The 111420-nt window shown below is 65.0% G+C and carries 114 protein-coding genes, 3 tRNA genes and 1 other RNA gene (2 of these 118 running past the window's edge); 55 read left to right on the top strand and 63 right to left on the bottom strand.

Annotated features, from left to right (window positions below; translation table 11 throughout):
* Together rlmB and KUV82_RS06335 are read left to right on the top strand one after the other, a co-directional pair.
* Positions 1-514 carry the 3' portion of a 23S rRNA (guanosine(2251)-2'-O)-methyltransferase RlmB gene (rlmB, locus tag KUV82_RS06340; RefSeq protein WP_219956025.1) on the top strand. It extends 275 nt beyond the left edge of the window, so only the last 514 of its 789 coding nucleotides appear in the window; the start codon falls outside the window, past its left edge; its stop codon occupies positions 512-514.
* Positions 515-537: 23 nt separating this feature from the next.
* The gene (locus KUV82_RS06335) at positions 538-1395 is read left to right on the top strand and encodes a hypothetical protein (protein WP_219956024.1); all 858 of its coding nucleotides are present in this window, start codon (positions 538-540) and stop codon (positions 1393-1395) included.
* 107 nt (positions 1396-1502) lie between these two features.
* Here KUV82_RS06335 and KUV82_RS06330 read toward each other — a convergent pair whose 3' ends face one another.
* Both KUV82_RS06330 and lon read right to left on the bottom strand, forming a co-directional pair.
* Positions 1503-1775, bottom strand: coding sequence for an HU family DNA-binding protein (locus tag KUV82_RS06330; RefSeq protein ID WP_219956023.1), 273 nt, complete (start codon positions 1773-1775; stop codon positions 1503-1505).
* A gap of 256 nt (positions 1776-2031) precedes the next feature.
* The gene (gene lon, locus KUV82_RS06325; protein ID WP_219956022.1) at positions 2032-4419 is read right to left on the bottom strand and encodes an endopeptidase La; all 2388 of its coding nucleotides are present in this window, start codon (positions 4417-4419) and stop codon (positions 2032-2034) included.
* Positions 4420-4612: 193 nt separating this feature from the next.
* Here lon and KUV82_RS06320 point away from each other — a divergent pair, with 193 nt between their 5' ends.
* Positions 4613-4807, top strand: coding sequence for a hypothetical protein (locus tag KUV82_RS06320; protein ID WP_219956021.1), 195 nt, complete (start codon positions 4613-4615; stop codon positions 4805-4807).
* A gap of 6 nt (positions 4808-4813) precedes the next feature.
* Here KUV82_RS06320 and KUV82_RS06315 read toward each other — a convergent pair whose 3' ends face one another.
* From KUV82_RS06315 to KUV82_RS06280, 8 genes are all read right to left on the bottom strand, one after another.
* On the bottom strand, positions 4814-5266 hold the full coding sequence (locus KUV82_RS06315) for a Csu type fimbrial protein (RefSeq protein WP_219956020.1): 453 nt from the start codon (positions 5264-5266) through the stop codon (positions 4814-4816).
* Positions 5267-5391: 125 nt separating this feature from the next.
* Positions 5392-5895, bottom strand: coding sequence for a Csu type fimbrial protein (locus KUV82_RS06310; RefSeq protein WP_219956019.1), 504 nt, complete (start codon positions 5893-5895; stop codon positions 5392-5394).
* Between the two features lie 115 nt (positions 5896-6010).
* A complete protein-coding gene (locus tag KUV82_RS06305) occupies positions 6011-6340 on the bottom strand; it encodes a YbaB/EbfC family nucleoid-associated protein (protein WP_219956018.1) in 330 nt (109 codons plus the stop codon).
* Between the two features lie 2 nt (positions 6341-6342).
* The gene (locus KUV82_RS06300; RefSeq protein ID WP_219956017.1) at positions 6343-8172 is read right to left on the bottom strand and encodes a DNA polymerase III subunit gamma/tau; all 1830 of its coding nucleotides are present in this window, start codon (positions 8170-8172) and stop codon (positions 6343-6345) included.
* Between the two features lie 61 nt (positions 8173-8233).
* Positions 8234-8328, bottom strand: an RNA gene (gene ffs, locus KUV82_RS06295) — signal recognition particle sRNA small type.
* 34 nt (positions 8329-8362) lie between these two features.
* Complete coding sequence (locus tag KUV82_RS06290; protein WP_219956016.1) at positions 8363-8641, bottom strand: ETC complex I subunit; 279 nt, start codon at positions 8639-8641, stop codon at positions 8363-8365.
* Positions 8642-8658: 17 nt separating this feature from the next.
* Complete coding sequence (gene hrpB, locus KUV82_RS06285) at positions 8659-11085, bottom strand: ATP-dependent helicase HrpB (protein ID WP_219956015.1); 2427 nt, start codon at positions 11083-11085, stop codon at positions 8659-8661.
* 21 nt (positions 11086-11106) lie between these two features.
* Positions 11107-12123: a polyprenyl synthetase family protein gene (locus KUV82_RS06280; RefSeq protein WP_219956014.1), complete on the bottom strand. Its 1017-nt coding sequence runs from the start codon at positions 12121-12123 to the stop codon at positions 11107-11109.
* A gap of 66 nt (positions 12124-12189) precedes the next feature.
* On the opposite strand from KUV82_RS06280, the gene KUV82_RS06275 reads away from it, so the two are divergent.
* Positions 12190-12486, top strand: a complete 297-nt coding sequence (locus tag KUV82_RS06275) for a chorismate mutase (RefSeq protein WP_219956013.1) — start codon at positions 12190-12192, stop codon at positions 12484-12486.
* A gap of 3 nt (positions 12487-12489) precedes the next feature.
* Here the strand turns inward: KUV82_RS06275 and KUV82_RS06270 are convergent, their stop codons facing one another.
* The 5 genes from KUV82_RS06270 to KUV82_RS06250 all read right to left on the bottom strand — a co-directional run bounded on the left by KUV82_RS06270 (position 12490) and on the right by KUV82_RS06250 (position 16423).
* The gene (locus KUV82_RS06270; RefSeq protein WP_219956012.1) at positions 12490-13134 is read right to left on the bottom strand and encodes a hypothetical protein; all 645 of its coding nucleotides are present in this window, start codon (positions 13132-13134) and stop codon (positions 12490-12492) included.
* Positions 13131-14609, bottom strand: coding sequence for a sensor histidine kinase (locus tag KUV82_RS06265; protein ID WP_375541240.1), 1479 nt, complete (start codon positions 14607-14609; stop codon positions 13131-13133). The genes KUV82_RS06270 and KUV82_RS06265 overlap by 4 nt, the downstream gene beginning before the upstream one ends.
* Complete coding sequence (locus KUV82_RS06260) at positions 14560-15237, bottom strand: response regulator transcription factor (protein ID WP_115416396.1); 678 nt, start codon at positions 15235-15237, stop codon at positions 14560-14562. The genes KUV82_RS06265 and KUV82_RS06260 overlap by 50 nt, the downstream gene beginning before the upstream one ends.
* An 84-nt stretch (positions 15238-15321) precedes the next feature.
* Entirely contained in the window at positions 15322-15627 is a 306-nt protein-coding gene (locus KUV82_RS06255; protein WP_219956011.1) for a PepSY domain-containing protein, read from the bottom strand.
* A gap of 67 nt (positions 15628-15694) precedes the next feature.
* Positions 15695-16423 (bottom strand): SIMPL domain-containing protein, encoded by a 729-nt coding sequence (locus tag KUV82_RS06250; protein ID WP_219956010.1) that lies wholly within the window; start codon positions 16421-16423, stop codon positions 15695-15697.
* Between the two features lie 128 nt (positions 16424-16551).
* Between KUV82_RS06250 and KUV82_RS06245 the strand changes: the two genes are divergently transcribed.
* The 3 genes from KUV82_RS06245 to KUV82_RS06235 are packed head-to-tail and all read left to right on the top strand — an operon-like array spanning position 16552 to position 20537.
* Positions 16552-18111, top strand: a complete 1560-nt coding sequence (locus KUV82_RS06245) for an amidohydrolase family protein (RefSeq protein ID WP_219956009.1) — start codon at positions 16552-16554, stop codon at positions 18109-18111.
* 42 nt (positions 18112-18153) lie between these two features.
* Positions 18154-19959 carry an ABC-F family ATP-binding cassette domain-containing protein gene (locus tag KUV82_RS06240; protein WP_219956008.1) on the top strand — a complete coding sequence of 602 codons (1806 nt, stop codon included), beginning with the start codon at positions 18154-18156 and terminating at the stop codon, positions 19957-19959.
* Positions 19956-20537, top strand: coding sequence for a uracil-DNA glycosylase family protein (locus KUV82_RS06235; RefSeq protein WP_258319867.1), 582 nt, complete (start codon positions 19956-19958; stop codon positions 20535-20537). The genes KUV82_RS06240 and KUV82_RS06235 overlap by 4 nt, the downstream gene beginning before the upstream one ends.
* On the opposite strand, the gene KUV82_RS06230 is transcribed toward KUV82_RS06235, so the two are convergent.
* Positions 20522-20998 carry a DUF6456 domain-containing protein gene (locus KUV82_RS06230; RefSeq protein ID WP_219956007.1) on the bottom strand — a complete coding sequence of 159 codons (477 nt, stop codon included), beginning with the start codon at positions 20996-20998 and terminating at the stop codon, positions 20522-20524. The genes KUV82_RS06235 and KUV82_RS06230 overlap by 16 nt on opposite strands.
* 97 nt (positions 20999-21095) lie before the next feature.
* On the opposite strand from KUV82_RS06230, the gene KUV82_RS06225 reads away from it, so the two are divergent.
* Complete coding sequence (locus tag KUV82_RS06225) at positions 21096-21668, top strand: helix-turn-helix domain-containing protein (RefSeq protein ID WP_219956006.1); 573 nt, start codon at positions 21096-21098, stop codon at positions 21666-21668.
* Positions 21665-22855: a glycosyltransferase gene (locus KUV82_RS06220; RefSeq protein ID WP_219956005.1), complete on the top strand. Its 1191-nt coding sequence runs from the start codon at positions 21665-21667 to the stop codon at positions 22853-22855. The genes KUV82_RS06225 and KUV82_RS06220 overlap by 4 nt, the downstream gene beginning before the upstream one ends.
* A 50-nt stretch (positions 22856-22905) precedes the next feature.
* On the opposite strand, the gene secF is transcribed toward KUV82_RS06220, so the two are convergent.
* The 3 genes from secF to yajC are packed head-to-tail and all read right to left on the bottom strand — an operon-like array spanning position 22906 to position 25853.
* Positions 22906-23883: a protein translocase subunit SecF gene (secF, locus tag KUV82_RS06215; protein WP_219956004.1), complete on the bottom strand. Its 978-nt coding sequence runs from the start codon at positions 23881-23883 to the stop codon at positions 22906-22908.
* A 13-nt stretch (positions 23884-23896) separates the two neighbouring features.
* A complete protein-coding gene (secD, locus tag KUV82_RS06210) occupies positions 23897-25495 on the bottom strand; it encodes a protein translocase subunit SecD (protein WP_219956003.1) in 1599 nt (532 codons plus the stop codon).
* Between the two features lie 34 nt (positions 25496-25529).
* Positions 25530-25853 carry a preprotein translocase subunit YajC gene (gene yajC, locus KUV82_RS06205; RefSeq protein WP_219956002.1) on the bottom strand — a complete coding sequence of 108 codons (324 nt, stop codon included), beginning with the start codon at positions 25851-25853 and terminating at the stop codon, positions 25530-25532.
* 205 nt (positions 25854-26058) lie between these two features.
* On the opposite strand from yajC, the gene KUV82_RS06200 reads away from it, so the two are divergent.
* From KUV82_RS06200 to KUV82_RS06175, 6 genes are all read left to right on the top strand, one after another.
* Positions 26059-26135: transfer RNA gene (locus KUV82_RS06200), tRNA-Pro, on the top strand.
* Between the two features lie 364 nt (positions 26136-26499).
* Positions 26500-27483 carry a hypothetical protein gene (locus KUV82_RS06195; protein ID WP_219956001.1) on the top strand — a complete coding sequence of 328 codons (984 nt, stop codon included), beginning with the start codon at positions 26500-26502 and terminating at the stop codon, positions 27481-27483.
* A 31-nt stretch (positions 27484-27514) separates the two neighbouring features.
* The gene (locus KUV82_RS06190; protein ID WP_219956000.1) at positions 27515-27991 is read left to right on the top strand and encodes a hypothetical protein; all 477 of its coding nucleotides are present in this window, start codon (positions 27515-27517) and stop codon (positions 27989-27991) included.
* 71 nt (positions 27992-28062) lie between these two features.
* Complete coding sequence (locus KUV82_RS06185; protein ID WP_219955999.1) at positions 28063-29103, top strand: DUF11 domain-containing protein; 1041 nt, start codon at positions 28063-28065, stop codon at positions 29101-29103.
* A 91-nt stretch (positions 29104-29194) separates the two neighbouring features.
* Positions 29195-34240 carry a hypothetical protein gene (locus tag KUV82_RS06180; protein ID WP_258319866.1) on the top strand — a complete coding sequence of 1682 codons (5046 nt, stop codon included), beginning with the start codon at positions 29195-29197 and terminating at the stop codon, positions 34238-34240.
* A gap of 63 nt (positions 34241-34303) precedes the next feature.
* The gene (locus KUV82_RS06175; RefSeq protein WP_219955998.1) at positions 34304-36370 is read left to right on the top strand and encodes a proprotein convertase P-domain-containing protein; all 2067 of its coding nucleotides are present in this window, start codon (positions 34304-34306) and stop codon (positions 36368-36370) included.
* Positions 36371-36539: 169 nt separating this feature from the next.
* On the opposite strand, the gene KUV82_RS06170 is transcribed toward KUV82_RS06175, so the two are convergent.
* Positions 36540-37970 carry an amidohydrolase family protein gene (locus tag KUV82_RS06170; RefSeq protein WP_219955997.1) on the bottom strand — a complete coding sequence of 477 codons (1431 nt, stop codon included), beginning with the start codon at positions 37968-37970 and terminating at the stop codon, positions 36540-36542.
* Positions 37971-38105: 135 nt separating this feature from the next.
* Here KUV82_RS06170 and KUV82_RS06165 point away from each other — a divergent pair, with 135 nt between their 5' ends.
* From KUV82_RS06165 to accC, 5 genes are all read left to right on the top strand, one after another.
* Entirely contained in the window at positions 38106-38519 is a 414-nt protein-coding gene (locus KUV82_RS06165) for a holin family protein (RefSeq protein WP_219955996.1), read from the top strand.
* Positions 38520-38615: 96 nt separating this feature from the next.
* The gene (locus tag KUV82_RS06160; protein WP_219955995.1) at positions 38616-39200 is read left to right on the top strand and encodes a hypothetical protein; all 585 of its coding nucleotides are present in this window, start codon (positions 38616-38618) and stop codon (positions 39198-39200) included.
* Complete coding sequence (locus KUV82_RS06155) at positions 39197-39631, top strand: type II 3-dehydroquinate dehydratase (protein WP_219955994.1); 435 nt, start codon at positions 39197-39199, stop codon at positions 39629-39631. The genes KUV82_RS06160 and KUV82_RS06155 overlap by 4 nt, the downstream gene beginning before the upstream one ends.
* 72 nt (positions 39632-39703) lie before the next feature.
* The gene (gene accB, locus KUV82_RS06150; protein ID WP_219955993.1) at positions 39704-40195 is read left to right on the top strand and encodes an acetyl-CoA carboxylase biotin carboxyl carrier protein; all 492 of its coding nucleotides are present in this window, start codon (positions 39704-39706) and stop codon (positions 40193-40195) included.
* A 3-nt stretch (positions 40196-40198) separates the two neighbouring features.
* Positions 40199-41548 (top strand): acetyl-CoA carboxylase biotin carboxylase subunit, encoded by a 1350-nt coding sequence (accC, locus tag KUV82_RS06145; protein ID WP_219955992.1) that lies wholly within the window; start codon positions 40199-40201, stop codon positions 41546-41548.
* A gap of 3 nt (positions 41549-41551) precedes the next feature.
* Here the strand turns inward: accC and KUV82_RS06140 are convergent, their stop codons facing one another.
* Genes KUV82_RS06140 through KUV82_RS06130 form a run of 3 tightly spaced genes read right to left on the bottom strand, consistent with a single transcriptional unit; the run spans position 41552 to position 42805 of the window.
* The gene (locus tag KUV82_RS06140) at positions 41552-41920 is read right to left on the bottom strand and encodes a hypothetical protein (RefSeq protein WP_219955991.1); all 369 of its coding nucleotides are present in this window, start codon (positions 41918-41920) and stop codon (positions 41552-41554) included.
* Complete coding sequence (locus tag KUV82_RS06135; protein WP_219955990.1) at positions 41913-42347, bottom strand: GFA family protein; 435 nt, start codon at positions 42345-42347, stop codon at positions 41913-41915. The genes KUV82_RS06140 and KUV82_RS06135 overlap by 8 nt, the downstream gene beginning before the upstream one ends.
* Positions 42344-42805 carry an Lrp/AsnC family transcriptional regulator gene (locus tag KUV82_RS06130; protein WP_219955989.1) on the bottom strand — a complete coding sequence of 154 codons (462 nt, stop codon included), beginning with the start codon at positions 42803-42805 and terminating at the stop codon, positions 42344-42346. Before KUV82_RS06130 ends, KUV82_RS06135 begins: the two co-directional genes overlap by 4 nt.
* 245 nt (positions 42806-43050) lie before the next feature.
* On the opposite strand from KUV82_RS06130, the gene KUV82_RS06125 reads away from it, so the two are divergent.
* From KUV82_RS06125 to KUV82_RS06105, 5 genes are all read left to right on the top strand, one after another.
* Complete coding sequence (locus KUV82_RS06125) at positions 43051-44856, top strand: sensor histidine kinase (protein ID WP_219955988.1); 1806 nt, start codon at positions 43051-43053, stop codon at positions 44854-44856.
* A 210-nt stretch (positions 44857-45066) separates the two neighbouring features.
* Positions 45067-45870 (top strand): polysaccharide deacetylase family protein, encoded by an 804-nt coding sequence (locus KUV82_RS06120; protein WP_375541239.1) that lies wholly within the window; start codon positions 45067-45069, stop codon positions 45868-45870.
* Between the two features lie 54 nt (positions 45871-45924).
* Positions 45925-46001: transfer RNA gene (locus KUV82_RS06115), tRNA-Ile, on the top strand.
* Between the two features lie 27 nt (positions 46002-46028).
* Positions 46029-46105: transfer RNA gene (locus KUV82_RS06110), tRNA-Pro, on the top strand.
* Positions 46106-46154: 49 nt separating this feature from the next.
* Complete coding sequence (locus KUV82_RS06105; protein ID WP_219955987.1) at positions 46155-47489, top strand: MATE family efflux transporter; 1335 nt, start codon at positions 46155-46157, stop codon at positions 47487-47489.
* On the opposite strand, the gene KUV82_RS06100 is transcribed toward KUV82_RS06105, so the two are convergent.
* On the bottom strand, positions 47486-48697 hold the full coding sequence (locus KUV82_RS06100; protein WP_219955986.1) for a GGDEF domain-containing protein: 1212 nt from the start codon (positions 48695-48697) through the stop codon (positions 47486-47488). The two genes, KUV82_RS06105 and KUV82_RS06100, sit on opposite strands and share 4 nt — an antisense overlap.
* A 271-nt stretch (positions 48698-48968) precedes the next feature.
* On the opposite strand from KUV82_RS06100, the gene ettA reads away from it, so the two are divergent.
* Positions 48969-50642 (top strand): energy-dependent translational throttle protein EttA, encoded by a 1674-nt coding sequence (gene ettA / locus KUV82_RS06095; protein ID WP_219955985.1) that lies wholly within the window; start codon positions 48969-48971, stop codon positions 50640-50642.
* Between the two features lies 1 nt (position 50643).
* Positions 50644-51804 (top strand): serine hydrolase domain-containing protein, encoded by a 1161-nt coding sequence (locus tag KUV82_RS06090; RefSeq protein ID WP_219955984.1) that lies wholly within the window; start codon positions 50644-50646, stop codon positions 51802-51804.
* A 12-nt stretch (positions 51805-51816) separates the two neighbouring features.
* Here KUV82_RS06090 and KUV82_RS06085 read toward each other — a convergent pair whose 3' ends face one another.
* Positions 51817-52920: an endonuclease/exonuclease/phosphatase family protein gene (locus tag KUV82_RS06085; protein WP_219955983.1), complete on the bottom strand. Its 1104-nt coding sequence runs from the start codon at positions 52918-52920 to the stop codon at positions 51817-51819.
* Positions 52921-53078: 158 nt separating this feature from the next.
* On the opposite strand from KUV82_RS06085, the gene KUV82_RS06080 reads away from it, so the two are divergent.
* Positions 53079-53516: an FKBP-type peptidyl-prolyl cis-trans isomerase gene (locus KUV82_RS06080; protein WP_219955982.1), complete on the top strand. Its 438-nt coding sequence runs from the start codon at positions 53079-53081 to the stop codon at positions 53514-53516.
* A 3-nt stretch (positions 53517-53519) separates the two neighbouring features.
* On the opposite strand, the gene KUV82_RS06075 is transcribed toward KUV82_RS06080, so the two are convergent.
* Both KUV82_RS06075 and KUV82_RS06070 read right to left on the bottom strand, forming a co-directional pair.
* A complete protein-coding gene (locus KUV82_RS06075) occupies positions 53520-54359 on the bottom strand; it encodes a substrate-binding domain-containing protein (RefSeq protein ID WP_219955981.1) in 840 nt (279 codons plus the stop codon).
* A 91-nt stretch (positions 54360-54450) separates the two neighbouring features.
* Complete coding sequence (locus KUV82_RS06070; RefSeq protein ID WP_219955980.1) at positions 54451-55020, bottom strand: pyridoxamine 5'-phosphate oxidase family protein; 570 nt, start codon at positions 55018-55020, stop codon at positions 54451-54453.
* Between the two features lie 187 nt (positions 55021-55207).
* Between KUV82_RS06070 and KUV82_RS06065 the strand changes: the two genes are divergently transcribed.
* On the top strand, positions 55208-56314 hold the full coding sequence (locus KUV82_RS06065; RefSeq protein ID WP_258319865.1) for an RcnB family protein: 1107 nt from the start codon (positions 55208-55210) through the stop codon (positions 56312-56314).
* 107 nt (positions 56315-56421) lie between these two features.
* On the opposite strand, the gene KUV82_RS06060 is transcribed toward KUV82_RS06065, so the two are convergent.
* Positions 56422-56979 carry a cytochrome b gene (locus KUV82_RS06060; protein ID WP_219955979.1) on the bottom strand — a complete coding sequence of 186 codons (558 nt, stop codon included), beginning with the start codon at positions 56977-56979 and terminating at the stop codon, positions 56422-56424.
* 99 nt (positions 56980-57078) lie between these two features.
* On the opposite strand from KUV82_RS06060, the gene KUV82_RS06055 reads away from it, so the two are divergent.
* Entirely contained in the window at positions 57079-57747 is a 669-nt protein-coding gene (locus tag KUV82_RS06055) for a prolyl hydroxylase family protein (RefSeq protein ID WP_219955978.1), read from the top strand.
* A 94-nt stretch (positions 57748-57841) separates the two neighbouring features.
* Positions 57842-58546 carry a hypothetical protein gene (locus tag KUV82_RS06050; protein ID WP_219955977.1) on the top strand — a complete coding sequence of 235 codons (705 nt, stop codon included), beginning with the start codon at positions 57842-57844 and terminating at the stop codon, positions 58544-58546.
* A gap of 16 nt (positions 58547-58562) precedes the next feature.
* On the opposite strand, the gene KUV82_RS06045 is transcribed toward KUV82_RS06050, so the two are convergent.
* The 4 genes from KUV82_RS06045 to KUV82_RS06030 all read right to left on the bottom strand — a co-directional run bounded on the left by KUV82_RS06045 (position 58563) and on the right by KUV82_RS06030 (position 62357).
* The gene (locus KUV82_RS06045) at positions 58563-60191 is read right to left on the bottom strand and encodes a lysine--tRNA ligase (protein WP_219955976.1); all 1629 of its coding nucleotides are present in this window, start codon (positions 60189-60191) and stop codon (positions 58563-58565) included.
* A 58-nt stretch (positions 60192-60249) separates the two neighbouring features.
* Entirely contained in the window at positions 60250-60699 is a 450-nt protein-coding gene (locus KUV82_RS06040; RefSeq protein WP_219955975.1) for a MarR family winged helix-turn-helix transcriptional regulator, read from the bottom strand.
* Positions 60692-61837, bottom strand: a complete 1146-nt coding sequence (locus KUV82_RS06035; protein WP_219955974.1) for an Acg family FMN-binding oxidoreductase — start codon at positions 61835-61837, stop codon at positions 60692-60694. Before KUV82_RS06035 ends, KUV82_RS06040 begins: the two co-directional genes overlap by 8 nt.
* A gap of 70 nt (positions 61838-61907) precedes the next feature.
* A complete protein-coding gene (locus KUV82_RS06030; RefSeq protein WP_219955973.1) occupies positions 61908-62357 on the bottom strand; it encodes an Lrp/AsnC family transcriptional regulator in 450 nt (149 codons plus the stop codon).
* Between the two features lie 117 nt (positions 62358-62474).
* Here KUV82_RS06030 and KUV82_RS06025 point away from each other — a divergent pair, with 117 nt between their 5' ends.
* The 5 genes from KUV82_RS06025 to KUV82_RS06005 all read left to right on the top strand — a co-directional run bounded on the left by KUV82_RS06025 (position 62475) and on the right by KUV82_RS06005 (position 69162).
* Positions 62475-63683 (top strand): methionine gamma-lyase, encoded by a 1209-nt coding sequence (locus KUV82_RS06025; RefSeq protein ID WP_219955972.1) that lies wholly within the window; start codon positions 62475-62477, stop codon positions 63681-63683.
* A gap of 51 nt (positions 63684-63734) precedes the next feature.
* The gene (locus KUV82_RS06020) at positions 63735-66494 is read left to right on the top strand and encodes an ATP-dependent DNA helicase (protein ID WP_219955971.1); all 2760 of its coding nucleotides are present in this window, start codon (positions 63735-63737) and stop codon (positions 66492-66494) included.
* Positions 66491-67549 carry an AraC family transcriptional regulator gene (locus KUV82_RS06015; RefSeq protein WP_219955970.1) on the top strand — a complete coding sequence of 353 codons (1059 nt, stop codon included), beginning with the start codon at positions 66491-66493 and terminating at the stop codon, positions 67547-67549. The genes KUV82_RS06020 and KUV82_RS06015 overlap by 4 nt, the downstream gene beginning before the upstream one ends.
* Positions 67550-67653: 104 nt before the next feature.
* A complete protein-coding gene (locus KUV82_RS06010; protein ID WP_219955969.1) occupies positions 67654-68493 on the top strand; it encodes a sterol desaturase family protein in 840 nt (279 codons plus the stop codon).
* 141 nt (positions 68494-68634) lie between these two features.
* A complete protein-coding gene (locus tag KUV82_RS06005) occupies positions 68635-69162 on the top strand; it encodes a SixA phosphatase family protein (RefSeq protein ID WP_219955968.1) in 528 nt (175 codons plus the stop codon).
* Here KUV82_RS06005 and soxR read toward each other — a convergent pair.
* Positions 69159-69596, bottom strand: a complete 438-nt coding sequence (gene soxR / locus KUV82_RS06000; RefSeq protein WP_219955967.1) for a redox-sensitive transcriptional activator SoxR — start codon at positions 69594-69596, stop codon at positions 69159-69161. The two genes, KUV82_RS06005 and soxR, sit on opposite strands and share 4 nt — an antisense overlap.
* A gap of 116 nt (positions 69597-69712) precedes the next feature.
* On the opposite strand from soxR, the gene KUV82_RS05995 reads away from it, so the two are divergent.
* Positions 69713-70084, top strand: coding sequence for a VOC family protein (locus KUV82_RS05995; protein ID WP_219955966.1), 372 nt, complete (start codon positions 69713-69715; stop codon positions 70082-70084).
* Positions 70085-70246: 162 nt separating this feature from the next.
* The gene (locus KUV82_RS05990; protein WP_219955965.1) at positions 70247-71509 is read left to right on the top strand and encodes a Xaa-Pro dipeptidase; all 1263 of its coding nucleotides are present in this window, start codon (positions 70247-70249) and stop codon (positions 71507-71509) included.
* Here the strand turns inward: KUV82_RS05990 and KUV82_RS05985 are convergent.
* The 4 genes from KUV82_RS05985 to ubiA all read right to left on the bottom strand — a co-directional run bounded on the left by KUV82_RS05985 (position 71484) and on the right by ubiA (position 73880).
* Positions 71484-71738, bottom strand: a complete 255-nt coding sequence (locus KUV82_RS05985) for a helix-turn-helix domain-containing protein (RefSeq protein ID WP_258319884.1) — start codon at positions 71736-71738, stop codon at positions 71484-71486. The genes KUV82_RS05990 and KUV82_RS05985 overlap by 26 nt on opposite strands.
* Positions 71739-71881: 143 nt before the next feature.
* A complete protein-coding gene (locus KUV82_RS05980; protein WP_219955964.1) occupies positions 71882-72334 on the bottom strand; it encodes a tRNA (cytidine(34)-2'-O)-methyltransferase in 453 nt (150 codons plus the stop codon).
* A 5-nt stretch (positions 72335-72339) separates the two neighbouring features.
* A complete protein-coding gene (locus KUV82_RS05975) occupies positions 72340-72966 on the bottom strand; it encodes an SOS response-associated peptidase (RefSeq protein WP_219955963.1) in 627 nt (208 codons plus the stop codon).
* Positions 72966-73880 carry a 4-hydroxybenzoate octaprenyltransferase gene (ubiA, locus tag KUV82_RS05970; RefSeq protein ID WP_219955962.1) on the bottom strand — a complete coding sequence of 305 codons (915 nt, stop codon included), beginning with the start codon at positions 73878-73880 and terminating at the stop codon, positions 72966-72968. The genes KUV82_RS05975 and ubiA overlap by 1 nt, the downstream gene beginning before the upstream one ends.
* Positions 73881-73919: 39 nt before the next feature.
* Here ubiA and KUV82_RS05965 point away from each other — a divergent pair, with 39 nt between their 5' ends.
* From KUV82_RS05965 to KUV82_RS05950, 4 genes are all read left to right on the top strand, one after another.
* The gene (locus tag KUV82_RS05965; protein WP_219955961.1) at positions 73920-74675 is read left to right on the top strand and encodes a 16S rRNA (uracil(1498)-N(3))-methyltransferase; all 756 of its coding nucleotides are present in this window, start codon (positions 73920-73922) and stop codon (positions 74673-74675) included.
* 42 nt (positions 74676-74717) lie between these two features.
* Complete coding sequence (locus tag KUV82_RS05960; protein WP_219955960.1) at positions 74718-76088, top strand: glutamate--cysteine ligase; 1371 nt, start codon at positions 74718-74720, stop codon at positions 76086-76088.
* A gap of 168 nt (positions 76089-76256) precedes the next feature.
* Entirely contained in the window at positions 76257-77498 is a 1242-nt protein-coding gene (locus KUV82_RS05955; protein WP_219955959.1) for a cytochrome-c peroxidase, read from the top strand.
* A 42-nt stretch (positions 77499-77540) separates the two neighbouring features.
* Positions 77541-77843, top strand: a complete 303-nt coding sequence (locus KUV82_RS05950; protein ID WP_219955958.1) for a putative quinol monooxygenase — start codon at positions 77541-77543, stop codon at positions 77841-77843.
* On the opposite strand, the gene KUV82_RS05945 is transcribed toward KUV82_RS05950, so the two are convergent.
* The 5 genes from KUV82_RS05945 to KUV82_RS05925 all read right to left on the bottom strand — a co-directional run bounded on the left by KUV82_RS05945 (position 77844) and on the right by KUV82_RS05925 (position 83561).
* Complete coding sequence (locus tag KUV82_RS05945; RefSeq protein WP_219955957.1) at positions 77844-79199, bottom strand: methyltransferase family protein; 1356 nt, start codon at positions 79197-79199, stop codon at positions 77844-77846.
* A gap of 55 nt (positions 79200-79254) precedes the next feature.
* On the bottom strand, positions 79255-80595 hold the full coding sequence (locus KUV82_RS05940; protein WP_219955956.1) for an outer membrane protein assembly factor BamB family protein: 1341 nt from the start codon (positions 80593-80595) through the stop codon (positions 79255-79257).
* Positions 80596-80637: 42 nt separating this feature from the next.
* The gene (locus KUV82_RS05935) at positions 80638-81435 is read right to left on the bottom strand and encodes a tetratricopeptide repeat protein (protein WP_219955955.1); all 798 of its coding nucleotides are present in this window, start codon (positions 81433-81435) and stop codon (positions 80638-80640) included.
* 117 nt (positions 81436-81552) lie between these two features.
* A complete protein-coding gene (locus KUV82_RS05930) occupies positions 81553-82698 on the bottom strand; it encodes a glycosyltransferase family 4 protein (RefSeq protein WP_219955954.1) in 1146 nt (381 codons plus the stop codon).
* A complete protein-coding gene (locus KUV82_RS05925) occupies positions 82695-83561 on the bottom strand; it encodes an alpha/beta fold hydrolase (protein ID WP_219955953.1) in 867 nt (288 codons plus the stop codon). Before KUV82_RS05925 ends, KUV82_RS05930 begins: the two co-directional genes overlap by 4 nt.
* Positions 83562-83636: 75 nt before the next feature.
* Between KUV82_RS05925 and KUV82_RS05920 the strand changes: the two genes are divergently transcribed.
* Together KUV82_RS05920 and astD are read left to right on the top strand one after the other, a co-directional pair.
* Complete coding sequence (locus KUV82_RS05920; protein ID WP_219955952.1) at positions 83637-85037, top strand: protein adenylyltransferase SelO family protein; 1401 nt, start codon at positions 83637-83639, stop codon at positions 85035-85037.
* A gap of 84 nt (positions 85038-85121) precedes the next feature.
* A complete protein-coding gene (gene astD, locus KUV82_RS05915; protein WP_219955951.1) occupies positions 85122-86534 on the top strand; it encodes a succinylglutamate-semialdehyde dehydrogenase in 1413 nt (470 codons plus the stop codon).
* A 33-nt stretch (positions 86535-86567) separates the two neighbouring features.
* On the opposite strand, the gene KUV82_RS05910 is transcribed toward astD, so the two are convergent.
* Both KUV82_RS05910 and KUV82_RS05905 read right to left on the bottom strand, forming a co-directional pair.
* On the bottom strand, positions 86568-87278 hold the full coding sequence (locus KUV82_RS05910) for a hypothetical protein (RefSeq protein WP_219955950.1): 711 nt from the start codon (positions 87276-87278) through the stop codon (positions 86568-86570).
* Between the two features lie 220 nt (positions 87279-87498).
* On the bottom strand, positions 87499-88014 hold the full coding sequence (locus KUV82_RS05905) for a glycine zipper 2TM domain-containing protein (protein WP_219955949.1): 516 nt from the start codon (positions 88012-88014) through the stop codon (positions 87499-87501).
* A gap of 186 nt (positions 88015-88200) precedes the next feature.
* Here KUV82_RS05905 and rarD point away from each other — a divergent pair, with 186 nt between their 5' ends.
* Positions 88201-89103 (top strand): EamA family transporter RarD, encoded by a 903-nt coding sequence (gene rarD / locus KUV82_RS05900; protein ID WP_219955948.1) that lies wholly within the window; start codon positions 88201-88203, stop codon positions 89101-89103.
* On the opposite strand, the gene pyrC is transcribed toward rarD, so the two are convergent.
* The gene (pyrC, locus tag KUV82_RS05895) at positions 89081-90118 is read right to left on the bottom strand and encodes a dihydroorotase (protein ID WP_219955947.1); all 1038 of its coding nucleotides are present in this window, start codon (positions 90116-90118) and stop codon (positions 89081-89083) included. The genes rarD and pyrC overlap by 23 nt on opposite strands.
* Before the next feature lie 38 nt (positions 90119-90156).
* Here pyrC and ygfZ point away from each other — a divergent pair, with 38 nt between their 5' ends.
* Complete coding sequence (gene ygfZ / locus KUV82_RS05890; protein ID WP_219955946.1) at positions 90157-90900, top strand: CAF17-like 4Fe-4S cluster assembly/insertion protein YgfZ; 744 nt, start codon at positions 90157-90159, stop codon at positions 90898-90900.
* On the opposite strand, the gene KUV82_RS05885 is transcribed toward ygfZ, so the two are convergent.
* Entirely contained in the window at positions 90881-91480 is a 600-nt protein-coding gene (locus KUV82_RS05885) for a TetR/AcrR family transcriptional regulator (RefSeq protein WP_219955945.1), read from the bottom strand. The two genes, ygfZ and KUV82_RS05885, sit on opposite strands and share 20 nt — an antisense overlap.
* Before the next feature lie 118 nt (positions 91481-91598).
* On the opposite strand from KUV82_RS05885, the gene KUV82_RS05880 reads away from it, so the two are divergent.
* Complete coding sequence (locus tag KUV82_RS05880) at positions 91599-92477, top strand: metal-dependent hydrolase (protein WP_219955944.1); 879 nt, start codon at positions 91599-91601, stop codon at positions 92475-92477.
* Positions 92478-92543: 66 nt separating this feature from the next.
* Here the strand turns inward: KUV82_RS05880 and KUV82_RS05875 are convergent, their stop codons facing one another.
* From KUV82_RS05875 to rplU, 3 genes are all read right to left on the bottom strand, one after another.
* On the bottom strand, positions 92544-93086 hold the full coding sequence (locus KUV82_RS05875; protein ID WP_219955943.1) for a GNAT family N-acetyltransferase: 543 nt from the start codon (positions 93084-93086) through the stop codon (positions 92544-92546).
* 208 nt (positions 93087-93294) lie between these two features.
* A complete protein-coding gene (gene rpmA, locus KUV82_RS05870; protein ID WP_067694900.1) occupies positions 93295-93564 on the bottom strand; it encodes a 50S ribosomal protein L27 in 270 nt (89 codons plus the stop codon).
* A gap of 12 nt (positions 93565-93576) precedes the next feature.
* Positions 93577-94002, bottom strand: a complete 426-nt coding sequence (gene rplU, locus KUV82_RS05865; RefSeq protein WP_219955942.1) for a 50S ribosomal protein L21 — start codon at positions 94000-94002, stop codon at positions 93577-93579.
* Positions 94003-94190: 188 nt separating this feature from the next.
* On the opposite strand from rplU, the gene KUV82_RS05860 reads away from it, so the two are divergent.
* Complete coding sequence (locus KUV82_RS05860) at positions 94191-94709, top strand: hypothetical protein (protein WP_219955941.1); 519 nt, start codon at positions 94191-94193, stop codon at positions 94707-94709.
* Between the two features lie 70 nt (positions 94710-94779).
* On the opposite strand, the gene KUV82_RS05855 is transcribed toward KUV82_RS05860, so the two are convergent.
* The 14 genes from KUV82_RS05855 to coxB form a co-directional block, all read right to left on the bottom strand.
* Positions 94780-95202, bottom strand: coding sequence for a hypothetical protein (locus tag KUV82_RS05855; protein ID WP_219955940.1), 423 nt, complete (start codon positions 95200-95202; stop codon positions 94780-94782).
* 74 nt (positions 95203-95276) lie between these two features.
* Positions 95277-95744, bottom strand: a complete 468-nt coding sequence (locus tag KUV82_RS05850; protein ID WP_219955939.1) for a molybdenum cofactor biosynthesis protein MoaE — start codon at positions 95742-95744, stop codon at positions 95277-95279.
* Entirely contained in the window at positions 95737-95979 is a 243-nt protein-coding gene (locus KUV82_RS05845; protein ID WP_219955938.1) for a MoaD/ThiS family protein, read from the bottom strand. The genes KUV82_RS05850 and KUV82_RS05845 overlap by 8 nt, the downstream gene beginning before the upstream one ends.
* A 3-nt stretch (positions 95980-95982) precedes the next feature.
* Complete coding sequence (locus KUV82_RS05840; protein ID WP_219955937.1) at positions 95983-96282, bottom strand: Rossmann fold domain-containing protein; 300 nt, start codon at positions 96280-96282, stop codon at positions 95983-95985.
* Positions 96279-96653 carry a dihydroneopterin aldolase gene (locus tag KUV82_RS05835; protein WP_219955936.1) on the bottom strand — a complete coding sequence of 125 codons (375 nt, stop codon included), beginning with the start codon at positions 96651-96653 and terminating at the stop codon, positions 96279-96281. Before KUV82_RS05835 ends, KUV82_RS05840 begins: the two co-directional genes overlap by 4 nt.
* 11 nt (positions 96654-96664) lie before the next feature.
* On the bottom strand, positions 96665-97555 hold the full coding sequence (locus tag KUV82_RS05830; protein WP_219955935.1) for a class I SAM-dependent methyltransferase: 891 nt from the start codon (positions 97553-97555) through the stop codon (positions 96665-96667).
* Positions 97555-98946, bottom strand: coding sequence for a threonine synthase (thrC, locus tag KUV82_RS05825; protein WP_219955934.1), 1392 nt, complete (start codon positions 98944-98946; stop codon positions 97555-97557). The genes KUV82_RS05830 and thrC overlap by 1 nt, the downstream gene beginning before the upstream one ends.
* A 50-nt stretch (positions 98947-98996) precedes the next feature.
* Entirely contained in the window at positions 98997-99575 is a 579-nt protein-coding gene (locus KUV82_RS05820) for an SURF1 family cytochrome oxidase biogenesis protein (protein WP_219955933.1), read from the bottom strand.
* Between the two features lie 84 nt (positions 99576-99659).
* Positions 99660-100523, bottom strand: a complete 864-nt coding sequence (locus KUV82_RS05815; protein WP_219955932.1) for a cytochrome c oxidase subunit 3 — start codon at positions 100521-100523, stop codon at positions 99660-99662.
* 67 nt (positions 100524-100590) lie between these two features.
* Positions 100591-101163 carry a cytochrome c oxidase assembly protein gene (locus tag KUV82_RS05810; RefSeq protein ID WP_219955931.1) on the bottom strand — a complete coding sequence of 191 codons (573 nt, stop codon included), beginning with the start codon at positions 101161-101163 and terminating at the stop codon, positions 100591-100593.
* A 124-nt stretch (positions 101164-101287) separates the two neighbouring features.
* On the bottom strand, positions 101288-102205 hold the full coding sequence (locus KUV82_RS05805) for a heme o synthase (RefSeq protein WP_219955930.1): 918 nt from the start codon (positions 102203-102205) through the stop codon (positions 101288-101290).
* Between the two features lie 23 nt (positions 102206-102228).
* Positions 102229-103188, bottom strand: coding sequence for an alpha/beta fold hydrolase (locus KUV82_RS05800; protein WP_258319864.1), 960 nt, complete (start codon positions 103186-103188; stop codon positions 102229-102231).
* Positions 103189-103281: 93 nt separating this feature from the next.
* Positions 103282-104991, bottom strand: a complete 1710-nt coding sequence (gene ctaD / locus KUV82_RS05795; RefSeq protein WP_219955929.1) for a cytochrome c oxidase subunit I — start codon at positions 104989-104991, stop codon at positions 103282-103284.
* 38 nt (positions 104992-105029) lie between these two features.
* A complete protein-coding gene (gene coxB, locus KUV82_RS05790) occupies positions 105030-106061 on the bottom strand; it encodes a cytochrome c oxidase subunit II (protein WP_258319863.1) in 1032 nt (343 codons plus the stop codon).
* A gap of 213 nt (positions 106062-106274) precedes the next feature.
* Here coxB and pyrE point away from each other — a divergent pair, with 213 nt between their 5' ends.
* The 7 genes in view from pyrE to KUV82_RS05755 are tightly spaced (at most 27 nt apart) and all read left to right on the top strand, a layout consistent with a single transcriptional unit that may run on beyond the window.
* Entirely contained in the window at positions 106275-106856 is a 582-nt protein-coding gene (gene pyrE, locus KUV82_RS05785; RefSeq protein WP_219955928.1) for an orotate phosphoribosyltransferase, read from the top strand.
* On the top strand, positions 106853-108007 hold the full coding sequence (locus KUV82_RS05780) for a serine hydrolase domain-containing protein (RefSeq protein WP_219955927.1): 1155 nt from the start codon (positions 106853-106855) through the stop codon (positions 108005-108007). The genes pyrE and KUV82_RS05780 overlap by 4 nt, the downstream gene beginning before the upstream one ends.
* A complete protein-coding gene (locus KUV82_RS05775; protein WP_219955926.1) occupies positions 108004-108774 on the top strand; it encodes a pyridoxine 5'-phosphate synthase in 771 nt (256 codons plus the stop codon). Before KUV82_RS05780 ends, KUV82_RS05775 begins: the two co-directional genes overlap by 4 nt.
* Positions 108771-109172 (top strand): holo-ACP synthase, encoded by a 402-nt coding sequence (gene acpS / locus KUV82_RS05770; protein WP_219955925.1) that lies wholly within the window; start codon positions 108771-108773, stop codon positions 109170-109172. Before KUV82_RS05775 ends, acpS begins: the two co-directional genes overlap by 4 nt.
* Complete coding sequence (gene lepB / locus KUV82_RS05765; RefSeq protein WP_258319862.1) at positions 109169-110044, top strand: signal peptidase I; 876 nt, start codon at positions 109169-109171, stop codon at positions 110042-110044. The genes acpS and lepB overlap by 4 nt, the downstream gene beginning before the upstream one ends.
* Before the next feature lie 27 nt (positions 110045-110071).
* A complete protein-coding gene (locus KUV82_RS05760; protein WP_219955923.1) occupies positions 110072-111181 on the top strand; it encodes an AI-2E family transporter in 1110 nt (369 codons plus the stop codon).
* Positions 111171-111420, top strand: the start of a protein-coding gene (locus KUV82_RS05755) for a DUF3089 domain-containing protein (RefSeq protein WP_219955922.1). It continues 995 nt past the right edge of the window; only the first 250 of its 1245 coding nucleotides appear in the window; the start codon lies at positions 111171-111173; its stop codon lies off the right edge, out of view. Before KUV82_RS05760 ends, KUV82_RS05755 begins: the two co-directional genes overlap by 11 nt.

Below are 111420 nucleotides of genomic sequence, written 5' to 3'. Positions count from 1 at the left end.
GGGACTCGTCCTGGAATGCGCGCCGCTCGAGGATATCTTCCTCGACGAGGTACTCGAAGCCGACCCGTCGCGCCCAATCGTGGTGCTCGACCAGGTTACCGATCCGCACAACGTCGGCGCCATCATGCGCTCGGCCGCGGCTTTCGGCGCAGCGGCGTTGGTCACGCAAGACCGCCATGCGCCGCCCGAAGGCGGTGTCATCGGCAAGGCAGCCTCGGGCGCGCTCGAAGTGCTGCCCTGGGTGCGGGTCGTGAACCTCGCCCGCGCGCTCGAACAGATGGCCGAGGCCGGCTATTGGCGGATCGGCCTGACCGGCGCGGCCGAGGCCACGCTTGCCGAATCCATGTCGGCAGGGCCGATTGCGCTGGTCTTGGGCGCCGAAGGCGAAGGCATGCGCCAGAACATCGAATCGCATTGCGACGCGCTCGCCAAGCTGCCCATCGGTGACCAAATCGAAAGCTTGAACGTGTCCAATGCGGGAGCGATCGCTTTGTACGCGGTGGCGACACGCTAGATTCGCACCTTGAGGAGGGGGCCATGATCCACACGAAATTCCGCGCAACCGCGCTTGCAGGAGCCAGCGCGCTGATGCTGTCGGGTTGCCTCTTGTCACCCGGCCAGTTCACGAGCGAGCTCACGCTGATGCAGGATGGCAGCTTCTCCTACAGCTATGATGGCGAGATCCAGATGCTCGCACTCAGCAAGCTTGCAGAGATGGGCGCCAAGTCCGACGAGGCTTTCAAGGCCGAATGCTTCGACGAGGATTTCGAGACCACCGAATGCACGGCCGCCGAAGTCGAGGAACAGCACCGCGAATGGGAGGCGGAGGCCGAGAGCAGGAAGGCCAAGCAAGCGCGCGAAGCCGAGCAGATGAAGGCCTTCCTCGGCGGGGTGGACCCGTCCAACCCTGAAGCCGCACAGGATCTGGCCGAGACGCTGTCGCGCCAGCGCGGCTGGAATGCGGTCGAATACAAGGGTGACGGGCTGTTCGATGTCGATTTCGCGATCTCGGGCCGGATGACCCACGACTTCGCGTTCCCGACCATCGAGAAGCTCGGCATGGCCAACACCTTCGTCAATGTGCACCTGCGCGACCAGGGTCAGGTGCGCGTCGATGCCCCGGGCTTTGCTGCACAAGGCGGCGGCAATCCGATGCAAGGCATGTTCGCCGGGATGGCGGGCATGGCCGGGCTTTCGGAAAGCGGGAGTTCGGACAGCGAGGATCCGCCGCGCGTCGTCGTGCCCGAAGGCACATTCTCGATCGTCACCGACGGTCGCATCCTTGCCAACAACACCGATGAAGGCCCCGCGCCCCATGCGCGCGGCGAGGTGCTGACCTGGGAAATCAGCCCTCGGACCGAGCAGGCGCCAACGGCGCTGATCGCTTTCAACTAGCCAAAACGGAAACGCCGCGCCCTCCTGGATTGGAAGGCGCGGCGCATTTTCGATCCCGTTGGTCGCGCGCCGCGAGGCGTGGCGGCGCGCGGGTCCGGAAGTCCGGCTTAGTTGACGGCGTCCTTCAGACCCTTGCCAGCCTTGAACTTGGGCTGGTTCGATGCCTTGATGGTCATCGGTTCGCCGGTGCGCGGGTTGCGGCCGGTCGAGGCCTTGCGCTTGGCGACCGAGAACGTGCCGAAGCCGACCAGGCGCACTTCGTCACCGCTCGACAGGGCCTTGGTGATGGCATCGAAAACACCTTCGACGGCGCTCGACGCATCGCTCTTGGAAAGGCCGCTGGAATCGGCAACTGCGCTGATCAGATCGTTCTTGTTCATTCGAGAAAACCCCCTTGTATTTATCGTCAGAAATTGTCGGCTGAATCGCCTCCGTTAGGGCCGGTGAATTGAGAGTTTTTTGGCCGCGCTGTCAAAGGCAAATTCGGCCAGAATCGGCGGTTTTTGGGGCCAGTGCGAACAATTTTAGGGTGAAGCGCACATTCACCATTCAATGCTGCACTGCACACCTGCGCAAAGGCCCTCCGCAACGGGTGCGAAGGGCCTCACGAGTCGCTGCATCGCAGCATATCTTATGTTAATGGGCGGTCGGCGACGGCGTGTTCTGCGCGTGGTCCGGCTGGCTCGCCAGATCGTCTGCTTCGGTCCACTCAATCGGCTCCGGCACGCTGCAAAGCGCGTGCTCAAGCACCTCATCGACATGGGCAACCGGCACGATCTCGAGGCCATCCTTCACATTTGCCGGAATGTCCGCGAGGTCTTTCACGTTCTCTTCCGGGATGAGGACCTTCTTGATCCCGCCGCGCAGCGCCGCGAGCAGCTTTTCCTTCAGCCCACCGATCGCCAGGACACGGCCGCGTAGAGTGACTTCGCCGGTCATGGCGACGTCGGCCCGGACGGCAACCCCCGACAGCGTCGACACGATCGAGGTGACCATGCCAACACCCGCGCTCGGGCCGTCCTTAGGGACCGCGCCTTCGGGCAGGTGGATATGGATGTTGCGGCGCTGGAACAGGCTCGGCTTGATCCCATAATGCGGTGCGCGCGCCTTCACGAAGCTGAAGGCTGCCGCGACGCTTTCGTTCATGACCTCGCCGAGCTTGCCGGTGGTCTTGATCTCGCCCTTGCCCGGCGTGGTCACGCTTTCGATGGTTAGCAGTTCGCCGCCCACTTCGGTCCAGGCGAGCCCGGTGACGGCGCCGACCTGCGGTTCCTCCTCGCTCATACCATGCTTGAACTTGCGCACACCGGCAAAGTCGCTGAGGTTTTCCGGCGTGATGGTCACGCTTTCGGTCTCGTTCTCGAGGATCTTGCGCAGGCTCTTGCGTGCGAGGCGCGCCAGCTCGCGCTCCAGCGTGCGAACGCCGGCTTCGCGCGTGTAGTAGCGGATAAGGTCGCGCAGGCCCTCTTCGGTCAGCTCGAACTCGCCATCCTTGAGGCCATGCTCCTTCACCTGCTTGGGCAACAGGTGGCGGGTCGCGATCTCGACCTTCTCGTCCTCGGTGTAGCCCTCGAGCCGGATGATCTCCATGCGGTCGAGCAGCGGCTGCGGCAGGTTCAGGCTGTTCGCCGTGGTGACGAACATGATGTCCGACAGATCGAGGTCGAGCTCCAGGTAGTGATCCTGGAACTTGTTGTTCTGTTCGGGGTCGAGCACTTCGAGCAGGGCCGAGGCCGGATCGCCGCGGAAATCCTGGCCGAGCTTGTCGATCTCGTCGAGCAGGAACAGCGGATTGCTCTTGCCGGCCTTCTTCAGGTTTGTGACGATCTTGCCCGGGAGCGAGCCGATGTAAGTGCGGCGATGACCGCGGATTTCGGCTTCGTCGCGCACGCCGCCAAGCGACTGCCGCACGAATTCGCGGCCCGTCGCCTTCGCAATCGACTTGCCCAGCGAGGTCTTGCCCACGCCCGGCGGGCCGACGAGGCACAGGATCGGCCCCTTCAGCTTGCGGGTGCGCGCCTGCACGGCGAGGTATTCGATAATCCGGTCCTTGACCTTTTCGAGGCCATAGTGGTCGGCATCGAGCACCTTCTGGGCTTCGCCGATGTCTTTCTTGACCTTGCTCTTCTTGCCCCAGGGCAGGCCCAGCAGCACATCGAGATAGTTGCGGATGACCGTAGCCTCGGCGCTCATCGGCTGCATCGCCTTGAGCTTCTTGAGCTCGGCTTCGGCCTTTTCGCGCGCTTCCTTCGACAGCTTGGTCTTGGCGATCTTCTCGGTCAGCTCGGCGATCTCGTTGCTGCCGTCATCGTCGCCGCCCAGCTCATTCTGGATCGCCTTCAACTGCTCGTTGAGGTAATATTCGCGCTGGGTCTTCTCCATCTGCCGCTTCACGCGGCCGCGGATACGGCGTTCCACCTGCAGCACCGACAGCTCGCCCTCCATGTAGGACATCACCATCTCGAGCCGCTTCAGGGGATCCTTCTCGACCAGCAGCGCCTGCTTGTCGGACACCTTGGCGTTGATGGATGCCGCGATCGTGTCGGCCAGTTCGCCGGCGTCGTCGATATCGGTCAGCTGATCGGCGGCTTCCTCGCCGAGCTTCTTGTTGAGCTTGGCGTATTCGCCGAACTGCTCGACCACCTGGCGCATCATCGCCAGCACTTCACTGCCGGATGCCGTCACCGCGTCATGCACCGCCACGGTTGCTTCGACGAAGTCACCGCGGGTCGAAAGCTTCTCGAGCACCGCGCGCGAGGTGCCCTGCACCAGCACGCGGACCGTGCCGTCAGGCAGCTTCAGGAGCTGCAGTACCTGCGCCACGACACCCACATCGTAGAGGTCGTCGCCTTCGGGGTCGTCGCAGCCCGGATCGAGCTGCGCGAGAAGGAAGATATCCTTGCTGCCTTCCATCGCTGCTTCGAGCGCGGCGACCGATTTGTCGCGGCCGACGAACAGCGGCACGACCATGCCGGGGAAAACCACGATGTCGCGCAGGGGAAGGAGGGGGTAATTCTCGGTCATATTCCAGTCCATTCAGGGGCCGCGCCTGGGGCCCGTTCGAAAGGAATATGGTGAGCGCCGTCCCACATCGCAACGCCGCACACGAAAGTCATGTGGATGACGCATCATTACAATCGTGATGACGCAAAACTAAGGTAAATACCCAAGGTAGCAGGAGAGAAGAAACTTTCGTTCCTTTTCTGGAGGTGGGCATTTGAAATCGCTGGTTTGCAAGGTGAAAGGCCACCGGGTCAATCGACGGCGTGTCTGGCACGACAAGTTCGATTTCCGCACCAACTGCGATCGCTGCAACGCGTCGCTCATACGCGACGAGGTGGAAGGCTGGCGCGAGTTCGACAACGACCGCGATCTGCTTGTGGATCGCATGGCGCACCCCAAGCACGCCTAAAGCGTCTTAAAATGTGATACTTACGGTCACTACGTCCTCATAGAGGCCGGGGGACAATCCCGTCGGAACGGTATCGATGCGACCGTAAGCTGTGACGCTTCCCGTGCCGAGGCCCCATGCAATACCCCAGGGCGCGTTGCCCCATCCCGATCCCCAAGGAAGGGTGCGCGCGGCGTTCCGATAGATTTCATATGGAATGTAGTCACCCGAGGCGTTGCGCATGCGACGCTGCGTTCCCGCAGCGTTGCTGCCGTAATCCATATCGATTCGAAACAAAGCGAGGCGCGTGCATTCGATCGCGATCTGCGTGCTGCTGTCGATCGGCCCCGTTCCCGCTCCGCCGCTTACATCGAACGCCATCTGCGACGTGAGGACCGTGCAGCCGTCAATAACTTCGACCGTCGGGCTAAGCCGGCCCTCGTTCTGTGCGTGCGCCTGCGGCGAAGACGCTGTGAACACCGCTCCTGCGAGCAAGATAGTGACAAATCGAAACAAGAAACGCAGACCCCGTGACCCGAAGTCTGCGTTCTAGAAGGACGCACCTAAATTGTGGTTAACGCGCCGCTAACCGCGAACCAGCTCTGTCAGAAGGTGATCATCACCGTCAGATTGTCGACATAGTAGCCTGTCGGCGTGGTCGGCGTGATGCCGCTCAGCGTGCCGTAAGCCTCAAAGTCTTCCGTGCCTCCGCCAACGATCACGCCATTGCGCGATTGGACCGGGATCAGCGCCCAGCGCTGCGTCCGGTTGGCGTTCCGGTATACCTCATAAGGCAAGTAGTCGCCGTTGGCGTTCTTGATACGACGCTGTTCTCCGACAGCGTTTTCACCCCAGTCGAGCTGGATCTTGAACACCGTCGTGGCGGCGCAGGAAACCGTCACTGTGCCTTCCGCATCAACCGTGGTCACGTTCTGGGTATCGAGGATACCAAATGCCAGATCGGTTGCGGAGACCGTGCATTCGCCATCCACCTGGGCACCCAGGGCAAGCCCCCCGCCGTTGCGGGCAGCCTGCGCCGGCGAACTGAAGCCGGCAAGCGCAACCGCGCCTGTCAGGCCAAGCCCCAAACTCCGGATAGTGGTGCGCATCGCGATACCTTCCTGTCCATTCGAACAGGCTAAGTAGCGGCATCTCTTTGAGAATTACCTAAGTCGTCGTTACCGATATATTAGGCATGTTTCTTCGTGACGATGCGCAAACGGCTTACATGCCCGGCAGTTTGAAGCCCGGCGGCAGGCCCACACCCTGCTGAATTTTCGCCATTTCTTCGGCCGACTTGCGATCGGCACGGTCGCGGGCATCGTTAAAAGCAGCGGTCACCAGGTCCTCGACCATCTGCTTCTCTTCGGGCTTCATCATGCTTTCATCGATGGTGACGCCAAGAATGCGGCCACGCGCGGTGGCGCGGACCTTTACCAGCCCGCCGCCGGCCGTGCCCTCGACTTCGATTTCGTCGAGCTTGGCCTGCGATTCGCTCATCTGCTTCTGGATCGTTTCGGCGGCCTGCTGGGCCTGCGCGAGCATCTCTTCCATATTCATGCTTTTCTACTCCAGGGTATGTCGCGGCGCTGGGGGGATCCGCCGCCTTCTTCAATCAGTTCGGCCTCGGGAAAGGTCTCGAACGCGGTTTTTACGAGTGGATGTTCCCGCATGGCGGCATCCGCCGCGGCGCGCTCCGCCTCGATCACTTCGACCAGCGAAGGAGCGCCCTTGCCGCCCGACACTTCCTCGACCGTCCAGCGCTTGCCGCTGTGGCGGTGGAGCGCTACGCGCAGCACCGGCGCAATATCGTCGGAGAATTTGGGGTCTCGGCCGTAGCGCAGCGTGCCGTCGGCAAGCTCGATGACACGGACCTGCAAGCGCATGATGCTGGCCTCCTGCATCAGGCCGGAGGCGTCGATGGCATCGACCAGACCCTGCCAGTCGAGCGAGGCCTGCGGGGCCGCTGCCGTTTCGCCCCCACCTGCCGGGGACGCGGGCGCCGGTCCGGCTTCGGCCAGCTTCTCGATCTTCTTCGCAAGCTTGCCCGGGTCCGGCATCTGCCCTGCGTGCAGCGTCCGCAGCAGCGCCATGCGCAAGGCGACCAGCGGATCGGGCGCAAGGCGGACTTCCTCGTGTCCTTTCAGAAGGAGCTGCCACAGCCGGTGCAATTGCCCCGCCGGAAGCCGCCCTGCCCATTCGCCGAGCTGCTCCCGCTCGTCCGGGCTCACGCCTTCGGGCTTGGCGCCCGACACCTGCGCCACGGTAATGCGGTGCGCGAGGTCCATCTGCGCCCGCATCAGCGCGAGCGGTTCGACACCGAGCGCATATTGCTCGTCGATCCCCGCGAGCAGCGCCTTGCCATCGCCTTCGAGGATATGACCGAACAGGCGCCGCTGGGCGCCCTTGTCGGCGAGACCCAGCATTTCGCGCAGGCGCGCAGCGGTAACCTTGCCTTCCGTGTCGAGGTCGGCATGCGCGATCGCCTGGTCGAGGATCGACAGCCCATCGCGCGCCGAGCCTTCGGCCGCGTTGGCGATGATGTGCAGCGCCTCGGGCTCGGCATCGACGCCTTCCTTGCGGCAGATCTCCGCAAAATGGGCTTCGAGCAGCTCAACCGGGATGCGGCGCAGGTCGAAACGCTGCGTGCGACTGAGCACGGTGACCGGGAGCTTCTCCACCTCGGTCGTCGCGAAGAGAAACTTCACATGCGCCGGCGGCTCTTCGAGCGTCTTGAGCAACGCGTTGAAGGCGTTGCGCGAGAGCATGTGGACCTCGTCGATGATGTAGATCTTGTAGCGCGCCGAAACGGCAGCGTAGCGCACCGCTTCGATGATCTCGCGCACGTCGTCGACGCCGGTGTGGCTGGCGGCGTCCATTTCGATCACGTCGATGTGGCGGCCTTCGGCAATCGCCTGGCACGGCTCGCACACGCCGCAGGGGCTGATTGTCGGCCCGCCGTTTCCGTCCGGCCCGATGCAGTTGAGCGCCTTGGCAATGAGGCGCGCGGTCGAGGTCTTCCCGACCCCGCGAACCCCCGTCATGAGGAAGGCATGCGCCAGCCGGTCGCGCGCAATTGCGTTGGCCAGCGTGCGCACCATCGCCTCCTGCCCGATCAGCTCGGCAAAGGTCTGCGGACGGTACTTGCGGGCAAGGACGCGGTAGGGCTGCGACGGTTCAGCAGCAGGCGCAGGTGCCGATTGCGCTGGCGCAGACGGCGCCGGTTCGGGTGCGGCTTCGGCGGTCGGCTCGGGCGCAGGTGACGGTGCGCCGCCGAACATCGATTCCTGTCCGGCTTCCTCCAGTTCCGCCGCGCTGGGCGCATCGGCCTTTTCGGCCTCGTCTTCCCAGGGAAGCGCGTCAGGATTGTCCGGTGAATCAGCCATGCCCCACTAGGTAGGCACTGGCGCGGCAAAAGTCATGCCGCCGCGATCACGAATTGTGGGTGAAAGAGGAGCCGGCCGACCCGCCGCAATCCACCTGGGCTGCTTCCTTCCGGACCTGACCCGGTGAGCGAACGCAAACGTCCGACCGACTCCCGAGGCGCCATATGGCGACGGGAGCGATAAAAATCAATTACCGAAAATTGTCGGCGTAGGCCTGCAGCTTGAGACCCTTGGGCGGCGTCGCGTGGACGCGGGCGGTGATGCCATATTTCTCGGCATAGGCTTTCGCTTCGTCCTTGCTCGGGAAGGTGAGCGAGACCTGCGCCTGCGTGTCCCCGCTGCCGGTCCAGCCCATCAGGGGATCGGCGCGGCGCGCTTCGGACTGTTCGAATTCGAGCACCCACTCGTCGGTGCGGGCCTTGCCCGATTGCATCGCGCTTTGCGGTCGCTGGTAAATTCGTGCTGCCATAATGGGCGCCCCTTAATTCAGCCGCCGGATTTTGAAAAGGCGTTCTTCGTCTTCAAACTGGGCTTTTCGGCCCATGGTTCCTCGGGCCAGCGGTGCTTGGGATAGCGGCCCTTCATGTCCCTGCGCACATCCTCCCAGCTGCCGCGCCAGAAACCGGGCAGGTCGCGGGTCGACTGGATCGGACGACCGGCAGGGCTGGTGAGCTTGAGCAGCAGCGGCGTATTTCCGACCATGGGATGGCGTTCGAGACCGAAGAGCGCCTGCACCCGCACCTCGACGCTGGGAGCATCATCGCCCGTGTAGTCGATCCGGTGCGTGGTGCCCGCCGGAGAGGTGAATTCGCGCGGAGCCAGCCGGTCGAGCGCCTGGCGGCTGTCCCAGTCCATTTGCCCGAGCAGGGCGTCGACCAGCCTGCCTTTCGGGACGGCAAGATCGCGTCGACTCTCGAGCAGCGGCGCCAGCCAAACCGGTGCCGTGGCGGCCAGTCCTTCGATACCCAGAGCCTCGATCCCGGCGTAACGACCACGTGCAAGCAGTTCTGTCGGAAGGATCTTTGCCGGGTTTTCCAGAGCCTTTTCCACAAGCATGTCCACAAGCGCCTGTGGGTCGGGAGACGGATCGGAACCCCGCGCCAGCGTGATCGCGCCGAGCCTGCGCTCGAGCAGGGCCTCGACCCGTTCGCCGGTCCAGCGCAGCACCGAACGTTTCTCTATGCGCTCGCCAAGCCACTGGACGAGATCAGCCTCCTCAAGCGCCACAGCCGAGGTGATCCGCGCACCCTTTGCCTGGCCCTGCGCATCGCCGACAACGAGGAACTCGGCGCGCGCCAGGGGTGAAGCCGGATCGAGGACAAAGCCCCGACCGCCTGCGGTGATCCAGTTCTCCCCGCTTGCGTCACGACGCTTGGCAACGAATTCGGGGCGCCCGGCGGCGAGCATCACGCCAGCAGGCGGCGGGTTTCCACCGCGCGCGTGTTCCACAAGCTGCTGCGCCCGCTTGGCCCAACGCGCTGCCAGCATCCGGCTTGCTTCGGCGCGCGGGCTGCGGTCTGTGTTCCAGCGCTGGAGACGCGCCTCGATATCCTCACCGCGGCCGCCAAGTCCGCGCTCTTGCAGCAGGAGGGCCAGCCGCGCTGCCGTCTCGGCCGCACCGTGCTCCGCCCCGAACAGGACGGTCGCGGCGCCCTGCGGGTCGAGCGGCAGAGCGGCAAGTTTGCGCCCGCGTTCGGTGATGCGGAACTCCGTGTCGAGCGCGCCAAGGGCAATGAGCGTCTCTCGCGCAGCCGAAAGCGAGGCGTCGGGTGGCGGGTCCAGCCAGGCGAGCGCCTGCGGATCGCCGCTGCCCCATTCGGCGAGCGCCAAAACCAGTGGCGCCAGATCGGCCGTGAGCATCTCCGGCGGATCGTAGGCCTGGCGCCCGGCGTGCCCCGCCTCTTCCCAGAGCCTGTAGGCGACGCCCGGCCCTTGCCGCGCGGCGCGCCCCGCGCGCTGTGCGGCGGCGGCCTGGCTGGCGCGGTGCGTCACGAGATGGGTGGTCCCGGCAGCCCGATCGAATTCCGCCCTTCGGGAAAGACCCGCATCGACCACTACCGAAACGCCGTCGAGCGTGAGCGAGGTTTCCGCAATGGCTGTCGCCAGCACGATCCGTCGCCGCCCATCGGGATCGCGGCGAATGGCTGCGCGCTGGCCGGCGGGATCGACCTGTCCGTGAAGCGGCAGGACGAGAGCCGAGGGCAAGCGCGTCTCCAGCCGCTCGCGCGTGCGCTCGATCTCGCGCACGCCAGGCAGGAAAGCGAGTATGTCTCCTTCCTCCTCGCGCCATGCGGTGCCGATGGCCTGTGCCATGGCATCTTCGGTCTGGAGCTGCGGAGAGGAACCGAGCCATGCGATCCGCAAGGGATGGGCGCGCCCCTCGCTTTCGATGACCGGCGTGCCCTCGCCCACGAGGCGTGCGAAGCGCGCTCCGTCGATCGTCGCCGACATGACCAGCACGCGCAGGTCCTCGCGCAGCACGCCGCGGCTTTCCAGGGCAAGCGCGAGCCCGAGATCGCTGTCCAGATGCCGTTCGTGCGCCTCGTCGAACAGCACGGCCGAAATCCCTTCGAGCTCGGGATCGGCAAGGATCGTGTTGACGAAGATCGCTTCGGTCACGACCAGTACGCGCGTTTTCGACGAGCGCTTGGAATCGAGCCGGGTGAGATAGCCGATCGTCTCGCCGGGCTTTTCGCCCAGCATTTGCGCCATGCGTTCGGCTGCCGCGCGAGCAGCGACCCTGCGCGGCGAGGTCAGGATGATGGTGCCCGTGCACCATTCCTCGCCCAGGAGCGCTGGCGCAACAGCCGTAGTCTTGCCCGCGCCCGGAGGCGCAACGAGGACCGCGCCGGTGCTATCCCGAAGCGCCGCGACAAGGTCGGGCAAGACGGAGTGGATCGGAAGGTCGGGCACGCCTTTGGGCCCCCGCGCGGATCAGTATCCGCGCGCCACGGCAAACAGCGCCGCCTGCGTCATCGCCTGGCGCGCCGCGCTGTCCGGGAAGATCGAGAGCGCATCGATAGCCCGCTGAGCGAAATGCCGCGCACGGGCCTTGGTGTCGGCCACGGCGTTGTGCTCGTCGATCAGCGCAATGGCTTCCTCGAGGTCGGAATCCTCCGTCCGATAGCCGCTGATGGCCGCTTTCCAGAACGCGCGTTCGTCTTCGTCACCGCGCGCATAGGCGAGGATTACCGGCAGGGTCATCTTGCCCTCGCGGAAATCATCGCCGCGATCCTTGCCCATGGCGGCTGCGTTGGAATCGTAGTCGAGCGCATCGTCGACAAGTTGGAAGGCGACGCCAAGGTTGCGGCCGTATTCGTCCAGCGCGCGCTCCTGCTCCTCGCCGCATTCGGCTACAACGGCGGCGATCCGGCTGGCCGCTGCAAATAGCGCGGCGGTCTTTGCGCGGATGATGTGGAGGTAGCGCTCCTCGCTCGTGTCGATCTTGCGCTGGGCGGTCAGCTGGTCGACCTCGCCCTCCGCAATAATTGCGCTGGCGCCCGAAAGTATCTTGAGGACCTTGAGGCTGCCATCTTCGGTCATCAGCTCAAAGCTGCGGCTGAAGAGGAAATCGCCGACCAGCACGGTCGCCGGGTTGCCGTAAATGATGTTTGCTGCCGCCTTGCCGCGCCTCAAGTCGCTGCCGTCGACCACATCGTCGTGCAGCAGGGTGGCGGTGTGGATGAACTCCACAGCCGCGGCCAGCTTGTGGTGGCGGGTGCCCGAATAGCCGACCAGCTCCGCCCCGGCGAGCGTGAGCATCGGGCGCAGGCGTTTGCCCCCACCCGAGATCAGGTGACCGGCCAGCGCCGGGATAAGCGGCACTTCGCTCTGCATCCGGTCGAGGATGACCTGGTTGACCTGGTTCATGCCCGATGCCGTGAGAGCCAGCATGGGTTCGATCGAGCCTTCCGGCTCCTTGCGCTTCAGAGGTATTACGTCGGCAGACATTTCGGCTTGGCCATGGTCTTCCCAAGCTTTCTTGGCAAGACGGGATTTCGTGATAGCGTGAGCCCTATGACCGCATCGCAACAGCCCGATCCCGTCCTCGCCGGCTTCCGCAAGAGCATCGACAACATCGATGCTGCGCTGATCCACATGCTGGCCGAACGCTTCCGCATTACGCAGGCCGTGGGCGAGTATAAGGCCAAGGTCACCCTGCCCCCGGCCGATCCGGCCCGTGAGCAGGCCCAGATCGCGAGGCTTCGTCAGCTTGCGGTCGAGAGCGAGCTCGATCCCGAGTTCAGCGAGAAATTCCTGCGCTTCATCATCGATGAAGTCATCCGCCACCACGAACAGGCGGCAGCGCGCTAAACGCTAGTCGAGTTCGACGTCGTCCGCCGCGCGCAGCCAGCGCGCACCGCCCGGCTCGTCATCCAGCAATTCGCTTTCGGCGGCCGCGTTTTGCAGCGCCGCGACATCGTCGGGCATGCAATTGCCCTCCACCATGGTCATGCCCTCGAAGGGATCCTTGGTCACCGCATCATCCATCGACTGGGTTTCGCCCTCCTTGTCGGTCGGGCCGCACACCATGAGCCAGGTCGAAATCGCGGTAATGTATCCGGCTGCATCGGTCTCGGTAGGCCGCAGGGCGAGGTAGAGGTAATTCGGAGCGGCCGGGTTGAGCTGGCGCATCTCGTCCGGCATCGACACCTGCACCACGGTGGGGTCGCCATCGCCCAGCACAACACTGATGCTGCGCCAGGACTTGTCCTTTTCCTCGTAGGTAAAGAACTTGCCATCAGCCGTCACGATCGCCGGATCAGCGCATTCGGGCCAGGTTTCGGGCGAGGTTGCCGCGTCGTATTCGCAATCGGCCTTCGTCGCATCGACCCAGATTCCCGGTTTCATCATCGGCGAATCGGGCCCGCGGGTGAGCATCGGCTCGTTCGAGACGACCATATTGCAGGCCGACAGCATGGTTGCCCCAAGAGCCGCGATCAGTGTGTGGGATGTCCTCATTGCGCGCTCCTCGGCAGCGTCAGTTTCACCAGCAGGCCGCCCAGATCCTCGCTCGTGTCGAGCGCGACGGTGCCGCCGTAAATCTCGGCCACATCGCGCACGATGGCAAGTCCCAGGCCGGTGCCAGGCTTGCCGGTGTCGAGACGCGCGCCGCGATCGAAGATGCGCGTGCGCTCGCCCTCGGGAATTCCCATGCCGTCATCCTCGATCCAGATGACGCAGTCCTTGGCATCGCGCTCTGCATCGATGGTTACGAACACGCTGCCTCCGCCATACTTGGCCGCGTTCTCGATCAGGTTGCCCAGGATCTCGTCGAGATCCTGCCGCTCGATCGACACCACTGCGGCGCGGTTCCCGTCGAGATCGAAGCGCGTGCGCTCGTAGATGCGGGTGACCGCGCGCAGCACGCTTTCCGCGCTCGGCCAGACCTCGGCCCGTGAATGGCCGGACGCACGGCGCCCCACTGCGCGGGCGCGCGCCAGGTGGTGCTCGACATGGCGTTGCATCGTCTTGGTTTCGCGGCAGACCAGATCGGCCAACTTGGGATCCTGAGCCGTGGCCGCGTTGGTGAGGACGGTCAGCGGTGTCTTGAGCGCATGGGCAAGATTGCCGGCATGGGTGCGCGCCTCTTCCGCCTGCTGCTCGGTATGCGCGAGCAGCGCGTTGATCTCTTCGACCAGCGGTTCGACTTCCAGCGGCAGCGGTTCCTCGATCCGGTTCGCCCCTTCGCTGCGCATGGACTGGATTGCCGCACGCACTCGGCGCAGCGGCGAAAGGCCATACCAGCTCTGCAGCATGGCCATGGCCATCAGGCCTATGCCGAGGACCGCAAAACTCCAGAATAGGATCGAACGGATACGCGCGATCTGGAAATCGAGCTCCCCGCGCGCCGAGGCGACGGTGAAGGTCCAGCGCGTGTCGCTATCGGGGAGGATAACGGTGCGCTCCACGATCCGCAGCGGTTCGCTTCGGAACTGGTTGGAATCGTAGAAATGCGGGTCATTGTCGATGTGATCGCCCTGCACCTGCAGGCTGCGATCCCACAGGCTTCGGCTCGGGAAGGGTTCATGGCCCTGCCCCGTGATCTGCCAGTACACCCCGCTGTTGGGCTCGAGGAATCGCTGGTCGCCGAGTGAGCGGTAGAGCCGCACTTCGCCGTCCATATCGATTTCGGCTGAAGCGATCAGCGCGGTCTGGACGTATTCCAGCTGCTCATCAAAATTGTCCTCGACCAGCCGCACCAGCGTGCGGTCGAGCGCAAAGCCGCCGGCGAGCAGAAGGACACCGATCCACAGCGCCGCGATCGCCATCATGCGGCGAGCGAGGCTGCGCTTGGGAGGCGCGGTGGGCGCGGTTACCGGATCGCCGGCAGGCGCAGCGGCTTCGGGGACATCCCCGACCGCCGGCGCCTCACCGGATGTGTCGTCAGGCGCGCGGCTGGTCGGCGGGGTCGTCGAGGCTGTACCCAAGTCCACGGATCGTCGTGATCACTTCAGCACCCAGCTTCTTGCGGATGCGCGTAACAAAGACCTCGATCGTATTGGAATCGCGGTCGAAATCCTGATCGTAGATATGCTCGATCAGTTCGGTGCGGCTGACCACCTTGCCCTTGTGGTGCATGAGGTAGCTCAGCAGCTTGTATTCCTGCGCGGTCAGCTTGACCGGCTCGCCCTTCAGCGTGACGCGGCCCGAACGTGTGTCGAGACGCACGTCGCCAGCCGTCAGCTCGCTCGAGGTGTTGCCGGATGCACGGCGGATGAGCGCGCGCAGGCGGGCGATGAGTTCTTCGGTCTGGAAGGGTTTGGCGAGATAATCGTCCGCGCCGGCATCGAGCCCGGCGACCTTGTCCGACCAGCTGTCGCGCGCGGTCAGCACGAGGACGGGGAACTTGCGCCCCTCCTTGCGCCACATGCCGAGCACGGTCAGGCCGTCGATCTCGGGCAGGCCGAGGTCGAGGATGACCGCGTCGTAATCCTCGGTGCTGCCGAGAAAGTGGCCGTCCTCGCCATCGGTGGACAGGTCCACCGCATAGCCGTTCTGTTCCAACGTCGATTTAAGCTGCTGGCCGAGCGTGGGCTCGTCCTCGACGATCAGGATCCTCATGAATGTCCGTCCTTGAATTGTGTGTGACGCGTTTCGTTCATGTAGATGAACGCGTCAACCTGAACGGGGTTTCTACGCCCCGCCTCAACGGCTGCGGCGCAGGATCTTGCCCGTGCGAGCATCGACATCGACATACATCACGCGGCCATCCTTGATGAACTTCAGGCGGTAGGCCATCGCGGTCGAATCGTAAGCCGGGCCGAGGTATTCCGCCCCGCGCATGCTCGGCAGGACGCGGGCCTCGATATCGCGCAGCTGCAGGATGTTGCCCGCGCTCATCTCGCGCCGCGCTTCGCCCTGTTCGGAGCGACGCTGGGCAAAGCCGGGCTCGGCCATGATTGGACCGGCGACCAGCCCGAGGGCGAGTAGAGAGGCAAAGAGGCGTTTCATAGTGCGTACGTGCCTAGCCGCGGGGCATTGAACAAGATGTGAATGTTCGCAATGCCCCGCGTTCAGCCTAGCGGGTCATCTCGAAGGTGAGAGCGATCCCGACGCCCGTTGCCACGACACCGGGAGCAACCGGGGGCGGAGGAGGAGGCGCAGCCGTGCGCACGGCCGAGGCCATCATCACCTCGTTTTGCGGCATTGGCCCACTCGTGCCGCGGATCGCTTCCGACACCTGCAGCAGGCGCACGCCGGTATAGCCGGAGAGCCGGGCGTATTCCTCGGCCTGCTCGCGCCCGCGTTCGAGCGCGTTGCGCCGGGCGACCGCCTTGGCCTCGGTGTCGTCCGAGATCGAGAAATAGGGTCCGTTTATATTGGTCGCGCCCGCCCCGACCATGGCATCCAGCACCTCGCCTACCTTGTCGATCTGGCGCAGCTTCACGGTCAGCTGGTTGCTGGCCTGGTAGCCTGTGAAGCGCGGGGTCTGACCGCTGCGATAATCATATTGCGGGTTGAGGTTGATGCGCGCGGTCTGGATATCGCGCTCGGCCACACCGAGTGCGCGGATCAGGGCGATCAGGCGCTCCGTCTCCGCAGAATTGCGGCGCAAGGCTTCCACCGCTGTGGGTGCGGTGGTCTGAACCCCGGTGGAGACGGTTGCCATGTCGGGCTCCACCTCGATCTGTTCGTAGACCGACAGTTCGATGACCGGGTTCTGCGCCGCGATCTGGACCTCGGCCGCCTGCGCCACAGGGGTCACGAGCGCGGCTGCAGCCAGCAGGGGAATTGCGTAACGGATCATGGGCTTGCTCCTCAAATCTCACGGGCCTTGTCGGCTCCCCTGCTTTACGCCTTGCTGAACGGACATGTTCCCGCTTGCCCTGTGCGCCCGCTTGCCGCTAGCCCTCGTGCCCTGACAGGGGGGAATGCATGAAAGCCTGGAAACTCGCACTCGCCGCGCTTGCCGCAATGGGCGCGCAGCCGCTTGCCGCTGCGATGGAGCGCGTGCCGGATCGCGCCGCCGGCGAAGGCGAAGGGCCGTTCGGCAAGCTGATCATTCGCGGCGCTACCGTAGTCGAGGGCACCGGAGCCCCGCCCGCAGGCCCGATCGATATCGTGGTCGAAGGCAACCGGATCACCGCGCTTTACCCCGGTGCGGCCCCGGCGAACGAAATCCAGTCCGCCCAGCGCGTCGTCGATGCGAGCGGGATGTATGTCCTGCCCGGTTTCGTCGACACGCACGGCCACAACGGCGATCCGTCCAAGGCGCCGCAGCCCTCCTACGGCTACAAGCTCTGGCTCGCCCATGGCGTTACCACCGTGCGCGGCGTGAGCTTCTATTTCGGCCCGGGCACGCCCGACATCTCTGACATGCGGCGCAGCGCGGCCAACACTATCGTAGCGCCGCGCCTCATCCCCTACGCCGTCTTCGGCGACAAATGGGGCGGCGGCACGCCCGACACCCCGGCACGGGCGCGCGAATGGGTCCGCTGGGCGAAGGCTCAGGGCTATTGGGGGATCAAGTTCTTCAACTCGGCCACGCCCGATGTGCTCACCGCCGCATTAGATGAAGCGGAAAAGCAGCAGATGGGCACGGTTGCCCACCTCGCGCAGACCGGCGTTGCAGAAGTCAACGCGAGCAAGGCGGTGAACAGCGGCCTTGACGGTATCACCCACTTCTACGGCCATTTCGAGAGCCTGCTGAAGGATGGGCTCCCCTACTACCCCGAAGACTACAATTACTTCGACGAGCAATCGCGTTTCGGCTGGGTCGCGCGGCTTGCCCCGCAGGCGGTCGAGCCGGGCAGCGAAAAGTGGGAAGCCTATGTCGACCAGCTGATCGAAAGCGGCGTCACGCTCAGCCCGACCTTCAACATCTATTCCGCCAGCCGCGACGTAATGGCCGCCCGCACCCGCGACTGGCACGCGACATATTCGCTGCCCTCGCTGATGGATTTCTACGCGCCGAGCGCGACCAATCACGGCAGCTACTACAAGGACTGGACGAGCGAGGACGAGACCGCCTGGCGCAATTTCTACGCCAAGTGGTTCAAGCTTACGAAGGACTTCCACGATCGGGGCGGGCGTGTCACCGCCGGGTCTGATCCGGGCTACATCTACCAGACCTGGGGCTTCGCCTATATCGGCGAGCTCGAGATGCTGCGCGAAGCGGGCCTCGCCCCGCTCGCCGTGATCCGCGCCGCGACCATCGACGGCGCACGCGAAATCTACGATCCGCGCGGGGTCGAACCGCCCATGGGCCGCATTGCGGTCGGCCAGCTCGCCGACCTCGTGGTGGTGCCCGAGAACCCGCTGGCGAACCTCAAAGTGCTCTATGGTACCGGCCACACGCGCCTCAACTACCAGACCGGCGCGATCGAGCAGGTCGGCGGGGTGCGCTGGACCATCAAGGACGGCGTGGTTTACGACGCGCCGGCGCTCCTCGCGGACGTCGCGCGCATGGTCGAGCAGCAGCGCGCCGCGCGCTAGGCGCTTGCAGCCGGGGCCGCGCGCGACTACCTCGCGCGGCCTATGGCACAGCCTCCTATCCTCAGCCTCGAAGGCATGGCCCTGCAGCAGGGCGGCAAGTGGCTGTTCGGCGGCCCGGACAACGATCCGCTCGACCTGCATATCGGCCCGCGCGACCGGATCGCGCTGATCGGCCGCAACGGCGTGGGCAAGACCACGCTGTTCCGTATGATCGACGGGCGGATCGAAACCGATGCCGGCACGCGCAAGACCAAGCCGGCCATGCGCATCGTGCTGCTCGAACAGGACCCGGACCTCACCGGATACGCCACGCTGATGGACTGGGCGCTCGACGGCGAGCACGCGCCGCAGGAGCACGAGGTCGAGGCCATTGCCGGCCAGCTCGGCATCGACATGAGCCGCGAGACCAAGGGCGCCAGCGGTGGCGAAAAGCGCCGCGCGGCCATCGCCCGCGCGCTGGCGCAGGACCCCGACCTGCTGCTGATGGACGAGCCGACCAACCACCTCGACCTCGGCGCGATCGACTGGCTCGAGGGCTGGCTCGAACGCTACCGCGGCGCCTTCGTGGTCATCAGCCACGACCGGACATTCCTGAAGCGCCTGACCCGCACGACGCTGTGGCTCGACCGCGGCAATCTGCGCCGCAAGGAAGTCGGTTTCGGCGGCTATGAAGCGTGGGAAGAACAGGTCTATGCCGAGGAAGCACGCGCGGCGGAAAAGCTCGACGCGAAACTGAAGCTGGAAGCGCACTGGCTCGAACGCGGCGTGACTGCACGGCGCAAGCGCAATCAGGGGCGGCTCGAAAAGCTGTGGCAGATGCGCGCCCAGCGCGCCTCGATGATTTCGGCGGGCGGAACGGCCAAGCTCAAGCTGGCGACCGAGGAGGACTTCAAGTCGAAGTCGGTCATCGTCGCGCAGGACATCACCAAGTCCTATGGCGACCGCACGATCATCAAGCCCTTCTCCCTGCGCATCCAGCGAGGCGATCGGATCGGTATCGTGGGCGCCAATGGTGCGGGCAAGACGACACTGCTCAAGATGCTCACCGGCGAGCTCGAGCCCGACAGCGGCACGGTGGATATCGCCAAGACGCTGACCGGCGTGATGATCGACCAGCAGCGCCAGCTCCTGACCGCCGACAAGACGGTGCGCCAGGTGCTGGCCGAAGGCGGCGACTGGCTCGACGTGCGCGGCAACCGCAAGCATGTGCAGGCCTATCTCAAGGACTTCCTGTTCGACCCGAAGATCGTCGACATGAAGGTCGCGGTGCTTTCGGGCGGTGAACGCTCGCGCCTGCTGCTCGCGCGCGAGTTTGCCAAGGCTTCCAATCTCCTCGTGCTGGACGAGCCGACCAACGACCTAGACCTCGAGACGCTCGACCTGCTGCAGGAGGTCATCGCCGACTACGAAGGTACCGTGCTGATCGTCAGCCACGACCGCGACTTCCTCGACCGGACGGTGACCATCACGCTCGGCCTCGACGGCACGGGCAAGGTCGATGTGGTCGCCGGCGGCTACGAAGACTGGGAGGCCAAGCGCCAGAAGCCGATCGAAGGCAAGGCGAAGGCCGGCAAGGCCGAGGGCAAACCCGCCCCGCCCCCGCCGCCTGCGCCCAAGTCTTCCAAGCTCTCCTACAAGGACCAGCGCGATTACGAGCTGCTGCCCGCGCGGATCGAGGAGCTCGAGGCGGCGATTGCCAAGGGCGAGGCGATCCTGTCGGACCCCCAACTCTACACTTCCGATCCACAGCGTTTTGCCAATATCTCCAAGGGGTTGGAGAACGCCCGCGCCGAGAAGGACGCGGCCGAGGAGCGCTGGCTGGAGCTGGCCGAACTCGTCGAGGCGTGAGCGATAGCGCCGGTCTCGCTGCCGAGATCGCGGCCTGCACAACCTGCACGGCGCACCTGCCCCACGGCGTTCGTCCCGTCGTCCAGTTCTCGCCCACGGCGCGGCTGCTCATTATCGGGCAGGCGCCCGGCTCCAAGGTCCATGAAAGCGGCGTGCCGTGGGACGATGCCAGCGGCGACCGGCTGCGCGAGTGGACCGGGCTGACCAAGGCGCAAATGTACGATCCGGCGCGCGTGGCGCTGGTCCCGATGGGCTTCTGCTACCCGGGCAAGGCGAGCGGCGGTGACAAGCCGCCGCGCCCCGAATGCGCCCCCCGGTGGCACGCCCGCGTGCTCGACACCCTGCCCGCGGACCGGCTGACCCTGCTCGTCGGCACCTACGCGCAGGCGCATTACCTGCCCGAATCCCGCAAGCTGTCGCTGACCGAGCGGGTGCGCGGCTATCGCGATCACCTGCCGCGCGTCTTGCCCTTGCCGCATCCGGCCTGGCGATCGGCGATCTGGATGCGCAAGAACCCCTGGTTCGAAGCCGAGGTGCTGCCCGCCCTGCGTGAGGCAATCCTTCAGGTGATGCGGTAGAAACCCGCGACCCGGTCGAGCGCGAGCTTCAGCACCAGCTTGCCGCTCCGGACCGGCCATTCGAGCGCTTTCTCCGCTGCGGGCAGTCCTTCACCCGCGCAGGCAACCCGCCAGAGGATGTCGGACAGGCCCGGCCCTGCCTCGGCCATCGCTCCGTCGAACCGCGCCTTTGCCGCGATCTGACGTTCCGACGCCGTGAGGCCATGGTCCCGCCCGCCGCCGCCATCGACGCGCACCGGGTCCCAGCGCATGGTGATCGAAGGCGCCATGTTCGCCCGCTCGTAATCCGCGCGCAGCCGTTCGCCCGCGTCGAACTGCCGGTCGGTCAGGTGACCACGCGCGTGCAGCCAAGTGAGAGGACTTTCGGCGAGATTGACCGTCACGCTGCGCCGCTTCGGCGCGGCACCTGCACTGCGGCGCGGGCCTTCCTCCGTCAGTTCGCGTTCGACGAGTTTGCGCATGCTCGATTCTCCTGTGGCTGGGAGAATGGGCTTGCCAAGGTGGCTCACATGTAGGAAAGTGAAAAACCAAATCGGTTATCTTTGGGGAGTAGACCGAGTGATCAACCGCATCCGCGCCATACGCAAGCAGAAGGGGATGACGCTCGCCGATCTTGCCGAAGCCTGCGATCCGCCTACCACGCCGCAGACCGTGGGCCGGCTGGAAACGGGCATGCGCAATCTCTCGCTCAAATGGATGGAGCGCATCGGCGCCGCGCTCGATGTCGACCCGGAAACGCTGGTGCGCAGCGAGAGGGCCGACAATCCGCAGATCGTCGCCACGCTGGCCAAGGACGGGCCCGAAGCCCTCGCCTCCCCGCGCGAAGCGATCCTTTCCACCAATCTCGGCGGTGCCGGCGCGCTGATGGTGCTCGAAATCAACTATCCCCACGGCGAATACCGGCAGGGAGACCAGCTCTGGCTGCGCCAGCTCGCGCCCGATGATGCCGCACGCGCGATCAACCGCGACGTGCTTGTGCCGAAGAAAGGCGGACGTTTCGCCTTCGGGCGGCTGATCGACCGGCAGGGCGACCTCCTCGGCATCCTGCCCCCGGGCCAGGGCCAGAAGCAGGATGTGATCAAGGACGCACCGTGGATCGCCGTCGCCGAGATGCTGGTGCGCACGCTATGAGCGCGGCCAAGACCAAGCGCGTCCTGTCGCTTTCCACGCTGTTCCCCAATTCCGCCCATCCGCGCTTCGGGATTTTCGTCGCCAAGTCGCTCGAGGCGCTGCAGGCCGAGACAGACTGGGACGTAACCGTGGTCAATCCCATCGGCCTGCCGCCGGTGACCATCGGCCGCTACAAGGCGCTCGCCGAGGCAGCGAAGGACAGTCGTGAGTTCGGCCTCACCGTCCATCGCCCGGTGTTCCGCCTTCTGCCCAAGATCGGCGGGCGGCTAAACCCGCACATGATCGCGCGGGCCGTCCTGCCGCTGGTGCGGCGGCTCCACGCAGAGCAGCCCTTCGATGTGATCGACGCGCAATTCTTCTACCCCGACGGTCCGGCTGCTGCGATCATCGCGCGCGAGCTTGGTCTGCCCTTTTCGGTCAAGGCGCGCGGGGCGGACATTCATCACTGGGGCGCACGCGGATACGGGCGCGAGGCGCTGCTCAAGACCGCTGAGGAGGCCGCCGGTGTCCTTGCCGTGTGCGGCGCGTTGGCCGACGATATGGAAACGCTGGGCATGGATCGTGGGAAAATCACGGTCCACTACACCGGGCTCGATCACGACCTGTTTCGCCCGCTCGAGCATGGCGGGCTTCGCGCCAAGCTGGCCGAGACGTTCGACGTGCCGATCGCGCCCGGCGAGACCTTGCTTGCCACGGTCGGCGCGCTGATCGAGCGCAAGGGCCAGGCCTATGTCATCAAGACCCTGCCCGACCTGCCCGATGCCCGCCTGTTGCTGGTCGGCAAGGGTGAGGACGAAGCCAGCCTGAAGGCGCTGTCAAAGGACATCGGCGTTGCCGACCGGGTCCACTTCCTCGGCAGCCTTGCCCCGACAATGCTGCCCCCGATCCTGAGCGCGGCGGACGCCATGGTGCTGCCGTCGGCCAGCGAAGGCCTTGCCAACGCCTGGATCGAGGCGCTGGCCTGCGGGACGCCGATTGTCATCACCGATGCGGGCGGCGCGCGCGAGGTCGTCACCTCACCCGATGCCGGCGTGATCGTGGGCCGCAATTGCCGCGCTCTTCGCGAAGGCATCGAACTCGTGACTGGCCGCCCGCGCCCTGCTCAGGACGTAGCCGCCACGGTTTCACGCTTCAGCTGGTCGGCGAACGGCAAGGCGCTCGCCGAGCATTTCGACAGCTTAATCTGAGAAGACGCTGTCCCCTGCAGGAGGGTCAGGACATCCGCCCTGACCCTTACCTACACCAGCCCGCGGGCCTTCTTTTCCTGCTGATCCAGCACGGTTTCAGTCGGCACGAAGCTGTCGCTCGTCACACCGAGCCAGACGAGGATCGGCGCGGCCATGTAGACCGAGCTGTAGGTACCCACGAACAGGCCGAGCGTGATGCCCGCCACCATGCCGAAGAGGCTGGCGGGGCCGAACAGCAGCAGCGGCAGCAGGGCGACGAACAGCGTGAGCGAGGTCATCACGGTACGCGCCAGCGTCTCGTTGACCGACAGGTCGAGCAGCTCGGGCAGCGGCATCTTGCGGAACTTTTTCAGGTTCTCGCGGATGCGGTCGTAGACCACGATTGTGTCGTTCAGCGAATAGCCGATGATGGCGAGAATCGCGGCGATGATCTGCAGGCTGAATTCGAGCTGGAACAGCGCGAACATGCCAAGCGTCAGGCTGACGTCGTGGAACAGCGCGAACAGCGCGCCCACGCCGAATTGCCATTCGAAGCGGATCCAGATGTAAAGCGCGATAGCCGCCATTGCCGCAAGCAAGGCATAGAGCGCGGTCTGGCGGAATTCGCCCGAGACCTTGCCCGACACGTTGTCGTTTCCGTCGAGGCGGAAGTCGGAATACTCGGCCTGCAAGGCGCGGACGATCTCGTTCGCCGCTTCCTGAGCGGCTTCCTTGTCGGCCGATATCTCATCGGACAGGCGCACTCGGATCGAGACCTGGTTGTCCTCGCCAAAGCGCTGGACGACCGGACTGCCGTAGCCAAGCGCTTCGACCTGGCTGCGCAGCTCTGTGACCGGCGCCTCTTCACTCTGGGTGAAGGTCGCACGCACTTCGAGGCCGCCGGCGAAATCGACGCCGTAGTTGAGCCCCTTGGTGGCCACCAGCGCCCAGCTCGCCGCGATCAGCAGGATGCTTACCACGAAGAACGGCACGCGCCATTTGAGGAATTTGATGTTGGTGTCGTCGGGGACGAGCTTGAGCAGTTTCATCGGTCCCGTCTCCTTACAGCGTGATGTCTTTGGGCTTGGCCGTGCGCAGCCATCCGGCGACCCACATGCGGGTCAGCGTAACAGCGGTGAATACGCTGGTGAACAGGCCGATCACCAGCACCACCGCAAAGCCGCGGACCGGGCCGCTGCCGAACAGGAACAGCAGCACGCCGGCGATGAAGTTGGTGATGTTGGCGTCGTAAATCGCGCGGCTCGCTTCCTTGTAGCCGTTCTCGACCGCCGCGATCACTCGCCGCCCGCGCTTTCGCTCTTCGCGTATGCGTTCGTTGATCAGCACGTTGGCGTCCACCGCCGCACCGATCGTCAGCACGAAGCCCGCGATCCCGGGCAGCGTCAGCGTGGTGTTGAGCGCGGCCATGATGCCGAGCAGCATGGCCACGTTGATGACCAGCGCGACCGTGGCATAGACACCGAAGCGGCCATAGCTCGCGATCATAAGCACGATGACCAGCGCCGAGCCGACCGCCATGGCCAGCATGCCGCGCTTGATCGAATCCGCGCCGAGGTCGGGACCGACCGTGCGCTCCTCGATCACCGCAAGGTCGACCGGCAGCGCGCCCGAACGCAGCGAAATCGCCAGCGCGTTCGCCGCTTCCACCGTGAAGCCGCCCGAAATCTGCGCCGACCCGCCACGGATCGGCTCGTTGATGTTGGGTGCCGACAGCACCTGCCCGTCAAGGATGATGGCGAAAGGCTTGCCGACATTGTCGGTCGTCAGCTTGGCAAAGCGGCGCCCGCCGTCGGTGTCGAACTGGATGTTGACCACCGGCTCGTTGGTCTGCGGATCGAAGCTCTGCTGAGCGCCGGTGAGGTTGTCACCGCGGATACCGCCCAAGCGGCGCACGGCGAGCGAGTTGCCGGCGAAATCGCTGGTTTCCGCGTAGGGGAAGATTTCCGAACCCGGAGGGGCAAGGCCCTGCTGAACATCACTCGGCAGCGCGTTCTGGTCGACCAGCTTGAATTCGAGCTTGGCGGTCTGGCCCAGCAGCGCTTTCAGCTGCTCGGGATCCTGCAGGCCGGGGACCTGCACCACGATACGCGTATCGCCCTGGCGGATGATGGTCGGCTCGCGCGTGCCCAGTTCGTCGATACGCTTGCGCACGACTTCGGTGGCGCTTTCCATCGCGTCGCTGACCGCCTGGTCGATACCCTCGGCGGTCGGGGTGAGGATCATGCGGTTGCCGTCTTCGACCGTCAGGTCCCACTCGCGCACGAGGCCGTTGCCGTTGATCGAGGGCAGCATGAGTTCGCGCGCCCGGTCGACCTGGCTGGGATCGTCGAGGATGAAGCTGAGGCGACCGCCGCGGGTCGACACGTCGCCGATGCGGATACGCGGTTCGGCGCGGCGCATCAGGCCGCGCACGTTCTCTTCCATGTTCTCGAGCCGCTGGCTGGCGACCTGCGAAGCGTCGGCTTCGAGCAGGATATGGCTGCCGCCGGCAAGGTCGAGGCCTAGGTTGACCATCGGCTGGGGCAGCGCATCGGGCCAGCGCACGCTGGTGGCCGACAGCAGCGAAGGCAGCGCGGCAAACACGCACAGGCCGGTAATCAGCCAGAGCCAGACCTTACGCCAGGTGGGGAAATCGAGCATGGAAGACGGTGTCCCTTGAACCGAAATGCGGGTCTTAGTCGTTCGCGGCCGGCTTGCTGCGCGAGGACAGCACTTCACCGATCGTGTTGCGGACGGCCTTCACGGTCATGCCCTTGGCGATCTCGACATGGACGAAATGCTCTTCGACCTTGGTGATCTTGCCGACGAGGCCGCCTGCGGTCACGACTTCGTCGCCCTTGTTGAGGCCGGCCACACGCTCGCGGTGCTCCTTCTGCTGACGCATTTGCGGGCGCAGGATGAGGAACCAGAGAATGAGCAGCATGCCCAGCGGCAGGATCCAGCCCGTCCAGGCGGGCGGTTCGGCTGCGGCACCGGCGGCGGCAAGGATATCGATCATCGTTCGGGATACCTGTGAGATAAAAGTGTCTGCAAGAAGTCCCGCAATTGGGTGCGCCGAGCGCGCTGTTCAAGCCACGCCGACCCCTCCCGACCACGAAAGTGCGGCGCGGTTAGCAGCAATGCGTGACCGGGGCAACGAAATGGGTGCGATGCGCGCTTGCCATGCACAGGAGTGCGCCCTATAGGGCCGCCTCCACTGGTTTCGGGATGTAGCGCAGCCTGGTAGCGCACCATACTGGGGGTGTGGGGGTCGCTGGTTCGAATCCAGTCATCCCGACCAGTGGTTTTCCCTTGCTATCGGTGTCGAGCGCGCCCGCCTTGCAGCGGACCAAGACAGCCGCCCCAAGCGCAATTCCTGCCGGAAGCGCGACCAGCATAGGTGCTTCCTGAACCATCCGGCACCCCCAAAAAAAGGTTAATTTGCGATTATGTCGCCCCAGGCGACAGGGCGCAGACGTGAACGCTGTTTTTCAAATATTTACAGCATCTTAATACGGATACTTATGACAATTTATTACGAAGTTAGCCCTCTGCCGCGCTAACTTCTGCCTGCATCGCCGACTCCCTCGCACATCGTTGGATTCCTGCGATTTTCTCGCGCGATCTTAAAGGTTCGATAACCATGTCCGTTTAGTGCGCCGGGCATGACCTACGCATTTTCACGTATTTCACGTTTCTCGGCCGCAGCGATTGCCGGGGTTTCCTTCGTACACGCCCCCCTCGCCCACGCAGGCGGTGTGAGCGCCGGGACCCTGATCGAGAACACCGCCTCCGCCTCTTACGAAGGCGGGTCCGGAACCGTCACGGTGCCTTCCAACACGGTATCGGTCAAGGTGGATGAGCTGCTCGACGTAACCGTGACATCGCTCGATTCCGGGCCGGTGACGACGGCGCCTGGCTCGGAAGTGCTGACCTTTGAAATCACCAACACGGGCAATGGCCCCGAAGCCTACACGCTGACGGCGAATCCGGCCGTCGCGGGCAACGATTTCGACACGACGATCGACGGTATCGCCGTCGATACGAACGGCAACGGCACCTACGATCCGGGGGTCGACGAAATCCTCACCGGACCGGAAACAACCTCCGAACTCGACGCCGACGAAAGCCTTACCGTATTCGTCCTCGTGACCGTGCCTTCCGGGGTATCGGACACCGACTCCAGCGATGTCGATCTTCTGGCGGAAGCCGTCACCGGAACGGGGGCGCCAGGGACCGTCTTCGCCGGACAGGGCACCGACAGCAGCGACGCCATCGTCGGCGCGACGGGGGCGGACGCCAACTCAGCGGGGTCGCTGGTCGTTTCGATCACCGACGTCGATCTGACCAAGTCGGCCAGCGTGCTCGATCCCTTCGGAGGGACTGGCATCGTGCCCGGCGCGACCATCACCTACACCATCGTCGCCGAAGTGACCGGCAGCGGTTCTGTGACCGATCTGGTCGTCACGGACGCCGCACCCGACGACACCACTTACGTCGCCGGCACGCTGACGCTGGACGGCGCAGCCCTGACCGATGCGAGCGACACCGACGAAGGCGAGGCCGATGCGATCGGAATTACGGTCGATCTCGGCATGGTCGCCGGCGGCACGACCCACACGGTCACCTTCGACGTAACCATCGACTGATTGTTAACTTTAAGCGCAATGGAATTGTAAAATGGCATTTTTTGCAAAACTCTTCGCACCGTTTCTAGCCTTGGCGGCGACCGCTGCGCCGCTGGCGGCGCAGGATTCCGCCATGACCCTCAAGGGCGACGTGATGCTGGAGCAGACAGTCGCCGACGAGACCGGAAACACCACCGTCCGGCTGGTCGAACCGAACACCATCGTACCGGGCGACCGGTTGGTGTTCGGCACGGAGTATGCCAACACCAGCGCCGAGACGGTCGAGAATTTCGTCGTGACCAATCCGCTTCCCGCCGCCGTCCGGCTGGCGGAAGATGCGTCCGCAGACCTGATCGTCTCGGTCGATGGCGGCTCCGACTGGGGCCAACTCTCGCAGCTTTCGGTGATGGGCGAAGACGGCACGAGCCGTCCCGCCTCGCACGCCGACGTCACTCATGTCCGCTGGACACTCGCCCGGGTCGCAGCCGGCGAGACCGGACGCTTGGAATACCCGGCCGTCATTCGCTGATCGGTCCGGTTTAGCCGCCAGGCCTTGCGGGCGGAAGGGGAAACGCAGGGCATCGTGAAAGGAAACAGAAAATGAAACGCTCCAAGCAATTGCTGGGCGCGGTCAGCAGCACTGCGCTCATTGCCTTCAGCGCCAGCCCGGCGTTCGCTGCCGGTACAACGGCTGGCAATTCGATTACCAACAACGTGTCGGTGTCCTTCGATGTCGGCGGCGTGACGCAGACCGCGGTGACCGATTCGGATACCTTCACGGTCGACCGCGCCATCGATGTCGTGGTGGACTTTGCTGGCACTGGCAACACGTCGGTCTCGCCGGGTGAAAGCGACGTCGAGCTGGCCTTCGATGTGACCAACTCGTCGAACGATGTCCTCGACTTCAACCTGGCCGCCGCGCTTAACGCGGGCACTTCGGCCAACATCGCGAACTTCGAAATCTATCTCGATAGCGATGGCGACCGCACGCTGAGCGCCGCCGAACTGGCAGCCGGCCCGATCACCTCGCTCGACGATGTGGCCGCCGACGAAACGGTCGAAGTCATCGTCATCGCCGACATTGGCCTGGGCGCAGGCGATGGCGACACATTCGACGTCGTGCTGACCGCAACGGCCCTCGACAGCGCGGGCACCGCCCTTACGCAGAACACGGGGGCCAACACCGCCGGTGAGGACACGGTCTTTATCGACGGAGCCGGCACGACCGACAGCAACCGCGACGCCGCCTTCTCCGACGTCGGCACCTATGAAGTAGCCGGTGCGCAGATGTCGGTCGCCAAGTCGAGCAGCATCATCTCGGACCCGGTCAACGGCACCACCAATCCGAAAGCCATCCCTGGCGCAACGATCGAGTACTGCATCGTCGTGTCCAACGCTGCTGGCGCTGCCACGGCGACCGATGTTGCCGTGAACGACGTTCTGCCGGCCGATGTCAGCTACCTGTCGAGCTTCGGCATCTACGTAGACGGCGATGGCAGCTGCGCGAGCGGATCGCGGGGCGACACCGGCGGAACGCCGACCGCTTCCTACAACAGCACGGATCATGAGATCGATGCGGCCCTGAGCGATGTCGCGGCCTCCGGCCAGCGTTCGGTCTATTTCCGCGTAACGATCGACTGATCGACACAGCTTCCTTCCGAAAGCTGTGAGTTTCCGCTTTCCTTTCCGGCTTTTGGCAGCAGCGCTCTTCGTAGCGTTGCTGCCGATTGTCGTGTCTGGCGCGGAAACCCGTGCGCAAACGGTCGACAACATCGCGCAAGCCAGCTGGACCTTCGACGGCAAAGAATACTCCGGCGTTTCCAACCTGGTGTCGCTCGAAATCGATCGCACCGATCCCATAATAACCGTCTATCGCCCTACCCCCGGCCCCGGGACGGGCATTGCTTACCGCCCTCCCCTGTGTGGGCCGGACAGCGATCCGCTGGCCGGGGCACTCGCGCAGGCACCGGCATCGCAGACCGGTGCTGCGCAGACGGGGCTCGACCCAAGTCGCATCGTCACGGCCGTGGTGGAAAACGCGGACAAAGTGGCACCGGGCGGGTCAATCGTCTTCGAAGTCATCGTGCACCCCGCCAATGTCGATCCCGAGGCCATCGACCGGCTGGACGTGACGATCCGCAGCAGCGCGGGTGACCGCGAAAAGCTGACCATTTTCGAGACGGGCGAGAACACGGGCACCTTTGTGGGCCAGATCGTGACCCACCGCACGCCTCCTGCACCCACGGAGCTCGATTGCCGCCTCGGGGTGATCGATGGCGGGACCATCGATATCGAAGTTTCGCCGCCGGGCAGCCCGCGCATTATCATCAGCGCCAACGTGAACGTCCTGGCCGACCCTTTCGGGGTCGTCTTCGACAGCGAAACGGGGGAAGAAGTCGACGGCGCGCGCGTGACCCTGGTCGATGCGGTGACCGGCCAGCCGGCCACGGTGTTCGCGGAAGACGGCCAGACCGCCTGGCCGTCCTCGGTCATCTCCGGACAGCCGATCACGGACGGGGCAGGCAACGCCTACCCCATGAACGCCGGGGAGTTCTGGTTCCCACTGACGGCTCTTGGCGGCTACCGCCTGGTCGTCGAACCACCCGCACCCTATTCGGCCCCCTCCGTCGCGACGCCGCAGCAGCTCGAGACGGTACTGCGACCGGACGGGACGGACTATGTCGTCACCGCCGGTTCGTTCGGTGATCGCTTCGACCTTGTCGACCAGACCCCGCTCCGGATCGACATTCCGGTCGACCGCCCGGGCCTGACCGTCAACCTTACCAAAACAGCCTCTCGCGCCTCGGCCGAACCCGGCGATGTTGTCTTTTACACGATCACGGCGCGCAACGTGGACAGCCGCGCCAAGCGGGACGTGGTGCTCGTCGATACGCCGTCGCGCTGGCTGCGCCTGCGCCGCGACACCGTGCGCATCGACGGCGAGCCTGCCGGCGACGCTGCCACCCCATCGGCGGACGGGCGCACGCTCACCATCGCGCTCGGCGATATCGAGGCGGGCCAGGCCCGCAAAGTCACTTATGCCATGCTGGTGCGGCCCGATGCGCCTCCGGGTGATGCGGAAAACCGTGCTACCGCGCGCGATTCCCTCGGCCGGGAGACAACGACGGGCACCAGTGTCGAGATCGAGCGTGAGGCTATTGCCAACCGCATGACGATCATCGGCCGCGTGACCGCAGGTGACTGCTCGCAGACCGCCGGCCGCGTGGGCATCCCCGGCGTGCGCGTCATGCTGGAAGACGGCAGCTTCGCGCTGACCGATGCGGAGGGACGCTATCATTTCGAGGGTGTCGTACCCGGCACGCACGTCGTCCAGGCCTCGCCCATGACGCTGCCAGAAGGCGGCCGCTTCGTGGACTGCCACCGCGACACACGCAGCGCCGGCAGCGCCATCTCGCGCTTCGTCATCGGCCAGGGCGGCTCGCTTGCTGTCGCCGATTTCCACGCCCGCATCCCCGCCGACGCTCTGCCCGCCATCGAGCAGAGCAAGCCGCTCGATGACTCCAATCCGGAAGGCCCCACCCGCGAGACGGCCGCCCCCGAGGCAGACCGCGCTCCTGCGACCACCGACTGGATTGCCATGGGAGACGGCGAGGACGGCTTCCTGACGCCGGAAATCGGCCACAACCCGCGCGCGCCTGCCGTTCGCGTGGCCATCCGCCACCGCAAGGGCCAGAAGGTAGTGCTGCGTGTCGATGGCGAAGAAGTCAGCGGACTGAATTTCGAGGGTACGCGCGAGCCGGAAAAGGGTCGCTACGCGGTCAGCCTGTGGCGCGGCGTCCCGCTGGAAAACGCGCGCACCGTTCTCAGCGCCGATGTCATCAACAGCTTCGGCGAAGTCGGCAAGACGTTCGAGCGCGAAGTGTTCTTCACGACCCAACCCGCCAAGGTCGAACTGGTCCCCGAACTTTCCAACCTCGTCGCCGACGGGCGCACGCGGCCGGTGATCGCCGTGCGTGTTCTCGACCGCAACAACCGCCCGCTTCGCGAAGGCGTGGCCGGCGAGTTTACCCTGAGCGCGCCTTACCAGAGCGCCGAACAGCTCGAGCGCCAGCAGCTCAGCCAGCTAACTGGCCTCGCCCCGGCCTCGGCCCGCTGGACCGTCAAGGGCAACGACGGCATCGCGCTTATCGAACTCGCACCGACCATGGTCAGCGGCTCGCTGCGGCTGACCTTCCGGTTCAATGATGGCGAGATCCAGCGCGAGCAGCAGTTGGAAGGCTGGATCGAGCCCGGCGATATCGAATGGACGGTAATCGGCCTCGTGGAAGGGTCCGTTGGTGCACGCACGGTGGCCGACGCGATGGAGCGCGATGGGCGCTTCGACAGCGATCTTGGCGACGAGGCACGCGTGGCGCTCTACGCCAAGGGCCGCGTGCTCGGAAAGTACCTCGTCACCCTCGCCTACGACAGCGCCAAGCAGGCCGACGACCAGCGCATTCTCGGCACGCTCGATCCCGATGCCTACTACACGGTCTTCGGCGATGGCTCGAGCCGCCGGTTCGACGCCGCATCGCGCGAAAAACTCTATGTCCGCATCGAAACCGCGACCTTCTACGCCCTCTACGGCGATTTCGAGACCGGTTTCGACCAGACCCGGCTTGGCCGCTACAACCGGACCGCCACCGGCGTGAAGGCCGAAGCGCGGCTCGGCAAGGTCCGCGCGCAGGGCTTTGCCGCCGAAATCGCCACGCGTTTCCGGCGCGACGAAATCCAGGGCGCGGGCATTACCGGCCCCTACGCGCTTTCGAGCCGCGCCATCGTCGCCAACAGTGAACAGGTCACGCTGGAAGTGCGTGACCGCTTCCGTTCGGAGATCATCGTCTCCAGCCGCGAGCTGGTGCGCTTTATTGACTACGATATTGACCTGCTCTCGGGCACCATCACCTTCAAGCAGCCGATCCTGAGCCGCGATTTCGACCTCAACCCGCAGTTCATCGTGGTCGAATACGAAGTCGACAGCCTCGCCGACGGCAAGCTCAACGCAGGCCTCCGCGCCGAGTGGTCGAGCAAGGGCGACGCCTTCCGCGTCGGCGCGACGGCCGTCACCGACAAGGGCGACGGTGCGCGCACCACCATGGGCGTGATCGACGTTCGCGCGCGTGTTGGCAGCCACACCGAGATCCGCGGCGAAGTGGCCGCCAGCCGCCGCAGCGGGACGGTTTCGACCGGATGGCTGGTCGAAGCCCAGCACCAGACCGGTTCGCTCGATATCATCGCCTACGCCCGTTCGCTCGACGCCGACTACGGGGTAGGCCAGCAGAACGGTGCCGAACTCGGTCGCCGCAAGCTGGGCGTCGATTCGCGCCTCAAGCTGAACGACAAACTCTCGGTCGTTGCCAGCCTGTGGCAGGACGACAGCCGCACCGACCCCGGTCGCCGCCGGGCAGCGCAGGTCCAGCTGGGCTACACGACGCAAAAGACCGATCTGCGGATCGGCATCAGCCACTTCAACGATCGCCTCGCCGATGGTTCGCGCAACAGCTCGACCGTCCTCGAAGGCGGCGTCACCCAGCGCCTGTTCGACAACAAGCTCGAACTGAGCGCCTCGACCAGCATCGCGCTGGACCAGGCGGAATCGGTCGATCTTCCGGCTCGTCATCGCTTCGGCGCGCGCTTTGCGCTGACGGAAAGCGTGCGACTGATCGGCGTCTACGAGATCGCCGACGGAGCCGACATCGACGCGCGGACGATCAAGGCCGGCTTCGAAATCACCCCATGGACCGGCGCCAAGGCAGTGACCACGCTTGGCAAGCAGGACATTGGCGAGGCGGGCAACCGATCCTTCGCCGCTTTCGGCCTCAGCCAGTCCTTCGCGATCTCGCAGAACCTTACCGTGGACGCCACTCTGGACGGCAACCGCACCCTTGGAGGCGGTGGCCCCACCAGCGATATCGTCAACCCCGCGCAGCCCGTCGCCAGCGGCGGCCAGTTCGGTCCGGGCGGCACGGCGTTCGAGGATTTCACCGCGGCAACACTCGGCCTTGCCTGGCGCAAGGACCGCTGGAGCGCGACCGCCCGCGCCGAGTACCGCGACGGCGAATTCGCCGACCGCAAGGGCGTGACCGTCGGCGCGATCCGCCAGCTCGGCGAAGGCAGCATTGTCGGCAGCGGTTTCACCTGGACCGAGGCCAAGGCCGAAAACGGCACACGCACCGAAATCGCCGATGCGGCGATCGCGCTGGCGCATCGTCCCGCCGGAGCGGCCTTTGCCTTTCTCGGCAAGCTCGAATTCCGCAGCGACACGGTGACCGGCGCGGTAGCGGGCGAAACCGGGCCTGCCGGGCGCACCGCGCTGCTGGTCGATGGCGATGCGAGCTCGCGCCGACTGATCGGCAGCCTCTCCACCAATTTCTCGCCGAACGGCCGCGATGCCAATGATCGCCTGGTCCGCCGGCACGAATTTGGCCTCTTCCTCGGCGTACGGCACAATTTCGACCAGTTCGAGGGCTTCGATTACGCGGCGACCACGCTGATGGCCGGTCTCGATGCGAAGATCGGCCTCGGCGAGCGCTTCGAAATCGGGGCACGCGGCACCGTCCGCACGGGGATCGAAGACGGCGTGACCAGATTCGCCTTCGGACCGCATATCGGTTTTGCTCCAAGCAAAGATGCGCTGGTAACCGTCGGCTACAACATCGACGGTTTCCGCGACGAGGATTTCTCGGCCGCGCGCGAAACGGACAAGGGCTTCTTCGCTTCGGTGCGTATCAAGTTCGATGCCGGAAGTTTCGGCTTCCTTGGTTTGAGCCGGCATTAAGCCGGTGCTACCCATCTCCTTCAACCTAACCGGCTGTTAACCATGTTTTTCTATTCGACAAGCATGACCCAGGCCGATCCTCTCGTATCGAGCGCAATCGTGCGCGCAGCGCGGTTGCTGGTTCTGCTTTGCGCTGCCATTCTCGCTGCACCGGCCATTGCCCAGACGACGACCACCTATACCAACACGACTACAGGCACCATCAGCGGAACAACGACTTGCACCGCGCCGCTGGTGCGCAATTTCACCGTCGGCAGCAGCTTTACCGTTGCCGATGTGAATTTGGGCGTTCTGGCTACTCATTCCTGGCGCGGCGACATAAGGATCACGCTCCAGGCACCTGACGGGACGCGCGTTCAGCTTGTTGACGGCGATCCTTCGGGCGGCGCCAACATAAGCGGCGACAATTTCAACGTCCTGCTGGACGACAGCGGTACGCAAACGGTCAACACGGACACGGGCACGACCAGTCACTCGTCGACGGCGCCGCCTTACCAGCACACCTTCGTTCCGAACGCGCCCCTATCGGGCTTTTCGGGGCTCGACAGCGCCGGGACCTGGCGGCTCGAGATTTGCGACACCTACCCAAGCGCCGACGACGGCTCCTTCCGGCGTGCAGACCTTTCCCTGACCTCGGTCCCTGCAAATTTTGCGGACCTATCGCTGTCGAAAGCAATCGTAAGTTCGGATCCTGTCAACGGCGGGATTGTCAGCTACCAGCTGACTGTCACCAACTCCTCGCCGTCCACACAGACCGCGACAGGCGTTACGGTGCAGGACAGCCTTCCCGCTTCGCTCACTTTCGTCTCCTCATCCGGGGCGGGCAGCTATTCGTCCACCAGTGGTGTATGGACTGTGCCCGATCTCGCTCCGGGTGACAGCGCGACGATCAACCTGACCGCTGAAATCTCGGCTTCGGCTGGAACGGTGATCACGAACACGGCCGAGATTTCGACAAGCGGCGTGACCGATAGCGATTCCACTCCGGGAAACGGAGCGACAAGCGAAGACGACTACGACAGCGCCAGCCTGACCGTGCAAACCGGACGGGTCGCCGGCATTGCGCCGACGCTCAACTGCCTGAACGGTTCGGGTCTGTTCGACTGGGACGACCCTTCGGTGAGCTGGACTGCCGGCAGCACGAGCGGGCAGTATGCTCTGGGCAGCTTCGGTCAGATCGATTTCAGCCTGTCGAACGACGGTGCCTATATCAACAACGCGACGTTCGGCGGGCAATCGCCGACCCAGCAAAGCGTCTTTACGGGCGGGCTGTCTCCGGCCGAGGAAAGTCTTGGGATCCTGTCGAATCAGGCCAGCCAGAGCGGCGCCGTCACCGTGACGATTTCCCTGCCCCGCGCGTTCGACGGGCTGCAATTCACGATTTTCGATGTCGATTACGGCGCCAACCAGTTTGCCGACCGGGTCGTGGTCACCGGCAGCTCGAGCGGATCGACCATCCTGCCGACCCTGACCAACGGCAATACCAACTACGTTTCGGGAAACGAGGCGTTTGGCGATCTGGCCGCAGACAGCGACAGCGGACGCGGCAATCTCGTCGTCACCTTTTCCGGCAAGGTCGATACCGTGGTCATCACATACGGCAATCACAGCGCCGCGCCGGCCGATCCCGGCCAGCAGGGCATCGCAATCCACGACATCGCCTATTGCCTCCCGTATACGACCCTTAGCGTGACGAAGATCAGCTCGATCATTTCCGACCCGGTAAATGGCTCGAGCAACCCCAAGGCCATTCCGGGAGCGCTAGTGGAATACCTGATCACCGTAAGCAACAACGGTGACGAGCCGACTGACGCTGATACGGTTGCCGTTGTAGACAACGCTCCTGTAGACGCAAAAGTCTGCTTAAATGAACTAGGTGGCGCTGGGACAGGGCCGATCTTGTTCGACGTTGGGAGCCCATCTTCGGGACTCACTTACTCCTACGGAAGCCTCAGTGATACGACTGACGATCTAGAATTTTCGTCTGACAATGGGGCGACATGGGGGTATTCCCCGAGCTTGGATGTCGATGGTTGCGACAGTGCGATCAGCGACTTTCGAGTGCGACCAAGCGGGCAGTTGTTGCCCTCTTCCTCCTTTAGCCTCCGTGTACGGTTGGTCGTCATGTAGATCTTCAGGAAGCTAGGTTGACGGTGCGGAAGGCAGGTTCGACACATGCCTTGCAGTTTGCCACAAGAAGACCACGCCGCGTCGAACGACGAAAGCTGTAGGGAGGCTCGATAGAGCGGACGCCCAGCTGCTGCATGTTTGCAAGCGCTGTTCGGCGCAGGCAGGGGTCTCACTCTCCAAGTGGGATTTCCGTACCCTGCTGGGCCATTGCGGCGAGCACGTTTTGCTGCGTGCGCGCAGGGTCGGTGCGTGACGCCGATGCCCACAATCCTGCAATATCGTCGCGCGTGTAAAGCCGCCCATTTGCGATCACCGCGGCAGGCTGGCGCAGCACTGCAATATCCGCAAGCGGGTCGCCTTCAACCAGCAACAGGTCTGCCCGCTGTCCCGGTGCAATCTGACCAGCCGTTTGGTCCGCTGCGAGGATCCGTGCCGGCAAGATCGTGGCCGCGCGCAGAACGGCGAAGGGCTCGAGCCCGGCCTCCATCAGGAAGTCGAGCTCGTCGTGCAGTGAAACGCCTGGGATATTGGTCGCAATCCCGGCGTCCGAACCCGCCACGATCAGCGCACCTTCTTCAGCCAGCATGCCGGTGAAGCGCCGGTAGAACCCCGCATCGGCCTTGGCGCGCTCCGCGTCTTCGTTCGACCAGCGTTCGAATTGCTCGGTCTCGGTCGCGCCGATGAAGGGGTTCAGCCGGTCGGTGCCCTCGCGAGAAAGGTGCGCGCCCTTCGTGTCAGCGATCCGGGCGAGGTTTTCGAAAGCGATCAACGTCGCGTCGACCGGCACTCCCGATGCAGCGATGCGGCGCGCAAGCTCACGCGCGGCATCCTCATCCTGCCGATTGCGCAGCCCGTGCCACACGATCGATTCCACATGCTCGATGGTCTCGAAACCGGCTTTGAGAGAGAACTCGAAGGGAATCGCAAAGGGGCGCGTTGCCGGCACGCCCTCGGCCCGCGGCCCTTCCGCCGTATGCCCGGTGACCGGCATACCCAGCGCTTGTGCCTCGGCGAGGATGGCCTCGAACGGCTCCCGCCCGAGGTTGGAATAGACCTTCACCCGTCCAAAGCCCTGCGAGTGCTGCCAGCGCACCGCCGCGCGCGCGGCCTCCGCATCCTCGACGATCTGGTGGTTGAGCTGCGCGTTGGGGCCGGGACTGTTGAGGATGGGCCCGGTGGTGACAAGGCGCGGGCCGGCAAGCTCGCCGCGCTCGATCCGTTCGCCCATCGCAAGCAGGAACGGCATGCCGGACATGTTGCGGACCGTGGTTACGCCGTTTGCGAGATAAGCGCCAAGTTCGGCCTCGTCCCAGACATGGACGTGCATGTCGACGAGGCCCGGCATCAGCGTATGACCTGCGCCATCGACAATGCGGGCACCTTCCGGCGTGTCCACTTCGCCGACCGGGCCCACAGCCGTGATCACGCCGCCCTCGACCAGCACCGCCTGCCCGTCCAACTTGCGGGGCTCCTCTCCGCTCAGTTCGAGTATGGTCGCGCCGATGATCAGCGTTGGCGGCGCTGCGTCCTGTGCAGCAGCCTGAGGTGCCAGCGCAGCCATACACGCTGCGAGGAATGCAGTTGCGATTCGCTTCATCATACGCCCTCCGTTTCGCAGGGGCTAACAGGCGGCCACCGGGCGAACAACGAAGCCACGGATCGGCCCTTTACGCGCCATTTTCCTACACGAACCGATTTGGTTATCCTCCGATGGATCGCAAACCGGAGACGCCCTATGCCGCTACTCGAATCGCTCGTTGGCCCCATCGCCTCGCTGCTCGACAAGATCATCCCCGACAAGGAAGCCCGCGCCCGCGCCAAGCTGGAGCTCCTCGCGCTCGAAGGCACGCAGGAACTCGACCGGATCGAAGCGCGCCTGTCGGCCATCGTTGCCGAGGCAAAAAGCGGTGACCCGTGGACCAGCCGCGCGCGCCCCAGCTTCCTCTACGTTATGTATGCGCTGATCCTGTTCAGCGTGCCAATGGGCGTGATCGCGGCCTTCGATCCCATCACTGCCCGCGCCATCGGCGGCGGCATGACCGCCTATCTCGCTGCCCTGCCCGAACCGCTCTATGCGCTCTTCGGCACGGGATACCTCGGCTACACCGCCGCGCGCCAGTGGGGCAAGGTGAAGGGCGTGGAACGCTAACGCCTGCCGGCGACCGCCCTCACCTGCCGCCTTGCGCTTGCGCCGCGATGCATGCCATCACCGAGGCAAGCGCAAGGACAGGACAGGGGGTCGCCCATGCTGAAGTTTCTCATCGCGGGGCCACTCCTCGCAGCAGCCGCCACAACGCCGCTATTGGCCGAGGAGACTAGCGAACCGGCCACGGAGGCCACGCCGGAACTGCGCGTTATCGCGCCCCACCCGCTCGAAGGGTGCGAAAAGAAGCGCCGCAAGCTCACGTGCCGGCCGATGCAGAGCCATTCGGGCTTCATCTTCACCACCAATCTGCGCAACAGCGGGCGCACGCTGCAATACCAGATCAGCGCGATGTCGCGCCTGCTGGAAAACGCGGAGTTCACCGCCGACTACGAGCCGCGCGTGCGCGACCATCTCGAACGCAGCCTGCCCATGATCGCCGCACTGATCGGCTGGGAGCCCGGCAGTCCCGAAAGCGAGGCGCTGCTTGCAAGGGCTCGCCAGGCCCTCGCGGATACCGAGATTTCGGCGACGATGAAGCTTCGCCAGGAAGGCCAGGACTATCTTGAGTTCCTCGCGGAAGGCAAACGAGCGTTCGAAGGCGGTGCGATTTACGCCACGCGCGACCGGATCATGAATTCCTATAGCGTTTACATCGACAAGCCCGGGTATGAGCACAAGCGATGACCCAGACCGTCTTCGTCCTCAACGGCCCCAACCTCAACCTGCTCGGCACGCGCGAGCCGGAGATTTACGGCTCGGACACGCTAGCTGATATCGAGGCTGCACTTACCGAGCAGGCGAAGGCGCTCGGCCTTGCAATCGATTTCCGCCAGACCAACCACGAAGGCGTGCTGGTCGACTGGCTGCACGAAGCGCGCGCCGCGGGCGCCAAAGCGGTCCTCCTGAACGCGGCCGCTTATACCCACACCTCCGTCGCCTTGCTCGACGCGATCAAGGCGATCGAGCTGCCGGTGATCGAAGTCCATCTTTCTGACCCGCTGACGCGCGAGGAATTCCGCCACATCTCCTATGTCGGCATGGCCGCCGTGGATGAGGTGAAAGGCCTCGGCGCACGCAGCTATGCCGTAGCGTTGGACAAGGCCGCGGCGCTCTAAAACACGCCCTGCCCCCTTGCCCTTGGCGCTTGCGCGGAGCATAGGCGAGCCAAACAACACACAAGGGGTTCCATGGCCGATCGTAAAGGCAGCGCTGGCAAGTCCGGCATGAACGTCGACACCGCACTCGTGCGCGAGCTTGCGGAAATGCTGGGTGACACCGGGCTTACCGAAATCGAAGTCGAAGATGGCGAGCGCAAGATTCGCGTCTCGCGTGGCGGCGGCGTGGCTGTTGCCGCAGCGCCCGCACCGATGGCGGCCCCCGCCCCTGCGGCCCCGGCTGCCGCTGCGCCCGCCCCCGAAGCGCCTGCAGCCGCCGGCGCGGATACCGAAGGCGCGATCAAGTCGCCCATGGTCGGCACCGTCTACATGGCCCCCGAGCCGGGCGCAGCCGACTTCGTGAAGGTTGGCGACAGCGTGAAGGAAGGCCAGACCCTCCTGATCGTGGAAGCGATGAAGGTCATGAACCCAATCGCCGCCGACAAGGCCGGCACGGTCAAGGCGATCCTCGTCGAGAACGCCCAGCCGGTCGAATTCGACCAGCCGCTCGTCGTCGTCGGGTAATCCATGACTATTTCGCGCATATTGATCGCCAATCGCGGCGAAATCGCGCTGCGTATCCACCGCGCGGCGCATGAAATGGGCATCGAGACGGTCGCGGTGCACTCCACCGCCGACGCCGATGCCATGCACGTCCGCCTGGCCGACCATGCGGTGTGCATCGGCCCGCCGCCCGCGACCGACAGCTATCTCAACATCGCCAACATCATCTCGGCTGCCGAGGTGAGCCATGCCGATGCGATCCACCCGGGCTACGGCTTCCTTTCGGAAAACGCCAAGTTCGCCGAGATCGTCGAGGCGCACGACATCAAGTGGATCGGCCCCAAGCCCGAACACATCCGCACGATGGGCGACAAGGTGCAGGCGAAGAAGACCGCCGGCGAACTGGGCCTCCCCCTCGTCCCCGGCAGCGACGGCGCGGTGAGCGAGATCGGCGAAGCGCGCGAAATCGCTGCCGAAATCGGCTATCCCGTCATCATCAAGGCCGCCAGCGGCGGCGGCGGGCGCGGCATGAAGGTCTGCGAAAGCGAGGACCAGCTCGAAACGCTGATGAAGCAGGCCGGTAGCGAGGCGAAGGCTGCCTTCGGCGATGCCACCGTCTATATCGAGAAATACCTGGGCGATCCGCGCCACATCGAATTCCAGGTCTTCGGCGACGGCAATGGCAATGCCATCCACCTGGGCGAACGCGACTGTTCGCTCCAGCGCCGCCACCAGAAGGTGCTCGAGGAAGCCCCCTCCCCCGTGCTGGGCGAGGAAGACCGCATGCGCATGGGTGAGGTCTGCGCGCAGGCCATGCGCGACATGGGCTATCGCGGCGCGGGCACGATCGAATTCCTGTGGGAAAACGGCGAGTTCTACTTCATCGAAATGAACACCCGCCTGCAGGTCGAACACCCCGTGACCGAGGCCATCACAGGCGTCGACCTGGTGCGCGAACAGATCCGCATTGCAGCGGGCGAGGAGCTCTCGGTTGCGCAGGACGAGATCGAGTTCAAGGGCCACGCGATCGAATGCCGCATCAATGCCGAAGACCCGTGGACCTTCGCGCCGTCACCGGGCGAAGTGACCTATTACCACGCGGCCGGCGGCATGCATGTGCGCGTCGATAGCGGGCTCTACCAGGGTTACCGCATCCCGCCCTATTACGATTCCATGATCGCCAAGCTGATCGTCTACGGCCGCACCCGCGAAGGCTGCATGATGCGCCTCAAGCGCGCGCTGGAGGAAATGGTCGTCGAAGGCGTGAAGACGAGCATCCCGCTGCACCAGGAACTGCTCCAGCAGCCCGACGTGAAGAGCGGCCAGTATTCGATCAAGTGGCTGGAAGAGTGGCTGAAGACCCGCGAAGGGTGAGGCTCAGACCTTCGGCTCGCCGCGAGCGAACCATCGCATCAGGAACCGCCAGCTGAAAAGCTGGACAAGGGCGAATAGCGCCATGGCAAAACCGACCGCAATCATCATTTCCACGCGCGTGCGCGGACCGGGCGAAATCTCCTGCATCGCGGCCACGAAGAGCAACAGCACTGCGAGGAAGGTGGACATCCAGGGGTAGGCGTACAGCGCGGTCCGGCGACGGTACATGGTCGGTCCGCCGCGTAGCCAGACAGGCAGGCGCTTTCGCTTGGGCAGGCGCAGGTCGAGCCAGCGCGCGTGACCATATTGCAGCGCAAGGATGACGATCGCGACGCCGAGGCAGCCGAGAAACGTCAACGGCAGGTCAGTCAAAGGTGAACCCGGCCGCCTTCGCCTCGGCAATCACCTCTTCGCCGGTCTGGCGCGGGTGGTCGCCTTCGATGCGGCACCAGTCGGCGCGTTCGTCGACGAAGATTTCTTTCTCGATCGCATGGGTAGCAGCGGCATCGAACAGGCCAGCCGAGAAGCTGCGGTTGCCCGTCGGCAGGAAGCGGTACCACAGGTTGCTTCCGCATTTCGCGCAGAAGGCGCGCTCGGCCCATTCGCTCGACCGGTAGGCGGTGATGCTGTCTTCGCCCGAAACCTGCGCGCTGTCGCCGGTTTGCGCGGTGTAGAACGATCCGGCCCAGCGGCGACACATGTCGCACTGGCAGATCTCGATTTCGTGCTTGGGATTTTCCAGCGCGATCGTCACCGCGCCGCACAGGCAATGGCCTTCGATGCGCTCCGCCCCGCTCATAGCGGAACGCCGGGCTCGTGCTTGCTGGTGCGGATCGTGAGCGAGGTCTTCACGCTTTCCACATTGGGCGCAGGGGTAAGCTTGCTGGTCAGGAATTCCTGGAAGCTCTGTAGGTCCTTGCTGACGATCTTGATGATGAAGTCGATCTCGCCGTTGAGCATGTGCACTTCGCGTACCTCCGGAAGATCCTTCATCGCGTCCTCGAATTCGCGCAGCGCGTCCTCGGCCTGGCTCTTCAGGCTGACCATCGCAAAGACGGTGATCGAGAAGCCCAGTTTCGACGGGTCGAGATCGGCGTGATAGCCTTTGATCACGCCCTCTTCTTCGAGCGCGCGAACGCGGCGCAGGCACGGCGGAGCGGTCAGCCCCACGCGGTGCGCCAGCTCGACATTGGTGATTCGCCCCTCGTCCTGGAGTTCACCCAGCAAGCGCCGGTCGATATCGTCGAGATTGGCCATACAATAAGTCCCTGCTACCCTCACTCTTCCGGCGGGGCATCGCGAAAGTTTGGCGAAATGTTGACAACGCGATGCAGCCGTCTTGGCTAACATTATTATCTTTGCCAGCAATTGTCCCGCTTTGCAACGCGCCTCCCTTGCTCACTGGAGGTAAAGGCGCGGGTAACTATATCCCTTGTCCCTCGGCCAAGCCCCCGCGTGGCATGGGATAGTTTGCACTTTTGCACCTACACGCCGGAGACCTGATGCATTTTGACGACCGCCTTGCCACTGTGCTGCGCAACCGCGCTGCCGGCGAGCGTGCGGCCAAGACGCAGTTCCGGCAGCTGCTCGACCTGTTGGGCGAGCGGCCGCAGGCGGGCGATCCGGCGCTGAAGGCAGCGGCCTACCTGCGCCTGATCGCGCTTGCTGAAATCATCCCGACCGCCGATCGCGCGGCCATGGTGGGCGAGAACGGCTGGCGTTTCCGCAACCCCGAACTGGTCCGCTGGTTCGGCGAGGCGCATCCCTCGATTGCCGGCGCGGCGCTCTACCGGGCGCAGCTGAGCGGCGAGGAATGGGAAGAGCTGATCCCGCGCCTGCCGATCCGCGCGCGCGGTTTCCTGCGCCATCGCCGCGACCTGCCCGAAGCGGCGGTGCGCGTGCTCGACCGGCTCGGCGTATCCGACCGCGCGCTGCCCCTGCCCCCGGACCTGCCGCAGGTCGAACCGGAGCCCGTGGAAGCGCCTGTCGAGAACGACGAGCTCGGCGAGCTGGAACCGTTGATCCTGCGGCCGGCAAATGAGAACCCCTCCGAAGACATTGCCGAGCCGGCTTCTCAGGAAGAAGCAGCGCCCGAGCCAGAGCCTGTCGTCGAAGCGCAAGAGCCTCTTCCCGCCGCGGCTGCTCCGGAGAAATCCGATGGCATCCGCGCGCTGGTCGAGCGGATCGAAACCTTCCGCAAGGCTCGCGCTCCGGCTTCGGCCCAAGGCGATGCGCCCACCCTGCCCATGGCGGGGCTTGAGGACATCACGCCGCGCAAGGCAGTCGAAGCCTTTGCCTTCGGCACCAATTCCGAAGGCCGGATCGACTGGGCCGAAGGCGACATTGCACCGATGGTCATCGGCCTCGACCTGTCGCAGCGCCGCGATGGCGGCGAGCCGGGCGAGGATTTTGCCAGCGCCTTCCTCAACCGCCAGCCGGTGCGCGAAGCCGCGCTTGCGCTGCGGGGCGCAGAAGCCATCGAAGGCGACTGGATCGTCGATGCTGCCCCACGCTTCACCCGCGGCGAAGGGCGCTTCTACGGCTATGTCGGCCGCTTCCGCCGCGCGGTCGCGCCGGTCGACGACCGGGCCCAGCGCGGCGCCGACCGCCTGCGCCAGCTGCTCCACGAATTGCGCACGCCGGTAAACGCCATGCAGGGCTACGCGGAGGTGATCCAGCAGCAGGTTTTCGGGCCGACTCCGCACGAATACCGCGCGCTCGCCGCATCAATCGCCGGGGACAGCGCGCGGATCCTTGCCGGATTCGACGAGTTGGACCGCCTCGCACGGCTCGAAACGGGCGCGCTCGACCTCGAACCGGGCGAAAGCGACTTCGCCGCCATTGCCCGCACGCAATCCGAACAGCTCCAGTCGGTCCTCGGCCCGCGGGTGGCGCGTTTCGATACGGAATTCACGGACCAGCCCGCCCCGCTCGCGCTCGCAAAGAGCGAAGCCGAGATGCTCGGCTGGCGCATCCTGGCGACGCTTGCAGGCGCGACCGGTGCGGGCGAGGCCATCGCCCTGACCCTGGCGCTGGAGGACGACCAGGTCACCCTGCGCGCCCAGCTCCCTGCAAAGCTGGCCCAGGCCGAGAATGTCTTTGCATCCGAAGTCCGTTCGGGCGGCAGCACGCTCAGCTCCGGCATCTTCGGCGCGGGCTTCTCCCTGCGCCTGGCCCGTGCCGAGGCGCGCGCAGCCGGGGGTGAGCTATCACGCGTGGATGAACGCCTCGTCCTCACCCTGCCGCTCTTGACCGCTTCGGACGCCCTGCCTAGCCCAGCGGACACGCCCGATCGCGCGGCTGGCTAGGACGGACAGGCCATTCCACACGCAAACCTTCTCGACCCTCCGAAGAAACCCATAGACGTCCAGTTCGCCGATGACTTCGGCCAACGTTCGCTGCTGACCGTCGACACCGAAGAAGAATTCGAGTGGAACGACAGCTTCCGCAGCGATGGCTACGGGCTCGCCCACGTCAAATGGATCGCCAAGTTCCAGCAGTTCTGTGAAGGCATCGGGGTGTCCCCGGTCTACCTGGTCGACTGGCCCATTGCGACCGACCCGGGCTCGCAGGAAATCATCGGCGACGCTGTGGCGCGCGGTACGGCGGAAGTCGGCGTCCAACTTCATCCCTGGGTCAATCCGCCGCTCGAAGAAGAAATCTGCACGCGCAACAGCTTTGCCGGCAACCTTCCTGCAGCCCTTGAAGAAGAGAAGTTCCGCCGCCTGCGCGACGCCATCGAACAGGGGTTTGGCACCGTCCCGCGCATCTACCGTGCGGGCCGCTACGGGCTTGGCACGCAGACCGCGCGGTACCTTTCGGAAACCGGCATTGCGATCGACAGCTCAGTCCGTGCGAATTACGATTATTCGCGCTTCGAAGGCCCGGATTACAGCCATCACCCGCTGACACCCTACTGGACCGACCGCGACCGCAAACTGCTCGAACTGCCGCTGACGACCGTGTTCTGGGGCATGCTGCGCAAGCAGGGCGAACAGCTCTTCCCGCTGTCGCAGAAAATCCCGCGCCTTGGCGGCCTGCTGAGCAAGCTCGGCATGCTCGAGCGCATTGCACTGACGCCGGAAGGCGTGACGCTGGAGGAAGCGCTGCGGGGCTGTGACATCGCCATCGACGACGGCCTGCCGATCCTCGTGCTGAGCTTCCACAGTCCCTCGCTCGCGCCCGGCCATACGCCCTATGTACGCGACGAGGATGACCTCGACCGCCTCTATGACTGGCTGCGCGGTGTCTATTCCTACCTCCGCGCGCGCGAGGTCCGCCCGACGACGGTTGCGGAAATTATCGACGCGGTGCAGCTCTAGGTTGCAAGCCTGCCCGACCGGGGCTAGGCGCGCTTCTCCGCACGGCGTGGCTGGGGGCCTGTAGCTCAGTTGGTTAGAGCTGGCCGCTCATAACGGCTAGGTCGCGGGTTCGAGTCCTGCCGGGCCCACCAGGCCGGGCGTCTTGCGGAAAAATCGGTCGGGGAGTGGCGCAGCCTGGTAGCGCACTTGTTTTGGGTACAAGGGGTCGCTGGTTCGAATCCAGTCTCCCCGACCAGTTCTTTTGAGGCGAGGCGGGACTGCGCCGAGCACGGGAGGCACCCGGATTGACCAGCCCGAAGACCTCCGCCTCCCCCACCATCGACCCGCGCCTGATCTGGGCCATCGCTATCCCTGCAATGGTGACCAATGTCGCCACCGCGCTGATCGGCGTGGGCGACATGTGGATCGTGGGACGCCTCGGCGATGCGCCGACGCAGGGCGCCGTGGACGTGGGCGCGAAACTGTTTGCCGCGCTGTTCACCGTGATGAACTTTCTCAAGACAGGGACCACCGGCCTCGTCGCCCAGGCGGGAACGCGCGAGGGGCGCGAGGCGCAGGCGGCGGTCCTGATCAAGGGCGTTACCGTGGGCCTTGCGATCGCCGCGCTGCTGTTGCTGTTTAAGCCCCTGCTGCTGCCCTTCCTGCTTGGCGCGCTGGGCGCGGAAGGCGATGTGCGCGGCGCGGCCCGTATCTACGCCGATATCCGCTACTGGAGCGCGCCGGCGGTGATGGCCAATTTCGCGCTGGTCGGGTTCCTGATCGGCCGTCGCCGCATGCGCGAGGTGCTGGTGATCGAGGTCGCCTACAACCTCCTCAACGTCGCGCTGGGCCTTTGGCTAACGCTCGGGCTCGGCTGGGGCATTGCCGGGATCGGCTGGTCGAGCTTCATCGCCGAATACGCCAAGCTTGCCGCGACCACCGCGCTGATCTGGGTCATTGCAGGCAAAGAGATCGCCGCAGCTCTGAAGGCGGGTGCCGGCCTTTCGCTCCGCGCGCTCAAACCCTTCCTCTCGGTCAACCGCGACCTGTTCCTGCGCACGGTCGTGCTGATGGTCGCGATTGGCGCGCTGACCCGCGTGGGGGCGGAACAGGGGCCGGTGGTGCTCGCCGCAAACGGGATCATCTACCAGCTCTTCATCCTCTCCTCGCTGCTGCTCGACGGGTTCGAGAACGCCGCCCAGGTGCTCAACGGCGAGCGCGCGGGCGACGGCGACCGGGACGGCTTTTCCGCTTACATCCGGGCGATCCTGTGGCGTTGCCTTGGCGTGGCGATCGCGCTTTCCAGTGTCTTTGCGCTGTTCGGCAGCCTCATCACCGATAGCTTTGCCGCGACCTCTGCGGTGGCGGCGGAAGCGCGCGCGCTGTGGCCCTGGCTGGTGGTCATCCCGCTTGCAGGCTTTGCCGGCTTCGTGCTCGACGGCGTTTTCGTTGGGGCCAGCTGGACGCGCGCGCTGCTGGTTTCGATGGTTGGCGCGGCGGCGGGGTATGCCGCGCTGCTCTGGCTGACCCTTCCGCTGGGCAACAACGGACTATGGGCGAGCTTCATCGCCTTCCTGCTCCTGAGAGCAGCGCTGCAACTTGTGATGATACCGCGCTTGCTGCGGCAAAGCCTCGACTAGGCCCGCGCCTCGCGCTTGTCGGCCACATCCTTGTTGATCGGCGTGACGACAGAGGTTGCGACGCCCACACGGTCGCCCACCGTCCGGTTGCGGCCTTCTTCCTTGGCACGGTAGAGCGCCGCATCGGTCCGGGCGAACATCCGACCATAGCCTTCGCCTTCGCCCCGCCCGGCTACACCGAAGCTGGCGGTCAGGCGGTGATCTTCAGGCATTCCCCTGATCTGCGTCTTTGCGAATGCGACGCGGATGCGCTCGGCCAGTTTGACCGCGGCTTCGCCTTCGCAGTTCCACGCCAGGATGCAGAATTCCTCGCCCCCGATCCGGCCGGCAATATCGGTGTCGCGGATAGTGCCTTCGATAATCTCGCCGAACTGGGCAATGGCGTTGTCGCCGATCTGGTGGCCCCAGACGTCGTTCACCGCCTTGAAGTGGTCGATATCGGCCACGACCAACGAGACCGGAATATCGCCCTGCTTCGATTTCTCGAGCAGCTCGACCACGTCCTGTTCGAAGGCGCGCCGGGTGCGCAGGCCTGTGAGCCCGTCGAGCTCGGCTTGCTCGCGCACCGCCTTGATCTGGTCGTAGACGCAGGCGCCCACCAGGACCATCGCCCCCATCAACGAAATCAGCGCAAGCGAGAGGTTGAGCACCGAATAATAGATCGATTCTCGGTAAACCTCGGCCGGAATCCCCTGTTCCAGCGTCAGCGTAAGGACCGGGCGGATGAAGAATTGCGCGGCGAACACGGCCTGGGTGAAGATGATCAGCTTGTCGATCGCCTCGCGCCTGTGCGCGTTCATCAACACCATCACGGTGACGAGCTTCATCGCGCCGTAGCCCATGTTGACGATGACGAGACGCGAAGAAATGTCATTGCTGTTGAGGATTGCTGCAAACAGCGTCGCGGCTGCCAGGGCGTAGATTATCAGGATCGCGCCCAGATGGTGCGGCTGGCCAGCGCGCTTGGCGAGGCCCCATAGCGCCGCGCCCGTCGCCAGCGTGTAAAAGAATTGCGTAACGTGGAAGACATAGGGAGAGCCGGTGTCGAACAGGTGCGTGACGCCGAAGCCCATCGCGAAGAACAGATAAGCCGCGGCAAAGCCCAGGACATAGTTGCCCATCTTGCCGCGCCACCACAGCACGACGAAGACCGCGCAGAACACGATCGCCATCGTGGGCGTTATCAATCCCATAATCTGTTCGCGCATGAATAGCCCCAATTCTCGTGCCCCGGATGTAGGCAATGAGAGTTAACCAATCGATAATTTCAGCCTGCTTTTGAAGCGGAAAATCGCGGAATTCCAAGGTTTTCCCCCAAAACCGATGCGATTGCCGGACTTGAACGTTCACATTTTCGCGGATCAGCCCATGCAGCCTCGGCGCTTGCCCCGTGGCCCCCGTGCGACTATCTGGCGCGCAAGCCTTCCGGGCGCATCCGCCCGGCCACCCCATTTTCCGTTCCCGAAGGACACACGCCCGATGGCCGCCCAGTACGCTTTCGTCATGAAGGACATGACCAAGACCTTCCCCGGCGCACAGAAGCCGGTGCTCAGCAACATCAACCTGCAGTTCTACCAGGGCGCCAAGATCGGCATCGTGGGCCCGAACGGTGCGGGCAAGTCGACGCTGATCAAGATCATGGCCGGCATCGACACCGATTTCACCGGCGAGGCATGGCCGGGCGAGAACATCACCGTCGGCTATCTCGAGCAGGAGCCCGAGCTCGACGAGAGCAAGACCGTGCTCGAAAACGTCAAGGACGGTGCGCGCGAGATCGCCGACATGGTCGAACGCTTCAACCAGATCGGCATGGAGATGGGCGAGGAAGACGCCGATTTCGACGCGCTCAGCACCGAGATGGCCGAACTGCAGGACAAGATCGACGCGGTCGACGGCTGGACGCTCGACAACCAGCTCGAAGTCGCAATGGAAGCGCTGCGCTGCCCGCCGGGCGACTGGCCCGTCACCGACCTGTCGGGCGGTGAAAAGCGCCGCGTCGCGCTCACCCGCCTGCTGATCCAGAAGCCTTCGATCCTGTTGCTGGACGAACCGACCAACCACCTCGACGCCGAAAGCGTCCAGTGGCTCGAAAACCACCTCAAGGACTATGCCGGCGCGGTGCTGATGATCACCCACGACCGCTACTTCCTCGACAATGTGGTGGAGTGGATCCTCGAGCTCGACCGTGGTTCCTACTACCCGTACGAAGGCAACTACTCGACCTACCTGGAAAAGAAGGCCAAGCGCCTCGAGCAGGAAAGCCGCGAGGAAAGCGGGCGCCAGAAGGCCCTTAGCCGAGAACTCGAATGGATCCGGCAGACGCCGAGCGCGCGCCAGACCAAGTCGAAAGCGCGCGTGCGCAAGTTCGAACAGCTGCAAGAGGCGCAGGCCGACCGCAAGCCCGGCAAGGCGCAGATCGTCATCCAGGTGCCCGAGCGGCTCGGCGGCAAGGTCATCGAGGCCAAGAACATCTCCAAGGCCTATGGCGACAAGCTGCTCTTCGAAAACCTCTCCTTCATGCTGCCCCCGGGCGGCATCGTCGGCGTGATCGGGCCGAACGGCGCGGGCAAGTCCACGCTGTTCAAGATCCTCACCGGCAAGGAAGAGCCCGACAGCGGCACGGTGGAAATCGGCTCGACCGTTCACCTCGGCTATGTCGACCAGAGCCGCGACCACCTCGATCCGAGCAAGAACGTGTGGGAGGAAATCTCCGACGGACTCGATTACATGAAGGTCAACGGCCACGACACCTCGACGCGCGCCTATGTCGGTGCGTTCAACTTCAAGGGCGCGGACCAGCAGAAGAATGTCGGCAAGCTCTCGGGTGGTGAACGCAATCGCGTCCACATGGCCAAGATGCTGAAGGAGGGCGGCAACGTCCTGCTGCTCGACGAGCCGACCAACGACCTCGACGTGGAAACGCTGGGTGCGCTGGAAGAGGCGATCGAGAACTTCGCCGGCTGCGCCGTGGTCATCTCGCACGACCGCTTCTTCCTCGACCGCCTGGCCACGCACATCCTCGCCTTCGAGGGCGACAGCCACGTCGAATGGTTCGAGGGCAACTTCGAAGCCTACGAAGAGGACAAGCGTCGCCGCCTCGGCGATGCAGCAGATCGTCCGACGCGTTTGCAGTACAAGAAGCTGACGCGCTGACATGAGCGTGACATGGTTGCGAAAGGCCGCCCTCGCTGGCGGCGCCGCAGTGCTGTGCGCAAGCGCTTTTGGCAACGCCCAGCCGGTTGAATCATCAACGCAACAATCCGACGACCACCCGGTACCCGTCAGCCGCTATGCCGAAGCCGGGATAGAGGCAGCAATCGCGCACGATGTTCCGGCGTTCGTCATGGCATTTGTCAGTTCCGCAGGGGTCGAGGAATTCGTCAGCCACGGGGTAGTCGACAGGCAATCTGGCGAACCGGTGGTTCCCACGACTCAATTCCAGATAGCATCGCTGTCCAAGATCCAGACCGGGATCATCGTTCGCAATCTGGTCTTGGAGGGAAAACTCGACCTCGACCGCCCGATCCTCGACTATTTGCCTGATACGAGAGATGCGCGAATATCGGAAAATCTTGGCAGCGGCACGGTGGGGCACCTTGTCGCACACCGTTCAGGCTTGCCGCGTGACACATCGGTGATCACGCGCGAGGGCAATGATCCCCTTTTGGAGCCCCTGACCTCCGACAAATTGCTGAAGGACCTCGCGATCGCCGAGATGGTGGGGACCCCGGGCGAAACTTACGAATATTCAAATCTCGGATACGCGCTTCTCGGATATATCGCCGAACGGGTTTCGGGAATGTCGTTCGATGCCCTCCACGCCACTTATGTCACCGATCAGTATGGCATGAGCCGCACGATGGTTCATCTGGACGAAGCGGGCGAGAAAGCTCTGGCCACACCCTACCGCAAGGAAGATGCATTTCGCGCCACGCAGCCATGGAATACGGGGACGCTGGTCGCGGCGAGCGGCATTTTCTCGACACCTGCCGATCTTTCGTCGCTGATGGTTGCTCAACTGAACGCCTATCGCAACGAAGATACTCCGGAACTCGACCTTACGGACATGGCCATTTCGGTTTCGGAAGGTCGAAGCTACGGTTTCGGGCTGAACCGTCAGGAGGTCACCCTGAATGATGTGGTAACTCCCCTTTTCTATCATAGTGGCGATATGGACGGGTACGCCGGTTTTTACGTATTCCAGCCGGAAAATGACCGCGGCGTGGTTATGCTGACGACGCGTGGCGGCGAAGGGGCGGACAAGCTGCGCAGCCTTGCGATCGACTATGTTCTGCATCGGGCGCCAAGGAACTAGGCTGACCGAGCCCTAGCCCGCCTCACCCTCCACCGCATCCCTCGCGGTGTCTTGTTCGAATTCCTCCATCACCTCGCCCGCTTCTTTCTCGTCGCTCTCATCGGGCGCGGCCGCTTCCTCGTTGCGCGCCCTCGCCCGCTCCGGGTCGAGGCACAGGCGGGCGATGACCGGGCGATGGTCGGAGCCGACGCTCTCGCCCACGCGCATTTCGGAGAAGAGGAATTCCTCGGTCATGAACAGGTGGTCGAGCGGCCAGCCGAGCCACACCATGCCGGCCGGGAAGGTGGCGTAGGTCCCCCGCCCGCGCCGCGGGTCGAGGAAGCCGCCGATATCCTTGAACAGGCGCGTCGTATCCGACCAGGCGACATCGTTGAAATCGCCGATCGCCAGCACCGGCAGCGTCATGTACTGCGATTGCTTGGCGGCCATCACGATCTCGGCGTCGCGTTCCTCCGTATCCTGCTTGGGAACGGGCGGGCGCGGATGCAGCGCGATCATGCGGAAATCGTGCCCGCCGACCGACAGCGTGGCGAGGACCGAGGGCGTGTCCTTCTGCGCAAGGTCCTGGATCGAGGCATCGCGCATCGGCAACTTCGAGGCGAACATGATGCCGTAAGTGTTGTCCAGCGGCCTGTCGATCCGCTCGGGATAGACCGCCAGCGCCGGCGCCACCGCATCGGCCCAGGCCTGGTCGGTCTCCATCAGCAGCACGATATCGGGATCGATCCGCCGGATAAGGTCCACCGTGCGGCCGTATTCGCGGTTTTCCTGATAGACGTTGAGCGTGAGCGCGGTGAAGCAGCCGGTACGGTCGGTCTGCTGTTCGGCCACGCGGGCGACCTCGGTCGGGCTGAGCGGGGTGTAGGGATAGACGCGGTAGGCCTGCCACAGCGCAAAACCCACGAGCGCCAGCGGCAGCCAGGGCCGCCACCCGCGATCGAACTTGGCCAGCGCGATGAGGCACAGGATCATTCCGGCAAGGATCTGGATGCGCGGGAAGTCCCAGATACGGATCCACCACTGGTTGAGTTCGGTCGTGCTGAGGAGCGAACCCACCACAAGGAGCACGGAAATCGCGCGCAAGGCCCAGATTCCGGCTAATTTCCATCCTGTCATTGCTGCGGTTCCCCCTTGCGCCGTGACCGGCCTGTCCCGCTTCGATTGACACGCGCTTGGCGAGTTGCGAGACGTTGCCCTCAAGACGCGCGAGGCCCCGCCCGCGTTCCCTGAGGAGCGAGAGCCGCTCTTTCGAAACCATCCCGAAAAGGACTTCCATGACCCATCCGACGACCGGCGACACCGTGACCATCGACTATGTCCTCAAGCGCGGGGACGGCGAGGAGGTCGGCACCACCGCTCAGGTCGGCCCGCAGGAGATCACGCTCGGCAGCGGGAACACCTTCCCGCAGATCGAGGAAGCGCTGATGGGTATGGACGTGGGCGACGAACAGACCGTCGCCATTCCCTGCGACAAGGCCTTCGGCCCGCGGCGCGAGGAAGCGGTGCAGCAGATCCCGCGTTCCGACCTGCCCCCCGGCCCCGATCCGCAGCCCGGCATGGCCCTGCAGGCCCAGCGGCAGGACGGTAGCCCGATGATGCTCCACATTACCGAAGTGACCGAGGATACCGTCACAGTGGACGGCAATCACCCGCTCGCCGGCGAGGACCTGACCTTCGATATCACGCTGCGCGCGATCAAGCCTGCGGCCTGATCCTCAGGCAGCCTGGCTTTCGCTCACCTGCGCGACCGATCCGCGTTCGATGATCGCGTAGGGTTCGGTCACGGTCTCGTTGCAAAGCGCCGGGTTCTTGACGCGTTCGACCAGGAGGCGGCACGCGCTTTCACCCATGCGGCCAAGCGGCTGGCGCACGGTGGTGAGACCCGGACGGCAGGTCTTTGCACCCGGATTGTCGTCATAGCCCACCAGCGACAGGTTGCCCGGGACGGAAAGTCCGGCCTTTTGCGCCGCGTCCAGAATACCGAGCGCCATGGCGTCGTTGGCGGCGAAGATAGCGGTCGGGCGCATGGCAAAGAGCCTAGGAGCAAGTTCGCGCGCCGTTTCCCGCGTGAAATCGCCCTGCACGACCAGGTTCTTATCGACGCTGATGCTCTTGGTGCCGAGCGCAGAGGTATACCCGTTGTAGCGGCGCATACTGACAAGGTGCGAGCTGGGACCGCGCATATGCGCAATCCGGCGGTGCCCCTTCTCGAGCATCACCTTCACGACCGTCTCGGCGGCCTCGAATTCGTCCATCACCACGCTGCTCCCGCGATCGGGATCGAGCAGCGGCGCAATGCGGATATAGGGCAACCGCTTCGCCTTGATCGCCAGCAGCGCGTGCCGGTCGTCGGAAAACGGCGGAGTGAGGATTATTCCGGCAATGGTATCGTCGGCGAGAATGTCTTCGAGCCGGCGCTTGCTGTCGTAAACGTTCTCCATCGCCAGATCGAAGCTCGTACGCGCCGCAAAGCGACTCGCGCCCGTCTGGATCCGCGCGACATACTCGCGCCCCGGATTGTCCGCCAAAAGCAAAAGCTTGGTCGCTACAGCCACGACAAACTCCCTTCCCTCTTCCGATAAGCGCTCCGCGGCGCCTATGTGAACGCTATCGGGAATTGGTTGACGAATTTTACTCCACCGAGGGCTAGGGCGAGACCCACTGGCCCGCTTCGCGCGTGATCAGCGCCCGGCGGTGTCCCGTGTGGGCGAGGCAGAACCAGTCGATCTCGTCGACCTCGACCCGCAGAAGGGCGAAATTCTCGCGCGCTGGGACAAGGTCGCTTTCGTCCGGCTCGGCACCTTCAAACGCCTCGGGCAATCCCGATGTCGGGCTCTGCGAGACAGCGCCAGGCCCATCCCCCAGATAGCAGCGCCGCGCAAAGCGCGTGCTTGCCTCCCAGGCCTCGTCGACCGCCGAGCCTTCGCGCAGGATGCGCCCCTGCCCGCGCAGGCGCAGCTGGACCTTGGCCTCCTTGTCATAGGCAAGAACGCCAACCCGCGGATCGGCTTCGATCACCGCGACCTTGGGCGCGCGTACATCGGTGTGGAAGCGCAGGGTCCAGTCGTCAGGATCAAACGCGCGCAGAACCATCACCCGCGCATCCGCATCCGCCGTCGCCACGACCGGCGTGTGCATGGGGGAACGCCGGTTGCCCGCCGCATCGGCCAGGCGGGCAAGCGCATCGGCGCGGATAGCCTCGAATGTCTCGTGCATGCGCTCTCAATGCACAGGCGGCGGCCTGGTGCCAAGCGCCTCATTGTTCAGAAACAAGACCCTTTACATTAACAGAAGCCTGACAGACCGGTTCAGATTGGCGTCAGGCCGTTCTGATACATACCGCTACATCGAAACCAGCCGCAGGTGGTGGAGCGGCGCTTAGAAGCACGAAGGGACACGCTCCATGGAACTAACCAAGCTATTGAAAGGCAGCGCGATGAGCGCCCTCGCTGCGGCGATGGCCTTCACCGCCCTGCCCGCCGAGGCCGAAGCCCAGTCGCGCGACCGCCAGGATCGCCAGGACCGGGCCCAGCGCGACCGCGGCGATCGCGGTGAAGCACGCCAGCAGCGCCAGAACCGCCAGCAGCGCGTCGAGCGCCAGCAGCGCCAGGCGCAGCAGCTCCGACGCCAGCAGGCCCGCCAGGAACGCCGTGGCGAACGTCGTCAGGCCGAGCGCCGCCAGAATGCCCGGCAGCAGTGGGCACGCGAACAGCGCCAGCGCATGGATCGCGGCGATGCCCGCGAATTCCGCCGCGCACAGAGCGAGCGCCGCGTCCGCAACTGGGAGCGCACCGAATCGCGCGGTGACAACCGTGTGGACATCGCTCGCGAACGCCAGCGCGCTCAGCAGCGCGAACGGGCGCGGGAGCGCAACCGCACCTATCGCGGCGACCGCAACCGCACCTATGTCGACCGCGAGCGCCAGGAGCGCCGCGCAGAGCGCCGGCAGGAAGCCCGCCGTGACGCCTATCGCCAGGGCCGCCGTGACGAACGCCGGCGGGACGCGCGCGAGGATCGCCGGATCCGCAACCAGGCCTATCGCCAGGGCCAGCGGGCCGAACGCCGCCGGGACCGTTACGAGGACCGCCGCATCCGCGAGCGCAGCTACCGTGACGGCTACCGTGAAGCGCGCCGCGACTACCGCCGCGATCAGCGTCGTGCCCGCTATTACGACGGCCGCCGCTGGCACGATTACAACCGTTGGGACACGCGTCGCTGGCGCGACAACCGCCGCTATGACTGGCACGGATATCGCTACAACAACCGCAATATCTTCCGTCTCGGCCGGTATTACGCACCCTATCGCGACTATCGCTATCGCCGCCTGAGCATCGGCGTGCAGCTGGGCAGCCTGTTCTTCGGCAGCCGTTACTGGATCAACGATCCCTGGCGCTATCGTCTGCCCGACGTCTACGGCCCCTACCGCTGGGTGCGCTACTATGACGATGTCGTGCTGGTCGATATCTACAGCGGAGAAGTGGTCGACGTGATCTACGACTTCTTCTGGTAATCCAAGGAACCGGCCGGGCTTTTCCAGGAGTGGACCGGCTGGATCACGAAGGCCCCCGCCGAACGATCGGCGGGGGCCTTTTGTGTGTGCGCCAATGCAGGTGCGGCTTAGCCCGGCACCTTGCCAAAGGGCAGCATACGGAAGATGCCGCCGTTCTTGTCGATGAAGGTGTGCTTGAGCGCGCCGAGAATGTGCAGGCCGATCAGGTAGATGAAGATCTCACCTCCCAGTGCGTGGAGGTCGAAGATCGACCCGCCGAGATCGTCGTTCGATCCCACCGGAAGCGGGGGGATGGTGAACAGGCCGAAGAAGTCGATATCGCGGCCGGTGAGCGAATTGGCCAGCCACCCGCCGATGGGAAGGCCGATCAGCAGCACGTAGAAGATCGTGTGGACCGTGCGGGCGAGCGCCTTTTCCCATGCCGCAAGGCCACTCGGCAGCGGCGGAACCGGATGCGTCCAGCGCCAGGCGAGCCGGCCCAGCGTGAGCAACAGGATCGTTATGCCCAGCGCCTTGTGATCGGCGAACAGGGCGATCTTTTCCGGGATATCGTCGGTGTGCTCGGCCGCTTCGGCGATACGCCAGTTCACGATGACAGCGATCGCGATGACCCAGTGAAACAACATGGCGCCGGTCGAATAGCGGCGCTGGACGGCATCAGTCATATGTCTTTCCTCCCCGAAGATGCGGCGCAGCCTAACCTTTTGGCCGTTTGCTTCAAGCCAGTCCCTTGATGCGCGGCGCACGCTTGCTAACAGGTGGCCATGACGAAGACCGCCGCCGTTCCCGACCAGGATGCCCTCAAGCGCGTCGGCGCGCAGGTGCGCGCGCGTCTCGACGCAGATCCGGAAGCCTACAAGATCCCCACCGATCTGGCTGAGATTTACGCGATCGGCGATTTCCTCACGCCGTCGGAATGCACGCGCCTGATCGACATGATCGACGCGGTCGCCCAGCCAAGCGAGCTGCACGAAACCGCCTATATCGCCAAGTTCCGCACCTCCTATTCCGGCAATTTCGACCCCCACGATCCTTTCGTGAAAGCAATCTCGCGGCGGATCGACGACCGGCTTGGCCTACCGGGCAAGGTGGGCGAGAGCATCCAAGGGCAACGTTACCTTCCGGGCCAGGAGTTCAAGCCGCACAACGACTGGTTCTACACCGACCAGGAATACTGGAACCTGGAACGCAAGCGCGGCGGCCAGCGCTGCTGGACCGCGATGGCGTTCCTAAACGAGGTCGAGGAAGGCGGGCACACCCATTTCGTCGAAGTCGGCGCCTCGATCGAACCCAAGCCGGGCGCACTGCTGATCTGGAACAACGCCACGCCCGAAGGCCTGCCCAACGAAGGCACGCTGCACGCCGGCACCCCTGTAATCCGCGGGCAGAAATACGTACTCACAAAGTGGTACCGCACGCGCAAGCACAGCTGACCAGCCCCCGGTTTGACCAAACCTGCCATTGCAGGCAGGCTGCAGCCTCTCGTTTCAGCTGGTGGGAGATGCTGTGATGCGGAAATCTATACTTATGGCTGCGGCCGTCCTGTGCGCCTTTCCGACAGCCGCCTTGTCACAGCCCAATCCCGAACCCGCGGAGGTCCTGCGAGCGCAAATGCTCGACGCGGCAAAGATGGCGGCGGACGACGCCGAACAACTGGTTGGCCCTGCCCGCGAAGCGTTCAGGAAATGCGATTTCGAAACCGGCCATGCGCTGCAGCGCCGCTTGCGAAGTCGCAAGGCCTTCATCGAGAAGCTTGACGCGATTGCCGACGATCCCACGTCCTACGCAGCGCCGATCGCGCTTCAGATCGCTGCCCCTCGGGCGCGCGCCGAACGGGCGGACAAAAGCCTTGAGCGGTCACGCCAGGCGGCGCTCTTCGACTGCTATGAAACCCATGGCGACAGCTACAACGGCTACGACAATATCAATGGCATAAGCGCCGGTTTCCAGCGGCTTGAATTGATCGAAACCCTCCTGCCGATCCTCGATCCGACGAAAGTCTTCGAAGGCATGGTCGAGCTGCAAATGACCGAGGTGTGCTACGCGATCAATCGATACGAGGCGACCTACGAACGGCTGCGCAGGATTGTCTATCCCGATGGCGCCGAGGCCACGGAACTGTCGCTCGAATTCTCACCCTGGCAGCTCAACTATGGCGCGATGTTCCGGCCGGAGTTCGACAAGCTCAAGACGCCTGACGACTTGCGCGTCGAACACCGCTGCCCGCGGTGATGCCTGACGGGCGCGTTCACCCGCGTTTAAGCGCCTCGGCGATCAGCTGGCGGGTGTTCGCCACGCCATAGAGCGCGATGAAGCTGCCCATGCGCGGCCCCTGGTCGCTGCCGAGCAGCGTCTGGTAGAGCGCCTTGAACCAGTCCCGCAGGCTCTCGAAGCCGTATTCCTCGCGCTTGCCGATTTCGTAGACTTCGGTCTGCAGGTCTTCGGCGCTAGTGTCTTCCGCAGCGTTCGCCAGATAGGCATCCAGTGCCGCCAGCGCCGCCGCCTCGTTCTCGCTCGGCGCGCGCTTGTTCAATGTCGGCACGATGTAGTCGCGCGTGTAGGCCACTGCGGTGCCGATCAGCACCTCGAGCTCCGGCCCGACCTGGTCTGCACCGATGTAGCTGGCGAGGTAATCGCGCAGCGATTCTTCGCTCGCCTCGGCGCCCAGCACGCTCGCGAGGTTCAGCAGCAGGCCATAGGTCACCGGCAGGCTGTCGCCCGCTCCCGGAGCTTCCTCCGCCTCGAACCCGCCATTGGCACGCAGCAAGTGCCACGCCGGATTGCCGAGCTGCTTGTCGAGCGGCTGTTCGGTCAGGCGCTCGCGGAACTGCCAGTAATCGTCGACCGCGCGCGGGATCACACCCACGTGCAGCTGCTTGGCGCTCTTGGGATTGGGGAAGATGTAGAAGCCGAGGCTCTCCTCGCTGCCGTACTGCAGCCATTCCTCGATCGAGAGGCCGTTGCCCTTGGACTTGGAGATCTTCTCGCCGTTCTGGTCGAGGAACATCTCGTAGATCAGCCCTTCCGGCTTGCGGCCGCCCAAAACCTTGACGATGCGGCCCGACTGCACGCCGCTGTCGGTCAGGTCCTTGCCATACATCTCGTAATCGACGCCAAGTGCGTACCAGCGCATGGCCCAGTCGACCTTCCACTGCAGCTTGGACATGCCGCCCAGCGCCGACTGTTCGACAACCGTCCCGTCCTCGTCGGTGAAACGGATCGTGCCCGCTTCGGCATCGACCACCTCGACCGGCACCTGCAGCACGCGGCCCGTGGCAGGCGAGATCGGAAGGACCGGCGAATAGGTCTGGCGGCGTTCCTCGCGCAGCGTCGGCAGCATGATGTCGAGGATGTCCTGGTTCTTGCGCAGGACCTGGCGTAGCGCGTCATCGAAGCGCCCCGAATTGTACATGTCGTTCGACGCAATGAATTCGTACTGGAAGCCGAACCGGTCGAGGAATTCGCGCAGCATGGCGTTGTTGTGCGCGGCGAAGCTTTCGTGGCCCTTCTCGAAGGGATCGGGCACGCGGCTCAATGGCAGGTGAAGGTTTGCCTCCAAGAGCTCCTTGTTCGGAACGTTGTCGGGTACCTTGCGCAGCCCGTCCATGTCATCGCTGAAAGCAACGAGGCGCGTCTTGCCGTCTTCCGGCTTCGCACCGATCATCGCCTCAAAAGCGCGGCGCACGAGCGTGGTGCGCAGCACTTCCTGGAAGGTGCCGATGTGCGGCAGGCCGCTGGGGCCGTAGCCGGTCTCGAACAGGACGGGCGAGCCGTCCGGCTTCGCACCGTCGGGATAGCGTTTGAGCAGCCGCTGCGCCTCCTGGAAGGGCCAGGCCTTGGACACACGTGCGGCGGTGATCAGATCGTTCATGCTCATAGGGTGAGCCTCTTGCGCAAGCGCGGGCCTGTTGCAAGCGCGAAACCGCGCCACCCGGCTAGTCGCGCGCGGCGTCGAGCACGGCGCGAAGACGCGCCAGATCCTCGAGCAGGCGGTCCATCGGGAAGTCGCGCAAATGGGGCTCGAGTTCGGCAAAGAGGGTCTGCGTCCGCGCAACCGCTTCAGTTCGTGCGGCGCGGCCCGCTTCGGTGATGGTCACCCGTTTCGTGCGCCCGTCCTCCGGATCGGCAGCGATGCGTACGAAGCCGGCCTGCTCCAGCTTGGCCAGCGTGCTGGTCATGGACGGCTTGGAAACCTGGAACGCGCTTGCCAGCGCGCTCGGCGTCTTGCCGTCCCCGAGCCGCACGAAATGGTTGAGCACGCCGAACATCGCGGTGTTGAGCGGGCGCGGCAAGACTTCGCGAAAGGCAGCGCCGGCCAACTGGTTGATGATGCCGATTTCGTTGAAGACCCGGTAGGCGGTCGGATCGTCGGGCGTATCAGGCATCGATCAGTTTTGCCTCCAGGGGCCAGCGCGGACTGGCTGGTACCGGCGGGCCATAGCCCACACGCGCCAGCATCTGGACCGTCCCGCCGCCCGGCGCAACCAGCTTGTGCAGCTCGGCGTAGAGCCCGGCCATCTCGGGAAATTCCTGCAGCGTCTGGCTCCACGGGTGAACCGCCAATCCGCGCGCCTGTGCCGCAAGGTTCACCCGCACCCAGCTGCGACCCGCCTCGATCTGTTCGCGGCGGCTGTTGTCATCGGTAACCAGCCAGGCCCAGCGCGGCGTGGATTCGACCATCGCGCTGTACATGTCGTAGCCCGACTGGCTCGCCAGCGAACCGGGCGTGTCGAGTGTTTCGTGGGTGACGATGCCGGCCGCGTGCGCGGCGCTCATGAAGGTGCCGCCAAGATCGATCCCGTCGGGCTGTTCGACCACCGCATCGTTTCCAATCCGCATCACTTCGATGCTTTCGCGCCGGGTGGCATCGGTTTCCTGTTCGATGACCCATCCGCGCCAGGCGTTGTCGGCGATGGCCGCACGCTCCGCATCGTCCTTGGTAAAGCCGAACCGCACCCTTTCGGTAAGACTTGCGGACAAGGCGCGCAGATCGGCCTCCCCCACATCGCGACCTGCGAAGGGTTCCTTGGTCGAGCGCCGTTCGAGGATCGCCTCTGCCAGGGGATCAGGCTTGGCCCCGTCCGCGACAAACCGCACATGCGCCACGCGGCCCCGATCGAGCCGTGGCCGTCCTGCACCATCGGGAAACGGATCGATCTCCGCGCGAAAGCCCGCTCGCGCCGCGGCGAGAGACAGCGTTTCCAGCATGCATCCGAAGCCGATGGTGATCTGCCGGTCGAACGGATCGGTTGCTGGGAGACGGCGATCGAGGTCGCAGGTCACGTCGATCGCGTCTTCTCCAACCAGAGCGAACTGCCAGGGCTGGCGGTTGTGCGGGTTGGGAGCGAGGATCGCGTAAGACAGCGCGTTGAGGCGCGGGTCTTGAAAGCCGAGCCCTGCCTGCCTCCACGGCTGCGAGGCGCGCTTCAATGACGGGGACGAAAGAACACCGTAAACCCCCGCAAAAGTAACGAGTGCGGTGGCCCCTCCCGCCACCAACAGCTTGCGTCTCGAAACACCCATGATTCTGCTCCACCATTTTGTTAGTTGCCTAACTAATAATGAGCTTGGAGCAGATTGCAACTCCACCCGTTCAGGGCAGCTCGACAGTGTCCTTCACCGTACCGTAGACGAAGCTGGTGTTGATCGTCGCAATGCCGGGTGTCGTGTGGAGCGTATCGCGCATGAAAGCTTCGTAGGCATCGAGGCCCGCCACAACGATTTGCAGCAGATAGTCGGAACTGCCCGTCATCAGGTGGCAGGTCAGGATTTGCGGCGTTTCGCGCACGCGCTTCTCGAAGGCCTCGACCACCTCGCGGTCGTGCCTCGCGAGCGTCACCTGGACAAAGGCGGTGACCGGGTAACCCGCCGCCTCGCGGTCGACGATGGCCACGTAGCGGTCGATCACCCCGGCTTTTTCGAGATTGCGGACGCGGCGCAGGCACGGGCTTGGCGAGAGGTTCACCCGCTCGGCCAGCTCGGCGTTGGTGAGCCTGCCGTCGCGCTGCAATTCGCGCAGTATCTGGCGATCCTTGGCGTCCATCTCACTCCCCTTTGGCAGATTCTGCCAATTATGAGTATATACTTGGCAGACTTCGCAGGGATATGCCAGCACCGCTGCTGTATATCGGCCTCAATCAATCGAAGAGAGGCACACCCCATGAGTCGCACCACCCTGTCCGGATTTTCCAGCCGCGCCATCCACCATGGCTACGATCCGGCCGAGAACCAGGGCGCGCTGACTCCGCCAATGCACATGGCCTCGACCTTTGCGTTCGACAGCGCGGAACAGGGCGGCGCGATCTTCGCAGGACAGGAGCAGGGCTACTTCTACAGCCGCATCTCCAACCCCACGCTCGACCTGCTCGAACAGCGCATAGCGACGCTGGAAGGCGCCGAAGCGGGCGTCGCGACGGCCAGCGGCATGGGCGCAATCACGGCGGTGATGTGGAGCCTGCTGCAGGCCGGCGACGAGATCATCACCGACAAGACGCTCTACGGCTGCACCTTCGCCTTCTTCCGCCACGGCCTTGCCAAGTTCGGCGTAAAGGTCACGCATGTCGACCTGACCGACCCGGCGGCTCTGGAGGCCGCGATGAGCGAGCGCGTGAAGGTCGTCTATTTCGAGACCCCGGCGAACCCGAATATGCGCCTCGTCGATATCGCCGCGATCAGCAAAGTCGCGCATGAGACCGGCGCGCAGGTCGTGGTCGACAACACCTACGCTACCCCGGCCCTCACCCGCCCGATCGAGCTGGGCGCGGATATCGTCGTGCATTCGGCGACCAAGTATCTTGGCGGACATGGCGATCTGGTCGGCGGTCTCGTCGCGGGCAGCGCGGAGACGATGCAGAAGGTCCGCCTCGAGGGCCTCAAGGACATGACCGGTGCCGTGATGAGCCCGTTCACCGCAACGCTGATCATGCGCGGCCTCAAGACCCTTGCCCTGCGCATGGAACGTCACAGCCAGACCGCGCTTGCGGTCGCCCGCTGGCTCGAAACCCAGCCGCAGGTCGCCGCCGTCCACTATCCCGGCCTCGAAAGCTTCGCCCAGGCAGAGCTTGCCAGCCGCCAGATGGCTTTGCCGGGCGGCATGATCGCCTTCGACCTTGCCGGCGGGTACGAACAGGGCATTCGCTTCATGAACCGCCTCACCATGATCACCCGCGCGGTTTCGCTGGGCGATGCGGAAACGCTGATCCAGCACCCGGCGAGCATGACCCATTCGACCTACACCCCCGAAGAGCGCGCCGCGCATGGCATCGGCGAAGGCCTGCTGCGCCTGTCGATCGGGCTGGAAGACGCCGAAGACATCTTCGCCGACCTCGAACAGGCGCTCGCCGCATCGGAGCTGTCGATCGCGGCATAAGTGGGCTGCACACGCTTGCGCAGCGTTCCGCATGTGTTCTAACCCGCAGGGGTGAGCCAGCCTCTCCCCCTCCCTGCCCTGCACGCGAGCCACGCCGGCACCTGGCTGCGCGACGCCAATGGCGCGACGCGGGGATGCTCCAAGGGCGAGGCGGTCATGGCTGCCGCCGATACGCCGCAGCTGCTGATGAACGCGCCGCTGGTGGCGAACCGGCTGGGCTATCCGGACCTTTCCGGCCTCGACCTGCTGGAGCTCTTCGCTTTCGTCCACCCGGCCAAATTCTGCGTGCCGACGCCAAAGGGACTGGCCGATGCGCTGGGCCTCGACGAACCGGCCGATGACGCAGGCGTCCCGCTGCTTCTCCAGCAGGCGGCGGGCGCGCTGGTGACGACGTGCGAGAGCGAGGACTGGGCCGAACGCGAAGGCGCCTGGTCCGCGCTGCAATCGCTCGCCAAGCTGCGCTGGCCCTGGGCGGGCGTGCTCGCGCCGCATATCCGCCGCCCGGAACGGGCCGAGAAATGGCTCTTCAGCCGCCTGCCCGAATGGGAAGAAACGCCCGAGCGTCCCCAGCCCGCGCAGGTCCTGATCGACGAACCCGAAATCGAAGCGCAGCTCGAGCGGCTGACTGGTGAAGGCGCGGAGCGGCGCGAGGGCCAGCGTCTGTTTTCCAAGGGCGCGGGCCATGTCTTCAGCCCGCGCGACAAGGAGAGGCGCCCGCATGTCCTGCTCGCCCAGGCCGGAACGGGGATCGGGAAGACGCTTGGCTACCTTGCGCCCGCCTCGCTCTGGGCGGAACGATCGGGCGGGACGGTCTGGGTGTCGACCTACACCAAGAACCTCCAGCGGCAGCTACGGCAGGAGAGCCGCCGCGCCTGGCCCAGCATTCGGCCCGACGGGTCGCCGCCCGTGGTCGTGCGCAAGGGGCGGGAAAACTACCTCTGCCTGCTCAACCTCGAAGACGCGTTGCAGGGCGGCTTTGCGGGACGGCCCGCAATCCTTGCGCAGCTGGTCGCGCGCTGGGCGGCCTACTCGCAGGACGGCGATATGATCGGCGGCGACTTGCCGGGTTGGCTGGGCACGCTGTTCCGCAAGCGCGGGATTGCCGCGCTGACCGACCAGCGCGGCGAATGCGTCTATGCCGGCTGCCCCCATTACCGGAAGTGCTTCATCGAAAGGAGCGCGCGAAACGCGGCGCAGGCCGATCTCGTCATCGCCAACCACGCGCTCGTGATGGTCAACGCCGCGCGCGGCCGCGATGTGACGAGCCGCCCGACCCGCATTGTCTTCGACGAGGGACACCACGTCTTCGACGCCGCCGACAGCACCTTTTCCGCCGCGCTCACCGGGCAGGAGGCAATCGAGCTGCGGCGCTGGATTATCGGGCCGGAAAAGAACAGCCGGGGTCGCCGCCGGGGTCTCTCCGCCCGTCTCGCCGACGTGGCGAGCTGTGACGACGCGGGCGGCGAAGCGGTGGAAGACGCGGTCGAAGCGGCGCAGGCGCTGCCGTCGGATGGCTGGCTCGGTCGCCTGGCGGAAGGTGCCCCGCTGGGACCGCTAGAAAACCTGCTCGCCGCCGTGCGCGCGACCACCTTTGCGCGCGACGAGAAGGGGCTGGAGGCCGGCTACGGAATCGAGACCGAAACCTCGCAGCTTCCCGGCGAACTGGTCGAGGCCGCGGGTACCGCTGCGCAGGCGCTGGCGGCCATCCGCACGCCTCTCCTCAAGCTTGGCGGGCGGCTGGAGGCGATCATGGAAGACGCGCCCGACTGGCTCGACGGACAGGGCCGCGCACGGATCGAAGGCGCGCGCCACTCGCTCGCCTGGCGGATCGACCTGATCGCGGCCTGGGAGGCGCTGCTTTCGCGGCTTGGCGGCCCGGCCGACCCTGAATTCGTCGACTGGTTGCAGGTCGATCGCAACGACGCGCGCGAATTCGACGTCGGGCTCTACCGCCATTGGCTCGACCCGATGAAGCCTTTTGCGAGCGTCGTCCTCGAACCCGCGCACGGCGTGATGATGACCAGCGCCACGCTGACCGACCGCAGCGACACCGGGCCCGACTGGCCGCACGCCATCTCCAAGAGCGGCGCGCCTCATCTTGAGCTGATGCCCAAGACAGCGCAGGCCGACAGCCCCTTCGACTATGCGAGCCGCGCCGAGGTGCTGATCGTCACCGACATCCGCAAGGGCGACATCCCGGCGCTGGCCGGAGCATACGCCCGGCTGATCGAGGCCTGCGACGGCGGGGTGCTGGGCCTGTTCACGGCCATCCGCCGGATGCGCGCGGTCTATGGCCGGATTGCCGACCGGCTTGCGCGTGCCGGCCTGCCGCTGTTTGCCCAGCACGTCGACCCAATCGATACGGGCACGCTGACCGACATTTTCCGCGACGATCCGCGCGCGAGCCTGCTCGGCACCGATGCGCTGCGCGACGGGGTTGATGTGCCGGGCCGCTCGCTTCGCTGCGTGGTCATGGAAAGCGTGCCCTGGCCGCGGCCGACCATTCTCCACCGCGCACGCCGCGCCGCGGCCGCCGAGCAGGAGGGCGGCGCCCAGCGTTACGACGACCGGATCATCCGCGCTCGCCTCGCGCAGGCCTTCGGCCGCCTGATCCGCAGCCGCGAGGACGCCGGCCATTTCATCGTGCTTTCCTCGGCCTTTCCCAGCCGCTTGCTGAGCGCATTCCCCGAAGGCACGCCGGTCCACCGTGTCACGCTCGACGAAGCGCTGAAACGCGTCGCCGAGGGCCTTGATGCCGATGCTGACAGCACTGGCGCCAAGGCGGAGAGCGCGGCACAAGAGACGCCATGATCGAAGCGCTCGATACGACCCTGCGGATTGCCACGGCCGGCGCGGCAACCCTGCTGCTATTGCTGCTCGTTGCAGGCCGCGCCCGCGCAGGGATCAAGATCAGCCTTGCCGGCCTGCTGCTGGGCGCGGTTGCCTACCTGTTCAATTCCTCGCCCCTGATCGCGCGCGGGCAGACGGGGCTGGAATCGGCGGTCGACCTATTCTCGCTCTTCACCCCCTTCTGGATCTGGATGTTTGCCCGGACCCTGTTCGAGCGCACACCCCCGCGCTGGGCGATCTTGGGCAGCGCGGCGATCCTTATCCTCAGCTGGTTCTCGGGCAATTTCATCTCTGCCGACACGCCGGTCGGGCGGTGGATCGGCCATCCGATGGGTTTTTACGTCATCCACGTCCTCTCGCTGGTGCTGATTGCGGACCTCGTGCGCATCGGCCTTGCTGACCGCGCCGACGATCTGATCGAGAAGCGCCGCCTCATTCGCCTGTGGCTGCCCCTGCTTGTCGCGGCGCAGGCGGGCGGCATCCTGACTTTCGAGCTGATCGTGGGCGAGGCGATCCCCTACCCGCCCGTCCAGCTTGCTAACGCAGGTTTGATCTTCGCGCTCACCCTGTTTGCAGGCCACGCCCTGCTCGACACCGATCCCGTCCTGATGGTCGAAACGGTCGAGGATCGGCCGGTAGAGGCCTCGGGTGAAACGCTTTCTCCGTCTGAAATGGTGCTGAAGGAGAAGCTGGAAGCCGCGATGGCAGGCGGGCACTATCGAACTCCCGGCCTTACCATCGCCGGTCTTGCAGAGCATCTCGACACGCCCGAGCACCGGCTGCGCTCGCTGATCAACCAGCGGCTCGGCTATCGCAATTTCTCGGCCTTTCTCAACCGCCACCGCATAGCAGAGGCATGCGAGCTGCTCGCCGATAGGGAAAAGGTCGACCTTCCGGTCCTCACCATCGCGATGGACCTTGGCTACAATTCGCTGCCCACCTTCAACCGGGCGTTCCGCAGCGAAACCGGCACCACGCCGTCGGATTTCCGGCGCGAAGCCATCGGTCAGAACTGAAAAATGCCGGTCGAATTCGCAATTGACCGGCATTTTTCGAACCCGCGGCGACGCTGGCCGGTGCACCTGCCATTCCTCTCCCACACCGCAACGGGAGAAACGCCATGAACGCCGAAACCCTCACCAGCCTCGCCGAGAAGATCAGCGGCCACATCCTAGAGGTCATGTATTTCGACCTCTTTCGCTATGTGGTCGCGGCCTCGGTGATGTTTGCCATCCTCGTCATCTTCAAGGGATGGGCCGACCGCCGAAGGATCCAGACCCGCCGTGCAGCGCCTGCCGATTACCGGCGGGAGATCCTCTCCTCCGTGCGCACCGTGTTCTTCTTCGGCGTGACGACACTGGCGACGCTGTTCCTGCGCGAGGCCGGGATCATACGGTTCCATTTCGACAGTTTCTCGCCCGTTTTGCTCATGCTGCAGGCGGCTGCGATGATCGTGGCGCACGACGCCTATTTCTACTGGATGCACCGCGCGCTGCACGCCCGCGCGCTCTACAAGGCCACGCACTTGCATCACCACAAGTCGCGCACGCCGACGCCGTTCACCGCCTACAGCTTCTCGATCTGGGAAGCGATCACGGAGGCCGCCTTCGTGCCGCTCTACCTGCTCGCCACCAGTCTCATGGGCATTCCCTACATCGGCATGGCCATCCTGGTGTTCATCTGGTTCCAGATCATCCGCAACGTGATGGGCCATGCCGGTGTGGAGATCATGCCGGCCGGCTGGGTCGACAGCAAATGGGTCGGCTGGATCAACACGACCACCCACCACGACCTGCACCACAGCACCTTCAACTACAATTTCGGGCTCTACTTCACCTGGTGGGACCGCTGGATGGGCACCGAGCATCCGGAATACAAGGAGCGCTTCCGCGCGGTCGCCAAGCCGATCCGCTGGGGCCGCAAGGTGGACGAGCAGGCCGCGGCGCAGGCGCAGGGCTAGGCGCAAGCGGCGGAATATTTCCGCAACCCCGCTGACATACGCGCTACATACTGGCAAAGCAGGGGTCCGGGCAGGCGTTGCCCGGGCCCCTATGTCGCAAGGGGCAGGTTATCGCGCCCCGCCAGTGGAGAACGACGCGCCGTGAAAGTCCTGGGTCTTCTGCGCCACGCCAAGTCCGATTGGGGGGATAGCGACAAGCGCGATTTCGACCGGGGCCTGAACGATCGCGGGCGCAAGGGCGCCGCGGTTATCGGCCAGCACATTCGCGATCACGGGGTGAAATGGGACCGGCTCGTCGCAAGCCCGGCCGAACGCGTGAAGCGCACGCTCGCTGTCGGCCTGCCCGATCTCAAGCCCGAATGGGACGAGCGCCTCTATCTTGCCGGAACAGACACGATCATGGACGTGATCCGCGAAAAGGGCGGCGACGCCGACACGCTCATGCTGTCCGGCCACAACCCGGGGCTTGGCGACATGCTGTTCGAGCTGGTCGCCCCCAAGAACGAAAACGCGCTCTACGACGAGGCCAAGGTCAAGTTCCCGACCGCCGCCTTCGCCGTGTTCGAGCTCGACATCGAGGACTGGGCCGACCTACGCGACGGCTGCGGGACGCTGGTCCATTTCGCCCGCCCGCGCGACCTCGATGCGGATCTGGGGCCGGAGTACTAGCGAAGAACCCAGGGCCCCGGCGCGCCTGCACCGCGCTCGTCTTGCGGGTTGTAGAGAGCGCATTTCTTCAGGCTCAGGCAGCCGCAGCCGATGCATCCGTCGAGATTCGCGCGCACCTTCTCCAGCGCGGTGATCTGCGCGTCGATCCGTCGGCGAATCTCGCCGCTGATGCGCTTCCAGTCTGCGGCGGTGGGGTTTCGCCCTTGTGGGAGCGAGGCCAGCGCGTCCTCGATCTCGGTCAGCGAGAGTCCCAGTTTCTGCGCAATCAGGATAAAGCTCAGCCGGCGGATGTCCCCGCGAAGGAACCGGCGCTGGTTGCCGCTGGTGCGCAGCGCCTCGACCAGGCCCTTGCCCTCATAGTAGCGGATTGCGGAGACGGAGAGGCCGGTGCGTCCGGCCAATTCGCCGATGGTGAGAAGGTCGCTCGATTTCATCGATCACAGTCATGGCATTTTCAAAGGTTGATCTCAAGTTAGGTTGAGGTTCTATCTATCCCGGCATCGACACCGGGCCACTGCCGCAGCGCAGGGCCCCAATCAGGAGATGCACCATGCCCAAGGGCAAACTTGAACATGCCAATATCTCGGTCACCGATCCCGATCGCAGCGCTGCGCTGCTTGTCGACCTGCTCGGCTGGCACGAACGCTGGAGGGGCGAATCGCAACTGGGCGGCCACAGCCTCCATGTCGGCGATGATCACGATTACCTCGCGCTCTACACCGGCGACCATGTGAAGGGCGATTACTCCAAGGGGCACCCGCTCAACCACATCGCCTTTACGGTCGACGATCTCGACGCCGCCGAGAAGGTGGTGGTCGCCCACGGCCTCAAGCCCTTTGGGCACGACGATTACGAACCAGGGCGCCGGTTCTACTTCTTCGACTGGGACGGCATCGAATTCGAGGTGGTCAGCTATGAATGAGATCATGCCTCGCCGCCCGCTGTTCGGTCCTCGCCCCGATCCGAAGGACAAACCGGCCTCCCCCACGCCCAGACCGCGACCGCCCTTTTCCGCAAAGCCGGTTCGTGTATGACTTTCCCCCGGATGGCCGTTCTTTCCAAGGCCGCATCCGGGGGAAATCACATGAAGACCAGTGTTCTGGCGGCCCTTGCCGCGCTCGCCGCATCCGCAGCCCCGCTTTCGGCCGAAACGGTCGCGGTGACCGCCGACCGCCTGCTCGACGTGGAGACCGGCCGCTATGTCTCGAACCCGGTAGTCGTGATCGTCGATGGCAAGGTGTCGAGCGTCACCTCGGGCGGCGCCGTCCCCGAAGGGGCGGAGCGGATCGACCTTGCCGGGCACACGCTGTTGCCCGGCCTGATCGACATGCATGTGCACCTGTCCGGACGGCCCGAATACGGCGGCTATTCCGGCCTCCAGTTCACCGATCGTTTCTGGACCGCGATTGCCGTTTCGAACGCGCGCACGATGCTGGAAATCGGCTTCACGACCATCCGCAACGTGGGCGACAGCGACTACAACGTCGCCGGTGTCGACCAGGCGATCGAGGAAGGTTGGATCATCGGCCCGCGTATCGTGAACGCGAACTACGCGCTCGGCGCGACCGGCGGGCATTGCGACGAGACCTTCCTGCCGCCCAGCTTCGAAGCGAAGAGCCCGGCCGTCGGCGATAGCCCCGAAGAACTGCGCAAGCGCGTGCGCGAGCAGCGCAAGTATGGGGCCGAGGTCATCAAGGCCTGCGCCACGGGCGGCGTCTTCAGCCGCAACACAGCACCCGGCATCCAGCAACTAAGCCTCGAAGAGCTCACCGCGATTGCCGACGAAGCGCATTTCTGGGGCCTGAAGGCCGCCGCCCATGCCCATGGCGCACCCGGTATCAAGGCCGCCATCCGCGCCGGTTTCGACACCATCGAACACGCAAGCTACGCCGATGACGAGGCAATCCGCCTCGCGAAGGAGCGCGGCACCTTCTTCTCGATGGATATCTTCAACACCGAGTACACGCTCAGCCAGGGCGCGGCGAACGGGGTGTTGGAGGAAAACCTCGCCAAGGAACGCGCACTCAGCCAGGCGCAGCGCGACAATTTCCGCCGCGCGCACAGGGCGGGCGTGAAGATGGTCTTCGCCAGCGACGCAGCGGTCATGCCGCACGAGCTGGTCGGCGGTCAGTTCCGCGTCATGGTCGAATACGGGATGACCCCGCTCGAAGCGATCCAGGCCGCAACGATCAACGCGGCCGAGGCGCTCGGCCAGGAAGGCGAAGTGGGCGTCGTCAAGCCCGGCGCCTGGGGTGATCTGATTGCGGTCGATGGCGACCCGCTGGCCGATGTCGGCGAGCTGGCCGACGTCGATGCGGTGATCAAGGGCGGGAAACGGGTCGACTGACCTCGGCGGGCGCGGCGTTGAACCCGGCCATCGCGGCAAGAGGCACATCCTCGAACCGGCCGAGCCAGCGGCGCGCCATCTTCGCCAGCGGCATCGGGTTGATGTAGTGGCGCTTGCAGCGCCCGTCCCGCTCGCTCGCCACCAGTTCCGCGGCTTCGAGCACGGAAAGATGCTTGGCGACCGCCTGGCGCGTCATCGGCAGGTCTTCGGCGAGATCAGTGAGAGTCAGCCCGCCTTCAGCGCTCAGCCGGTCCAGCAGGAAGCGGCGCGTTGGGTCCTAAAGGGCGACGAAGGTGTCCGTCATGGTGCCAAGGTTAAGATTGCCTTTCCGAGTCGCTCAATCGCGCCGGCAAGGTTGTCCACCGTGGAACGTCAGCCAGGCAGCGTCCCGGTCTGCCGGAGCGCCTCGCCAAGCGCGATCCCGGCGCTGGTCGCAAGGTTGAGCGACCGCACCTCGGCACGCATCGGCAGGCGTACGCTTGCATCCACCGCCGCCCGCACTTCATCGGTCACCCCGGCGCTTTCCTTGCCGAACAAGAGTATATCGTCCGTTTCATAGGCGAAGTCGTAAGAAGACTGCGTGGCCCGCGTGGTGAAGAGCACCAACCGCGCCCCGGCTCGCGCTTCCCGGAAGGCATCGAAATCCTCATGGCGGACCACTTCGACATGATCGATGTAATCCATCGCCGCACGGCGGACACGGCGGTCGTCCCACGGGAAGCCTAGCGGTTCGATCAGGTCCACGCCCACGCCCATGCAGGCGCATAGGCGCATGACATTGCCGACATTCCCGGCGATTTCGGGCTCGAATAGGGCGATGCGCATAGGGGTTACAGCAGCCGCTTCGACTTGGCCGCGGCGCCCGCCCAGGGCTGGTCGGTGCGGTCGAGGTCGAGCGCGCCCTCCCACGGGCGGCACAGCGCAAACGCCTCCTCGGGCGACCCTTGCGTCCATACGGCCCGATCCTCCTCGCGCAGCAGCACCGGCATGCGCGTGTGGACTTCGGATGCAGCGCCCGCAGCATCGGTCATGACCATGGAGTAGCAGCGCCCCCATTCCTCGCTGTCGCGCCACACGCCCGCGACGGCGAACAGCTCGGCATCGGGGCGCGAAAGCCAGGTGCGCGTCTTGCCGCCCTTCGGCCCCTCGGCCTCCGCCCAGCCGGTGACGGGGATGAGGCAGCGGCGCTCCTCGAAGCTGTAGCGCCAGAAGAAGCTGTCGAGCTTGTCGGTGCGCGCGTTGTTGACCGGCTTGGGCTTGAGCGGCTGGCCGTTCTTGCCCTTCATCACCAGCGGGAAACCCCAGCTCATCTGGGTGAGCTTGCCCTCGGCCACCACGACGCCGGGATAGCCGGGAAAGACTTCGTCGCCGAAATTGGCGCCGCCCAACTCGTTCACCGCATCGAACCAGGCCGCAACCTCGTCCTTGTTCTTGGTCATCCGGTAAAGGTTGCACATCAGGCGTTCCCCACGACGAAACAGGCGGCCGCGACAAGCGCCCCAGTCCAGCGGTTGGCGCGGAAACGGTCGAGCGGATTGCCGGGATCTTCGCCATCGAGCGTCGCGACCTGCCACAACAGGTGACCCGCAACAGGCACCAGCGCCAGCAGCGCGACCCAGTCCGCACGGTAGAGCCAGAAGGCAAGCGCCCACAGCGCCACCGCTCCGGCATAGAACAACGCGACCCCGCCCTTTACATGCCCGCCGAGACGCAATGCGGAAGAACGAATGCCAACCAGCGCGTCGTCCTCGCGGTCCTGCATGGCGTAGATCGTGTCGTAACCGATCACCCATAGCGCCGCGCCTACGTACATCGCCGCGAGCGCGTCGAGATTGTCGGCGCGCATCTCGCTCCAGCCGACCAGCAGGCCCCAAGTAAAGACCATGCCGAGCCATGCCTGCGGCCACCAGGTGATACGCTTCATGAAGGGATAGGCAGCCACCAGCGCCACGCTCGCCAGCGCCACGCCTTGTGCGATCGGGCGCAGTTGCAACAGCACGAGCAGACCGACGGCGCAGAGCGCGAAGAGCCAGCCCCAGGCAGTCTTCTTCGATATCCGCCCGCTCGCCACTGGCCGCACGGCGGTGCGCGCGACCTTCCGGTCGAGATCGGCATCGACGATGTCGTTGTAGACGCAGCCCGCCCCGCGCATCGCGATGCTGCCGAGGAGGAGCCAGGCGACCAGCTCGACCTGCCAGCCGGCCCCCGCAAGCCAGACGCCCCAGGCACAGGGCCAGAACAGCAGCCACCAGCCGATCGGCCGGTCGAAGCGCGCCAGCTGCGCAAGGTCGCGCGGCACCTGCGGCAGGCGCGCGACGAGGCCGCGGTGTTCGCTGTCGGGGACGACGTCGGGTGTGGCGGTATCGCTCATCGCTTGCTCCCTAACCGCGCTCGTGCCACCTGCAAAGCCATGCCTGCAACGCCCGCCTGGCCGCCCAAGAGCGCACCGCGCCTGTTCGTCGAACAGGAAGTCACCTCCCAGAGCCCTGTGACCATCGATGGCAACCAGGCGCATTACCTCTCCAAGGTGATGCGCGTGGCGCCCGGCGATGCGGTGATCCTGTGCGACGATATCACCGGCGAATGGGCGGCCGAGGTGGTAGAAACGGGCAAGCGCTCGGTGCTGCTGCAGCCAAGGGAGCACCTGCGCCCGCGCGAGCCGGTACCCGATTTCTGGCTCTGCCCGGCGCTGCTGAAGAAAGACCGCTTCGACCTCGTGCTCGAAAAAGCGACCGAGCTGGGTGTGGCCCGCATCGCTCCCGTCCTCACCCGGCGCTGCGTGGCGGACAAGCTGAACGCCGACCGCGCGGACACCATCGTCACCGAGGCCGCCGAGCAATGCGCGCGCACCGCCCTTCCTGAAATCGCCCCCGTCGCCAAGCTCGACGCCCTTCTGCGCGACTGGCCGCAGGAGCGCCACCTGTTCTTTGCCGACGAAGAAGGCGGCGAACCGGCCGCCGACGCCTTCTGCTACGCCGAGGGGCCCGCCGCCCTGCTGGTGGGCCCGGAAGGCGGTTTCGACGATGCCGAGCGTGCCGCAATCCGCGCGCATCCCGCCTCGGTCGCCATCAGCCTCGGCCCGCGCATCCTGCGCGGCGAGACGGCGGCGATTGCCGGCATCGCGGTGTGGATGGCCGAGGCAGGCGACTGGATCGGCGAAGAATAATTTCCTTCCCTCGCAAGGTTCGGTTGCCTATCGCCACGCGTCATGAGCACGCGCGAGGCCTCTGGGGACGCCGATCCCATCATCGAAAGCCGCGACCAGCTGGTCGCTCCGATGCAGAAGGGCGAGAAGCCCAAGGACAAGTGGCGGATCGGCACCGAGCACGAGAAGCTCGTCTTTCACAAGAGCGACCACCGCGCACCGTCCTATGACGAGCCCGGCGGCATTCGCGATATCCTGTTGAGTTTGCAGGAATTCGGCTGGGAGCCGGTCGAAGAAGGCGGCAAGGTCATCGCCATGCGCGGCGAGGACGGCACGGTCAGCCTGGAACCGGCGGGCCAGCTCGAACTTTCGGGCGCGCCGCTCGAAAACCTCCACCAGACCTGCAACGAGACCGGCCGGCACCTGCAGCAGGTCAAGGCTATCGGCGAGCAGTGCGATGTCGGCTTCCTCGGCCTCGGCATGTGGCCCGACAAGACCCGCGACGAACTGCCGGTGATGCCCAAGGGGCGTTACGAGATAATGATGCGCCACATGCCGCGCGTCGGCAGCCTCGGCCTCGACATGATGCTGCGCACCTGCACCATCCAGGTGAACCTCGACTATTCGTCCGAAGCCGACATGGCGCAGAAGTTCCGCACCGGCCTTGCGCTGCAGCCGCTGGCCACCGCGCTGTTCGCCAATTCGCCCTTCACCGAAGGCAAACCCAACGGCTACCTCTCCTATCGCAGCCATATCTGGAGTGACACCGACCCGCACCGCACCGGCATGCTGCCCTTCGTTTTCGAGGACGGCTTCGGTTACGATCGCTGGGTCGACTACATGCTCGACGTGCCGATGTATTTCGTCTTCCGCGAGGGCAAGTACATCGACGCCGCCGGCCTGAGCTTCCGCGACTTCCTTGAAGGCAAGCTTTCGGTGCTACCCGGCGAGAAGCCGACCGAGAGCGACTGGTGGGACCACCTCTCGACCGCCTTCCCCGAAGTGCGCCTCAAGAGCTTCCTCGAAATGCGCGGCGCCGATGGCGGGCCGTGGAGCCGGATCTGCGCCCTGCCCGCTTTCTGGGTCGGCCTGCTCTACGAACAGAGCTCGCTCGACGCGGCGTGGGACCTCGTAAAGCACTGGTCGATGGAAGAGCGCGAGGACCTGCGCAACGCGGTTCCCAAGCTTGCGCTGGACGCGCCGATCCCGGGCGGCGGCAAGCTGCTCGACCTTGCCAAGGAGGTGCTGGCCATCTCGCGCGACGGGCTTGCCAGGCGCGCCCGCCTCAACACCTCGGGCGACAACGAAACCGGCTTCCTCGAAACGCTCGACGAGATCGTCGCCAGCGGCAAGGTGCCCGCGCAGGTTCTGCTCGACCGCTACAACGGCGAATGGGGCGGCGACATCGAGCGCGTCTACAAATACAGCTTCTGATCGCGCCCGGCTTCTGTAACGGATTGTCGCAGTCGTAACACCTGCGTCGCAATCTTCAGGTCTTTTCCTGAATTCGTACAATTCGTTACCGCGCAGCATTGACCCTGACAATCTCCTTTGCATCGCTCGCAGGAGGGCGACGAGGGAAAAGAAAATGAGGGTCTCAGGATGCCGACAAAGCACCATGCATTACCATCGATTGCCGCACTGACGCTGGCCTTGGCGGCATGTGGGGGCGAAGGATCTTCCGGTTCGGCCGGAGGCGGCAACACAGCGGTCGCCACACCCACGCCGACGCCTACCGCCACGCCGACACCCACCCCGACCACCACGGGGAACGAGGAGGCCAACGCCATCATCCAGGCCTATCTGAGGCTCGACCTCGATAGCCTCGACAACTACGCCAACCCGGTGCTGCCGGCCTATTACGACGACACCGTCTTTGCCGACGACAACACGCCGAACAACGATCCCGTCACCGACGAGCTCGCCATGCTGGGGCGCGTGCTGTTCTACGACACAGCGCTGAGCGTCAACGACACGGTCAGCTGCGCGAGCTGCCACCAGCAGCAATTCGGGTTCGACGATGACGAACGCTTTTCGGAAGGTTTTCGCGGCGCTGAGTTTACCGATGCCCATGCCATGCGCCTTGGCAATATCCGCTTCTATGCGCCCGGCGACATGTTCTGGGATCGCCGCGCCGACAGCGTCGAAGACCAGGCGACGCAGCCGATTCTCAACCCAGTCGAGATGGGCTGGAGCGACAATGGCGGGCTGGCTGCGCTGGTAGCGAAGCTACAGGGCCTTGAATACTACCCGGTCCTGTTCCGATACGTCTTCGGCGACGAGGCGATCACCATGAACCGGATCGAGCGCGCGCTGGCCAATTTCGAGCGCGCGATGATCTCTACCGACAGCCGCTGGGACCAAGCCTACGCACAGGTCTTCGATCCCAACGCGCAGAACCGCAACCTGGGCGTCAACCTGCCGGGCTTCACCGCCAGCGAGAACCGCGGCCGCCAGCTGTTCATGGCAGCGCCCAACAACGGCGGTGCGGGCTGTGCCGGATGCCACCGGCCGCCGACATTCGCGCTCGCCGGCAACAGCCGTTCGAACGGGCTCGACGCAGGTGAGACCACAGTCTTCAAGTCGCCCTCGCTCAAGAGCGTGGGTAGCTCGACCCATTTCATGCACGACGGGCGCTTCGACAGCCTGCTCGATGTCATCGTCCATTACGACGAGGGCATCCAGGCGGGTCCCGCGCTCGACAACCGGTTACAGGCGGGCGGCGCGCCGCTGCGTCTCAACCTTTCGGTCAGCGACCGGCAGGCGCTGGTCGATTTCCTCCTGACGCTGGATGACGAGACGCTGGCGAGCGATCCGAAATTTTCCGATCCCTTCATCCGCTGAGCCTGCTATCGCCTCTCTCCACAGCTCATGAGGAGAGAGGCGATGATCCAGATCAACGGTACGATCAAACTGGGGCAATCGATCGACGCGGCCACGCGCAAGGCGATGGTCGAGATGGTGCGCGCCAGCCGCGCGGAAGACGGGTGCCTCGATTATTCCTTCGCGAGCGATCTCGCCGATCCCGACACGCTGGTGCTGTTCGAGCGCTGGCGTGACCAGGCCGCGCTCGAAGCGCATGGCAAATCGGCGCACATGGCGGAATTCCAGAAGGTGATGGCCGCAAACCCGCCCAAGTCGCGCGACCTGCGCATCTACGAAACCGACGACGGCGCGCCGCTGGGCTGATTATTCGGCCGGTTGCTGCGCCAGGGAAGGGCGCGGTTTGAAGCGATTCCACAGCTTGGCGAGCGGCGCGGTCAGCAGGCCGTGCTGCGCCATCCACGCGTGGTATTCCCGGTACTTCGGGTCCTCGGCGAGGAGATGCGCCTCTTCGGTCTTCGCGCGCCAGAAATAGATCGCGTTCACGACAAGCAGGAAGAAGCAGTTGCGGATCGCCTCGACGGGTGAGCCGCTGGTCACGAGGAACGGCAGAACGGCGCACCACCAGAACAGGTTCTTCGACACATAGGCCGGGTGCCGCGTGAAACGGTAGGGCCCGTTGGTGAGGACACCGCGATAGGTGAGGTTCGAGAAGCGCAGGCCGAAGGCAAAGGTCGCCCAGGCGTAAATGCCGGTCAGGACCACCAGCAGCGCGCCCCAGACGGAAAGCAGCGTGTCATTGCCTGCCATCCAGTGGAGCCAGCCGGCCGTATCGTACTCGTAATTGATCGCCCGGCCTCCGCCCAGGATCCCCCAGACAATCGGCGGGTAGCAGATCAACGCCGCGATCCAGCCGCCTAGGAAGGGATTGCCCGAACGGATATGCGCGTCGAGCGGGCGCATGGTGACGATGTAGCCGACCGTGCCGATCATCACGTCGATCATGAACATCGCCTCGATAATGGTCAGCGCGATACGTTCGGGCCGCGCCATGACTTCGGCGAAATCGGCGGTGACGATGTTGCGGAAGGCGAAGGGGATGATTGAGATCATGAAGGCGGTGAAGAACGCCTTGATGATCCAGGCGCGCCAGTGCTTCTTGACCTCTTCCACGTCCCAGCCCGGCCGCATCAGCAGCAGCGCGCCGAAATGCCAGGCATGGTCTCGCGGGTTCACCAGCGCGCGGTCGATCCAGAAAACATAGGGGACGGAAAGCACTACCAGCGGCAGGGCGGCGTAGGTCAGCACTTCGATCGCGAAGACGTACTGCCCTTCCCAGTACCAGCGGCACAGGCAGTAAAGGCCGGCAATGATTGCCCAGGTCGCCCACAACCCGGCGAGCTTCACCCAGGTGACGCTGCGGTCGGGGGTTCGGCTGCGGACCAGCGACCAGTCGAGCCCGGTCGAGGGGCGCAGGTGCACCTTGTCGACGAAGATGGACCACAAGGCCATTGGCACGGCAGCTGCGACAAGGCCGAACAGGGCCGAATTCTTGCCACCCAGCGTGTCGCGCGGCACCTGCCAATCGAAGGTTTCGGCAAGGCCGGGGAACGCGCGCGCGAAAGCGACCCAGGCAAACAGCCCGGCAAGGCCCACCAGTCCCACCGCCGAGGAGACATCGCTCTTCGGCCGTGCGAGGGGTGCGTTCGCGCTTCCGTCCATGACCGCTCCTGGTTAGCCCAGATTGGTTAACAGCGCGGTCACGCTAGCACGAAAATCAGCGGAATGCGGAAATCCGGCCGCTGTCGTCGAGGATGTAGAGCGTGTTGTTCGCCACCACCGGCGCCAGCGTGATCGGCTGCTTGAGGTCGGTGAACAGGCTGGCCGAGCCTTCGCCCGTGCTGATCCGCCAGACTTCGCCTTCGGTGTTGACCGCCCACAGATTGCCGCCGGCAAGGACCGGGCCGGACCAGAAGATCGGGCCCTTCTTGTCTTCCTCGTCGCGCCACTGGGGCAGCTGCGAGAGCCAGCGGACTTTGCCGGTTGCGCGGGCAATGGCCAGCAGGCGCGCGTCGTCGGTCAGCGTGAAGATCCATTCGCCCGCGATTGCCGGGGTCGAGATACCGGCAAGATTGAGCTCCCAGATTCGCTGGCCGGTGACCAGTTCGTACGCCGCCATACGGCCGCCCTGGCCGAGCGCATAGACCCGGCCTGCGTCGATGATCGGATCGGCATCGATATCGGTCAGCGAGCCCACCTGGGTCGAGATCGAGGTGCGCGCCAGGGCATCGGCCCACAGCGTGCGGCCGTTTTCATAGCGGTGCGCGATCAGTTCGCCCGAGCTGTAGCCCGCGATAACCGTGCCCTGCCCGGCTGCCGGAGCCGCAACGCCGAAGACGCCGGCCTGCGTGGCCGAACCCGATTCCTGCCACTGGACCGAACCATCGTTCGCATCGAGCGCGAAAATCTGGTTGTCCTGCGTCATCACGAAAACCGAACCGAAGGCGATCGTCGGCGATCCGCGCAGCGGACCCGAAGGCTTCACCTTCCAGATTTCCGTGCCACTGTCCGCGTTCAAGGCAACGACGTCACCGGCACCGTCGGTCATGTAGACACGGCCGTTGTCGTAGCTCGCGCCGCCGCCAAAGGCACTCGGGCGCAGGTCGCTTTCGAGGTCGGGATTGTAGCTCCAGCGGCGCGCACCGGTCTGTGCGTCGAAGGCGCTGAGGACACCGTCACCACCAACCGCAAACATCATGCCGCCGCCGATGACCGGCGAGGCACCGAGACGGCGACGGTTGGTCGCACCGGCGACATTCGCGGTGAAAACGCGCGCCGGCGATGCGCCAAGCGCGAGATGGCCGTAGGACTTGCCTGCGTTGCCGCCAGCCTGGCCCCAGCTCGCATTGGCCTGTGCAGGCGGCAGGACGATCGATACGCCGGCCAGCGAGGGATCGACCTGCGCACCCGTCTGGATGCGCGAGAGGATCGGCTGACGTTCGCCGAGCGTCGGCGTTTCCTTCTTGTCGCCACCGCCAAACAGGCCGCCGCTACAGGCGCCGAGGCCCACGGCCAGCGCAGCCACGATTGCCGTGCGCGAGAGGTTCTTGCGGTTCATTGTAATCCTCGTTCCGTCCATCTTGTGCGGTGCCTGACCGTCTTATTCGGTAGCGGCCGCGGCGCTTTCGCCATCAGCCCCCGGGCGTTCGACCCCTTGTTCTTCGAGCAGCGCATCGACATCCTCAATCGCGTCCACGCCCAGGACACCCGCCATCTGGCGAGCGCGCGAGCGGAGCGATTCCGGCGCGGTGTCATCCTTGGCAATCTGAGCGAAAAGCGCGCCTGCTTCTTCGGTCTTGTCCTGATCGAGATAGGCGTGCGCGACAAGCTCGCCGGCGCTTGCGAAGTACGGCTGACCCGGCGTTGCCAGCGGCTTGAGCGCGGCGATGACCTGGGCGCTGTCCATGCTGTCGTAATTGATCACGACGTCGCGCAGGCGGGCCAGATCGCGCAGGGCGGGCGCTGCGTCTTCGTTGTCGGCCACGCTCTTGAAAAGAGTGGAAGCTTCCTCGGTCTGGCCGCGCTGTTCGGCGATGCCTGCGCGCAACATGGCCGCTGCGACGCCCGCGCCGCTGTCCTTGCCGGCGAGCTCTTCAAGCTGGCTGTAGCCGGTTTCGAGGTTGCCGGCGTCCACCTGGTCGAGCGCGCCGACCAGTGTTTCGGAATCGCGTTCCATCGCGGCTTCCTGGCGGCTTTCCCAGAACAGGTACCCCCCGAAGGCCGCAAGCCCTGCCAGCAGCAGGCCGAGCAGCGGCTTGCCGTATTTGTCGAGGAATTCCTGCGCATCGCCCTGGCGGACGGCTTCGTCCACTTCGCGCAGCAAGGCTTCCTGCTGGGCGTTTTCCTGCTGGGCGCGCTTCTCTTCGCGGGACAATTCGGATTTGGGTGTCAGGGCCACCGGGGCGGGCTCCAATTAACTAGATACGTGTTTCCGCGGCTCTTTAAGGACAGGCGCGGACAAGGGCAATGCTTGGCGGAGCCTGTCCCCGCCTGCGTGAATGCGGGCTGAAACGGATCAGAGGTCACGTTTCATGGCGCTGGAATAGAGCCGGCGGTAGGTCGCGATCATCTTGGCCTCGTCGAAATGGGCAACCGCCTTGGCCCGGTTGGCCTCGCCAACCTCCTTGCGCAGCTCTTTCGAGACCGCAAGCTGGACGAGCGCCATGCGCAGCTCTTCTTCCTTGCCCGGCGGCGTGATGAACTCCGCATTCGCCTCCGACACCATGCCCGCGATATCGCCGACTGCCGGGGCAACGACCGGCAAGCCAGCCGCCATGGCCTCGACAACGGAGAGCGGGAATTGCTCGGAATCGCTCGACAGGGCGAATATGTCGAACAGGCCGATCACGCGCGCCGGATCGCTGACCGCTCCGGGCAAGTGGACACGGTGGTTGATGGACAGCCGGTCGGCTTCGGCAAGGATCGCATCGCGCGCATCGCCCTCACCCAGGATCACCAGCTGCCAGTTTTCCGACAGCTCGGTGAAGACCCGGACCATACGCGGCAGGTTCTTGACGGTGCGCAGGCCGGCCAGCGTGCCGACCCACAGCTCGCCCGGATGCTTGATGAGCCGCAAAGCGTCCTTCTTGGGGCGCATGGCGAAGGCCTTGGTGTCGATACCGTTGGGAATGCGCTTCACGCGGCCAAGCGGCTGCTGCCAGTCGACCAGCGCGATCTCCTCCAGCCGTTCGGACGGCACCACCAGGCCCGAGGCCTTGCCGAGTGCAATACGGCGGTACCAGGTGCGGCCCGTCTTGAGCTTTTTCAGCTCGCTTTCGTCGAAGCCGTCTTCGTGATGCACCAGCGGCGGAAGGGCATGGAGGTCCTTGAACAGCGTGTGCGCCATCACCGCGTCCATCGCGCCCCAATTATAGGTGCACACGAGGTCGTAGCCCTTCATCGCCTTGGCGATCTTCTGCAGGCGGCCCGGCGTCGGGCGGCCCTTGAGGCTCGGGAATTCGGGCTGAAGCGTCACCGCAATGCCCTTGGCAATGCGCTCCGCCGCGCCCAGCCGCTCGGGTTCGGCCGAGACGATGGTGTGGCGCGCCTTGCGACCGAAAGCGTTGATCAGCTGGACCGTGCGCAATTCCTTGCCGCCGGGCGCAAAGGTCGATTGCAGGTGCAGGAAATGCGGCGCGTCCGCGCCCTTGCCCCCGCTCATGCGACGCGCGCCAGAAGGCGGTCGATGGCGGCAAGCGCCTCGGGCTCGTCAAGCATGGGCGCGTGGCCCACCTGCGGTACGGTAACCGCCTCGGCCCCGCTGGCGACCTTCTGCATTTGCTCAAAGGTGGCGGGCGCAAGCAGCTGCGACAGCCCGCCGCGCAGGAGCAAAAGCGGCTTGTCCGTCAACGCCTTGAAAGCGGGCCACAGGTCGACCGGCGCCGCCGCTTCGGGCGAGGCGAGGATCGGTTCGGCCAGCTTCATGTCGTAATCGAAGGCGATACGGCCGTTGTTGCACAGCGTGAGCGTGCGTTTTGCCATGTCGATCCACTGTTCGATCGCGTAGTTCGGGAAGGCCCCGCCGTGGGTTTCCTGCAAGGCGCGCGCGGCGTGCATCCAGGTCGGGAAGCTACGCCCCTGCCCGACATAGGATTTGATCGTGTCGAGCCCTTCGGTCTCGAGCTCCGGCCCGATATCGTTCAAGGCAGCGCCCGCGATCCGCTCCGGCTGCGCCTGTGCCAGCAGCATGGTCATCAGCCCGCCCATCGAGGTGCCGATCGATACGAAGGAGGCGATCTCCTCCTGCTCCAGCAGCGCCAGCAGGTCCTCGACATAGGTCGGCAGCGCGTAGCTGTTGGCATCATCGGAATAGCCGCTATCCCCGCGCCCGCGCATCGAGGGCACGATCACGCGCCAGCCCTGCGAGGTGATATGCGGCGCCAGGTCCGAAAAATCGCGCGCGTTACGGGTCAGGCCATGCAGGCAGATCACCGGCGGGCGATCATTCGCTTCGCCGTAGTCGCGGAAATGCAGGGTGAGACCGTCGGCGCTTTGCCAGTGGCGGTCGGTGTAGGGGTTATCCATCGTAGGCGGCGAAAACCTTGCTCGCTTTGCGTTGATGCCCTTGTAACGGGCTGTCTTGCCGCCCACTATCGCCGGATGCGCGCCGAACCGCAAGCCGCGAGCTATCGCCCCGACACGCCCATCGAATCGCTGGCCGACTGGATCGGCGACCCGGTCGATCCGGCGGACTTCCCGAAAACCGAGCTGCGCTTTCGCAACGACCGCCATGCGGCGAGCGTCGGCCTTGCCGAATTGAGCGATGCGGAGTGGACCCGCCATTTCGGGCGGTTCGAGCCGCTGGAGGGCAACCTGCCCCGCCCGCTCGCGCTGCGGTATCACGGGCACCAGTTCCGCGTGTACAACCCCGATCTGGGTGATGGCCGAGGCTATTTGTTCGCGCAGATGCGCGACGCCGAAGGGCGGCTGATGGACCTCGGCACCAAGGGATCGGGTCAGACCCCCTGGAGCCGCGAGGGTGACGGGCGGCTGACGCTGAAAGGCGCGGTGCGCGAAATCCTCGCCACCGAAATGCTCGAGGCGCTCGGCGTCAACACATCGAAGACCTTCAGCGTGGTCGAGACGGGCGAGGAGCTGTGGCGCAGCGACGAGCCGTCTCCAACGCGTTCCGCCGTGATGACCCGGCTCAGCCACGGCCACATCCGTATCGGCACCTTCCAGCGCCTGCTCGCGCTCGAGGAAAAGGAGCACATGGTCCAGCTGGTCGATTATTGCCTCGCCCAGTTCCCCGGTCCGCCCCCGCCCGAAGACGCGCCGGGGCGCGAGGAGCCGGCTGTGCGGCTGATGCACCTGGTCGTCGAACGGATGGCTGACCTCGCCGCAAGCTGGATGGTCGCCGGCTTCGTCCACGGCGTGCTCAACACCGACAACATGAACGTCAGCGGGGAAAGCTTCGATTACGGGCCCTGGCGGTTCCTGCCGAAGTGGGATCCGGGCTTCACCGCTGCCTATTTCGATCACCAGGGCCTCTACGCCTTCGGCCGCCAGCCAGAAGCGCTGCACTGGAACTGCGGGCAATTCGCCATTGCGCTGCGCCTACTGGTGGACGCCCCGCCCCTGATCGCTGCGATGGAGCGTTTCGGACCGCTCTACATGGAAGCCATCGGGCGCCGCTGGTGCTGGCGTCTTGGCGTTGCCAGCCGGGGTGCCGAAGCGGACGCGGCCTTGGTGGCTGCCTGCGAGAAAGCGCTGACCGAAAGCGGTGCGTCCCCGGATGCCTTCTTCTTCACCCATCGCGGCGGGCGCGGCGCACAGGGGCCCCTTGCCGAGGCGCTGGACGGCTATGCTGCTGTTGAGGACAGCCATGAGTATTGGGCAGGCGAGGCCCCGCAATCGATGCTGATCGAAGAAGTCGAAGCGATCTGGTCGGCGATCGACGAACGCGACGACTGGCTGCCGCTGACGGAAAAGGTTGCGGCCCTGCGCCGCATGGGCGAAGCGCATGGAGAACCCCCTTCTCCGGCGGGACATTTGCAATAAGCGCACCAAACACGAATTGACGCGGCCGATGGAACCGCCCACTTAAGGCGCGATTCGAGGCGTAGAGAGGATAAAAATCCCGTAATGGCGACCGACCTGGTCTCAACTGAACCCGCTACCGGCAAGGAAATCTGGCGCGGCACCACTGGTGACGTGGACCTGGCGATCGAACGCGCGCGCGAAGCAATGCGCGACTGGGCGCGCCAGCCGCTTGGCCAGCGCATCGAACTGCTGCGGCGCTTCGCCAACCAGGTTCGCAAGCACGCCGATCCCTTTGCCGAACTGATCGCCCGCGAAACGGGCAAGCCCCTGTGGGAAGCCCGCACCGAGGTCGAAGCGGTCATCGGGAAGGTCGAAATCTCGGTCACCGCCTACGCCGAACGCACGGGCATGAAGAAGCTCAACAGCGCGCTTCAGGGCACGGCCGCACTGCGCCACAAGCCGCATGGCGTGATGGCGGTGCTCGGCCCCTACAACTTCCCCGCGCACCTGCCGAACGGCCACATTGTTCCCGCGCTGCTTGCCGGCAACTGCGTGATCTTCAAGCCGAGCGAGAAAACGCCGGCCGTGGGCGAATTCCTCACCCGCTGCTTCCACGAAGCCAAGATCCCCGAAGGCGTGGTCCAGTGCATCCACGGCGGGGTCGAGGTTGGACAAGCCCTCGTCGAGCACTGGATGGTCGACGGCGTGCTCTTCACCGGATCCGCGCGCGCCGGCATTGCGATCAATCGCAAGCTCGCCGCCGATCCGGGCAAGATCGTGGCGCTGGAAATGGGCGGCAACAACCCGATCGTGGTGCTCGATACGCCCAAGATCGACGACGCGGCCGCCACCATCGTGCAATCGGCCTTCACTACGGCCGGCCAGCGCTGCACCGCCGCGCGCCGCCTGATCGTGACCGATTCCATGTTCGACCAGATCGTGCCCGCCGTGAAGGCGCTGGCGGAAAAGCTGATCGTCGACGAACCCTTTGCCGAGCCCCAGCCCTTCATGGGCTGCGTGATCGACAACGCGACCGCCGATCTCCTGTCGGAAAGCTTCGTTGCGCTGATGAACCGGGGCGGCAAGCCGATCATGCACATGAAGCGGCGTGACGAGAAGCTGCCGTTCCTGTCGCCGGCAATCCTCGATGCGACCGACATTCACGAGCGGCCCGATATCGAGTTGTTCGGCCCGCTGCTGCAGGTGATCCGCGTCGCCGACTTCAACGATGCGATCTACGAGGCGAACAACACGCGCTACGGCCTCTCCGCCTCGCTGATTGGCGGAAAGCCGGAAGATTTCGAGCTGTTCTGGAACGAGATCCGCGCCGGGATCGTCAACTGGAACCGTCCGACCAACGGCGCGTCCTCGGCTGCGCCTTTCGGCGGGGTGGGCCTTTCGGGCAACCATCGTCCGGCTGCCTTCTACGCGGCCGATTACTGCGCCTATCCGGTCGCAAGCAACGAAATGGAGCAGCCGCGCGCCAGCATTGGCGTGGGCATCAAGGACAGCTGATCGGATGGTGGGCCGCGCGCGGCCCGGCGATCCTTAGTCGGTGGTGACGAGATCGATCTCGGTTACACCCTGCGGCAGGCGGCGCGCGTAGACCACATAGGCCGCATCGCCCTTCGTACCGCTCAGGATGTTGTCGCCCGCAGCGCGGACATGCTCGACGCTGAAGCCAGCGTCCTTCGCGCGGGTGTTGTAGAACGCCAGCACTTCATCGAGAGCGACCGGCGTGAGGAAGGAGACGACCCTCAGCGCGCAATCGCCCTCGTCGGTCCCCGCCGCTTCCTGGGTGTTGCCGCGGGGATAAACGGGAAAGGCCGCGGGCAGTTTGGCCGCCCAGGCCGAGGTGTAGTTGACCTTGTCGCCGCAGTTCTCACCGCCCGGCGCGACCGCAGCGCGTGCTGCAGCCTGCATGGCCTGGCTCGGCGCGGCGTTTTCGCCAAGGGTGCGGGGCTCGGGAGCCGCCGACAGGGCGCTGCGCCCGCCAACCAGCTCGGCGGCGCGGCTGCGCGCGGCTTCGATGGCGCGCGGCGACTTGTCGATATTCGGAATAGCGGCGTTGCCCGTGCCCGAGAGCGCGGCGTTCGCCTCGTTGCGACCGGCCATGTCGGGATCGGTCATCAGCTCGTCGTTAAGAGCCTGTTCGCTGGCCGGGTCGATGGCGTCGCCCGCTGCCTCGTCTTCAGCCGAATCGCCGCATGCGGCAAGCAGGGCGAAGGGCAGGACAGAGGCAAGCAGGCGACGTTTCATCAGGAGACCTTTCGGCTTGGAACACGTGGGGCTTAAGGCGAGAAACGAATGCGCTTCCAGCCCGTTGGCTGCCCCTGCACCATAGCGGGACAGGCGCGGGCGCAAAAGTGAAAGGGCGCCGCCAGACCCCCTTTTGGGATGCCGGACGACGCCCACACGACCCGAAGAGTCGTGGTTTCCGGCCGTGGGTGGGCACGGCCGGAACTCGCGAAGAAATCGGTTAGCCGCAGCGCGTGCTGGAGCGGTCGATGGTGCGGCCAAGCAGCGCGCCCGCCGCGCCGCCAAGGATAGCCCCTAGCGTCCGGTCGCCGCGTCCTGCGACTTCATGGCCCAGCAGCGCGCCGACGCCGGCACCAACCAGCAGGCCAGTAGTTCCGTTGTCGCGGCGGCAGTAGTAGCGGCCGTCGTTGCCGCGCCAGATGCGCGTATCGGCGCGCACGGGTTGGCCGTAATAACGGTCGTAGCCCATGTAATAGGGCCGAGCATCGCGACGATCACGATAGTCGCGATAATCCCGGCGATCACGATAACCGCGATAGTCACGGTAATCGCGATAGTCGCGATCGCGGTAGTGGCCGTGCCCGCGCTTGCGCTTGTGTTCATAGGTCATGTCGCCGACGACCGCAGCGTGTGCGGCGGGGCTCGCGTGCAGCGCAGGAGCCGCGCTGACAGGCGCAGCGGCGGCAAGGCCCGAAGCGGCAATGGCCAGGGCGGCGGTCTTGAAGAGGTTCGACATGGTCAGGTCCCTTTTGATTCGCAGCGCCGAAATGGCCTCGTCCTGCGATGCCGTTAAGCTTTAGGCGCTTGAACCTGAACCAGATGCAACAGCGCTGTAAGCTTTTCCCAAGTTCGACGAAACGAGTATCTGGCGTCGATGAATTGAGGGTTGCGGGCCCGGTTGGCTGCGCCTAGCGCGCCTTGGATGGACCACAGCGCCCCACCCCAGCACGATCGGACGGGCCTGTTTTCAGCTCTCGGCGCCTACCTCATCTGGGGCCTGCTTCCGCTCTACCTGATCCTGGTGGCCAGTGTGCCGCCCTTCGAATTCGTCGGCTGGCGGATCATCTGGACGCTGCCGATCTGCCTCGCCATCGCGCTTGCCCGCAAGCAATGGCCGGACCTGAAGAAGGCCGTGGGTAGCCCGCGCACGATTGCCTGGCTCTCGCTCAGCGCGGGGCTGATCGCGGTCAACTGGGTGGTCTATATCTGGGCGATTCAGAACGGGCAGGTCTATGCGGCCAGCCTCGGCTATTACATCAACCCGCTGATCAACGTGCTCCTCGGCACGATGCTGCTTGGCGAAAAGCTGTCGCGTTCTCAATGGGTGGCGGTCGGCGTGGCCGCCCTGGGTGTCGCCCTGCTTGCTGGCGGGGCGCTGACGACCTTGTGGATCAGCCTGACGCTGGCCCTGAGCTTTGGCACCTATGGCCTTATCCGCAAGCGGCTGGATGTGGGCTCCGTCCCGGGCCTCACGATCGAAAGCGCGCTCCTTCTGGTGCCGTCCGCCGGGGTTGCCTGGTACTACGCCCAGACGCAGGGCTCATCCTTTGCGATCTCTCCCCTGCTCAGCCTGCTGATAATCGCGGGAGGGGCGCTAACCGCTTTCCCGCTGCTGTTGTTCGCTATTGCGGCGCGCAAGCTGCCTTATTCGACGCTGGGCTTCATCCAGTTCCTTGCGCCCAGCATCGTCTTCATCCTCGGCCTCACGGTGTTTGGCGAGGAGCTGAAGCCGGCGCAGGCAGCCTGCTTCGCCTGCATCTGGACAGCAGCGGCGATCTTCGTCTGGGACCTCGTAAAGCGCTCTAGGAAGCCAGCCGCCAGCTGAGCGTATCGCCCGCGTGGAACGGCACGATGCGCGCGTCTCCGCCATCGACCTCGTCCGGCACGTCGACTGGCGCCTTTTCGAGCGTGATGCGGTCCTCGTTCGGCGCGAGGCCATAGAAGGCCGGGCCGTTAAGGCTGGCGAAGCCCTCGAAATGCTCGAGCGCGCCTTCCTCGTCGAACACCGTGACATAGCTTTCGAGCGCGAAGGGCGCGTTGAAGATGCCCGCGCAGCCACAATCGCTTTCCTTGTCGTGGCGATGGTGCGGCGCGCTGTCGGTGCCGAGGAAGAACTTGGTCGAGCCGCTCGTCGCCGCCGCGCGCAGCGCAAGCCGGTGCTGTTCGCGCTTCGCCACGGGCAGGCAGTACATGTGGGGGCGAATGCCGCCGACGAGGATGTCGTTGCGGTTGATGTGCAGATGCTGCGGCGTGATGGTGGCCGCGATATTGGGGCCCGCGCCTTCCACGAAGGCCACTGCCTGCATGGTTGTGATGTGCTCGAAAATCACGCGCAGGTGCGGCAGGCGGTCGACCAGCGGCTGCAGAACGCGGTCGATGAACACGGCTTCGCGGTCGAAGATGTCGATGTCCGAGGTGGTCACCTCGCCATGCACGCACAGCGGCATGCCGATATCGGCCATGCGTTCGAGCACACCCATGATGTTCGCCACATCGGTCACACCATGCGCGGAATTGGTAGTCGCGCCGGCCGGGTAGAGCTTGACCGCCGTCAGCACGCCGTCGGCGTGGCCGGCCGCAAGATCATCTGCATCCGTCTGGTCGGTCAGATAGGCGGTCATCAGCGGTGTGAAATCCACGCCCTCGGGCACGGCGGCGCTGATCCGCTCGCGATAGGCCGCCGCCAGCGCGGTGGTGGTCACCGGCGGCGAGAGGTTGGGCATCACAATCGCGCGGGCAAATTGGCGCGCCGTGGCAGGCACAACGGCGCGCATGGTGGCGCCATCGCGGAAATGAAGGTGCCAGTCGTCGGGGCGGCGGATTGTAAGCGATTCGACCATGCGGTTGCCTATGGCCGCGAGCGGCCTATCTGTCACCCATGACCGCCACTCGTCTTGCCTCACGCGCCGTAATCCGCCTGTCCGCCACCGAGGAGGGAGAGGACGTTGCCGACTTCCTGCAGGGGCTCGTCACAAACGATGTCACCGGCACCCTCCCCGCCTATGCCGGCCTGCTGACGCCGCAGGGCAAGACGCTGTTCGATTTCCTGGTCTGGCCTGGGGCGGAAGGCGAACTGCTGCTCGACTGCGAAGCCGATGCTGCCGAAGAGCTGGCCAAGCGGCTGTCGCTCTACCGCCTGCGTCGCAAGATCGCGATCGCGGGGGATCCGGGCGTTGCAGTGCATTGGCAGGCGGAAATGGGCGATGGCGGCGCGGCCGATCCGCGCCTTGGCGCGCTCGGCCAGCGCTGGTTGGCGCCGCTCGACGAGACCAGCGAGACCGCCGACGAGGCATGGCGCGCGCACCGGCTGGCCCTTGGCGTGCCGGAAGGTCGCGCGGAGCTGGGCGATATCCTCTGGCTGGAGACCAACGCGGTCGAGCTCAATGGCGTCAGTTTTTCCAAGGGCTGCTACATCGGCCAGGAGAACACCGCACGGATGAACTGGCGCAGCAAGGTCAACCGCAGGCTGGTGGTGGTGCCGCTCGATCGTTCCGACGAAAAGCGACGCAAGTTCGCCCACGAGGACCTAGGTCTCGCGGTGGATCACCTGCGCCTAGAAAGCATCGATGCCGAAACCGCGCCCGAATGGATGCGCGAGGGGCTCAGCCCTTCTGAGTCGTAAGCTCCAGCGAGCGGACGAGCATCCGTTCCGCCCGGTCGCGCGCGGCCGTATCAGGCAGGCCGAGCGAGCGCGCGAGCGCGGTGCCGATCAGCGCATCGCCCATGGCCATCAGCACCAGCGCGAGGGTCTCTTCATGGACCTGCATCGGGTTGGCGCCGTGCTCGGCCTCTTCGGGCGCGATCTCGTCGACCAGCTGGTGGATCGTCTCCACGATCGGCGTCAGCGCGTCTTCATTGCCGGTCAGGATCATCCAGCTTGCGAGTGCGCCGGCGCCTTCCTTGTCGAAAGCATCGAAGGCGAGATCGACCACTTCTCGGGGTGAGCCGAGGCCTGCCCGGCTCGCGCGCACGGCGTCGATGATGGTGTCACACACCGTGCCCGCAAGGTGGCCGGCAAGCGCCTTCTGCAGGCCGGCGGCCGATCCGAAATGGTGCAGCAGATTGGCGTGCGTGCGCCCGATTCGCGCCGCAACCGCCTTCAGCGTGACCGATTGCGGGCCCGTTTCGATCAGCAATCCACGCGCGGCTTCAAGAGCAGCGAGGCGCGATTCTTCGGGAGAAAGTCGTTTGCGTGTCGCCATGTTGCGCCCAGCGGTAACCTATCTGCGACAAAGGGGGAAGCCGTTAAGGGGCTGTTATTGACATGAGTGTAAGTAAGGGCTACTTACAACAGTGTCAGTTAACCCGCTGGAGCCGTCCATGAACGCCCCCGTCACCATCGATACCGATACCCGCACCTCAGCGCCCACGCCCGAAGATCTCACCATCACCGTGCGCGACGAGCGCTTCAACCGCGGCACCAACCCGCGTCGCTGGTGGGCAGGCGAGCCGTTCGGCACCGCCTGGCACAACGCCCTGTCGGCAACCTTCCCGCGCGGCGAAGCATTCTTCATCGAAGCCGTGAAGGCCCACCGTGAAGGCGCCGATCCGAAGCTCGAGGCCGAAATCCGCGCCTTCGTGAAGCAGGAAATCAACCACACGCGCGAACACATCGCCTTCAATCGCCTCGCCGAAGACGCAGGCTACGACATCAAGGCGATCGACAAGCGCGTGGCCGAACTGCTCGCTCTGACCAAGGACCGCCCGGCCATCGCCAATCTCGCCGTCACCATGGCGCTCGAGCACTACACCGCGATGATGGCGGCAGAATTCCTCGCCAACCCGAAGCATTTCGCCAATGCCGACAAGGAAGTGCGCGACATGTGGCGCTGGCATGCGGCCGAGGAAATCGAGCACAAGGGCGTCGCCTTCGACACCTGGAACCACGCGACGCGCGATTGGACACCCGGCAAGCGCTGGCGCGTGCGCAGCCTGGTGATGATCACCGTCACCGCCCGCTTCTTCAAAAATCGCTGGGTCGACACGCTCGAGCTGCTCAAGCAGGACGGCATCACCGGCTGGAAGGCCAAGTGGGGCCTGTTCAAGTACCTCACCGTGAGCCCGGGCGTAGTCCGCCGCATCTTCCCGGCGTGGCTGGCCTATTTCAAGCCCGGCTTCCACCCGTGGGACCACGACGATCGCGAGCTGATCAAGCTTTATGAAGGCGACTTCACAGACGCTCTCATGCCGGCCGAATAAGCATCGGCTGGACAAGGAAAAGGCCCCGCAAGCGCAGCGCTTGCGGGGCCTTTCTTTTGCCTGTCGTCACGCCGCCTGCGGCGCGACCTGGTCTTCGGCGTCGAGGTCGAGCTTGAACAGCGCGCAGCTTACGTCCTCGCCGCGAGCACAGCTGTGGCGCGGCGCGACCTTGCCCGTGGGCAGGAAGCCGATCTTGCGCAACACCCGGCCCGAGGCGGGATTGTCGACGAAGTGGCCGGCCTCGATGCGGTAGTGGCCCAGCAGCCGTGCCACCTCCAGCACACCGCGGCCGGCTTCGCTGGCAAAGCCACGCCCCCAATAGGGCCGGGCAATCCAGTAGCCGATCTCGGCGTCGGCGGTCTCGCTACGGTCGATGCCGATGCAGCCGACCACCTCGGACCCCTCGCTGGTGGGCAAGGTAATCAGGAAGACCGGATAGCGCGGATCCTGCTCGCGCATGACGAATTCGCGGGCATGTTTGGGGAGATACGGCCACGGCGCACGGGCAAGATTGCGTACGACACCTTCGTCGGCAATGCCGCCAAACAGCGCGTCTGCATCTTCGGGCCAGGCAGGCCGCAACAGCAGCCTCTCGGTTACATGGAACATCGGTATTCTCCCCTTGGATCCACGCTCCGGGCTCCTAGGCCGGACGCGTGACAATTACGTGATGGCGAAAGAAAATTTCACCGCGAAATTGAAGAGGGAGAAACGACAAGAGGGAGACGGGTCTGGTCCCATCTCCCTCTTCGGCTGCCGGATCATGGACCCGGCTGGGACCGTCCCGTCTGGACGATCCCGTTATCGGAGCGTCCTGTTATTCGGCGGCTTCTGCCAGCATGTCGACCGATACGAATTTGCGGTCGAGCTTGCCCTTGTGGAAGCGCACAATGCCGTCGGTAAGGGCGAAAAGGGTGTGGTCCTTGCCCATGCCGACATTGGCGCCCGGGTAGAACTTGGTGCCGCGCTGGCGCACGATGATGTTGCCGGCGACGACGTTTTCGCTGCCGAACTTCTTCACACCAAGACGACGACCGGCCGAATCACGACCATTACGCGACGAACCGCCTGCTTTTTTATGTGCCATGGTCCGGGTTCCTTACTTCTTGGCTTCGGTCTTCTTGGCAGCGGCCTTCTTGGGCGCAGCCTTCTTGGCCGGAGCTTTCTTCTCTTCAGCGGCGGCCTTCGGAGCAGCTTCCTTCTTCGGAGCAGCCTTCTTGGCAGAGCCGGTGCCGACGTCGGTGATGCGCAGCAGGGTCATCTGCTGGCGGTGACCGTTCTTGCGGCGATAGTTGTGACGGCGACGCTTCTTGAAAACGACGACCTTCTCGCTCTTGGCCTGCGCAATGATCTCCGCCGAAACGGTGACCTTGCCGGCATCCGGAAGCGTGTCGCCTTCGCCTGCAAGCAGGACGTCGCCCAGCGTGATGGTGTCGCCGGCTTCGCCAGCCAGCTTCTCAACCGCGATCTTGTCTCCGGCGGCAACCCGGTACTGCTTGCCGCCCGTGCGCACTACTGCGAACATGGTACGTATCTCTCGTTCAAATTGCTGTGCCGTGATCTTGCGAGTGCACGGCGCGCCCGTCAGGCCGCCATGGGCAGCCCCGGAAAGAAGCGTGCCGTTAGGCGAATAGAGGGACCAAGTCAACGCTTGGGGTGAGGAATTTTGCATCCTCGCTGGCGTCACCCGGCCCGCGTGATATGGAGGGCGCGATGACCGATCGCAAGCTTTCCCTTACGGCCTTCCTTGCCCTCACCCTCGCCGGCTGCGCCAGCACCGCTGATGACGGGTACCCTTCCCTCGCCGTGCGCGAGGTCGAACGGGCGCAAGGAACCTTCGAACCGGTCGAAAGTAAGCGCATCGACGTACCGCCGGTGGAGGTCGATCTGGCCGGCGGGCTCGAGGCCCGGCTTGCCGCGCTAAGGGCGCAGGCCGAAAGCGCTCATGCACAGTTCCTGCGCTCTGTGGGAACGGCCGAGCAGCGCGTCGGGGCAGCCTCGGGCAGCGCCATTGGCAGCGATCGCTGGGCCGCCGCGCAGGTGGCCCTTGCCGATCTCGATTCGGCCCGCAGCTCCGCTGCCATCGCGCTGGGCGATCTCGACATCCTCTACGGCGCGGCGACGGTCCAGGCGGAAGACACCAGCGCCATCGAAGCCACTCGCGACGCGGTGATCGCTCTTGTATCGGAAGAAGACGCCGTGCTGGCCCGCCTGCGCGCGCAAGTGCGCTGAGGATCGCGGACACGAAAAAGCGCGGAGCCGCTCTCCTCGGCCCCGCGCTGCTTCCGTTTCTGATCTGCCTTTAAGACAGGGCAGCGATCGTCACGGTGGCGACGCCCCAGCAGAAGATCAGCACCGGAAGGATGAGGACTTGCGCGGCAGCGTCGCCCGCTTTCACGCGGCCCGTGTAGGTGGAGATGCCCTGGCTCGCGAGCTTGGACCAGCTCATCGGCTTGCTGCGATGCGCCGGCTCCATCGTGGCCCAGATCGCCGGGAGACCGAATCCCGCCACGATAAACAGCGTGAAGATCACCATCGGGATGATCAGGCCGGGCGTGGAAAGACCGAAGGCCATGACAGCGAGGAAGCCAAGATACAGACCCACAGTCGCGACATAGAGACCCTTGGGCAGCTCGAAACTGCGGTCGACCTCATGCGCGGGCTTGGGCGCCTCGACGATGGCGGCGTGTTGGGCGACCAGTTCACGGGAAAGATGCTTGGACATGCTGTGCTCCTTTGTTGGAGCCGTGATGCGCCAGGTACCGCGCGCAATCCTTGATGCAGATCAAGGGCGTGCGATTAGTCCCATCGTTCGCGATCCGAATGGTCGGCATCGCGCGGTTCGATCCAGCGCCAGCCATCATCGCGCCGCTCGCGCTTCCAGAACCACGCGTCGGACTTCAGATGGTCCATCATGAAATCCGCGGCCTCGAACGCGCTGCGCCGGTGGCGTGCAGCGGCGGCGACCAGCACGATCGTCTCGCCCGGTGTCATGACGCCAACCCGGTGCCAGGCGAGCGCGCCGTCGAGAGCGAATCGCGTCCGCGCCGTTTCCGCCAGATCGCACATGCGCGGCAGGGTGATGGGTTCGTAATGGGAAAGCTCCAGCGCCTTCACATCGCCATCGGGCCGCACCTTGCCGAGGAAGGAGACGATGCCGCCCGCGTGTGGGTGTGCGGCGTTGAAGGCCGCGAGAGCCTCGCCCACGGAAAGCCCGCTATCGAGGACCCGGACATCGAGCGGCGTCTTGAGGGTGAGCCTAGCCACCGCTCACCGGCGGCAGCAGCGCAACCTCATCGCCATCCCTGGCGCTCAGCGTGGTCTTGTCGGCAAGCACCTTGCCGCCACAGGCCACGTTGACGCGGGCTTCGCCCAATTGCTCGGCGATCTCGGGGCCGACCATCTCCAGCAGGCCCGCCCAGTCGAGCGGTGCCTCGACCTCTTGCTCGGCCTCTCCGGCGAGATCTTGCAGCGGTCCGAGGAAAAGGATGCGCACGCCCATGGCTCAGGTCTCCAGATACTGGCCGGTAATCCCCAGCGCCTTGGTGAGATAGGCTTCGCTCGCATCCAGCGCATCGCCCTCGCCCGCGACCATGTTGACGCGGCGCGGTGTGTGCTTGCGGGCGAGGCCTGCGGTTATGGCCAAGCGCCATTCGCGGTGGGTGTGATCGGCGGTTGGCAGGACGAGCATCACGTCCTCGCCTGCTTCGAGGATGCTTTCGACATGCGCCAGCCAGTGCTGGTGAAACACGCCCGCCGCGCTCAGCGGTTCGTCCGGCAAGCCGTCGACCGCGATACGTTTCATGCAGGGCGCTCGCGGTGCAGCGTGATGCCGATCTTCTCGCCCGCTTCGGCAATCGCCAGCTTGACGATCTTCACCGTGACCGCCTCGATCCGCTTGTCCTGGACGAACAGGGTTTCGCACACAAGGTCCGCGACCGCTTCGATCAGCTTGAAGTGCACGCCTTCGGGCAGCGCCTCGGACGCTGCGAACTTCAGGTCCATGTAATTCTTCGAATCGTCGAGCGGCGTGTCCGGGCCATAGTGGCGCAGCGGCTTCATGCGCACCTGAATGGTGAAGCGCAGCGGCTGCGGGCGGCCGGTTTCTTCGGAATAGATGCCGGTGAGCACATCGTGCTCGAAATCGGCCACTTCGAGGATCAGCGAATCGTTCATGCGGTGACCTCTTAGCCGGGATTGGACCAGCGCGCGAAAATCGCGGTTGGCAGCAGGCGGCCAGAGCCTTCTTCCTGCACAGCGAGGTCACCGTGCTCGATCGTGCCGGGAAGCTCGGCAAACAGCTCGTTGACGAGGCCCGCCAGCGCGAGGCTGCTCATGCGCACCGCATAGACGGTGAGGAACAAGAAGCGGCTGTCGGCATCGAGCAGTTGGCGGCAATCGGAGACAAGGCCCGGCAGGCCTTCCTCAAGCCGCCACACCTCTCCATCGGGGCCGCGGCCGAACTTGGGCGGATCGAGTATGATGCCGTCGTACCGGCGCCCGCGACGCACTTCGCGCGCGGTGTATTTCACCGCATCTTCGACCAGCCAGCGGATCGGGCGGTCGGAAAGGCCGGCAAGCGCGGCGTTCTCGCGCGCCTGGGCGACCGACTTCTTGCTGGCATCCACATGGGTAACACGCCCGAAGCGCGACAGCGCCTGCGTGCCGACACCGGTGTAGCCGAACAGGTTCATGGTTTCCGCCTCGCGCGCCTCGCCAAGCTGTTCGCCCATCCAGCTCCACACGGGCGCCATGTCAGGGAAGAAGCCCAAATGGCGAAACGGCGTGCACTGGGCGGTGAAGCGCGCTTCGTCCCCCCAGTCCAGCTCCCAGCCATCGCGCGGCACATCGCGGTTGAAACGCCAGCGACCGCCGCCGTCCTCATCGCTGCCTGGCACGAACTCGCCATGCGCGTCCCAGTCTTCGGCCTGCGGTGTCCACATGGCCTGCGGCTCGGGGCGGATGAAGCGGTAGTCGCCATAGGCTTCGAACTTGCGGCCATGGCCGCTGTCGAGCAGGCGATAGCCGTCCCAGCTCTCGCCCACCATGAGCACGGGATTGCGTACGAGCTCGGCCATCAGGACGCGTTGGCGAGGATATAGTCGCGCACGGCCTCATAGGTGCCGGGCAGCTCGGTATAGGCCTCTTCGCGGGCAAAGAGGTCGCCGACGCGCGCGGGAAGCGGCGGACGGGTGCCGGTGGCGCGCTCGACCGCATCGGGGAACTTCGCCGGATGCGCGGTCGCCAGGGTAACGACGGGCACATCGGCGGGCAGGTCCGCTTCGCGCGCTGCGTGGAGGCCGATGGCGGTGTGCGGGTCGAGGATCTCGGCGCAGTCCTCGCACGCCCAGCGCATGGCGCGCGCCATCGCGTCCTCGTCCGCCCGGGCGCTGGTGAAGAGCGCGGAGGCCCCTTCGCGCTGCGCGTTAGTCAGCTGCATCGCCTTGCTCGCCTCGAAGCCGCGCATCTGTTCGGCCATGGCCGCACCATCGCGGCCGCCGACGTCGTAGAGCAAACGCTCGAAATTCGAGCTGACCTGGATGTCCATGCTCGGCGCGGCGGTCGGCGTAACGCTGCCAGCGGAATAATCGCCCGACGACAGCGCGCGGTGGAGGATATCGTTGATATTGGTCGCCACGATCAGCTGCTTGATCGGCAGGCCCATGCGCGCGGCCACATGACCGGCAAAGACGTCGCCGAAATTGCCCGTGGGCACGCTGAAGGCGAGCTTGCGTTCCGGACCACCGAGCTGGAGCGAGGCGGTGAAGTAGTAGACCACCTGCGCCATCAGCCGCGCCCAGTTGATCGAATTCACTGCACCGATGCGGTGCTTCGCGGTGACGTCAGTATCGGCGAAGATGCGCTTCACCATGGCCTGCGCATCGTCGAAGCTGCCCTCGATCGCGATGTTATGGACATTGGGCGCACGCACCGTCGTCATCTGGCGGCGCTGCACATCGCTGACCCGGCCCTTGGGATGCAGCATGAAGATCTCGACGCGGTCGAGCCCGGCCACGGCATCAATCGCCGCACTGCCGGTATCGCCGCTGGTCGCGCCGACGATGGTCAGCTTGCCGTCCTCACGCTCGAGGAACTTTTCGAACAACAGGCCCAGCAGCTGGAGCGCAACGTCCTTGAACGCCAGCGTGGGACCGTGGAACAGCTCGAGCAGCCACTGCCGCTCATCGAGCTGGGTCAGCGGCGTGACGGCGGCGTGCGAGAAACGGCCATAGGCCTTGGCGGTAAGCGCGCGCAGCGCCTCCGGGGTCAGGCTGTCGCCCACGAAAGGCTCCATCACCCGCGCGGCGACCTCGTCATAGGGCAGGCCGCGCATGGCGGCGATCTCTTCTGTCGAGAACTGCGGCCAGCGCTCAGGCACGTAGAGACCGCCATCGCTGGCAAGGCCGGCCAGCGTGACGCCGGCGAAATCGAGCGCCGGGGCGCTACCGCGGGTGGAGACGTATTTCATGGTGTCTTGCGGTTAGCCGCGCCGGCCGGGCCGGGCAAGCAAGCGGCTCTTTAATCGGGCTTAGCGCGGGTCGCCCGGCGGCGCAGGGCCAGGACGTAGATGACGAGCGCGGTGAAGGCGAAGAAGAACCACTGCCCGGCATAGGCCAGGTGGTTGTTGGGCAGCGAGGCCGGATCGGGCTGTGCCAGCGGCTCCATGCCATCTGCAGGCTCGATCGCCACGATGCGGCCACCGGGCGCAATGGTTCCGACAATTGTGCCGCCTGCCCACTCGACCGGCGTGGGATCGCGAGTGAAGCCGATGTCGACCGTAGCCTCGCCGCCGCCCGCCAGCGCGCAGGTCGCTCGCTGCGCAACACCGTTCTGCCCGCGCGCACTGCGCCCGGCGGTGGAGGTGACGCCGACCACCTCGTCGCAGGTCACGCTGGTGCGCCGGTAGAGCAGCGCGTCGCGCGCTTCCGGGTCTGCGGGATAGGCGACCTCCTCGGTCATCGCCGCAGCGGCCTCGGCGCGTTCGATCAGCGCTTCTTTCTCGCCCTTGCGGTCGAGCTGCCACAGGCCGAGGCCGATCATGACCGCGATGGCGGCGGCCACGATGATGGTGGGGATCACGGGGATGCGGGTGGTCATGGTTATCTTCGCCGGATGCAGAAAGGGCAGCCTCGACTGTGCCGGGCTGCCCTTTGGTGTGTCTTCAAGCGTGGCCGCTGGGCATCAGTGGAATTCAGCGCCCCAACCGCCCCAGACGTAGACGGCGACGAAGAGGAACAGCCACACCACGTCCACGAAGTGCCAGTACCACGCGGCCGCTTCGAAACCGAAGTGCTGGCGCGGGGTGAAGTGGCCCTTGTAGCTGCGGATCAGGCAGACGATCAGGAAGATCGTGCCGACCAGCACGTGGAAGCCGTGGAAGCCGGTCGCCATGTAGAAGGCCGAGCTGTAGGTGTTGCCACCGAAACCGAACGGAGCGGCTGCGTATTCGTAGGCCTGGATGCTGGTGAAGACCGCGCCCAGGATAATGGTCAGCCACAGGCCCTTCTTGAGGCCTTCACGATCGCCGTGGATAAGCGAGTGGTGCGCCCAGGTGACCGTGGTGCCCGAGCACAGCAGGATCAGCGTGTTGAGCAGCGGGAGGCTGAACGGGTTGATGACTTCCATGCCTTCGGGAACCAGCGTGCCGACAGCAGCGCCGGCCTGGCCGAAGAGCGAGGTCGTGGTGTCGCTCGCCGCATCGTATTGCAGCGGTTCGGGGAACAGCGCGAAGTCGAAGAAGCTCCAGAACCACCCGACGAAGAACATCACTTCCGAGGCGATGAAAAGGATCATGCCGTAGCGCATGTGCAACTGCACGACCGGCGTGTGGTCGCCGCGCTCGGCTTCCTTCACGATGTTCGAGAACCAGGCAAAGAAGGTGGCGATCAGGCCGGCGATGCCGAGGCCGAGCACGAGGTGCGCGCTCGACATTTCGTGCATGTACAGCACCATGCCGCTGGTGAAGGTAAGCGCCGAGATCGAGCCGATGAACGGCCAGATGTCGGGTTCGAGAATGTGATAGTCGTGATTGACGTTGCCAGCCATGTTACTCGCGTCCTGGTTTTCGCTTCGCCGGTGCCCTTAATGCCCAAGGGCGCGCGGGTCTAGGGGTCTACTGCCCTGAATCTATCGCGCGGTGGAAAGTGTAGGACAGGGTGATCTGCTCCACCCCTTCCATATTCGGGTCGTCCAGCGCCGCCGGATCGATGAAATAGAGTACGGGCATGCGCACTTCCTGGCCCGGCTCGAGCACCTGTTCGGTGAAGCAGAAGCACTGGATCTTGTTGAAGTAGGCGCCGGCCTGTTCCGGCTCGACGTTGAAGGTCGCCGTGCCGGTGATGGTCTCGTTCGAGGTGTTCTTGGCGAGGTAGATCGCCATGTCGCGCTGGCCGATGCTGACCGTGTCGGTCACCTGTTCGGGGCGGAAGCTCCACGGCACATCGCCCGCGGTCGTCCCGTCGAAGCGCACCGAAATGGTCTTGCCGCCTGCGCTTGCGCCAAGGCGTTCGGCAAGCGCCGCCTCGCTTTCGGTCGCGCGCTGGGTCGTGCCGCCGAAACCGGTCACCTGGCAGAACAGCTCGTACAGCGGCACGGCGGCATAGCCGAGGCCGAGCATGGCGAGCGCGCCTCCGAAGGCGAGGATCGCGGTCCGATTCTTGCGGGTTTCGAGAGTCGCGGCAGTCATGGCGTGGCTCACATCCTGGCGATGGTGATCGTATAGAACAGAATGGCGAGGAACAGGAGAATGCCGCCGAGCACGAGGTTGCGGCTCTTCTGGCGGCGCTTGAATTCGGTTTCTTCTTCGGGCGTCATGCGATCAGTCCCTGGTAAGCGAGCAACCGGTCCGCGACGAGCGCCGCGAACAGGGCGAAAAGATAGACGATGCTGAATGCGAACAGGCGCTTTTCTGGCTTCATCGTGTCGTTTTCGCCGGTTTGCCGGAAAGCGACCGGCAGCGAAAGCGCAAGGAAAGCAAGCGTCAGCGCAAGCGATGCAATGCCGTAGACATAGCTCGTTCCGCCGATGAACCAGGGCGCAGCCGCGATGGGCACCAACAGCACGGAATAGGCCAGGATTTGGCGGCGGGTCGACGTCTCGCCCTTCACCACCGGCATCATGGGGATTCCGACATTGGCGTAATCGGTCTTCACGAACAGCGCGAGCGCCCAGAAGTGCGGCGGCGTCCACATGAAGATGATGAGGAACAGCAGCACGGGCATCAGGGTGATGTCGCCGGTGACGGCAACCCATCCGATCATCGGAGGGAAGGCCCCGGCCCCGCCGCCGATCACGATGTTCTGCGGCGTGCGCGGCTTCAGCCAGATCGTGTAGATCACGGCATAGTAGAAGATGGAAAGCGCGAGGATGGCCGCGGCGAGCCAGTTCACGCCCAGACCCATGATCATGACCGAGGCGCCCGAAATCAGGATACCGAAATCGCGAGCATCGGTGCGGTTCATCCGGCCGGCGGGCAGCGGCCGGGCTGCCGTGCGCTTCATGCCGGCATCGATATCGGCTTCCCACCACTGGTTGAGCGCTGCCGCACCGCCTGCGCCCAGCGCAATGCACAGGATTGCGGTGAAGCCGAGCACCGGATGGATGCTGCCGGGCGCGGCCAGAAGGCCGCACAGGCCGGTGAAGATCACCAGGCTCATCACGCGCGGCTTGGTCAGCGCAAAGAAATCGCGCCATTCGGCGGGGAGCTGTGTGGGAACTGTCTGGGCCATGGAATCGGGCGCGATATAGGGGTTCAGAAGCGTTTTAGCCAGTCAATCAGGATACGATTGACCGCATCGGGTCGTTCCTGCTGCGTCCAATGTCCAACGCCGTCGAGGATGTGCCCCACGGACTGGGGAGCGAACATCTTCACCAGCGCCACCGGATCGGCAATCGCGCCAAAGAGATAGGTCGCCGGATCGCGCGTTCCGCCGATGAACAGGGCCGGCTGTTCGATCCGCTTGCCGTTCCAGTTCTGCAGCCATTTGAAGTCGGCCTGGTGGTTGCGATAGCGGTTGAGCGGGCCGCGGAAGCCCGACTGCTTGAACTCCGCCTCGTAGAAGTCGAGATCCTCCTCGGTCAGCCAGTCGACCGGCTGCGGGTCGGGCAGGCCTTCAAGGAAGGTCGCGCCGTAGGGCTTCTCCCAGTAATTGCCTTCCGGAACGTCGCCGCTGATCGAATACATCATGCGCGCCACCCAGTCCCGCGGGTCCTTCTCCGCCTCGGCCTCGGCCACGCCCGGTTCCTGGAAATACTCCTGGTAGAAGAACCGGCCGTGCTTGATGAAATGCTCGTGATAGACTTCGTCGAAGGGCTGCTGGGGTACCCCGGCAAAAGGCACCGAAAGCCCGGCGACCCCGCGGAAATGCTCCGGATTGGTCAGCGCGGAATTCCACACGATCGGCGCGCCCCAGTCGTGCCCGATAAGGATTGCGGGCTCATCGGGTGACAGCGCCTGCCGCAGGCCGACGAGATCGCCCACGATCCGCTCCATCGCATAGAAATCGACCGGATGCGGCTTGTCCGAGCCGCCATAGCCGCGCACGTCGATCGCGCAGGCGGTGAAGCCGGCCTCGGCGATGGCGCCGATCTGGTGGCGCCAGCTGTACCAGCTCTCCGGAAAGCCATGCACCATGATGACGAGCGGCCCTTCCCCTTCGATGGCGCAGCGCAGGGCCACCTCGCCGGTATCGATTACGCGCATTTCGGGCATCTGGGCAGTATCCTTCGGGCAAGAAAAAGCGGCCGGCCCACCATGGGACCGGCCGCTCTTTTGTGTCCAGTGTTTCTGGGCCGGTCGCCAGCCTTAGGCCGGCTTCGGGCTCAGGTGATCGTCGGCCGTGTGGTGGTCTTCGATCACCGGAAGGGTTTCGAACTGGTGGAACGGCGGCGGGCTCGACAGGCTCCACTCGAGCGTGGTCGCGCCTTCGCCCCAGGGATTGTCGGCTGCCTTCTTGCCGGCGACGAAGGCGTAGATGATGTTCACGAAGAACAGGACCATCGAAAGCGCCATGATCGTGTAGCCGAAGGAGCTGATCTCGTTCCAGTAGGCGTAGGCTTCCGCGTAGTCCGGGTAACGGCGCGGCATGCCCTGCAGACCCAGGAAGTGCTGCGGGAAGAAGATCACGTTCACGCCGATGAAGAAGCCCCAGAAGTGGAGGTGGCTCAGCAGTTCGGAGTGCATGCGGCCGCTCATCTTCGGGAACCAGTAGTAGAAGCCCGCGAACATCGAGAAGACCGCACCCATCGACAGCACGTAGTGGAAGTGCGCCACCACGAAGTAGGTGTCGTGGACCACGTCGTCCACGCCGCCATTGGCGAGATAGACGCCCGTCACACCGCCGACGGTGAACAGGAAGATCATTCCGATCGCCCAGACCATGGGCGACTTGAACTCGATCGAGCCGCCCCACATCGTGGCGATCCAGCTGAAGATCTTCACGCCGGTCGGCACTGCGATGACCATGGTCGCCGCGGTGAAGTACATCTTCGTGTTCACGTCGAGGCCGACGGTGTACATGTGGTGGGCCCACACGACGAAACCGACGACGCCGATCGCGACCATGGCGTAGGCCATGCCGAGGTAGCCGAAGACCGGCTTGCGGCTGAAGGTCGAGACGATCTGCGAGATCATGCCGAAGCCCGGCAGGATCATGATGTACACTTCGGGGTGGCCGAAGAACCAGAACAGGTGCTGGTAAAGGATCGGGTCACCGCCGCCTGCGGGGTCGAAGAAGGTCGTGCCGAAGTTGCGGTCCGTGATCAGCATAGTGATCGCGGCGGCAAGGACCGGCAGGGCCAGCAGCAGGAGGAAGGCGGTAACCAGCACCGACCACACGAACAGCGGCATTTTGTGCAGGGTCATGCCCGGCGCGCGCATGTTGAAGATGGTGGTGATGAAGTTGGTCGCACCCAGGATCGAGCCGGCACCGGCAAGGTGCAGCGAGAAGATCGCGAAGTCGACGGCCGGGCCCTGCGAGCCCGTGGTCGAAAGCGGTGCGTAAACGGTCCAGCCAACGCCTGCACCCGGGCCCGTGCCGCCGGGCACGAACAGCGAGAACAGCAGCGACATGAAGCCGGCAACCGTCAGCCAGAACGAAATGTTGTTCATGCGCGGGAAGGCCATGTCCGGCGCGCCGATCATCAGCGGGACGAACCAGTTGCCGAAGCCGCCGATCATCGCCGGCATGACCATGAAGAAGACCATGATCAGGCCGTGGGCGGTGATGAACACGTTCCACATGTGCAGCGAGGTATCGAAATCGGCCGTGCCGCCCATGAACTCGGCCCACCAGCCGAGGTACTGGATGCCCGGCTCGGCCAGTTCCATACGCATGATGCCCGAGATCGCACCGCCGACGATGCCGGCGATGATCGCGAAGATCAGGTAGAGGGTACCGATGTCCTTGTGGTTGGTGGACATGAACCAGCGCGCGAAGAAGCCGGGCTTGTGATCGGCGTGATCGTGCGCGTGGTCGTCGGTGTGAGCCTGGAAGCTGTCTGCTGTAGTGGCCATGTCGTTTCTCTAGACCTTATCTCAAATCCGTTTCGGGCTTACTGGACCGCGGCTTCGGCGGCTTCAGCGGCGGCGACACCTTCGGCATCGCCTGCGGCAGCGGCATCAGCGGCCGATTCGGCGTCTTCCGCTGCGAGCTCGGCTGCTTCACCAACCGTGCCGCCCTGTTCCAGGACCCACGCGTTGAACTCATCCATCGGCAGCGCTTCGATGGCGATCGGCATGTAGCCATGACGCGCGCCGCACAGTTCCGAACACTGGCCGTAGTAGACGCCCGGCTCTTCGATCATGAGGAGCTTTTCGTTGAGGCGGCCCGGCACAGCGTCGAGCTTGAACCACAGGCTCGGCACGGCGAACGAGTGGATCACATCGGCTGCAGTGGTCTGCAGGCGGATCGGCACGCCGGCGGGAACGACCATGCGGTTGTCCACGCCAAGCTGGTACGGCTCACCGCGGGCAGCGGCTTCTTCTTCCGTCAGCATGTTCGAGACGATTTCGAAGTCGCCATTGTCGGGATAGGCGTAGCCCCAGTACCACTGGTAGCCGATGGCCTTGACGGTCACGGCGTCGGCCGGCGGCGTTTCGTACTGGGCGCGCAGCAGGTTGATCGACGGAACAGCGATCGCCAGCAGGATCAGCGCCGGGACAACGGTCCAGATCACTTCGATCGTGGTGTTGTGGCTGGTCTTCGACGGCACCGGGTTGGCGCGCTTGTTGAAGCGCAGCATGACGTAGACGAAGAGCGCGAGGACGAAGACGCTGATCGCGACCATCACCCATACGAGGCCGATGTGCAGCGAGTTGGCCTGGTGGCCGATCGGCGAAAACTGCGGCTGGACGTCGATGCCCTTGGCCACCGGCATGCCCTTGCCTTCGGTCGGCTTCATCGGGACGTAGCCACCCGTCGCTTCGGTCGATTCCGCATCGACAGTTGCTTCGGCCTGGGCCGTTGCAGCCGCTTCGGCAGCGTCCTGTGCGGCCACGCCCTGCGCGCCGAAAGCAAGCATGGCAGCCATTGCCAGGCTGGCTACAATCCGGTGGAACCCCTTGAGGGAGCCGAGAATTTTCATCGTCTTGGCACTCTTTCGTGTCGTGTCTCGTTCCGGGCCTTCCGCCGTCTGGCGGGCGCATCCACTCGTGCAGGAGGGAACGCGGGCAAAGACCCGATTGCGCCCGCCCTATAGGCAGGACTTGCCCATGCCTCAAGCGGGTGCCCGATAAAAATGTGCAAGCACCTTTGCCTCTTGCGCAATCGCGCGCAAAACGCTTTGGCCTTTGGCGCCATGACAGACGAAGAAATCCTCCACGAATTCCGCGCCAGCGAAGCCCTCCTCGAAGGCCATTTCAAGCTTTCGAGCGGACGGCACAGCGGGCACTACCTCCAATGCGCAAGGGTCCTGATGAACCCGGAACGCGCCGGCCGCCTCGCGCTGGCGCTCGCCCAGAAGATCCCGCGCGAGATCCGCAGCCAGATCGACGTGGTGGTGAGCCCCGCCATGGGCGGCATCATCATCGGCCAGGAAATGGGCCGCGCGCTGGGCAAGGACGCGATGTTCCTCGAGCGGCCCGAGGGCGAGTTTCACCTGCGCCGCGGCTTCCGCCTCGAAGAAGGCGCGAAGGTGCTGATGGTGGAAGACGTGGTCACCACCGGGCTTTCCAGCCGCGAGGCCATCGCCGCCGTCGGGCGCGAAGGCGGCGAGGTGATCGCCGAGGTCGCGTTGGTCGACCGCAGCAACGGCGAAGCGGACCTTGGCGTGCCCTTCTTCCCACTCGTGGACATCAACTTCCCGACTTACGCGGAAGACGAGCTCCCTGAAGCGCTCGCCGCGATCGAAGTGACCAAGCCGGGAAGCCGCACGAAGTGAACGCGCGGCCCGGTCGCCTCCTGCTGTGCCTCGCTGCGCCGCTGGCGGTGGCCGCCCTCGCCGCTCCTGCCAGTGCCGACACCCCTGCCTCCGACCGCGTCGAAGACAGCCCGGCATGGCAGATGGGCGAACGGCTCCGGCCGATCATCAAGGAAGCCGGGTTCGAAGGCGACCTGGCAGTGTCGACGCGGCCCGATAGCCCTTCCTACAACCCGGCCAGCTATAGCTACATCGACCTCCTGCCAGAGCCGTGGCGCGGGGATGGCGACGGGCTGACCTGGCGCTGGGCTTCGGTGACCAAGCAAATGGTCGCGATCCTCGTCATGCAGCAAGTCGAGCGCGGCACAATGGCGCTCGACGAGCCCGTGGCGACCTACCTCCCCGATTTCAGCAGCGCGAACGCGGGCACGGTCACCATCCGCCAGTTGCTGCAGCACCGCAGCGGGCTGCCCAATCCGGACGCGGGCTACGAGGACTCCGACGAAATCCCGCCGTTCTATCGCGAGGATTTCGACGGCTCGCGCGATCCGGTCACCGGCTTTTGTGCCGGCCCCGTAACAGGGGAACCGGGCGGCGAGTGGACCTACAACAATTGCGACTACATGGTCCTTGGCGCGGTTCTCGAAGCGGTCACGGGCGAGAGCTGGGATGCCTTGTTCAAGCGCAATATCGCCGAGCCGCTCGAACTGGAGGACTACGGCGCCTATCCGGGCGAGCCTTACACCCGCTGGGGTTTCCAAGGTGATGAGCGGGAAGCGGAGCGAGACCTCGCTTATTATCAGGCCTCGGCAGGCCTTTATGGCGGGATCTTCGAGCTGGTCGCGATCAACAACGCGCTGCTGACCGGCAAGCTTCTGGGCGAAGAGGCGCTGGCCGAAATGTGGACCGGCGATCCGGCGCTTGGCTATATGGCGCTTGGCCAATGGGTCTTCGAGGCGCCGCTGGCCGGATGCGACGCGCCGGTGCGCATAGTCGAACGGCGCGGCGCGGTCGGCGCGGTGCAGGTTCGCAATTTCATCCTGCCCGACCAGAACGTCTCCGTAGCCGCCTTCTCGCAGCGCGCACCGTTCGATTTCGGAGAGATCTGGATGGGTAGCGGCTTTTCACACGACTTGCTTTCGGCGGTCGTCTGTCAAAAAGGGGTCCCATGAGCCTCGATCCCCTCTCCACCCCCCTGCGCCTCGGCGTGAACATCGACCACGTCGCCACCATCCGCAACGCGCGCGGCGGCGACCATCCCGATCCCGTTCGCGCAGCTGAGATCGTTGCGGCCGTGGGCGGCGACGGAATCACGGCGCACCTTCGCGAAGACCGCCGGCACATTCGCGACGCGGACTTGAAGCGCATCCAGTCGGCCACCGACCTGCCGCTCAACCTCGAAATGGCGGCGACGGAGGAAATGCTCCAGATCGCGCTGTCTCATAAACCGCACGCGGCCTGCATTGTGCCCGAGAAGCGCGAGGAGCGCACGACCGAAGGCGGCCTCGACGCGGCAGGGCTCCATAACCAGCTCGCCCCCATTGTCGGACGCCTCGCGGACGAAGGCATCCGTGTCTCGCTCTTCATCGAGGCGAGCGAGCGCCAGCTCGAAGCAGCACAGCGCCTGCGCGCGCCGGTGGTCGAATTCCACACCGGCGAATACGCCCACGCCGGGCTGGATGGCGATGCCGAGCGCGAGGCGAAGGAACTCGAACGCATTGCCGCCATGTCGAGGCTCGCCCGCGAGATGGGGATCGAACCTCACGCCGGCCACGGTCTCACCTACGAGAACGTGAAGCCCATCGCCGCCATCCCCGAACTCGCCGAACTCAACATCGGCCACTACCTCGTGGGAGAAGCGGTGTTCGTCGGTCTTGAAGCCGCCGTGCGCCGGATGCGCCACCTGATGGATGAGGCCAGGGGAGGCCAGACAGCATGATTATCGGCCTCGGCTCCGACCTCTGCAACATCGAGCGCATCCAGAACTCGCTCGACCGCTTCGGCGAGCGCTTCGAACAGCGCGTCTTCACCGAAATCGAGCAAGCCAAGGCGCGCCGCCGCCCCTTCACCATCGCGGGCACCTACGCCAAGCGCTTTGCCGCCAAGGAAGCGTTCTCCAAGGCAGTCGGCACCGGCTTCCGGCGGGGGGTCTTCATGAAGGACATCGGCGTCGTGAACGCGAAATCGGGCGCGCCGACGCTGGCGCTGACGGGCGGCGCTGCAATCCGGCTTGCGGAAATGGTGCCGCACGGCCATGAGACGCGCATTCATCTCACCCTCACCGACGATCACCCATGGGCGCAGGCCTACGTCATCATCGAGGCCCTACCAAAGTGACCACCGGCGCACCGGCAGTGAACGACAAGTCCGACACCAAATCCTCCGACGACAAGGTCGACTGGATCGCGGAAATCCGCGGTCTGGCCTTGATGCTGCTGGCGGTCTTCGCCTTTCACAGCTTCATCGCCAAGCCGTTCTACATTCCTTCGGAATCGATGCTTCCCAACCTCTTGGTCGGCGACCGGCTGGTGGTGAGCAAATATCCCTATGGCTGGAACTGGAGCTCGGTCAGCTTCCACCTCGCCCCGCGCGATGACTGGCGCCTGGCGGGCAGCACGCCGGAATACGGCGACATCGTGATCCCGGTTCACCCGCTTCGCGACGAGGATTACATCAAGCGCGTCGTCGCCCTTCCCGGCGACCGTATCGCGGTGCAGCGCGGGCAGATTATCCTGAACGGCGTGCCGATCGAACAGAAGGTCGAGCCGGCCCTCGACCTGCCGCTGGACGCCAATTCGCGATGTGACGGCTTTGGCGGGGACGATTTCCGCGCAACCGAGAACGGCCAGCGCGTCTGCCGTGTGCCCGTGCTGCGCGAAACGCTGCCGAACGGCGCAACCTACCTGGTCATCGACCACATGAACCAGGAGTTCGACGACTACCCCGAGACGATCGTGGGCGAGAACGAGGTTTTCGTGATGGGCGACAACCGCGACCATTCCTCCGACAGCCGCGCCGATGACCCCAGCGGCCTGATGGGTCCGGTCCCGCTCGAGAACATCGGCGGCCGCGCAGAATTCATCACCTTCTCGCTCGACGGGACGACGACGCTCAACCCGGTGAGCTGGTGGACAAGCCTGCGCGACGGGCGTTCGTGGTCGACGCTGCGCCCGGCTATTGCGGAACGAAACCCGGCTTCCGAACGCTAGGGGAGCAAAGGCAGACAAGGGGCGCGCATGGCCGACGAGCAGCACATCGAAGACCAGGACCTCGGCACCAGCCCCTCGCGCATCAACGATCCCCGCATTCGGCACGAGATTTCGCGCGCTATCGTTTGGGTTGCAGTGGTCGGGACGGTGGTGCTTGCGGTCTGGATCGCCCGTCCGCTGCTGGTCATCTTCGGGGCGATGGTGTTCGCATCGATGATCGATGGCGGCTCCCGCCTCCTCGGCCGTGTCCTCGATATCGGGCGCAGCTGGCGAGTGGCGATTGTACTGGCGGCGAGCGTCGCCTTCCTGCTCTGGCTCGGCTATTTCGCCGGAGCGACCATTTCGCAAGAAGCGGCGCAGTTCCCTGCGATCATAGAACGCCAGCTGGGCGAATTGCTGGCCTGGGCACGCACGCAGGGCTTCCAGATCGACCAGGATCACCTGCAGAATTACCTCGGCAATATCGGCAGCGGAATCAGCACGGTTACACGCGCGCTGGGCGGCATCCTGGGCGGCGTGGCTACAGTCGTGCTGATCGGGGTGATCGGGATCTACGTCGCAATCGATCCCATGCTCTACGAGCGCGGCGTGGCCTGGATGCTCCCGCGCGAACAGCGCGAGCCGTTCTACAAGACCGCTGCGCGCATGGGCCAGACCATGCGGCGCCTGATGGCCGGGCGGCTGCTCGGCATGGTGGTCGAGGCGATCTTCACCTACGTCATGCTGGCGATCGTGGCCCCGCTGATCGGCATCGGCGCGGTGCCCATGGCCGCCCTGCTCGCCATCCTCACGGGCCTGCTGGCCTTCGTCCCCAACCTCGGCGCGATCATCTCGGGCATCCTTATGGTGCTGGTCGGCTTCTCGGGCGGGGTCGAGATGGGGCTCTACACGATCTTCGTCTATTTCTTCGTCCAGAACTTCGACGGCTATGTCGTCATTCCGATGATCGCCAAGAAGACGGTCGACCTTGCCCCGGCGCTGGTCCTAGCCTTCCAGCTCATCATGGGTATCCTGTTCGGCATACTCGGACTGTTCCTGGCCGATCCGCTGCTCGCCATGATCAAGGTCGCGCTCGAACGGCGGGCCGAACGGGCGGAAGAGGACCAACTTGAAAAGGGTGCCACCAATGGCGCGTAAGTTCCTGTATTTCGTCGCGGTCTGCATCGTCATCGTGATCGTGGGCATGATCGCCCTGTCGATCTGGTCGCGCGAAGCGACCGAGATTGCGTTCGTTCCGCGCGGCGACTTCGTCGAGCAGGAACCGCTCGCCGCAAATGCCTACCAGGACCCGGGCATGTGGTATTCGCGTCCCGGCCTCGGCACGAGCGATCCGGCGCGCTACCAGCCTGCCATCGCGCAGCCGGGCGAGGACCCGG

This window comes from Qipengyuania flava (genome assembly GCF_019448255.1).
Taxonomy (GTDB): Bacteria; Pseudomonadota; Alphaproteobacteria; order Sphingomonadales; family Sphingomonadaceae; genus Qipengyuania; species Qipengyuania flava_A.
This window is presented reverse-complemented; position numbering and strand designations above follow the sequence as displayed.

Bases quoted from the DNA above. Each gene is read 5' to 3' on its own strand.
- KUV82_RS05920 (WP_219955952.1), top strand. From the start codon at position 83,637: ATGCGCGCCGAACCGCAAGCCGCGAGCTATCGCCCCGACACGCCCATC.
- KUV82_RS05955 (WP_219955959.1), top strand. From the start codon at position 76,257: ATGCCGACAAAGCACCATGCATTACCATCGATTGCCGCACTGACGCTG.
- KUV82_RS06175 (WP_219955998.1), top strand. From the start codon at position 34,304: ATGACCCAGGCCGATCCTCTCGTATCGAGCGCAATCGTGCGCGCAGCG.
- KUV82_RS06010 (WP_219955969.1), top strand. From the start codon at position 67,654: ATGAACGCCGAAACCCTCACCAGCCTCGCCGAGAAGATCAGCGGCCAC.
- KUV82_RS05775 (WP_219955926.1), top strand. From the start codon at position 108,004: ATGAGCCTCGATCCCCTCTCCACCCCCCTGCGCCTCGGCGTGAACATC.
- KUV82_RS06050 (WP_219955977.1), top strand. From the start codon at position 57,842: ATGGCTGCGGCCGTCCTGTGCGCCTTTCCGACAGCCGCCTTGTCACAG.
- KUV82_RS06080 (WP_219955982.1), top strand. From the start codon at position 53,079: ATGACCCATCCGACGACCGGCGACACCGTGACCATCGACTATGTCCTC.
- KUV82_RS06065 (WP_258319865.1), top strand. From the start codon at position 55,208: ATGGAACTAACCAAGCTATTGAAAGGCAGCGCGATGAGCGCCCTCGCT.
- KUV82_RS06135 (WP_219955990.1), bottom strand. From the start codon at position 42,347: ATGAGCGGGGCGGAGCGCATCGAAGGCCATTGCCTGTGCGGCGCGGTG.
- KUV82_RS06245 (WP_219956009.1), top strand. From the start codon at position 16,552: ATGAAAGCCTGGAAACTCGCACTCGCCGCGCTTGCCGCAATGGGCGCG.
- KUV82_RS06260 (WP_115416396.1), bottom strand. From the start codon at position 15,237: ATGAGGATCCTGATCGTCGAGGACGAGCCCACGCTCGGCCAGCAGCTT.
- KUV82_RS05980 (WP_219955964.1), bottom strand. From the start codon at position 72,334: ATGCGCATCGCCCTATTCGAGCCCGAAATCGCCGGGAATGTCGGCAAT.
- KUV82_RS05805 (WP_219955930.1), bottom strand. From the start codon at position 102,205: ATGGCCCAGACAGTTCCCACACAGCTCCCCGCCGAATGGCGCGATTTC.
- KUV82_RS06165 (WP_219955996.1), top strand. From the start codon at position 38,106: ATGCCGCTACTCGAATCGCTCGTTGGCCCCATCGCCTCGCTGCTCGAC.
- KUV82_RS05930 (WP_219955954.1), bottom strand. From the start codon at position 82,698: ATGAGCGGGGGCAAGGGCGCGGACGCGCCGCATTTCCTGCACCTGCAA.
- KUV82_RS06305 (WP_219956018.1), bottom strand. From the start codon at position 6,340: ATGGAAGAGATGCTCGCGCAGGCCCAGCAGGCCGCCGAAACGATCCAG.
- KUV82_RS06090 (WP_219955984.1), top strand. From the start codon at position 50,644: ATGAGCGTGACATGGTTGCGAAAGGCCGCCCTCGCTGGCGGCGCCGCA.
- KUV82_RS05800 (WP_258319864.1), bottom strand. From the start codon at position 103,188: ATGCCCGAAATGCGCGTAATCGATACCGGCGAGGTGGCCCTGCGCTGC.
- KUV82_RS05810 (WP_219955931.1), bottom strand. From the start codon at position 101,163: ATGACTGCCGCGACTCTCGAAACCCGCAAGAATCGGACCGCGATCCTC.
- rplU (WP_219955942.1), bottom strand. From the start codon at position 94,002: ATGTTCGCAGTAGTGCGCACGGGCGGCAAGCAGTACCGGGTTGCCGCC.
- coxB (WP_258319863.1), bottom strand. From the start codon at position 106,061: ATGAAAATTCTCGGCTCCCTCAAGGGGTTCCACCGGATTGTAGCCAGC.
- KUV82_RS06155 (WP_219955994.1), top strand. From the start codon at position 39,197: ATGACCCAGACCGTCTTCGTCCTCAACGGCCCCAACCTCAACCTGCTC.
- KUV82_RS06170 (WP_219955997.1), bottom strand. From the start codon at position 37,970: ATGATGAAGCGAATCGCAACTGCATTCCTCGCAGCGTGTATGGCTGCG.
- KUV82_RS05820 (WP_219955933.1), bottom strand. From the start codon at position 99,575: ATGACCACCCGCATCCCCGTGATCCCCACCATCATCGTGGCCGCCGCC.
- soxR (WP_219955967.1), bottom strand. From the start codon at position 69,596: ATGAAATCGAGCGACCTTCTCACCATCGGCGAATTGGCCGGACGCACC.
- KUV82_RS06100 (WP_219955986.1), bottom strand. From the start codon at position 48,697: ATGCGCGAACAGATTATGGGATTGATAACGCCCACGATGGCGATCGTG.
- KUV82_RS06130 (WP_219955989.1), bottom strand. From the start codon at position 42,805: ATGGCCAATCTCGACGATATCGACCGGCGCTTGCTGGGTGAACTCCAG.
- rarD (WP_219955948.1), top strand. From the start codon at position 88,201: ATGGACCACAGCGCCCCACCCCAGCACGATCGGACGGGCCTGTTTTCA.
- KUV82_RS05925 (WP_219955953.1), bottom strand. From the start codon at position 83,561: ATGGATAACCCCTACACCGACCGCCACTGGCAAAGCGCCGACGGTCTC.
- KUV82_RS06240 (WP_219956008.1), top strand. From the start codon at position 18,154: ATGGCACAGCCTCCTATCCTCAGCCTCGAAGGCATGGCCCTGCAGCAG.
- ctaD (WP_219955929.1), bottom strand. From the start codon at position 104,991: ATGGCCACTACAGCAGACAGCTTCCAGGCTCACACCGACGACCACGCG.
- KUV82_RS06030 (WP_219955973.1), bottom strand. From the start codon at position 62,357: ATGGACGCCAAGGATCGCCAGATACTGCGCGAATTGCAGCGCGACGGC.
- KUV82_RS06310 (WP_219956019.1), bottom strand. From the start codon at position 5,895: ATGCGCACCACTATCCGGAGTTTGGGGCTTGGCCTGACAGGCGCGGTT.
- pyrC (WP_219955947.1), bottom strand. From the start codon at position 90,118: ATGGTCGAATCGCTTACAATCCGCCGCCCCGACGACTGGCACCTTCAT.
- KUV82_RS06035 (WP_219955974.1), bottom strand. From the start codon at position 61,837: ATGGGTGTTTCGAGACGCAAGCTGTTGGTGGCGGGAGGGGCCACCGCA.
- KUV82_RS05760 (WP_219955923.1), top strand. From the start codon at position 110,072: ATGGCCGACGAGCAGCACATCGAAGACCAGGACCTCGGCACCAGCCCC.
- KUV82_RS05945 (WP_219955957.1), bottom strand. From the start codon at position 79,199: ATGGACGGAAGCGCGAACGCACCCCTCGCACGGCCGAAGAGCGATGTC.
- lon (WP_219956022.1), bottom strand. From the start codon at position 4,419: ATGACCGAGAATTACCCCCTCCTTCCCCTGCGCGACATCGTGGTTTTC.
- KUV82_RS05830 (WP_219955935.1), bottom strand. From the start codon at position 97,555: ATGGCCGAGCTCGTACGCAATCCCGTGCTCATGGTGGGCGAGAGCTGG.
- KUV82_RS06160 (WP_219955995.1), top strand. From the start codon at position 38,616: ATGCTGAAGTTTCTCATCGCGGGGCCACTCCTCGCAGCAGCCGCCACA.
- KUV82_RS05910 (WP_219955950.1), bottom strand. From the start codon at position 87,278: ATGAAACGTCGCCTGCTTGCCTCTGTCCTGCCCTTCGCCCTGCTTGCC.
- KUV82_RS05975 (WP_219955963.1), bottom strand. From the start codon at position 72,966: ATGTGCAACCTTTACCGGATGACCAAGAACAAGGACGAGGTTGCGGCC.
- ubiA (WP_219955962.1), bottom strand. From the start codon at position 73,880: ATGAGCGATACCGCCACACCCGACGTCGTCCCCGACAGCGAACACCGC.
- KUV82_RS05880 (WP_219955944.1), top strand. From the start codon at position 91,599: ATGAACGCCCCCGTCACCATCGATACCGATACCCGCACCTCAGCGCCC.
- KUV82_RS05965 (WP_219955961.1), top strand. From the start codon at position 73,920: ATGCCTGCAACGCCCGCCTGGCCGCCCAAGAGCGCACCGCGCCTGTTC.
- KUV82_RS05950 (WP_219955958.1), top strand. From the start codon at position 77,541: ATGATCCAGATCAACGGTACGATCAAACTGGGGCAATCGATCGACGCG.
- secF (WP_219956004.1), bottom strand. From the start codon at position 23,883: ATGAAACTGCTCAAGCTCGTCCCCGACGACACCAACATCAAATTCCTC.
- KUV82_RS06190 (WP_219956000.1), top strand. From the start codon at position 27,515: ATGGCATTTTTTGCAAAACTCTTCGCACCGTTTCTAGCCTTGGCGGCG.
- KUV82_RS05875 (WP_219955943.1), bottom strand. From the start codon at position 93,086: ATGTTCCATGTAACCGAGAGGCTGCTGTTGCGGCCTGCCTGGCCCGAA.
- KUV82_RS06070 (WP_219955980.1), bottom strand. From the start codon at position 55,020: ATGCACGAGACATTCGAGGCTATCCGCGCCGATGCGCTTGCCCGCCTG.
- accB (WP_219955993.1), top strand. From the start codon at position 39,704: ATGGCCGATCGTAAAGGCAGCGCTGGCAAGTCCGGCATGAACGTCGAC.
- astD (WP_219955951.1), top strand. From the start codon at position 85,122: ATGGCGACCGACCTGGTCTCAACTGAACCCGCTACCGGCAAGGAAATC.
- KUV82_RS05840 (WP_219955937.1), bottom strand. From the start codon at position 96,282: ATGAAACGTATCGCGGTCGACGGCTTGCCGGACGAACCGCTGAGCGCG.
- KUV82_RS05855 (WP_219955940.1), bottom strand. From the start codon at position 95,202: ATGTCCAAGCATCTTTCCCGTGAACTGGTCGCCCAACACGCCGCCATC.
- KUV82_RS06270 (WP_219956012.1), bottom strand. From the start codon at position 13,134: ATGAGGACATCCCACACACTGATCGCGGCTCTTGGGGCAACCATGCTG.
- acpS (WP_219955925.1), top strand. From the start codon at position 108,771: ATGATTATCGGCCTCGGCTCCGACCTCTGCAACATCGAGCGCATCCAG.
- KUV82_RS05815 (WP_219955932.1), bottom strand. From the start codon at position 100,523: ATGGCTGGCAACGTCAATCACGACTATCACATTCTCGAACCCGACATC.
- KUV82_RS06060 (WP_219955979.1), bottom strand. From the start codon at position 56,979: ATGACTGATGCCGTCCAGCGCCGCTATTCGACCGGCGCCATGTTGTTT.
- KUV82_RS06300 (WP_219956017.1), bottom strand. From the start codon at position 8,172: ATGGCTGATTCACCGGACAATCCTGACGCGCTTCCCTGGGAAGACGAG.
- KUV82_RS06015 (WP_219955970.1), top strand. From the start codon at position 66,491: ATGATCGAAGCGCTCGATACGACCCTGCGGATTGCCACGGCCGGCGCG.
- pyrE (WP_219955928.1), top strand. From the start codon at position 106,275: ATGACAGACGAAGAAATCCTCCACGAATTCCGCGCCAGCGAAGCCCTC.
- KUV82_RS06055 (WP_219955978.1), top strand. From the start codon at position 57,079: ATGACGAAGACCGCCGCCGTTCCCGACCAGGATGCCCTCAAGCGCGTC.
- KUV82_RS05990 (WP_219955965.1), top strand. From the start codon at position 70,247: ATGAAGACCAGTGTTCTGGCGGCCCTTGCCGCGCTCGCCGCATCCGCA.
- KUV82_RS05885 (WP_219955945.1), bottom strand. From the start codon at position 91,480: ATGGCGACACGCAAACGACTTTCTCCCGAAGAATCGCGCCTCGCTGCT.
- KUV82_RS05995 (WP_219955966.1), top strand. From the start codon at position 69,713: ATGCCCAAGGGCAAACTTGAACATGCCAATATCTCGGTCACCGATCCC.
- yajC (WP_219956002.1), bottom strand. From the start codon at position 25,853: ATGATCGATATCCTTGCCGCCGCCGGTGCCGCAGCCGAACCGCCCGCC.
- KUV82_RS05845 (WP_219955938.1), bottom strand. From the start codon at position 95,979: ATGGGCGTGCGCATCCTTTTCCTCGGACCGCTGCAAGATCTCGCCGGA.
- KUV82_RS06185 (WP_219955999.1), top strand. From the start codon at position 28,063: ATGAAACGCTCCAAGCAATTGCTGGGCGCGGTCAGCAGCACTGCGCTC.
- KUV82_RS06025 (WP_219955972.1), top strand. From the start codon at position 62,475: ATGAGTCGCACCACCCTGTCCGGATTTTCCAGCCGCGCCATCCACCAT.
- secD (WP_219956003.1), bottom strand. From the start codon at position 25,495: ATGCTCGATTTCCCCACCTGGCGTAAGGTCTGGCTCTGGCTGATTACC.
- KUV82_RS06275 (WP_219956013.1), top strand. From the start codon at position 12,190: ATGACCGCATCGCAACAGCCCGATCCCGTCCTCGCCGGCTTCCGCAAG.
- ettA (WP_219955985.1), top strand. From the start codon at position 48,969: ATGGCCGCCCAGTACGCTTTCGTCATGAAGGACATGACCAAGACCTTC.
- KUV82_RS06330 (WP_219956023.1), bottom strand. From the start codon at position 1,775: ATGAACAAGAACGATCTGATCAGCGCAGTTGCCGATTCCAGCGGCCTT.
- KUV82_RS06125 (WP_219955988.1), top strand. From the start codon at position 43,051: ATGCATTTTGACGACCGCCTTGCCACTGTGCTGCGCAACCGCGCTGCC.
- KUV82_RS05835 (WP_219955936.1), bottom strand. From the start codon at position 96,653: ATGAACGATTCGCTGATCCTCGAAGTGGCCGATTTCGAGCACGATGTG.
- accC (WP_219955992.1), top strand. From the start codon at position 40,199: ATGACTATTTCGCGCATATTGATCGCCAATCGCGGCGAAATCGCGCTG.
- rpmA (WP_067694900.1), bottom strand. From the start codon at position 93,564: ATGGCACATAAAAAAGCAGGCGGTTCGTCGCGTAATGGTCGTGATTCG.
- KUV82_RS06255 (WP_219956011.1), bottom strand. From the start codon at position 15,627: ATGAAACGCCTCTTTGCCTCTCTACTCGCCCTCGGGCTGGTCGCCGGT.
- KUV82_RS06045 (WP_219955976.1), bottom strand. From the start codon at position 60,191: ATGAGCATGAACGATCTGATCACCGCCGCACGTGTGTCCAAGGCCTGG.
- KUV82_RS06335 (WP_219956024.1), top strand. From the start codon at position 538: ATGATCCACACGAAATTCCGCGCAACCGCGCTTGCAGGAGCCAGCGCG.
- KUV82_RS06085 (WP_219955983.1), bottom strand. From the start codon at position 52,920: ATGACAGGATGGAAATTAGCCGGAATCTGGGCCTTGCGCGCGATTTCC.
- thrC (WP_219955934.1), bottom strand. From the start codon at position 98,946: ATGAAATACGTCTCCACCCGCGGTAGCGCCCCGGCGCTCGATTTCGCC.
- KUV82_RS05940 (WP_219955956.1), bottom strand. From the start codon at position 80,595: ATGAACCGCAAGAACCTCTCGCGCACGGCAATCGTGGCTGCGCTGGCC.
- ygfZ (WP_219955946.1), top strand. From the start codon at position 90,157: ATGACCGCCACTCGTCTTGCCTCACGCGCCGTAATCCGCCTGTCCGCC.
- KUV82_RS06280 (WP_219956014.1), bottom strand. From the start codon at position 12,123: ATGTCTGCCGACGTAATACCTCTGAAGCGCAAGGAGCCGGAAGGCTCG.
- KUV82_RS05960 (WP_219955960.1), top strand. From the start codon at position 74,718: ATGAGCACGCGCGAGGCCTCTGGGGACGCCGATCCCATCATCGAAAGC.
- KUV82_RS05860 (WP_219955941.1), top strand. From the start codon at position 94,191: ATGACCGATCGCAAGCTTTCCCTTACGGCCTTCCTTGCCCTCACCCTC.
- KUV82_RS05905 (WP_219955949.1), bottom strand. From the start codon at position 88,014: ATGTCGAACCTCTTCAAGACCGCCGCCCTGGCCATTGCCGCTTCGGGC.
- KUV82_RS06220 (WP_219956005.1), top strand. From the start codon at position 21,665: ATGAGCGCGGCCAAGACCAAGCGCGTCCTGTCGCTTTCCACGCTGTTC.
- KUV82_RS06195 (WP_219956001.1), top strand. From the start codon at position 26,500: ATGACCTACGCATTTTCACGTATTTCACGTTTCTCGGCCGCAGCGATT.
- KUV82_RS06290 (WP_219956016.1), bottom strand. From the start codon at position 8,641: ATGGCAGCACGAATTTACCAGCGACCGCAAAGCGCGATGCAATCGGGC.
- KUV82_RS06230 (WP_219956007.1), bottom strand. From the start codon at position 20,998: ATGCGCAAACTCGTCGAACGCGAACTGACGGAGGAAGGCCCGCGCCGC.
- KUV82_RS06040 (WP_219955975.1), bottom strand. From the start codon at position 60,699: ATGCCTGATACGCCCGACGATCCGACCGCCTACCGGGTCTTCAACGAA.
- KUV82_RS06250 (WP_219956010.1), bottom strand. From the start codon at position 16,423: ATGATCCGTTACGCAATTCCCCTGCTGGCTGCAGCCGCGCTCGTGACC.